This is a genomic window from Desulfosporosinus paludis (assembly GCF_045689965.1).
GTDB classification, from domain to species: domain Bacteria; phylum Bacillota; class Desulfitobacteriia; order Desulfitobacteriales; family Desulfitobacteriaceae; genus Desulfosporosinus; species Desulfosporosinus paludis.
The window spans coordinates 2,590,182-2,705,524 of record NZ_CP144211.1 but is presented as its reverse complement, the minus strand read 5'-3'; the positions used below and the strand labels follow the sequence as shown (position 1 = coordinate 2,705,524).

Annotated in this window: 100 protein-coding genes, 4 pseudogenes and 1 riboswitch (2 of these 105 cut by a window edge); of the genes and pseudogenes, 82 read left to right on the top strand and 22 right to left on the bottom strand. The window is 41.2% G+C overall.

Annotated features, from left to right (window positions below; translation table 11 throughout):
* From VZF35_RS13575 to hydE, 6 genes are all read left to right on the top strand, one after another.
* Positions 1-545, top strand: the final stretch of a protein-coding gene (locus tag VZF35_RS13575) for an NADH-dependent [FeFe] hydrogenase, group A6 (protein ID WP_407314386.1). The gene continues 1,198 nt to the left of window position 1, outside the view; 545 of the gene's 1,743 nt are visible here — the last part of the coding sequence; the start codon falls outside the window, past its left edge; the stop codon is at positions 543-545.
* A gap of 445 nt (positions 546-990) precedes the next feature.
* Positions 991-1,245 (top strand): TM1266 family iron-only hydrogenase system putative regulator, encoded by a 255-nt coding sequence (locus tag VZF35_RS13570; RefSeq protein ID WP_407314384.1) that lies wholly within the window; start codon positions 991-993, stop codon positions 1,243-1,245.
* A gap of 2 nt (positions 1,246-1,247) precedes the next feature.
* Entirely contained in the window at positions 1,248-2,663 is a 1,416-nt protein-coding gene (hydG, locus tag VZF35_RS13565) for a [FeFe] hydrogenase H-cluster radical SAM maturase HydG (RefSeq protein ID WP_407314382.1), read from the top strand.
* Positions 2,664-2,713: 50 nt separating this feature from the next.
* Positions 2,714-4,120: an aspartate ammonia-lyase gene (locus tag VZF35_RS13560; protein WP_407314380.1), complete on the top strand. Its 1,407-nt coding sequence runs from the start codon at positions 2,714-2,716 to the stop codon at positions 4,118-4,120.
* A gap of 16 nt (positions 4,121-4,136) precedes the next feature.
* Complete coding sequence (gene hydF, locus VZF35_RS13555; protein ID WP_407314378.1) at positions 4,137-5,393, top strand: [FeFe] hydrogenase H-cluster maturation GTPase HydF; 1,257 nt, start codon at positions 4,137-4,139, stop codon at positions 5,391-5,393.
* Between the two features lie 18 nt (positions 5,394-5,411).
* A complete protein-coding gene (gene hydE, locus VZF35_RS13550) occupies positions 5,412-6,473 on the top strand; it encodes a [FeFe] hydrogenase H-cluster radical SAM maturase HydE (protein WP_407314376.1) in 1,062 nt (353 codons plus the stop codon).
* Positions 6,474-6,544: 71 nt separating this feature from the next.
* Here the strand turns inward: hydE and VZF35_RS13545 are convergent, their stop codons facing one another.
* The 3 genes from VZF35_RS13545 to VZF35_RS13535 are packed head-to-tail and all read right to left on the bottom strand — an operon-like array spanning position 6,545 to position 9,278.
* A complete protein-coding gene (locus VZF35_RS13545; protein WP_407314374.1) occupies positions 6,545-8,026 on the bottom strand; it encodes a sensor histidine kinase in 1,482 nt (493 codons plus the stop codon).
* The gene (locus VZF35_RS13540) at positions 8,016-8,693 is read right to left on the bottom strand and encodes a response regulator transcription factor (protein WP_407314372.1); all 678 of its coding nucleotides are present in this window, start codon (positions 8,691-8,693) and stop codon (positions 8,016-8,018) included. Before VZF35_RS13540 ends, VZF35_RS13545 begins: the two co-directional genes overlap by 11 nt.
* Positions 8,694-8,723: 30 nt before the next feature.
* The gene (locus tag VZF35_RS13535) at positions 8,724-9,278 is read right to left on the bottom strand and encodes a ubiquitin (RefSeq protein WP_407314370.1); all 555 of its coding nucleotides are present in this window, start codon (positions 9,276-9,278) and stop codon (positions 8,724-8,726) included.
* Positions 9,279-9,741: 463 nt separating this feature from the next.
* Between VZF35_RS13535 and VZF35_RS13530 the strand changes: the two genes are divergently transcribed.
* Positions 9,742-10,911, top strand: coding sequence for a hypothetical protein (locus tag VZF35_RS13530; protein WP_407314368.1), 1,170 nt, complete (start codon positions 9,742-9,744; stop codon positions 10,909-10,911).
* A gap of 199 nt (positions 10,912-11,110) precedes the next feature.
* Here VZF35_RS13530 and VZF35_RS13525 read toward each other — a convergent pair whose 3' ends face one another.
* On the bottom strand, positions 11,111-11,509 hold the full coding sequence (locus VZF35_RS13525) for a hypothetical protein (RefSeq protein ID WP_407314366.1): 399 nt from the start codon (positions 11,507-11,509) through the stop codon (positions 11,111-11,113).
* A gap of 370 nt (positions 11,510-11,879) precedes the next feature.
* Between VZF35_RS13525 and VZF35_RS13520 the strand changes: the two genes are divergently transcribed.
* Positions 11,880-12,092: a hypothetical protein gene (locus VZF35_RS13520; RefSeq protein ID WP_407314364.1), complete on the top strand. Its 213-nt coding sequence runs from the start codon at positions 11,880-11,882 to the stop codon at positions 12,090-12,092.
* An 11-nt stretch (positions 12,093-12,103) separates the two neighbouring features.
* On the opposite strand, the gene VZF35_RS13515 is transcribed toward VZF35_RS13520, so the two are convergent.
* Entirely contained in the window at positions 12,104-12,931 is an 828-nt protein-coding gene (locus VZF35_RS13515; protein WP_407314362.1) for a hypothetical protein, read from the bottom strand.
* Between the two features lie 282 nt (positions 12,932-13,213).
* Between VZF35_RS13515 and VZF35_RS13510 the strand changes: the two genes are divergently transcribed.
* The 13 genes from VZF35_RS13510 (at position 13,214) to VZF35_RS13450 (ending at position 25,175) form a co-directional block, all read left to right on the top strand.
* Positions 13,214-14,038 carry an RMD1 family protein gene (locus tag VZF35_RS13510; RefSeq protein WP_407314361.1) on the top strand — a complete coding sequence of 275 codons (825 nt, stop codon included), beginning with the start codon at positions 13,214-13,216 and terminating at the stop codon, positions 14,036-14,038.
* A gap of 17 nt (positions 14,039-14,055) precedes the next feature.
* Entirely contained in the window at positions 14,056-14,868 is an 813-nt protein-coding gene (locus VZF35_RS13505; protein WP_407314359.1) for an RMD1 family protein, read from the top strand.
* 158 nt (positions 14,869-15,026) lie between these two features.
* Positions 15,027-16,664 carry a PAS domain-containing protein gene (locus VZF35_RS13500; protein ID WP_407314357.1) on the top strand — a complete coding sequence of 546 codons (1,638 nt, stop codon included), beginning with the start codon at positions 15,027-15,029 and terminating at the stop codon, positions 16,662-16,664.
* Positions 16,665-16,820: 156 nt separating this feature from the next.
* Positions 16,821-17,378, top strand: a complete 558-nt coding sequence (locus VZF35_RS13495) for a DUF2284 domain-containing protein (RefSeq protein ID WP_407314355.1) — start codon at positions 16,821-16,823, stop codon at positions 17,376-17,378.
* A 189-nt stretch (positions 17,379-17,567) separates the two neighbouring features.
* Entirely contained in the window at positions 17,568-18,029 is a 462-nt protein-coding gene (locus VZF35_RS13490; RefSeq protein WP_407314353.1) for a DUF2975 domain-containing protein, read from the top strand.
* 15 nt (positions 18,030-18,044) lie between these two features.
* Positions 18,045-18,284 carry a helix-turn-helix domain-containing protein gene (locus tag VZF35_RS13485; RefSeq protein ID WP_407314351.1) on the top strand — a complete coding sequence of 80 codons (240 nt, stop codon included), beginning with the start codon at positions 18,045-18,047 and terminating at the stop codon, positions 18,282-18,284.
* Positions 18,271-19,791, top strand: a complete 1,521-nt coding sequence (locus tag VZF35_RS13480) for a DUF4153 domain-containing protein (RefSeq protein ID WP_407314349.1) — start codon at positions 18,271-18,273, stop codon at positions 19,789-19,791. The genes VZF35_RS13485 and VZF35_RS13480 overlap by 14 nt, the downstream gene beginning before the upstream one ends.
* A 579-nt stretch (positions 19,792-20,370) precedes the next feature.
* Positions 20,371-21,324, top strand: a complete 954-nt coding sequence (locus tag VZF35_RS13475) for a cellulose binding domain-containing protein (protein WP_407314347.1) — start codon at positions 20,371-20,373, stop codon at positions 21,322-21,324.
* 43 nt (positions 21,325-21,367) lie between these two features.
* Complete coding sequence (locus VZF35_RS13470; protein ID WP_407314345.1) at positions 21,368-21,511, top strand: hypothetical protein; 144 nt, start codon at positions 21,368-21,370, stop codon at positions 21,509-21,511.
* Positions 21,512-21,559: 48 nt separating this feature from the next.
* The gene (locus VZF35_RS13465; RefSeq protein WP_407314343.1) at positions 21,560-22,090 is read left to right on the top strand and encodes a hypothetical protein; all 531 of its coding nucleotides are present in this window, start codon (positions 21,560-21,562) and stop codon (positions 22,088-22,090) included.
* 164 nt (positions 22,091-22,254) lie between these two features.
* Positions 22,255-22,794, top strand: a complete 540-nt coding sequence (locus VZF35_RS13460; protein ID WP_407314341.1) for a signal peptidase I — start codon at positions 22,255-22,257, stop codon at positions 22,792-22,794.
* A gap of 25 nt (positions 22,795-22,819) precedes the next feature.
* The gene (locus VZF35_RS13455) at positions 22,820-23,791 is read left to right on the top strand and encodes a hypothetical protein (protein ID WP_407314339.1); all 972 of its coding nucleotides are present in this window, start codon (positions 22,820-22,822) and stop codon (positions 23,789-23,791) included.
* On the top strand, positions 23,775-25,175 hold the full coding sequence (locus VZF35_RS13450; protein ID WP_407314336.1) for a S26 family signal peptidase: 1,401 nt from the start codon (positions 23,775-23,777) through the stop codon (positions 25,173-25,175). The genes VZF35_RS13455 and VZF35_RS13450 overlap by 17 nt, the downstream gene beginning before the upstream one ends.
* Positions 25,176-25,181: 6 nt before the next feature.
* On the opposite strand, the gene VZF35_RS13445 is transcribed toward VZF35_RS13450, so the two are convergent.
* Positions 25,182-26,507: a homocysteine S-methyltransferase family protein gene (locus tag VZF35_RS13445; protein WP_407314334.1), complete on the bottom strand. Its 1,326-nt coding sequence runs from the start codon at positions 26,505-26,507 to the stop codon at positions 25,182-25,184.
* A gap of 262 nt (positions 26,508-26,769) precedes the next feature.
* Between VZF35_RS13445 and VZF35_RS13440 the strand changes: the two genes are divergently transcribed.
* Complete coding sequence (locus tag VZF35_RS13440) at positions 26,770-27,417, top strand: flavodoxin family protein (RefSeq protein ID WP_407314332.1); 648 nt, start codon at positions 26,770-26,772, stop codon at positions 27,415-27,417.
* A 157-nt stretch (positions 27,418-27,574) separates the two neighbouring features.
* Here VZF35_RS13440 and VZF35_RS13435 read toward each other — a convergent pair whose 3' ends face one another.
* Entirely contained in the window at positions 27,575-27,883 is a 309-nt protein-coding gene (locus tag VZF35_RS13435; protein WP_407314330.1) for a carboxymuconolactone decarboxylase family protein, read from the bottom strand.
* A 300-nt stretch (positions 27,884-28,183) separates the two neighbouring features.
* Here VZF35_RS13435 and mntA point away from each other — a divergent pair, with 300 nt between their 5' ends.
* The 7 genes from mntA (at position 28,184) to rocF (ending at position 33,599) form a co-directional block, all read left to right on the top strand.
* Complete coding sequence (mntA, locus tag VZF35_RS13430) at positions 28,184-28,609, top strand: type VII toxin-antitoxin system MntA family adenylyltransferase antitoxin (RefSeq protein WP_407314329.1); 426 nt, start codon at positions 28,184-28,186, stop codon at positions 28,607-28,609.
* The gene (hepT, locus tag VZF35_RS13425; protein WP_407314327.1) at positions 28,599-29,015 is read left to right on the top strand and encodes a type VII toxin-antitoxin system HepT family RNase toxin; all 417 of its coding nucleotides are present in this window, start codon (positions 28,599-28,601) and stop codon (positions 29,013-29,015) included. The genes mntA and hepT overlap by 11 nt, the downstream gene beginning before the upstream one ends.
* A 163-nt stretch (positions 29,016-29,178) precedes the next feature.
* Complete coding sequence (locus VZF35_RS13420) at positions 29,179-29,799, top strand: RraA family protein (RefSeq protein WP_407314325.1); 621 nt, start codon at positions 29,179-29,181, stop codon at positions 29,797-29,799.
* 187 nt (positions 29,800-29,986) lie between these two features.
* The gene (locus VZF35_RS13415) at positions 29,987-30,922 is read left to right on the top strand and encodes a 1,4-dihydroxy-2-naphthoate polyprenyltransferase (protein WP_407314323.1); all 936 of its coding nucleotides are present in this window, start codon (positions 29,987-29,989) and stop codon (positions 30,920-30,922) included.
* A gap of 363 nt (positions 30,923-31,285) precedes the next feature.
* A complete protein-coding gene (locus VZF35_RS13410; RefSeq protein ID WP_407314321.1) occupies positions 31,286-32,392 on the top strand; it encodes an endospore germination permease in 1,107 nt (368 codons plus the stop codon).
* Between the two features lie 299 nt (positions 32,393-32,691).
* Positions 32,692-32,796 carry an arginase family protein gene (locus tag VZF35_RS13405; protein ID WP_407314319.1) on the top strand — a complete coding sequence of 35 codons (105 nt, stop codon included), beginning with the start codon at positions 32,692-32,694 and terminating at the stop codon, positions 32,794-32,796.
* 41 nt (positions 32,797-32,837) lie between these two features.
* Positions 32,838-33,599 carry an arginase gene (gene rocF, locus VZF35_RS13400; protein ID WP_407314317.1) on the top strand — a complete coding sequence of 254 codons (762 nt, stop codon included), beginning with the start codon at positions 32,838-32,840 and terminating at the stop codon, positions 33,597-33,599.
* A gap of 85 nt (positions 33,600-33,684) precedes the next feature.
* On the opposite strand, the gene VZF35_RS13395 is transcribed toward rocF, so the two are convergent.
* From VZF35_RS13395 to VZF35_RS13385, 3 genes are all read right to left on the bottom strand, one after another.
* Positions 33,685-34,767, bottom strand: a complete 1,083-nt coding sequence (locus tag VZF35_RS13395) for a hypothetical protein (protein ID WP_407314315.1) — start codon at positions 34,765-34,767, stop codon at positions 33,685-33,687.
* Positions 34,768-35,239: 472 nt separating this feature from the next.
* Positions 35,240-37,849 carry a phosphoenolpyruvate synthase gene (gene ppsA / locus VZF35_RS13390; protein WP_407314313.1) on the bottom strand — a complete coding sequence of 870 codons (2,610 nt, stop codon included), beginning with the start codon at positions 37,847-37,849 and terminating at the stop codon, positions 35,240-35,242.
* Between the two features lie 861 nt (positions 37,850-38,710).
* Positions 38,711-39,217, bottom strand: a complete 507-nt coding sequence (locus VZF35_RS13385) for a hypothetical protein (RefSeq protein WP_407314311.1) — start codon at positions 39,215-39,217, stop codon at positions 38,711-38,713.
* Positions 39,218-39,824: 607 nt separating this feature from the next.
* Between VZF35_RS13385 and VZF35_RS13380 the strand changes: the two genes are divergently transcribed.
* The 5 genes from VZF35_RS13380 to VZF35_RS13360 all read left to right on the top strand — a co-directional run bounded on the left by VZF35_RS13380 (position 39,825) and on the right by VZF35_RS13360 (position 43,947).
* Positions 39,825-39,956: a hypothetical protein gene (locus VZF35_RS13380; protein WP_407305726.1), complete on the top strand. Its 132-nt coding sequence runs from the start codon at positions 39,825-39,827 to the stop codon at positions 39,954-39,956.
* Positions 39,957-40,135: 179 nt separating this feature from the next.
* Complete coding sequence (ltrA, locus tag VZF35_RS13375; RefSeq protein ID WP_407305724.1) at positions 40,136-41,545, top strand: group II intron reverse transcriptase/maturase; 1,410 nt, start codon at positions 40,136-40,138, stop codon at positions 41,543-41,545.
* 275 nt (positions 41,546-41,820) lie between these two features.
* A complete protein-coding gene (locus VZF35_RS13370; protein WP_407314309.1) occupies positions 41,821-42,048 on the top strand; it encodes a DNA alkylation repair protein in 228 nt (75 codons plus the stop codon).
* 2 nt (positions 42,049-42,050) lie between these two features.
* Positions 42,051-42,386: a hypothetical protein gene (locus VZF35_RS13365; RefSeq protein WP_407314307.1), complete on the top strand. Its 336-nt coding sequence runs from the start codon at positions 42,051-42,053 to the stop codon at positions 42,384-42,386.
* A 607-nt stretch (positions 42,387-42,993) separates the two neighbouring features.
* Complete coding sequence (locus VZF35_RS13360; RefSeq protein ID WP_407314618.1) at positions 42,994-43,947, top strand: DUF2935 domain-containing protein; 954 nt, start codon at positions 42,994-42,996, stop codon at positions 43,945-43,947.
* Positions 43,948-44,477: 530 nt separating this feature from the next.
* On the opposite strand, the gene VZF35_RS13355 is transcribed toward VZF35_RS13360, so the two are convergent.
* On the bottom strand, positions 44,478-45,554 hold the full coding sequence (locus VZF35_RS13355; RefSeq protein WP_407314305.1) for a GTP pyrophosphokinase family protein: 1,077 nt from the start codon (positions 45,552-45,554) through the stop codon (positions 44,478-44,480).
* A gap of 975 nt (positions 45,555-46,529) precedes the next feature.
* On the opposite strand from VZF35_RS13355, the gene VZF35_RS13350 reads away from it, so the two are divergent.
* Together VZF35_RS13350 and VZF35_RS13345 are read left to right on the top strand one after the other, a co-directional pair.
* On the top strand, positions 46,530-48,479 hold the full coding sequence (locus VZF35_RS13350; protein ID WP_407314303.1) for an endonuclease MutS2: 1,950 nt from the start codon (positions 46,530-46,532) through the stop codon (positions 48,477-48,479).
* A gap of 200 nt (positions 48,480-48,679) precedes the next feature.
* Positions 48,680-50,266, top strand: a complete 1,587-nt coding sequence (locus tag VZF35_RS13345) for an NAD(P)/FAD-dependent oxidoreductase (RefSeq protein WP_407314302.1) — start codon at positions 48,680-48,682, stop codon at positions 50,264-50,266.
* A 298-nt stretch (positions 50,267-50,564) separates the two neighbouring features.
* On the opposite strand, the gene VZF35_RS13340 is transcribed toward VZF35_RS13345, so the two are convergent.
* Both VZF35_RS13340 and VZF35_RS13335 read right to left on the bottom strand, forming a co-directional pair.
* Positions 50,565-50,837 (bottom strand): hypothetical protein, encoded by a 273-nt coding sequence (locus tag VZF35_RS13340; protein WP_407314300.1) that lies wholly within the window; start codon positions 50,835-50,837, stop codon positions 50,565-50,567.
* Positions 50,838-50,998: 161 nt separating this feature from the next.
* The gene (locus tag VZF35_RS13335) at positions 50,999-52,384 is read right to left on the bottom strand and encodes an MDR family MFS transporter (protein ID WP_407314298.1); all 1,386 of its coding nucleotides are present in this window, start codon (positions 52,382-52,384) and stop codon (positions 50,999-51,001) included.
* A gap of 341 nt (positions 52,385-52,725) precedes the next feature.
* On the opposite strand from VZF35_RS13335, the gene VZF35_RS13330 reads away from it, so the two are divergent.
* The 18 genes from VZF35_RS13330 to VZF35_RS13245 all read left to right on the top strand — a co-directional run bounded on the left by VZF35_RS13330 (position 52,726) and on the right by VZF35_RS13245 (position 82,136).
* Positions 52,726-53,820 (top strand): DUF429 domain-containing protein, encoded by a 1,095-nt coding sequence (locus VZF35_RS13330; protein WP_407314296.1) that lies wholly within the window; start codon positions 52,726-52,728, stop codon positions 53,818-53,820.
* A gap of 203 nt (positions 53,821-54,023) precedes the next feature.
* Positions 54,024-55,394: a hypothetical protein gene (locus tag VZF35_RS13325; protein ID WP_407314294.1), complete on the top strand. Its 1,371-nt coding sequence runs from the start codon at positions 54,024-54,026 to the stop codon at positions 55,392-55,394.
* A gap of 5 nt (positions 55,395-55,399) precedes the next feature.
* Positions 55,400-55,729, top strand: a complete 330-nt coding sequence (locus tag VZF35_RS13320; protein ID WP_407314293.1) for a hypothetical protein — start codon at positions 55,400-55,402, stop codon at positions 55,727-55,729.
* Between the two features lie 20 nt (positions 55,730-55,749).
* Positions 55,750-59,130 carry an AAA family ATPase gene (locus VZF35_RS13315; RefSeq protein ID WP_407314291.1) on the top strand — a complete coding sequence of 1,127 codons (3,381 nt, stop codon included), beginning with the start codon at positions 55,750-55,752 and terminating at the stop codon, positions 59,128-59,130.
* Positions 59,131-59,163: 33 nt separating this feature from the next.
* The gene (locus tag VZF35_RS13310; RefSeq protein WP_407314289.1) at positions 59,164-59,814 is read left to right on the top strand and encodes a hypothetical protein; all 651 of its coding nucleotides are present in this window, start codon (positions 59,164-59,166) and stop codon (positions 59,812-59,814) included.
* Between the two features lie 107 nt (positions 59,815-59,921).
* Complete coding sequence (locus VZF35_RS13305; RefSeq protein ID WP_407314287.1) at positions 59,922-60,437, top strand: hypothetical protein; 516 nt, start codon at positions 59,922-59,924, stop codon at positions 60,435-60,437.
* A gap of 559 nt (positions 60,438-60,996) precedes the next feature.
* Positions 60,997-61,662: a RadC family protein gene (gene radC / locus VZF35_RS13300; protein WP_407314285.1), complete on the top strand. Its 666-nt coding sequence runs from the start codon at positions 60,997-60,999 to the stop codon at positions 61,660-61,662.
* 31 nt (positions 61,663-61,693) lie between these two features.
* Positions 61,694-62,338 (top strand): DUF1819 family protein, encoded by a 645-nt coding sequence (locus tag VZF35_RS13295; RefSeq protein ID WP_407314283.1) that lies wholly within the window; start codon positions 61,694-61,696, stop codon positions 62,336-62,338.
* Positions 62,335-62,904 carry a DUF1788 domain-containing protein gene (locus VZF35_RS13290; protein WP_407314281.1) on the top strand — a complete coding sequence of 190 codons (570 nt, stop codon included), beginning with the start codon at positions 62,335-62,337 and terminating at the stop codon, positions 62,902-62,904. The genes VZF35_RS13295 and VZF35_RS13290 overlap by 4 nt, the downstream gene beginning before the upstream one ends.
* Before the next feature lie 16 nt (positions 62,905-62,920).
* A complete protein-coding gene (brxC, locus tag VZF35_RS13285) occupies positions 62,921-66,487 on the top strand; it encodes a BREX system P-loop protein BrxC (RefSeq protein ID WP_407314279.1) in 3,567 nt (1,188 codons plus the stop codon).
* Between the two features lie 14 nt (positions 66,488-66,501).
* Positions 66,502-70,017: a BREX-1 system adenine-specific DNA-methyltransferase PglX gene (gene pglX / locus VZF35_RS13280; RefSeq protein WP_407314277.1), complete on the top strand. Its 3,516-nt coding sequence runs from the start codon at positions 66,502-66,504 to the stop codon at positions 70,015-70,017.
* Between the two features lie 31 nt (positions 70,018-70,048).
* Positions 70,049-74,074, top strand: coding sequence for an AAA domain-containing protein (locus tag VZF35_RS13275; protein ID WP_407314275.1), 4,026 nt, complete (start codon positions 70,049-70,051; stop codon positions 74,072-74,074).
* 106 nt (positions 74,075-74,180) lie between these two features.
* Complete coding sequence (locus tag VZF35_RS13270; protein WP_407314273.1) at positions 74,181-75,149, top strand: AAA family ATPase; 969 nt, start codon at positions 74,181-74,183, stop codon at positions 75,147-75,149.
* A gap of 3 nt (positions 75,150-75,152) precedes the next feature.
* Entirely contained in the window at positions 75,153-75,659 is a 507-nt protein-coding gene (locus tag VZF35_RS13265; protein ID WP_407314271.1) for a hypothetical protein, read from the top strand.
* A complete protein-coding gene (gene pglZ / locus VZF35_RS13260; RefSeq protein ID WP_407314269.1) occupies positions 75,613-78,246 on the top strand; it encodes a BREX-1 system phosphatase PglZ type A in 2,634 nt (877 codons plus the stop codon). Before VZF35_RS13265 ends, pglZ begins: the two co-directional genes overlap by 47 nt.
* A 24-nt stretch (positions 78,247-78,270) precedes the next feature.
* Positions 78,271-80,304, top strand: a complete 2,034-nt coding sequence (brxL, locus tag VZF35_RS13255) for a protease Lon-related BREX system protein BrxL (protein WP_407314267.1) — start codon at positions 78,271-78,273, stop codon at positions 80,302-80,304.
* A 33-nt stretch (positions 80,305-80,337) separates the two neighbouring features.
* Entirely contained in the window at positions 80,338-81,024 is a 687-nt protein-coding gene (locus VZF35_RS13250; protein WP_407314265.1) for a hypothetical protein, read from the top strand.
* A 131-nt stretch (positions 81,025-81,155) separates the two neighbouring features.
* The gene (locus VZF35_RS13245; protein WP_407314264.1) at positions 81,156-82,136 is read left to right on the top strand and encodes a hypothetical protein; all 981 of its coding nucleotides are present in this window, start codon (positions 81,156-81,158) and stop codon (positions 82,134-82,136) included.
* Positions 82,137-82,445: 309 nt separating this feature from the next.
* Here VZF35_RS13245 and VZF35_RS13240 read toward each other — a convergent pair whose 3' ends face one another.
* The gene (locus VZF35_RS13240) at positions 82,446-82,898 is read right to left on the bottom strand and encodes a hypothetical protein (RefSeq protein WP_407314262.1); all 453 of its coding nucleotides are present in this window, start codon (positions 82,896-82,898) and stop codon (positions 82,446-82,448) included.
* A gap of 170 nt (positions 82,899-83,068) precedes the next feature.
* Here VZF35_RS13240 and VZF35_RS13235 point away from each other — a divergent pair, with 170 nt between their 5' ends.
* The 9 genes from VZF35_RS13235 to VZF35_RS13195 all read left to right on the top strand — a co-directional run bounded on the left by VZF35_RS13235 (position 83,069) and on the right by VZF35_RS13195 (position 92,616).
* Positions 83,069-83,518: a nucleotide-binding protein gene (locus VZF35_RS13235; RefSeq protein ID WP_407314260.1), complete on the top strand. Its 450-nt coding sequence runs from the start codon at positions 83,069-83,071 to the stop codon at positions 83,516-83,518.
* Positions 83,519-83,539: 21 nt separating this feature from the next.
* Positions 83,540-85,072, top strand: coding sequence for a TIGR02677 family protein (locus tag VZF35_RS13230; protein WP_407314258.1), 1,533 nt, complete (start codon positions 83,540-83,542; stop codon positions 85,070-85,072).
* Positions 85,073-85,106: 34 nt separating this feature from the next.
* Positions 85,107-86,339: a TIGR02678 family protein gene (locus tag VZF35_RS13225; RefSeq protein WP_407314256.1), complete on the top strand. Its 1,233-nt coding sequence runs from the start codon at positions 85,107-85,109 to the stop codon at positions 86,337-86,339.
* Positions 86,340-86,350: 11 nt separating this feature from the next.
* On the top strand, positions 86,351-87,745 hold the full coding sequence (locus tag VZF35_RS13220) for a hypothetical protein (RefSeq protein WP_407314254.1): 1,395 nt from the start codon (positions 86,351-86,353) through the stop codon (positions 87,743-87,745).
* An 86-nt stretch (positions 87,746-87,831) separates the two neighbouring features.
* The gene (locus tag VZF35_RS13215; RefSeq protein ID WP_407314252.1) at positions 87,832-88,287 is read left to right on the top strand and encodes a hypothetical protein; all 456 of its coding nucleotides are present in this window, start codon (positions 87,832-87,834) and stop codon (positions 88,285-88,287) included.
* Complete coding sequence (locus VZF35_RS13210; RefSeq protein ID WP_407314250.1) at positions 88,263-90,440, top strand: SbcC/MukB-like Walker B domain-containing protein; 2,178 nt, start codon at positions 88,263-88,265, stop codon at positions 90,438-90,440. Before VZF35_RS13215 ends, VZF35_RS13210 begins: the two co-directional genes overlap by 25 nt.
* 26 nt (positions 90,441-90,466) lie before the next feature.
* A complete protein-coding gene (locus VZF35_RS13205; protein WP_407314248.1) occupies positions 90,467-91,879 on the top strand; it encodes a TIGR02679 domain-containing protein in 1,413 nt (470 codons plus the stop codon).
* A gap of 202 nt (positions 91,880-92,081) precedes the next feature.
* Positions 92,082-92,426, top strand: coding sequence for a hypothetical protein (locus tag VZF35_RS13200; RefSeq protein ID WP_407314246.1), 345 nt, complete (start codon positions 92,082-92,084; stop codon positions 92,424-92,426).
* Positions 92,395-92,616, top strand: coding sequence for a hypothetical protein (locus VZF35_RS13195; RefSeq protein WP_407314244.1), 222 nt, complete (start codon positions 92,395-92,397; stop codon positions 92,614-92,616). The genes VZF35_RS13200 and VZF35_RS13195 overlap by 32 nt, the downstream gene beginning before the upstream one ends.
* Positions 92,617-92,894: 278 nt before the next feature.
* Here the strand turns inward: VZF35_RS13195 and VZF35_RS13190 are convergent, their stop codons facing one another.
* Positions 92,895-93,137, bottom strand: a complete 243-nt coding sequence (locus tag VZF35_RS13190) for a helix-turn-helix transcriptional regulator (RefSeq protein WP_407314242.1) — start codon at positions 93,135-93,137, stop codon at positions 92,895-92,897.
* 135 nt (positions 93,138-93,272) lie between these two features.
* Here VZF35_RS13190 and VZF35_RS13185 point away from each other — a divergent pair, with 135 nt between their 5' ends.
* From VZF35_RS13185 to mcrC, 3 genes are all read left to right on the top strand, one after another.
* Positions 93,273-93,443 (top strand): hypothetical protein, encoded by a 171-nt coding sequence (locus VZF35_RS13185; RefSeq protein WP_407314240.1) that lies wholly within the window; start codon positions 93,273-93,275, stop codon positions 93,441-93,443.
* A 204-nt stretch (positions 93,444-93,647) separates the two neighbouring features.
* Positions 93,648-95,705 (top strand): AAA family ATPase, encoded by a 2,058-nt coding sequence (locus tag VZF35_RS13180; RefSeq protein WP_407314238.1) that lies wholly within the window; start codon positions 93,648-93,650, stop codon positions 95,703-95,705.
* Complete coding sequence (gene mcrC, locus VZF35_RS13175) at positions 95,702-96,736, top strand: 5-methylcytosine-specific restriction endonuclease system specificity protein McrC (protein ID WP_407314236.1); 1,035 nt, start codon at positions 95,702-95,704, stop codon at positions 96,734-96,736. Before VZF35_RS13180 ends, mcrC begins: the two co-directional genes overlap by 4 nt.
* Positions 96,737-96,907: 171 nt before the next feature.
* Here mcrC and VZF35_RS13170 read toward each other — a convergent pair whose 3' ends face one another.
* The gene (locus VZF35_RS13170) at positions 96,908-97,147 is read right to left on the bottom strand and encodes a DUF2922 domain-containing protein (RefSeq protein ID WP_407314234.1); all 240 of its coding nucleotides are present in this window, start codon (positions 97,145-97,147) and stop codon (positions 96,908-96,910) included.
* A 35-nt stretch (positions 97,148-97,182) separates the two neighbouring features.
* Complete coding sequence (locus tag VZF35_RS13165) at positions 97,183-97,407, bottom strand: DUF1659 domain-containing protein (RefSeq protein ID WP_407314232.1); 225 nt, start codon at positions 97,405-97,407, stop codon at positions 97,183-97,185.
* A gap of 155 nt (positions 97,408-97,562) precedes the next feature.
* On the opposite strand from VZF35_RS13165, the gene VZF35_RS13160 reads away from it, so the two are divergent.
* Positions 97,563-98,459, top strand: a complete 897-nt coding sequence (locus VZF35_RS13160) for a DUF3102 domain-containing protein (RefSeq protein ID WP_407314230.1) — start codon at positions 97,563-97,565, stop codon at positions 98,457-98,459.
* Positions 98,460-98,815: 356 nt separating this feature from the next.
* Positions 98,816-98,965, top strand: a complete 150-nt coding sequence (locus tag VZF35_RS13155; protein ID WP_407314228.1) for a hypothetical protein — start codon at positions 98,816-98,818, stop codon at positions 98,963-98,965.
* A 445-nt stretch (positions 98,966-99,410) separates the two neighbouring features.
* On the opposite strand, the gene VZF35_RS13150 is transcribed toward VZF35_RS13155, so the two are convergent.
* Positions 99,411-99,965, bottom strand: a complete 555-nt coding sequence (locus tag VZF35_RS13150) for a 3D domain-containing protein (protein WP_407314226.1) — start codon at positions 99,963-99,965, stop codon at positions 99,411-99,413.
* 899 nt (positions 99,966-100,864) lie between these two features.
* Between VZF35_RS13150 and VZF35_RS13145 the strand changes: the two genes are divergently transcribed.
* From VZF35_RS13145 to VZF35_RS13125, 5 genes are all read left to right on the top strand, one after another.
* Entirely contained in the window at positions 100,865-101,695 is an 831-nt protein-coding gene (locus tag VZF35_RS13145) for a DUF5714 domain-containing protein (RefSeq protein WP_407314616.1), read from the top strand.
* A gap of 672 nt (positions 101,696-102,367) precedes the next feature.
* The gene (locus VZF35_RS13140; protein WP_407314224.1) at positions 102,368-102,970 is read left to right on the top strand and encodes a hypothetical protein; all 603 of its coding nucleotides are present in this window, start codon (positions 102,368-102,370) and stop codon (positions 102,968-102,970) included.
* 157 nt (positions 102,971-103,127) lie between these two features.
* Positions 103,128-103,988 carry a tyrosine-type recombinase/integrase gene (locus VZF35_RS13135; RefSeq protein WP_407314222.1) on the top strand — a complete coding sequence of 287 codons (861 nt, stop codon included), beginning with the start codon at positions 103,128-103,130 and terminating at the stop codon, positions 103,986-103,988.
* Positions 103,972-105,084, top strand: a complete 1,113-nt coding sequence (locus tag VZF35_RS13130; protein WP_407314220.1) for an IS91 family transposase — start codon at positions 103,972-103,974, stop codon at positions 105,082-105,084. The genes VZF35_RS13135 and VZF35_RS13130 overlap by 17 nt, the downstream gene beginning before the upstream one ends.
* A gap of 159 nt (positions 105,085-105,243) precedes the next feature.
* On the top strand, positions 105,244-106,257 hold the full coding sequence (locus VZF35_RS13125; RefSeq protein WP_407314218.1) for a transposase: 1,014 nt from the start codon (positions 105,244-105,246) through the stop codon (positions 106,255-106,257).
* 635 nt (positions 106,258-106,892) lie between these two features.
* Here VZF35_RS13125 and VZF35_RS13120 read toward each other — a convergent pair.
* Complete coding sequence (locus VZF35_RS13120) at positions 106,893-107,369, bottom strand: hypothetical protein (protein WP_407314216.1); 477 nt, start codon at positions 107,367-107,369, stop codon at positions 106,893-106,895.
* On the bottom strand, positions 107,341-107,910 hold the full coding sequence (locus tag VZF35_RS13115; protein ID WP_407314214.1) for a DUF5667 domain-containing protein: 570 nt from the start codon (positions 107,908-107,910) through the stop codon (positions 107,341-107,343). The genes VZF35_RS13120 and VZF35_RS13115 overlap by 29 nt, the downstream gene beginning before the upstream one ends.
* A 569-nt stretch (positions 107,911-108,479) precedes the next feature.
* A riboswitch (cyclic di-AMP (ydaO/yuaA leader) is annotated at positions 108,480-108,615 on the top strand.
* Between the two features lie 73 nt (positions 108,616-108,688).
* Between VZF35_RS13115 and VZF35_RS13110 the strand changes: the two genes are divergently transcribed.
* The 9 genes and pseudogenes from VZF35_RS13110 (at position 108,689) to VZF35_RS13070 (ending at position 113,598) form a co-directional block, all read left to right on the top strand.
* Positions 108,689-108,958 (top strand): hypothetical protein, encoded by a 270-nt coding sequence (locus VZF35_RS13110; protein WP_407314212.1) that lies wholly within the window; start codon positions 108,689-108,691, stop codon positions 108,956-108,958.
* 135 nt (positions 108,959-109,093) lie between these two features.
* A complete protein-coding gene (locus VZF35_RS13105) occupies positions 109,094-109,468 on the top strand; it encodes a YopX family protein (protein WP_407314210.1) in 375 nt (124 codons plus the stop codon).
* 30 nt (positions 109,469-109,498) lie between these two features.
* Positions 109,499-110,209, top strand: coding sequence for a response regulator transcription factor (locus tag VZF35_RS13100; RefSeq protein WP_407314209.1), 711 nt, complete (start codon positions 109,499-109,501; stop codon positions 110,207-110,209).
* On the top strand, positions 110,206-111,669 hold the full coding sequence (locus tag VZF35_RS13095) for a sensor histidine kinase (protein ID WP_407314207.1): 1,464 nt from the start codon (positions 110,206-110,208) through the stop codon (positions 111,667-111,669). Before VZF35_RS13100 ends, VZF35_RS13095 begins: the two co-directional genes overlap by 4 nt.
* An 11-nt stretch (positions 111,670-111,680) precedes the next feature.
* Positions 111,681-111,776, top strand: coding sequence for a hypothetical protein (locus VZF35_RS13090; RefSeq protein WP_407314614.1), 96 nt, complete (start codon positions 111,681-111,683; stop codon positions 111,774-111,776).
* Positions 111,777-111,881: 105 nt separating this feature from the next.
* Positions 111,882-112,109 (top strand): annotated as a pseudogene (locus VZF35_RS13085) (DNA polymerase ligase N-terminal domain-containing protein); the annotation flags it as partial.
* Positions 112,054-112,203 (top strand): alcohol dehydrogenase catalytic domain-containing protein, encoded by a 150-nt coding sequence (locus VZF35_RS13080; RefSeq protein WP_407314205.1) that lies wholly within the window; start codon positions 112,054-112,056, stop codon positions 112,201-112,203. The pseudogene VZF35_RS13085 and the gene VZF35_RS13080, both read left to right, overlap by 56 nt.
* A gap of 141 nt (positions 112,204-112,344) precedes the next feature.
* A pseudogene (locus tag VZF35_RS13075) lies at positions 112,345-112,685 on the top strand (PadR family transcriptional regulator).
* Positions 112,686-112,845: 160 nt separating this feature from the next.
* Positions 112,846-113,598, top strand: a complete 753-nt coding sequence (locus VZF35_RS13070; protein WP_407314612.1) for a DUF5714 domain-containing protein — start codon at positions 112,846-112,848, stop codon at positions 113,596-113,598.
* Positions 113,599-113,868: 270 nt separating this feature from the next.
* Here VZF35_RS13070 and VZF35_RS13065 read toward each other — a convergent pair.
* Positions 113,869-114,628 (bottom strand): annotated as a pseudogene (locus VZF35_RS13065) (transposase).
* Positions 114,621-115,343: pseudogene (locus tag VZF35_RS13060) on the bottom strand (tyrosine-type recombinase/integrase); it runs 142 nt beyond the window's last position. The pseudogenes VZF35_RS13065 and VZF35_RS13060 overlap by 8 nt, the downstream one beginning before the upstream one ends.

Here is a 115,343-nt window from a genome sequence, read left to right as displayed (position 1 = left end):
ATTTTGATCATCTGAAGGATCAAGAATTCGATCATCCTTTAGGGGAATCGTCAGGTGCTGCCGTTATTTTTGGAACGACAGGCGGAGTTCTCGAAGCAGCTCTTCGGACTGCTTATGAGATTTTAACGGGTGAAACCCTGGAAAAAGTGGAATTCGAGGTTCTCCGGGGAATGAACGGAATTAAAGAAGCCGTTATCCCAATCGCTGGACAGGATTATCGGATTGCGGTTATTAATGGTCTCGGCAATGCCCGAGCTGTTTTGGAAAAAATACAAGCCGGCGAAATCGATTATGACGTGATAGAGATTATGGCTTGCCCGGGTGGATGTATTGGGGGAGGCGGCCAACCTTATCATCACGGCAACATGGAAATTCTTAAAGATCGTGCCGCTGCCCTTTACCGTGAAGACCGTGCCAAACCCTTACGCAAGTCTCATGAAAACCTGGCCATTGTCGCCATGTATAAAGACTATCTGGGCGAACCCTACGGAGAAAGAGCCCATCAATTGCTGCATACCAGTTATACTGCGCGCAGGAAGATCTAACAATACCAATAAAAGCATGTGTTTCAAAACAGATCAATTTAGACAAGGTGTCAGTATTTTTGATATCGGTATTGCATAATATTCAACAAACTACATCGGCTGTGCCGGAGCTTCCGGCACAGTGGATTAATACAAAACATTTATCTGATTGTGAAGATTACTCAGAGCAAGAGGAGAAGGGTTAAACTCAAGTTAAAGCAGCCTTCTACTATTGTAGAAGGCTTTTTTGTACTACCAGAAAGTATAAACTTGCGTTATATACTTTCTAAGCATAAGTGCAACTAACCTGCCGCTTTCGCCAGAGGCTTAGCGCCAGCTAAGTTTTCTTTATGCTAGTCAGAAAGTATAACGTCGTTAAATACTTTCTACAGCTAAGTGCAACTAGGCAGTTGCCTACTTTACATGAATGTGCGACTTAGTTGCAGACTCTTTGGAGGACATGAGCATGGACAAGAGAATCGGGGTTGTAGGTATCGTAATTGAAGAGTTTGAAAGCGCTAATAAGGTTAATGAAACTCTGCATGAAGTGGCAAACATTATTGTCGGGAGGATGGGGATCCCCAGAAAAGAACAGGGGATAGCAATTATCTCATTGATCGTTGAGGGGACCACGGATGAAATTAGTGCTATGACCGGAAAACTCGGGAAAATCAGAGGGGTTAACGTAAAATCAGCCTTAACGAAAAAATTGGGGGAATAACAATGAAAAAGTATCTGGCACAAGATTTTATTATAGATGAAGAAATTAGAAACTCCTTAAACGAGGGAACTGACAAGGCTAAGGACAAGGACTTAGTTAGGGCAATTTTGGACAAGGCCAAGACTTGCCAAGGATTGACTCATCGGGAAGCGGCAATTCTGTTAAATATCGACGACAAAAACGTTATAGAAGAAATGTTTAAGACGGCCAAAGAAATTAAAGAGACTATTTATGGTAAAAGGATCGTTCTATTTGCCCCGCTTTACATTAGCAGTTATTGTGTCAATGGCTGTGTCTACTGCGGCTATCAAGCCTGTAATAAGAATTTGAAGAGAAGTAAGCTAACGATGGAACAACTGGAAGAGGAAATAAGAGTTCTGGAATCATTAGGACATAAACGAATCGTCATAGAAGCGGGAGAAGATCCTGTGAATTGCACCATGGATTATATTATAGAGGTCATCAAGAAGATATATTCTTTAAAATTTGCCAATGGAAGCATCCGAAGAATCAATATTAATGTAGCCGCAACCACCGTTGAGAATTATAAACGCTTAAAAGACGCCGAAATAGGTACCTATACCCTGTTCCAGGAGACGTATAATCAGAAAGTTTATGAAGAAATGCATCCTACAGGTCCGAAACATGATTACAACTGGCATACAACTGCTATGGATAGGGCTATGGAGGCAGGAATAGGGGATGTCGGCATTGGTGTCTTATATGGTTTATATGATTTTAAATATGAAACCATAGCTATGCTGATGCACGCAGAACATCTTGAGGATGCTTTCGGAGTCGGGCCCCACACCATTTCCGTTCCTAGGCTGCGAGCGGCTGAGGGAGTGAATCTGAATGATCTCCCCTATCTTGTTCCGGATGATGATTTTAAAAAGATTGTTGCAGTTCTGAGGCTGGCAGTACCTTATACTGGAATGATCCTCTCTACCAGAGAAGAAGCAGGTTTCAGAGAAGAAGTACTAGCTCTGGGAATTTCCCAGTACAGTGCCGGCTCGTGCACAGGAGTGGGCGCGTACTCAAAAGAGCATGGAATTAATAAAACAGAAGAAAAACCTCAATTTGAAGTGGCAGATCATCGATCTCCGATGGAAGTGATTAAAAGTTTGTGCTTGAGTGGATATATGCCCAGCTACTGTACCGCCTGCTATAGAGAAGGAAGGACCGGAGATAGGTTTATGGCTTTGGCTAAGGCTGGACAAATCCATAATGTTTGTCTGCCGAATGCTCTGCTTACCTTTAAGGAATTCCTCATCGACTATGCCGATGAGGAACTGAAAGAACTAGGACGTAAGGCTATTGAGAAGGGTCTTCAGGATATTCCGAAAGAGGTAGCTCGAAAAGCAGCCGAGGAAAAACTCAAAAGAATCGCTGCTGGAGAGAGAGATTTAAGGTTTTAAAGATAAATTACGCAATAAAATATTCAGCGAGCTTCGTTGGAGGATATAACATGGGCTTTAGAATTGAAAGAGACACCATCGGAGAACGTAAAATTTCTGAAACTCAATATTACGGAATTAACACTCAACGAGCCCAAGAAAATTTCAATTTAGGTGTAAGAAGTGTTAATTTAAAGCTTATCTATGAAATTGCCTTGATAAAGAAGGCAGCGGCAATGGTCAATCATCGATTAAAACAATTAACAGAGGTTAAAGCACAGGCTATCATCAAGGCCTGCGAAGAAGTCATTGAAGGGAATTTTGATCAGGAATTTGTCGTAAGTGCCTTTCAAGGGGGAGCGGGTACTTCCACGAATATGAATGTCAATGAGGTCGTTGCCAATAGGGCGATTGAGATTCTTGGCGGACGAAAAGGAGACTATAACCTTGTACATCCTCTAAATGATGTCAATATGTCCCAATCAACCAATGATGTTTATCCTACGGCCTTGAGAATTGCTGCAATTCATATGCTGAGAACCTTAAGCTATTCTCTGGCGGAACTTCAAGAAGCTCTTCAGAGTAAAGAGAACGAATTTAGTGATGTTCTTAAACTTGGCCGGACGGAACTGATGGACGCCCTGCCAATGATGTTGGGACAAGAGTTTGGTGCTTACGCTAAAAGTATCGAACGAGATCGTTGGAGAGTTTATAAAGGAGAAGAGCGGCTGAGGCAGATTAATCTGGGAGGAACGGCTATCGGCACGGGCATCAATGCATCTCAGGAATATATTTTTAGAATTACCGATACCATTCAGGAATTAACCGGTCTAGGTTTAGCACGTTCGGACTATCCCATCGACATAACCCAAAATAACGATGTCTTTGTAGAAGTCTCTGGGCTTCTAAAAGCCTGCGGTACAAACTTGCTGAAACTATCCAATGATTTAAGGCTGCTGGCTTCAGGCCCCAAGGGAGGTCTGGGGGAAATTGAACTTCCTCAGATGCAGGCCGGTTCTACAATCATGCCGGGAAAAGTGAATCCTGTCATACCGGAGATGATCGGGCAGGTAGCCATGAGAGTCATGGCCAATGATCATGCAATTACGCTGGCGGCCTCCTCTGGACAGCTCGAACTAAATTCCTTTATGCCGCTGATCGCTGAAAGTCTGCTGGAATCCCTGGAGCTTCTCAATCGGGGAGTCACGTTATTTCGAGAAAAATGTATCACAGGTATTATCGCCAACAAAGAAAAGTGCCGGGATACTCTTGAGAAATCTGCTGTACTTGCAGCGGCTCTGGTTCACCATCTTGGGTATGACCAGGCCGCTCATCTGGCTAGCAAAGCTTTAAGGGAAAACAAGTCCATAAGAGAAGTTATGAAAGAAGAAACAACGTTTAAGGATTCCAGGATTGATGAGATTCTAAATCCATTGGAAGTCACAAAGCCAGGTATACCGGGAAGGCTAAGGAAATGATTACGGAGGGATTCGGATGAGCTTGAATGATGCACCAAGAGGGGTGAGAGTCCACTTAGCGCTTTTTGGCAAGAGGAATGTGGGAAAATCCAGCGTGATTAATGCGCTGACAGGGCAGGAAACGGCTATCGTATCTGAGGTAAAAGGAACAACCACCGATCCTGTTTTTAAAGCTATGGAAATTCTGCCCATAGGACCATGCGTGATCATCGATACAGCCGGGCTTGACGATGTTGGTGAGTTAGGAGAGCTCAGAGTCAAAAAGACCTGGGAGGTCCTCGACAAAACAGACATTGCCTTGCTCATCGTCGATATTAAAGCCGGTATCAGCGAAGTGGACCGCACAATCCTTGATAGGTTTAAGGACAACAAGAAACCTATTATCGTTGTCCTAAACAAGTTGGATACCTTGGAGAACATTGACCCGGAGAAAATTACGATTCAGCTGCAAGAAACTTTAAACACTCCTGTGGTTGCTGTATCTGCTCTGAAAAAGCTGGGGATTAAAGAATTAAAAAGTGCTATTATCTCTGTGATCCCGGAAAATGAAGATACCTTTAAAATTGTCGGGGATTTGATCAACCCGGGGGATTTCGTGGTGTTGGTTACTCCCATTGATAAGGCGGCCCCCAAGGGGAGGTTGATTCTTCCTCAGCAGCAAACGATTCGTGATATCTTAGAAAGTGACGCCATGGCAATTGTCACCAAAGAGTATGAACTAAGAGAGACTCTAAGCAATCTGGTCAAGAAACCAAAGCTCGTGATTACAGATTCCCAAGTTTTTCTAAAGGTCGCTGCAGATACGCCTAAGGATATCTTGATGACCTCATTTTCAATCCTATTTGCCAGGCAAAAGGGAGATTTAACAGAATTTATCCGAGGGGCTAAAGCGGTCGATAGACTCAAGGATGGGGATAAAGTTTTAATCGCTGAAGGGTGTACCCATCACAGGCAATCGGATGATATAGGCAGTGTGAAGATCCCTAGGTGGATACGTCAAAGAACAGGTAAACAGATAGACTTTGAATTTTCGGCCGGAGCTTCCTTTACAGATGATGTCAAGAAATATGCCCTTATCGTTCATTGCGGGGCATGCATGATGAACAGAAGCGGTATGCTCAGCAGAGTAGCAAGTGCTAAGGCACTGGATGTACCAATTGTCAACTATGGCATTCTAATTGCTTATGTGCAGGGATTGCTGACGAGAGCTCTTGAACCATTCCCGTTAGCTAAAATGATCTTGGAAGATGAGCATGTCGACTTGTTACTTTGAAGGAGTTGAAGTGACTTTGTGAATACGAAGCATGATTTATTAGATAAGGCCTTTCAGACAAACCATCTGACAAAAGAGGAGATCACAGTTCTCCTGGAAACCATAACTCCTGAAGAAAGGGAAATCCTCTACAGCAAAGCGTTAAAGACGAAACAAGCCTATTATGGGGATAAAGTTTATTTGAGAGGACTCATTGAATTCTCCAACATTTGCCGGCAGGACTGCCTTTACTGTGGTATCCGAGCTTCCAATGCCAAGGTGGAGCGCTATCGGTTAACTCCGGGGGAAATTTTGGCTTGCTGTGATAAAGGATATGAGTTAGGCTATCGCACATTTGTTTTGCAAAGCGGTGAAGATCTTTGGTATACCGATGAGATGCTCAGCGCTTTGGTTCATGAGATTAAGAGACGATATTATCCAGAAGTTGCTGTTACGTTATCGATTGGAGAGCGAAGCGTGGAAACCTATCAAAGCCTTTTTGTTTCTGGAGCAGATCGTTTTTTGATGCGCCACGAAACGGCTTCGCAAGAACTCTATGAAAAGCTGCATCCGACGATGCGCTTCGAGGATCGCCGGGCTTGCCTGGCAGCCTTGAAAAAGATTGGTTACCAGGTGGGAGCCGGGTTTATGGTTGGGCTTCCCGGACAGACCCCTGCCGATTTGGCAGAAGACCTCCACTATTTAAAGGAACTCCACCCAGACATGATTGGGATTGGGCCCTTTATTCCGCACAGTCAAACTCCTTTAGGGACAGAAAAAGGCGGAACAATAGAAAATACGTTAGTCATGGTGGCCTTGGCCCGTCTGCTTATTCCAGACAGCCACATTCCTGCCACAACGGCCTTGGGTACTTTGCATCCCCAAGGCAGAGAAATGGCCTTGCAAGCGGGTGCTAATGTTGTTATGCCCATCATCACTCCGTCAACCGTAAGAAAACAGTACGCACTTTATGAAAACAAGATTTGTGGCGACGATCATCCTGAGGATTGCCGGTATTGTATAGAACGGAGAATTCAGTCTGTTGGGCTAAAGGTGGATCTGGGCAAAGGGGATAGTTTGCAGTTTATCTCCAATATGTAATAGCAAAAAGGAGAGGTGCAGTGTTTCCATCGAAACACTGTACCTCTCCTTTTGTATTAACTGTTATTGCCTTAGTCCTGTTTCTGCAAAAGGGATTTGGCCGCTGCAGGGAGCACAATGGAAATTCGTGTGCCGATATCCTGCCTGCTTAAAACCTCCATATGCCCGCCGTGCCTTTCGGTGATCCATTTGGCGATGGATAAACCCAGCCCTGTTCCGCCTGTGGCCCGGGCTCGAGATTCATCGGCGCGGAAGAAACGGTCAAAGATTTTGGGGACAGCGTCGGGAGCGATACCGATGCCCTCATCCTGTACGGTCAACCGAGCAAAATCGTCTGAACCAGAAACAGAAATAGTGATTCGTTTACCTGGAGTCGTATATTTCATAGCGTTGTCAATGAGTATCCGCAGTGCCTGTTTAATAAGGCTTTTATCTGCGTTAATGAATACCGATGTAACACTGGAATCGTATTCGTGACCACCGTCGATCATTTGAGTTTCCCGCAGCACTTCTAGAGCAAGAGCGGACAATTCAAAACGCTCCATTTGCAGTGCCATGGTGTTATTGTCGCCTCGTGCCAGAAAGAGAAGCTGTTCAACCAAGCCCTTCATATTCGCCGTTTCATCTTTGATAGCATCGATGGATTCCTGTAAGGTCTTTTCATCGTTCTTTCCCCATCGATCCAGCAGGTTGGCATACCCCTGAATGACAGAAATCGGTGTCCTTAGTTCATGAGATGCATCTGATACGAAGCGTGCCTGGGAACGGTAGGATTCATTAATTCTGTCCAGCATCCCATTTATGGCCGATGCGAGGGTTTTTAGTTCGTTTTGCGTATCGCCTACTGAGATTCTTGTATCCAGCTTAGCGGCATTGATGTTATCTAACTTGCCTGCCAGAACTTCTAGCTGGGCCGGGGAAAAGAAACCGTCGGTACTTAAATTTTGGGCTGTTTCCGCCAATTCCTGAATGGGTCGAAGGGTGTTGCGGATCATCCGTGCTCCCGTGAAAATGCTGCGGAACAGCATCAGAAGCTCCAAACTTAATATTAAGGCAAACAGGACGGCGTAGATTTGAAGAGTCTCTTGAGGACGGAAGGAAATACGATAAGAGCGATTCCCGACCTCTATCGTCACATTATAAGTAACCCCCACGAATCTTCCCCATTTATTTAAGCTTTCTGAATCCTGCAGATCAATACTCCTGACACCGGATGCAGTTTGTTCGGGAAGGTAGGCCTGCAAGGATGTTGGGATATGAAACCCTTTCGCTTCACCCGTTTGCAGAGAAACGCTGCAGCCTGTGAGGGCAAGCCAATCTTCTGACTCCGGGGTAGGTAGTCCCGTTTGATTCAACCTTTGGGCCACCGCTGCCACGTTCTGTTCGGCATGCATTATTAGTCCAGCCACAGATCCTAATCCCAGAATCAGGTCAAGAACCATAAAAAGACCCAGCGTATGTAAAAATAGTTTGATGTTCAGTTTCCAGACGATGGAAAATCGAATCCTAGTGCCAATACCGTCCGGGGGATTGTTTACGGGTTCATCGTTCATCCTTAATCACATATCCCACTCCTCTTACGGTATGAATTAGTTTAATATCAAACACTTCGTCGATTTTTCCGCGCAGGAAACGGACGTAAACATCGACGGCGTTGGTTTCTCCCGTAAAATCAAAGCCCCAGACATTCTCAAGCAGCGCCTCTCGGGAAACGACCAGCCCTTTATTTTTGAGTAGAAAATGAAGAAGGTCAAATTCTCGCTTAGTAAGATCAATAGGGTTGCCCATCATAGTAACCGTACGCCTGCTTGTGTCCAGCAACAAGCCGGAGGCAGACAGCACCCCTGGGTCTTCCGGCATGGTTTTTCTGAGAGCGGTGCGGATTCGCGCCAGAAGTTCCTCAATGGCAAAGGGTTTAGTGATATAATCGCTCGCTCCGCTGTCAAGTCCCGAAACTTTATCTACAACACTATCACGCGCTGTCAGCATGATGATGGGAACGGAGGAGGTTCGGCGAATTCTGCGCAGAACTTCCATTCCACTTAATTTAGGCAGCATAACATCCAGCAAAACGAGGTCGAACTCGCCCGTTTCGGCGAGTTCAAGCCCTGTTCTGCCATCAAAGGCTTTTGTTGTGGTATACCCCTCATAGCCAAGCTCCAGCTCGATAAATCGGGCGATCTTTTCCTCATCCTCAATAATTAGGATTTTCAAACTCATAGAAAGTCCCACCATTTCCGCAAATTTTTATTAAAAATTTATGGACTTCTTGAGGTTTTCGGCCGCGTCTGCCGCACTATCCATAGCGTCGTTGACGGTATTTCCGCTGAAATCAGGCCCGTTGAAACGATAGCGTAAACCAAAGAATAGTCCGATGACAACCAATGGAATGGTAACCCAGAAGGCACAAATAAGCAGTAGGGCTAAGACAGTGACTGGAAAAGAAGCTTTGATTTCGTCACCTTTGAGTACTTCAAAGGAATTGGCATTCCCTCTGCGAATCATTTTCACGCAGAACTTCCCAATACTTTTCAAGACAGAAAAAAAGGTTTTGCCATCGTGACAGTGATGATGATGGTGGTGCTTTCCCCAGCAATTTTCTTTAAAGGATTCTGCGTTTGGGTCATTGGTTTTGGCGCTGCTGTAATAGCCTCCTCCGGTGGGAGCGCTTATTTTTCCTTGTTTTTCAAGGTAAATAATGGCTTCAAGCAAATCGCCATTTGCAGCGTCAAGAGCAGCCTTGGCCTCTTCGTAGCTTATATTTGCCATGGCACACAGTTTTTCCACATGTTCTAGGGTTGTCATGAAAAATTCCTCCTTGTTTTCCGTTAGAATGTCTCTTTGCGTAATCCGCTTGATTCTCTGGGCCGCAATTGAGTATGAATGAATTCTAACCTAAAAAACTTCAAGGACAATTTGACTAAAATTAAAATTGGATTAAAAATTATAACTCAAAATTATAGTTAGTATTGCTGAGTCCATAAAATTTAAAACGCACAATTGAAATGATTTTCTCCATAGTTGATTATCGATTTCCTATGTTAATGAATTAATTCAAGTATAGCATGGAAGTATTCCGACGAACAGAAAGGCCAAGGTCATCACTTATTCTACTCGGAGGAACGGAAAGTTCCGGTCATAAAGTTACTATTTACCATATTGAAAACAGAAATATTTGCCGATATAGATCATAGAATGATAAAACGCCATTTAATGGAGGGAGAGGGAACAAATAAGAACGAAGAGGATAATTATCTGGATTTCCTTGATGACTACGTTACTGCTGGTCTTAACTGGGTGTAGTTTAAATCAACAAGAAATTTTTAATGCAGCTTTGAAGATGCAAGATGTGAATTCAAAACAGGTACATACTGTGATGACGTTTCATATGAGTGGTTCCGGACTCGACCCAGATGTTCAACAACAAGTGGATGCGGCCTCTGCACTACTAAATAACGCGACCTTGGGCTTTGATGCCAAGGCTAAGACTAATCAGCAAAAAACCGTGAGCCAAGCTCAAGTAATTATGAATTTGGTGACTCCGCAAGTGACCTTAAATGTGCCTATTTGGGTAGATTCTGATTTAGCAGGAGATACTCCAAAATTAACCGAGATCATACAACTTCCTCAAATTGCTAAGGTTACCTTGCCTGATCAGTTCAAGAGTAAGGATTACATGGTTTTGAATCCTTTGGATCAGCAGAATCCTGAATCAGGTAACCTCGATATGACGAAACTTATGGAACTCAGTCAAATTTTTAGAGATAAGGAAATTAGCTTCTTAAAGAGTTACTCGAAACGATTTAATCCAAATTTCGATACGGTAAGTAGTTCGTCGGAATACATGACGACAGACGATGGCAGTAAGATAGTAAGACGTTATGAGATAAGACTTGACGATAAACAATTCAAGGATTTAATTCGCTACACCGTCAATAACTTCGTCCAAGATAAAGAAGCTATGAATTTTATTAAAGATTTTATGGATTTTACTCTTCAAGTGAGCCAAGGTCCGGATCAAGAGAAAAATTTAAAGGCTTTTGATCAAGCGTTTGAACAATTCGATGCTGATAAGCAAGCAGAGTTTTTAGCAAACTTTAATGACGTAATGGACCAATTGAAGGACGTCAATATTTTAGGAGATAAAGGGCTGGACCTTCAATATTACCTTTATAACGGGTATATAATAAAAGAAAGCGGAACTATAAATCTCAAATTGGATTTAGCCCAGATGAATCAATTTGTTCAGGCTTTGAACGGTCAACAAGGTGCATCCGGCGAGGCAAAAGGTGCCTTGGATATGCTCGTCAACTTTAATACAGAGGTTTCTGGAATAAACGCTCCAATTGAAATTGATTTTCCGGAAGTCAATAAAACCAACTCATTTAATATGACGGATATGACGGATTTGCTCAAAAAAGCGGACAAAAAGAATTAACAGTTAGAATGGATAAGAGTTGAGTCATATTCCTAAAAGGCGTTCCCGAAAAGGGAGCGCCTTCTTTATACTTCCTTGAAATAGCTATTTTCATCTTCCGATGGTGCCCCGTTGGCAGCATGGGAGTCTGGTAATGAGCAGAAAGAATCGGAGTTTTAGACTATGATTTGGTTAGAATCACAAGATGAGGTTAATACTTTTATATTCCTTCAGTAGGCTTCCGCAGAAGAAAAATAACGGATGCCAGAATAATTAATACCTCGATTCCCAGAAAGAATGGTGGAGGCTTTATACTTGTGTGGAAAAAAGAATGAACTCTAGCTAATGAAGCTGACCAATTTAAAGTCCAATTGATATCCGGTAATGCTCCAAGAAACGCAGCAATCAGAATTCCCAGGTCTTTCATGTGCCAAGCGAGCAAAAGTAAAAACATCCCAGCCAGTATTGCCAGAGTGTCATTCAGAAGAACACTTAGCTCATAGTGGGGGATTGCATCCAGGAAAAAATGTGCCAAGAATGCAAGCAGATAACCTTCAATCTTATAAGGAACCCTCTTGTATACCGTCGCACCTACGATCATGTGTGTAGCACCAAGCATAAGTTTACCTCCTTCTCTCTCATATCTTACAAGCGGAACGCCACTATTATACCTTGGCTAAACGTTACATGCCGGCTGCTTGGTTAAAGTCTATTGACGAATAAGAGATCAATGAAAATCATTTAATCCTTTACTATAAAAAAGTTAGGAAAAAGGGTATATTGAAATAGGGTTATGAGTGTGATAGGATTGTCGAAAATGGTAGGAAAATTACAGCAAGGTGAGAGTAAATGTTATATTTCCTAGCCTACTTAGTAGTCGTGACTTTTTTGCTGCTATTTAATTACGCTGCGCACGCAAAAGAAAAAAACATGAAGGAAAAAGAATAGAATACAATAACACCTTTTGGAGAGCTTAATCGCTCTCCTTTTTGTATGTTAATAACGATAGGATGCAGCATCTATCCAGGTATGATAAATATCCGGCGATTGCCCTGCTTCTTGATCAAACAAAAGAGTTTGATCAGGTAAGTTCCGAGATTATTGAAAAGGTCTTTAAAAGCAGTAAAAGCCGTAATTTCCTGTTCACGAAAACCATGGATGATAGTCCGGAGGAGGTAGCTTATGCGATTAACAATAGCTGAGCAGTATTTGCTCAGCTCAATTGCCTGATTTTGATATGGTAAACCATAAAACTTAATCCTAAAGTAAATAAGGAGCAGATCAATGCCAATATCGAAAACATGAGCATATGGGCATTAAAACGATTGACTTGCAAAGTGTATCTGTATACGTTGACACCTATTGAGTTACTAATGATGGTGAGAATAAACAAAACTATATATAGCGAGGTGAGTCCGTGGACTGCTCCTTTAATGTCCGCCCAACTTAAGGCCATGTGTGAAGAAACACTAATAGCCATTACAAGGAAAATCCAGAATCTTAGGGTAACTAAATTGTGCGGGCTAAAGAGGTTTTGGATCAGAACGAGACTTGCCTTGGCAAACCCCTTGACAAAGGTTAAGTTAAAGGGATTATCGAGCATTCCTGCATGGATATAAACTTCAAAGAATTTAAAGGAGTTGGGCAACAAAAAGTACAAGCCCAGAAACAAAGCGCCAATACCGCTGATAATGGGGGCGATGCCAATAAAAAAATTGCCCGCAGTTTGATAGACACTCCTTTGATTATAGGAATGAGAGACATATCCTAAAGTGCCATCTGTACGATGAATCGTCAGCAATCGAATATCCCTAATTTTATGGCCAAAAACGAGACACATCAAGGCATGCCCAAATTCGTGAACTGGAGTCCCCAGCCAAGCGGTTGCTAAAACCCCTTTAACTCCGAAAGCAGCAAAGAAGTATTTGTTGGCTTGGCGTTCCATAAGACCTAAGATCAAGCCGATGACAATTAGTGGCCCCACAAGGCTGACCAATTCCACGATACTAATCTTTAAGGCTTCTGCTAATTGGTGTTCCATTAGATTTTTATGCCTTCTCTTTCATAATAATTGTGCTAAGAACTAGCTCTACAAGTTCGGATAGTAATTGTTGCAACCGTTCATTTTGCCATTCTTTTTCCTCATCGATTGGTTTACCTGAATTAGTTTATGATGATTTTCTTTGGTGAGCAATCCGCCGCGATGTTTTGTTATGGTAATAAGCTGATTTGCCTAAAAAACAGTAGAAAAATGTCTTTACTGTACATACTACAAATATCTACTTATTGTCATTAAGATTAAACAGAAAGTTAAGGGAACCCTATGAATGACTTAAAGTTCAAGGCCTTTGCGGTGACTAATGAAATCGATCTTAATAAGATTGCTGTAGAATGCAATATCAGGAAAAAGTATACTTGGGAGGAGCCTCTTCTTCTCCAGGACCAGGTGCTTAGAACAATTATAGGAGAAGAACCTGGGGACGATGAGAAGATCCTAATATTTTCCTTTGGGAGTATTGTTTTTATTAACTCAACCAAACAGCATACTGAGGCTTTGATGCGTTATCTGAAAAGTATAAAGTCTGATATTGAAATCGGACGTTATGAAAGGTTTCAGGAAGACTATGTACTTCATCCGGTTGAGGGTGAAGACGTTGAGTTTACTGATCGTTACGTTCAGATTCCCAATATGGCGTTGTTTCACCCGCAGCTTATTTCCATCGTGATTGCCAAATCAGTGGCCCTTGAAAGAATAGAAGAGCAGCTTGGCAAAATTCTTGATGATATTGAAAGTAAAATTGATAACCTGGAAAAAGGTAAATTAAATATCGGGAATAAAGATCTTGCCAAAACAACTTCAAGGATTGTCAGGCACGAATACAATACCATAGCCTATATCATGATTCTTGATAAACCCGATATTACCTGGATTAATAGTGATGCAGCGGATTTCTATGAAAAGATGTCAGAGTTTTTTGAGCTAAATGACCGCTACGAGGTGATAAAAAGCAAAACTGAAATCCTAAAAAGTATTATAGACGGGTTTTCCTCCATAAGCCATTCCATACGCGGATTGTTTGTTGAGTGGGTGATTGTTCTGCTGATTGTGGTTGAATTGGTGCTTATGGTGCTTGACTTAATCAAGTAAAGACAGGTGTGGGTAGTATGGATAAAATAATGCTTAATACCTATAAAGTTTCAACAAGGTTACCTCTCGCACGGGTCGCCTCATTTATAAACCTAAGGAAGGACGTAAGCTGGAAGGAATATATTAAATTAGAAGAGGCGGACGTTGAGAAGATTTTAAAATATGCTTCAACCAATAAGGCAGTATATCTATATAAATACGGGTGTATTACCTTTTTGAACCTCACTCAAGACGAAATTTCAATTTTTCTTGACTATTTGGGAACGTTGTTCATTGATTTGGATTATAAATTACTGTCTAAATTTAATGAGACTCATGAGATGATCCTTTCGAGAGATGCTCATGTAAACCTGTGGGAAGGCGATGAGGTGAAATTTCATTACCAGCAGTTTGTGAGTGATATAGCAGCAACGATTTTAGCAAAGTCCACCGAGCTTTACAAGATTGAAACCGAGCTTTCAGAGGTTTTGGATGAGGCGGGAACGTTTATAATTCAGCTGAATAGGGGGTATTTAAGGGCAAACAGCAAAAGGGTAGCTGCAACCCTTGCCAAAAGCATCCGGTTTAAATACCGGAGCATTGAAAGTGTAAGGCTTCTTGGCAGACCCTCAGAGTTTAAAAAGACCATCGAATCAAGACAAATATTTGACAAAATGAGTGAGTATTTTGAGCTCAATGAACGATATGCTGTATTATTAAATCAGATGAATATTTTAGACTCTATTACGGGAGAGTATCTGAGCTTTGGCAGCAAACAATCAGAAAAGAGGCTTTTGTTATTTGAAATATTGCTTCTGGCCAGCTTTCCGCTTCTGCACATTCTATCGTAATAATCGCTAAGCCTCGGTTAAGACACGAAAATTACCGATCTCTCAGAACTCCGTAAACCATAATTATTGTGTTGTTTGTAGTAGAGTCTATAGGTTACTGATTCGGTTTAATTTACCGTTAATTTAGTTGGAATCGTTGTGGGAAGAGGGATGAGGATATGAATCTCGAACTGGAGATTTGTGATTGGCAAGAAATCTTTGAATCTGTACATAATGGTATTATTGCGATCAACCGAAACAAAGAGGTTATTATTTTTAACCGAGCGGCCTCAATCATTCTAAATATCCCTAAAGTTCAAGCAGTAGGAGCACAGATCGAGGCGGTGATCTCCAACACACGGCTGGTCCAAGTTATGGAGACGGGATTGGAAGACCACAACCAGCGTATGGAGATTAATGACCGGGCGATTATTTCTAGTCGAAGTCCGATCTGGCGAGAAAATACGATCATTGGGGCCGTAGCGATCTTTCAGGATATCTCTGAGTTCGAGGCGCTATCTCACCAACTGGATACGTTTAAAGTGATTAATTATCGGTTAGATGCTATCATCGGTCCTTTAGATGACGGAATTGTTGTAGCAGATGCGAAAGGTATTATTATTCTTGCCAATGATGCCTATCAACAAATGACGGGGATTACCACCAAGGAATTCGTTGGAAAACACGTGCGTGATTTGTTAAAGCAGGGCTACATGAATAAATCCGTTACAGAAATGGTCGTGGAACGACGATCTAAGGCAAAGTATTTTTATTTTAAGCTTTTAGATTACTTTGGTATTAAAGATGAAGCATTGGAAATGTGCCACATTCCTTACCAGCTGGTATATGCATCCGACAAGGTACTGGATCTTTTGGGCTGTGACGTGCGTGCCGCCAGACTGAAACCCATCAAACAGGGTGAGAGCTATTATGCCAAGAAATGGGAAGATGAAAAGAGCTATTTCTATAGAAATGACTGGGGAACTGTCTACAGAATGCCAAAGCTTCAAGGTCTCTATTACGATTTAGCCGGATGTGCTTTGGGAGATGCAGAGGATGAAGAAGACGACAAAAAGTTCGTGTGGCCCACACCGGATAAATTTGATATGGCAGGACGCAAGGAACTAGAAGATTATCGGGAAGCAGGATTTGCGACCACCATATCAGAGCAGTTTGGCAATGGCTTTTTGCAAACCGGCCCTTTGATTTGGGGCTTTGAAAACTGGCTTACCATGTTACTTGCTGAGCCGGAACGCTGTATACCCTTTATTGAGAAACACCTCGAAAAGAAAATGGAATTCTATGATAACATCTTTGGCGTTTACGGTGGGCTGATCGATGTTACCAGTGAAGCTGATGATTTTGGAACACAGCGTGGAACCTTTGTTTCCCCAAAGCTCATCCGAGAGATGATTCTTCCTTATCATAAGAAACTGAACGATTATATCAAATCCAAGGGAGATGTCAAAATAACCCTCCACAGTTGCGGTTCTGTTACAGCAGCGTTGCCGGACATTATTGAAGCAGGCTTTGATATTCTGAACCCTGTACAAATTGCTGCAGCAGATATGGAGCCCGAACTGTTAAAGAGTAGATTTGGCAAAGACATCGTATTCTGGGGCGGTGGGATCAATACTCAATCGACACTTCCCAACGGAACGCCCGAACAGGTTAGAGAAGAAACCAAGAGAAACATGGATATCTTCGCCAAGGACGGAGGTTTCGTGTTCTCGGCAGTGCACAATATTCAGGATGACGTTCCTATTGAGAATTTTATCGCTATGTGGGAGACGTTCCAAGCTAACTGTAATTATTAATTATAACTTGCGAATAAATTTATTAGAGAGACTGTTTAAAACCAGGGAAGACGATAGGTCCCCTGGTTTTAAACACAAGGTCCTCTAAGCGTTTGCAACTAAGCTTAGGGGTGGCCTTGCCTCGAAAAAGTGTACAAAGTAAAAGGGGCGATCGATATGGAAACGGTTTTAAGCAATCTCGTCAAGGAAGCTCTTACCTTAAAGGCAACGCATGCTTCCATCACAGAAGTGGCTAAAATTACGTTCAACAAGGACTTTAGGAAGCTATGTGAAGAAAATTCATGTGGTTCCTATAAAAAGAACTGGATGTGTCCTCCTACGGTCGGTCCTATCGATGCTTTGATCAAACGGGTTAAGACTTTTAAGCAGGGCCTGTTATTCCAGACTGTTCATCAGCTGGAAGATTCTTTTGATTGGGAAGGCATGCAAGAGGGGAAGGTAAATCATGAAAAGATATTCAGGAAAATTCTTGAGCATGTGGAGAATAACTATACCTTTAAGGAAATTCTCCCCTTAAGTGCGGGTCGCTGTATGTATTGTGTAAAATGTGCCTATCTTGAAGGGAAAAAATGCTATTTTCCCGATAAAGCAGTATCGTCTGTTGAAGCCAATGGAATAGATGTCATGGCCTTAATGAAGGATTCCGGAATACCTTATAATAATGGCCCAAATACGGTTTCTTATGTAGGCCTGATATTGTTCTATGATACCTAAGATGCAATTTCCGAGCTTAGTAATAGTCATGCGAACCGCCAGATCAATTACGGTCTGGCGGTTTTTTTTGCTTCGATATCAAAAATCAATAAATATTTATCGTTTATTGATAAATATTTATTGATAAGTATAAAATTTTCGTTTATACTGATTCAAAAGAGGAATGTCATAAAGGAGGAAACGTATATCATGGTTATCTTGGGAGAAAAAGGATTGTCGGGTATCGTTAAACGGATTTTGGACTTTATTTTCCTAGGGGGTCTTGGAATCTATATCGCTCTTCCGTTTGCGCTGAAATGGTATATGAATACTATTTATCGAACGAGCACTGAAAACTATTACTTTTTGCTTGGATTCCTCTACATAACCGGGTTAGTGTGCCTGGGGTTGGTTAACGAGATGAGGAAGATATTTAAAACCCTAAACAGAAGAAACCCTTTTATGTTGGATAATGTTAAAAGTCTGAACCGCGTTGGAGGGTCTTGCCTTGTGATTGCAGCAGCCTATATGATTAAGATTTTTTTCTATAATTCGGTTCTAACGGCGATTATTGCTATGGTGTTCATTATTGCAGGGCTTTTTGCTATCGTTCTGGCAGAAGTTTTCCAACAGGCCATAGCAGTTAAGGAAGAAAATGATTTAACAGTATAAGAAAGGATGCTTAAGATGGCTATCGTTGTAAACTTAGATGTCATGATGGCAAAACGAAAAATTGGTTTATCAGAATTAGCAGCAAAAATTGATATTACTTTGGCAAACCTTTCGATTTTAAAAAACAATAAGGCTAAAGCCATTCGTTTTACGACCTTGGAGGCGATTTGTCGCGCTTTAGACTGTCAGCCGGGGGATATTTTAGAATTTATGCCTGATGGGCACATAGGAGAGAGTGACGATGGATCAAATTAATATGCAGCCATTAGACAACAAAAGCGAGGGTTTTGCCAAGAAAGAGAATGGCTATCTCTTGATTTCTGCACTAATCCTTGGCTTACTATTTGATTTTTTGTTCTATGGCAAACCCCTTGGGTTGTCCTATCCGTTATACATAATAGCACTATACAGCTTCTTATTCTGGAACATGCGAAATAATCAACAAGGGCAATTTAATAGGAAATTGCTTCTGGGCATCCCTATTATTGCTCTTTCTTTTACCTATTTAATTTATTCCAATTGGATTTTTACGGTTTTAAATTTCTTTATCATTCCAATTCTCCTCGTTGCTCATACATTGCTTCTGACCTCCAACAATCGACATGAGTGGTTCAAATCTCAATTTTTGATGGAGATAATTCATGGTATAGTTGCCCGCCCTCTAGCGAACTGCCTTAAGCCTTTTTATGTGATATCGAAATTTGCCCAAGGCAGAGCAAATCTACGTAAGTTGGGAGTGGCAGGCAAGGTACTGGCAGGTTTACTGATTGCAGTAGCTTTGCTCATTGTAATCGTTCCCCTCTTAGCTTCTGCAGACGATATCTTTCGCCAGCTTGTTGAACGAATACCGAACGTTTTCAGGGGCATCAGCTTTGGTGAATTTGTTCCAAGGTTGATGATTGTGGCTGCAGTGACTTGCCTTATCTTTAGCTACCTTTGGAGCCTGTTTAATTCAAAGGCAAAATCAAAGGAGGCAGTTTCAGCTTCCGACAGCCTGACAAACACGAGAGTGTTTTTAGATCCGATTACTGTCTCCACCATGCTTGTTTTGATTGATTTGCTTTATGCCTTTTTTATAGCAATTCAGTTTTCCTACCTCTTTGGCAGCTTGAAGTACGGTCTTCCTCAAAATTTCACCTATGCACAATATGCCAGGAAAGGTTTTTTTGAATTGGTTGTCATCACCTTCATAAATCTGATAATTGTTCTGGGGAATATGAATTGTATTAAATTGTCAGGCGGCAGGCTGGATAATGCTGTAAAAATCTTAAATACAGTTCTAGTGGTGAGTACTTTCATCATATTGTTATCGGCCCATTTCCGAATGTCCTTGTATGAAGAGGTATACGGTTTTACCTATCTGAGAGTATTGACCCATGCTTTCATGGGATATCTGTTTGTGCTGTTTATAGTTACCTTGTGTAAGATATGGCGTAAAACTGTACCCTTACTCAAAGCTTACATCGTAATATCATTAGTTGCCTATACGCTGCTTAATTATATTAATGTAGACAGCATTATTGTTAAAAATAATATCGACCGTTACAATAAGGGAAATCCTATAGATATTCTATATTTGACAAGGCTTTCCTACGACGTCGTACCCAAGCTTGCAGACTTTGCGAACAGCGTATCTGATCAGGTGTTGGCCGGTCAGTTGGAGAAGGGGCTTACCTACAAAAAGCAAGCGCTGGAAAAAGAGGACCACTGGCAGTCTTTCAATATTTCCAGATACAGGGCCAAGAGAGCTTTAGCTCACTAGTAACTTCGACAACTCCCAATGCCAGTTGGTTGTTGGATGATCTCGGGAATATTCAGAATGTATCGGACGTTAAATAGGAAAAATAAGTAAGAATGGACCGCTTGAGATGAAAAAGCTAATACAGTAAAAGAGCCATCCCTTGGTGGATTTTTAAAATAAAGGATCAAACCTTGAAGAAATTCTAGGTTTGATCCTTTATTTGTGTATTCTATCGTATTGAAATAAGCAAATGCCCTCCAAATAGACTAATGCTTAAAGGGTTTTACTAATCTGTAGTTATAAAGTTAAATAAACTTAAAAGCTGTTTTACCATAAATTACACTAGTTTGCTTAAATAATTTGGCTATGAAATGCCATATTTTATTAAGTTATTTAGTAACTTATTGATTTTACTCGATAATATTAATTGTGAATAATAACCATGACTCAATACCAATTGCTAAAATTGGTTTAATCTACAAATTGACCACTAAAATTTACTATGCTATTATAGCGAAGCAATGGAAAATAGAATGAAACAAAGTAAATTACAAGTAATTTTTAATAACCTTGATGATTATTAAAGTATTGAGGTGAACTATGAAAAAAACCATTTTTATCTTAGCTTTGGTTTTAGTCATGTTAAGCTCAATTGTGGCAGGAACATTGGCTATGTATACTGTCTCCATTGACAACCTGGCTGAAGGCAGTGTCGTTGCTAAAGAGTTCGTCTTTGTAGGGGGAGGTACTGATACCTTTCAGCAGGGATTGAAAATAGCGCCGTCTGAGACCACTCAGTGGCAGTTCAACGTTAAAAACTATAAAGACAGTACAGTATCTGAAACGGATATGTACTACAAACTTACGTTTAATATACAAGCTTTAACAGGCAAAAAGGCCATAGACCCTTTGCAAGTTACCGTTAAGGATTCCAAAGGCAATGTGCTCAACAGTGTGACGGGAGTGGGCACCTTTGATGTGCTGGGATCATTTCCCCTTGCAGTTAATGGGCAGGAGCAGGATTATTTTGTGCAAATACACTGGCCGGATAATGGCTCTTCCGACGCTAAATATGCCGGCAGTAATTATGGAACGATGATCAATGTTAATGCTGTTGCTTCCCAGATTCCTTTTAGTACGTCCCCATCCCAGGGAAAGCAGGTCAGCGTTCGTTATGAAACAACAACTCCATGGCAGAACGGACAAAGCGGTGTTTATCAATATAATTATAAAGTTACCGTCACCAATAATACCTCTCAGCCAATCAATAATTGGAGCCTTGGCTTCTACCTTCCTACGGATACGCTGACCGGCGTCTGGAGTAATGCCAAGTTAGTGTCCACCTCACCGCCGGGATACTACAAATTCCTTAACCCTGCTTATAACAATCAGGCAACAGATAATATATTACCGGGACAAAGCGTTTCCTTTGGAGGTCCGGCACAAGGTATGGGTACTGCGGCAATCCAAAGTATTAGTGTTGGCGGAAGTAATACAAGTGATATTACGAATGTGAATTTAACATGTCAATTTGGCGAGGCATCCTTAAACTAAGGACCTTGGCTGGATTATATGGATGAGACGAGGAGGGGGGAACATGAGGAAAAAAATTCTCTTAATTCTTGCTTTGAGTGCCATAGTATTTGTTTCTTTAACCATAGGCACTCTTTCCAGCTATACGAGCGTTACCAGTTTCGGTACAAGTATTTACCCTGATTTGCACAAGATAGATAACCACTGAGCCGGAATTTAATCAATAATCAATTAAAGTTGGAGGAAAAATGATATTATGAAAAAGGTACTAACCATTATCGCACTTGTCTTGGTTCTATCCACGTCTGTAATCGCCGGAACTTTGGCCATGTATACGACAACGATTGATAATGTTGCCGAAGGCAGTGTCGTTGCCAAAGAATTCACCTTAGTTCAAGGCGGTACAGATACGTTTACGAAGGATGTAAAAATAGCCCCATCTGAAACAACGAGTTGGCAGTTCAGCGTCAAAAACTATAACGGCAACGTTATAAGTGAGACCGCGATGGGGTTGAACTTCGCTGTGGATGTTCAAGCAGAGGCCGGCAAAAGTGTGATAGCTCCGTTGGTAGTGACTGTCAAAAACTCTAACGGTGATACTGTTGGCACAGTTAACTCAAGTGGCAGAATTGTATTTAACGACGCGTTTGCTTTGAGCCCTACCGGACAAGAGAAAACCTATACCGTATCAGTGAACTGGCCTGGCGATAGCAACTCCGATATCAATTATGCTGGAGCAAATTATGGAACAGACGTCAAGGTGTCTGTTACCGGTACTCAGCAATAAGCAACATGAATCATTAATATTCGAAAGGGCGCGAGAGGCAGTGGAGACTCGCGCCCTGTTTATTTTAGGCTCACGATACTATGATTTTTTACATATTCATAGGACATAATAAGGAAGTCAATTGTTTGAGTTGGTCTCTATTCCCCTAAAAGAAGGTTGAATCCATGACACCAACAAGGTATACGACCCAGGAACAAATCGAAGCAATGCGCCAGGAAATTCTGCGTGAAAAAGAAAAGATGGCGGGAATATCTTCTGGAAAAACCCCGGCTAAAAGCCGGCTGCCCCAAGGAAGAAAGGCTCTGAAAACAGCAAGCGGGGTAATATTTTTAGCGGTGTGTTTACTTCTGGTGTGGTCGATTATTTCTATTCAAATTACCAAGGGCAAGGGGGGAATCCCTAATGTCCTGGGCTTTCAGGTTTTTGCTGTGGAGTCCGGCAGTATGGAGCCTACGCTGAAGGTCGGAGCAGTGATTGTCAGCCGAATACCAAAAGACCCGGGAAATCTTAAAGTCAGTGAAATTGTTACATTCAGAACCTTATCCAATGCTATTGTTACACATCGGATTATAGAGGTTGTTAATAACAACGGCAGCAAAGCTTACCGCACAAAGGGGGATAATCCGATAAATTCACCGGATCAGGATCTGCTCACGCCGAATAGGGTGATCGGAGTATTTTTTGCTAAAATACCGTTAACATAAAGCCGGCTTAATGGGAGAAAACAACATGGAATATGTTCCGGAGCAGATTGTACTAATGGAAGGCGTCGCCTCAAGTGAACGTTTTCTGATCGGCGGAGAGAAGCCTCGGCGAGTGCTGGACAATATCAGCCTGTTGATCAGAAGTGCGGAAACCTGGGGTATTAATGGGACGTCACTGTTTGAAATCAAGCTGTTGTTGGAAATCATGGCAAATATCAGACCCTACGACAAGGGTAAATGTGTGCTGATTGAGCGGGGGATGATGAGGCGCAAGCGGGTGATCCTCAAGCACGTATTTTATATCGGGAGCTCTGAGATGCTTTATAACAATATGAACGTGCTGGAATTTTTGATGTTTGCCACGGCCAAATCAAAGATCAACCGGGTGGAACTGCAGGAGCAGATTTTTGAATTAATCATTGCAGTCGGACTGGGCCACCTTTCCTTGACGCCTAACTATATGCTGACTAAAGAGGAAAAAGCCGTCATTACGTTAATCGCTGCGGCTTATTCCGATAGTCTGATCATCGTCTTTAACCTTCCTGAATACGTTTGGGATGAGGTACTCATTAATGCCATCGCCAACATCACACGTTTTATCAGGGAGAAAAAGAAAACCTTAATTCTCGCTTCTCAAAACTGCTGTCTGATCGAGAAGGCCTGTTCTCATACGGCAATCACGAGAAAGGGAGAATTAATCTACAGCGGCACAGTTGAAGATTTTCGTTTGAGCTTTGACAAAGTGGAAGTGATTATTCGGGATAAAGCCGCTGAGTCCATGATGGAAAAACTCAGCACGCTGCTTGCGAGTTATAAGCTGGACTCTAAAGGCGATAGCCTGATGATCAGCCGCAAAACTTCAGAAGCCAGTGACCATAGTAATATCTATAAAAAAATTATAGAATCGGGCTTTACACCAGATTCTATAGAAATTAATCCTAAAACAGTGCAAAATGCCTATGAGGAGCTTATGCGGCAGCATGATTTACAAGAATAGCTATTTCAAAAAAGAACTTCGCCAAGCCTACATGGGAAATAAAATCAGCACTAATCGAAAAATGGCCTCAGCTCTGTTTTTGGGTCTTGTTTCTTTTGCCCTTTACTTTGTGTTTCAAACATTACAGAAAAGCGTGCTTTCCGATGTTGTTCCCGAAATCATGCAGGCTAGTTACTTCTCTACGGTTTATCTTTATATTCACATCGCGGTTGTTTTCAACATCCTTTATTTTATTGTTTACTATGATTATCTTTTTTTCTCAGAGATCAGAAAAAACTCCTGGTATCTCTTGATTCAAATGGGCTATCAGCCGATGAGTATGTTTGTCTCCAAGTTTGCCGCCTTAATGTATTCTGTGCTGTTGATTTATACCATTGGCTTTGCGGTTACGATAATCCTCACTTTTTTTCTGAAATACACCTTTATAGTCTCGTATCTGCCAAACCTCTACCTTGTAGGGCTCGGAGACCTGCTTCTCATGACAATCCTATCCATGACGTTTTCCCTCTTTGCCAAGACTGTCATTAACGGCCGGTATTGGACCTTCTTAACCGCCGTGATCATTTTAGTGATGAAAATAACGTTGGGACAGTATGCAATTATATCCAACCGCGTGTTGATGCAGAACCTCTTTATCCTGTTCGATCTAAAACTATCACTGTATTGGCTGATCGGGGCTGCAACTATGATATCTTGCTGCTTGATATGTTTGTTGCGGAGCAAAAATCTGGCCAAGTATTATAATCTTCCTTCCGACTCAGCGATTATTCCGGCAGGTGTAAATTTGGTAGAAATCGATTCAAAAACAGGCAAACAGACATTGATGAGCGGCAAGGTCAAGGAAGGATGGCGCGGCAGAATTGTCGATACGGTGACCACCTTATTTTTGATTGCTTTCATTTGTGCCGCCCTGGTTTTCAATCTCTTCATTATCCTGATCAATTCTTCGACGCCAGGTCAAGAGGTCACCATACGTGGAGTGATCCCTTTTGTGTTTAGTACCAGTACTATGGAGCCGGAGATTATGGCCAATGATCTGGCCTATTTTCAGAAAGTCGATGTCCAGTACCCAATCGTAAAGGGACAAATCATTCTTTTTGAAGAGAATAATGTGCTCTTTGTAGAACGGGTCATTGCCAAGGCAGGAAACCAATTGACCGTGGATATAGACAATTATCCCCCTATGTCCCAAATAGGAGCTATGAAGAAAACGGTCGCACGGCAGGACGTCCACGGACTATACCGCGGCAGGAACCGCTGGTTGGGAGCACTGATCCTATTTGCCAATACCATTGTGGGTAGGATGCTATTTTTGCTGGTTCCAGCTGTTCTGCTCTTTTATCAGGGGAAAATTTATAAATATTTTAGTAAAGAGAATTCGTAAGTGCCTCTAAGCCCGATCGCCAATGTATTCTGAATCGGAATCAGCCATAGGCACCAAGGTTTCGGTTACGAGTAAAGCACCATAGTGTTTTAATTGAGGAAGAGAGAGCTTGGAGTTATTTGACCAAACCACTCCGGCCTTTCCGGGATAATATCTCAGGAATTTATAGACTATTTCTTCGGATTCGGATTTAATCATCACCGGCTTCTTAATTAATAAGCCGAATTGGCTGGCAAAGTCCCTTATATCAAACGTTGCCTCGATAGTACCAAAATCTAATAAAAGGTAATCAAAAGGCTCAGATCTACATTCTCTCATTAAATTGGAGAAATTACCGTTCACTAAGAGAGTCACTGCGTCTTGTGACAGTTTTTTGACCGAGCATTCCTTGTCTGGGGAAAGAACAAGATGATTGAAGGCTGAAGCAATCGTTGGTACAGATTTCAAGTTTAACTCCGGAGTGTCTGCTTCGGCAAGGGCCTTCTTAAGCTCGCGAATAAACTCTGGGCTGGTTCCACAACATCCGCCAATAAGTCGTACTCCATTTTCTACGAATTCTTTGGTATACGAACTAAACTGTTCCGGCTTTTGCTGATAGATGATCTCTCCATTCACCAGTTCAGGCAGCCCGGCATTCGCTTTTACGCAAAGAGGAACAGAGGTCACAGAATACATCTTCTTAATGGGTTCAATTAAACTATCTGGACCCCCTGAACAATTAGCCCCTACGATGACAGCACCTAGTGATTGGCAGACGATGGCACATACCTCTGCTGAATTACCAAAGATCGTCCGACTATTGGAACTGAAGGTTGCCGAAGCGATAATTGGAAGATTTGTGGTTTCTTTAGCGGCAAGGATAGCTGCCCTCAGTTCATTTAAATCGATAAACGTTTCAAAGTTAACAAAATCTGCGCCGGCATCTTCGATGGCCTTTAAAGGCTCTTGAAAAATACTATAGGCATCATCAAAGCTCAAATCTCCGGAAGGTTCCATAAGCGTACCGGTAGGCCCCAATGAAGCAGCAACATAGGTGTTTTCACCGGCGATTTCTTTTGCTAATTTTACACCTTCAAAGATCAGTTCATAGGTTTTATCCCCTAGGCCATGCTTCTCTAAAGTAACTCTATTGCCAGGGAACGTATTCGTTTGGATCATGTCGGAACCGGCTTGCTGATATTCCTTATAGAGATCTTTTACTTCCTCAGGATGGGATACATTCCACGACTCAGAAGCTTCATGTCCGCCTAAACCTTTCCTTTGGAGCATAACGCCTTTGGAACCATCATATAGGAAAACCTTCTTCTGAATAGAACCTAGTAAATTATTCAAGGATTCCAAACCTCCCTTAGATCTAAATAATCATATAATTAATAGACTCCATACTAACCTAAAATTATCCCTTAACGCAAATTAAATATTCGGGTATTTCTGTACCAAACCTTCTTGTTGTTGCTGGAGAGAAGCATATTATAACTCCCAGCAATGAAATTTAACGTTGGCCGTTTAAGAATGTGCAACCTTGTAAATTAGTTTCTTCATAGTATAATTTATTTTAGTAAGTTAAAGAAATTTTCGGGAGATGATTCACGCTATGAAAGTAATTGCTGTCAATGGAAGTCCGAGAAAGAATTGGAATACGGATACATTATTGCATAAAGCCCTTGAGGGAGCTGAATCTGTGGGAGCGGAGACAGAAATCATCCATTTGTATGACTTGAATTTTAAAGGTTGTATTAGCTGCTTCGCTTGTAAAAGAAAGAACAGCAAGTATGCCGGACACTGTGCTATGCGGGATGACCTGACCAATGTTCTTGAGAAGGTTCTGGAATCTGATGTCCTGCTCTTGGGCTCCCCTATCTATTTCGGCAACGTTACCGCAGTCGTTCGTTCCTTTTTAGAACGTTTGCTATTCTCTAATCTATCCTACAATGAAGGTCATCGGTCTGTTTTCCAAGGCAAGCTATCATCTGGTTTTATTTACACCATGAACGTCCCGGAGGAGTTTTTGAAACAAGTTAACTACGAACAAACGGTATTCCAAAATAACAAAAATTTGCTGCAAAGACTCAATGGAACCTCTGAATTCATGATCTCTGCCGATACCTACCAGTTTGACGATTACTCTAAGTATGAAGCATCCATGTTCGACGAAAAACATAAGTCTCAAGTGAAAGCTGAGCAATTCCCGATCGATTGCCAGAAAGCCTTTGACATGGGTGTTAGATTGGCAAAGGTCTAATAGACTTCCAATAGGGGCTGTCAACAAAACATAAGCATCCTCACTTCACTTTTCGCTAGTGAAAGGAGGATGCTTTTGGATTATTGCAACACTTAGATTTTAAAGCTTGAGTTTTCCCACAATCCTACTTAATGTATATAGTTTCAAAACTGATGATTTATGATTCTTCTTTGGCGGCAAATGCTGCGGAGGATGTCGTTAGGATAGAGTTGCCAAAAGCAAAATAGGCGATCCGTAAAGCCTCGGCAATTTCTGCGTCAGTAGTCCCTTGGGCTCTTAGTTGGTTGGCAATAGATGCCACGCCCTGACCGGCTCCATGAGCAGCATCTAAAGCCAGGGCGATTAAGAGCTTTGTTTTTTGATCCAAAGCACCCGGAGTCATAGCGGATGTGAAAACTTTTTCGATGGCTTGCGCGAAGTCTGGATCATTGTTTTCGAGAGATTTTAAATATATTGGCAGTGACATAGAAAGATACCTCCTTAGTTATTATTTGGACTAGTTTGCAGAAATGCTGCAGTGTTAAAGATGGTCTGTCCTATCAAATAATTCTGAGCTTATGTTTTGTTTTATAGAGGGTAACCTGCTTGAGAAGTCGGCTAAAGTTTCTCAATCTCGTGATTATATTATAGACTGACTCAGGAGAAATATCCCAATAGATTTGAGCTCAACGATTGCAAGATTTTCTAAAGGTTATATGGAAATATTTACAAATGAACTTTTTTGAGGGGATTTCACATGATATAATGGGACTTAGGGGGGAAGTCTATGCGAAAAGTACCAATGGCAGAGCTAAAATCTTGGCAAGAATTTTTTCGGAATCGGGATGAGGTAGCCGCTATTTATCTTTTTGGGTCATTTGGGACTGAGTTTGAACACCCAAACAGTGATATCGACCTGGGAGTAGTGTTTACTCGTCCGGTTACTCTATCTGAAGAATTGGAACTCGACGGTGCTTTAAGCCTCCATACTGGGCATGAGAGAATAGATTTAGTGAATTTGAATCATGCTCCTATCGCTTTACAATTCCGCGCACTTCATGAAGGTGTACTTGTTTTCGAAGGGGACTACATAAAACATAGCGATTTTATTGAATATGTGATAAAGACTTATCCGGACTATGCTGTTAAATATGCCGTATTTACTCGTGATTACGAGAAAGCCCTTAAGGAGGAATATAGTCATGGTGGATAAGGATATTTTGCAGCGAAAACTTTCTTTCATCGATCTCAAGCTACGTAACTTAGAAACACTAAAACGGATGAACCGTCAGGATTTCTTGAAGAGTTTTCAGGCCATTGATTCAGCAAAATATAACCTTCAAGTTTGTATTGAAGCCTTGATAGATATTTCGAACCATGTGGTGGCAAGAGAACGCTGGGGAATCCCTGGTACATCAGCGGAAACAGTGAAGCTTTTGATCGAGCATGGGGTCTTGGATAAGGAGAAGGAACTCTCTCTTGTGCAAATGGTGAAATTCCGTAATCGAATTGCGCACCTTTATCAGGAAGTTGATGATTCTGAAATTTATCGGATTTTACAGGAAAACCTTAAGGACATAAAAGACTTTATTCAAGCCGTCATCAGCAGATTTTTTTAATCGAAACCGTTGGTTTTTGAGCCCTGAATCAAGCCCTGAGAGAACTCTTGCATCTTACGGGGTTTGATTTATTTTAATTCAACATCCGGCAGAGATATTAAAGGAAATAGGAATAGACCATAATATGCTGGTACCGATAATAAAAATTTTTGGAGGAATTATAATGTGCGAGATAATTCGTCAATTTATGGAACTCCCAACAACTTGCATCTCTGACGCCATGAAGGGGTTAAACAACATGGATGCTTCCATTAAGCCACTAAAAGAACGTTATAAAATTGCAGGAAGAGCCTTTACTGTGAAAATACCTGCTGGGGAAAACCTTGCTGTACTCAGGGCAATCAGGGAAGCGAAGCCGGGGGATATTTTAGTCATTGACGCAAAAGGAGATACCTATCGGGCGATTGCCGGTGATTTCATTGTTGGAATGGCTAAAACATTGGAGTTGAGCGGAATAGTTGTTGATGGAGTGATTCGAGATATTATCGGGATCAAAGAATTGGATTTTCCGGTCTTTTGTAAAGGTACTACCGTAGCAGCAGGCAACAAACATGAGCAGGGTCAACTTAACGTTCCTATTTCTTGTGGAGGAACAACGATTTACCCAGGGGATCTGATCGTCGGTGATGTTGATGGAGTTGTCGTCATTCCTCAAACCAGAGAAAATGAGATTTTAAGAAAAGCTATGGACAAATTCGTTAAAGATCAAGAACGCGCAGAACGAATTTCCCAAAATCCTGATAAGGTAAGAGAGTACTTAGATAATTTAGTTGGCAATCATTGATGACTCATCGGCATCGAGCAACCCGTTCGCTGCCTGTCAATGAAGAGCTTTGCCGGCAGATTAAAGAGGCAGAAGCTCAGTACTAATTCGAAATTTGTGGGTCATTGCATGATATAATGAAACAGGGAGATTAAGCTCGTTGGATACGAGCTGCTCCTTAATTGTCAATTTTCAGAGGAGAAACACCGTGCAAATACAATATAATTCACAATCGCTTTCGTATAAGCGTGCCTGGAAGGTTTGGTGGGAATTAATACGGCCCCATACATTAACGGCTGCTTTTGTCCCGGTTCTTCTGGGAACTGTTTTAGCCCTTTTAGAAGGAAAGATGAACCTTTTACTATTTGCCGCCATGATGGCTGCCAGTATTCTCATCCAAGCGGCTACTAACCTTTTTAACGAATACTATGATTTTAAACGTGGCCTGGATACAGAAGAATCTATTGGAATTGGTGGTGGGATTGTTCGTCATGGAATGACCCCTAAATTGATTATAAAGCTCGCACTCTGTATGTACGGAATCTCCATTTTATTAGGAATCTATATCTGTGCGTCATCGTCCTGGTGGCTTTCTTTGGTAGGCTTAGTTTGTATGTCCATTGGTTACTTTTATACGGGTGGTCCCCTGCCGATTTCATCAACGCCATTTGGAGAGCTTTTTTCCGGTTTTTTCATGGGCTTTTTAATCATTCTGATTGCTTTCTTTATTCAAGCTGGTTATATCTCGAATATAGCAATTCTCGTTGCCATACCAAGCGGCATTTTGGTAGGATTGATTAATCTGGGGAATAATCTCCGTGATCATGACGGAGACAAAGCCAATGGCCGCAAGACTCTTCCGATTGTACTCGGTCCGCAAAAGGCCATTGGCCTGCTGGGAATTATGTTTGCCTTCAGCTATCTATGGCTAATTGGGCTCGTCGTAACCGGAACCGTAACTCCTTGGGTTCTCCTAGCCTTCCTTAGTATGCCAAAAGCCATCCGAGCGACAAAAGGATTTAGGGGGAAAATTGAACCGATTACCATGATGCCTGCTATGAAATCGACGGCACAAACGAATACATTATTTGGGCTACTTATAGCCATTGGCTTGTTAATAAGTTACTTTGGACAGAGAGTATAAGGGCTGAATCTTGTTATTGGGCAGATTCAGTCCTTTCCTTTTTATCAAGGAAAATTATCTGAGAGTGATTTAATTCTTTGTTCTTTCTTAATGAATGGCAGCAACATTGTAAACCGACAGTTTATTATCGTGCAGCATTGTACTGGGAGGAACTGCGGTTGTTTCAGTTACTGTCGTAGGAAGGATTCAAGAAATGATTGGGGAGTAGATGGTTAGCAGGGATAAAGGAGCTATTAAGAGGGGGTTATGCCTAGCAGAAAAGAGAATAAGAGGAATTGGGAATAATAGACTCATTATCGGAGAAATTAAACGAGATAAAGATGTCGAAGTACACCTATAAGTTTGGATAGGGATAGGGTAACGATGGAAAAAATCTCGACGCATCAATTCATGACCTTGGGGTCAGCAGTACTCATGGGAATAACGTTTCTTCCAATCGCATCGAATGTTACCAGAGCCAGTGGGCGAGATGGTTGGATGACCATCTTGCCTGGATTTGCCATGGGAATTCCTTATGGCTTAATGTTACTGTCACTTTTAGCACAGTATCCCCATAAAAATTTATTGCAAATTTCAGAAACACTCTTTGGAAAATGGACAGGAAAAATTATTGGCAGCATTTATTTTTTAATTTCAGGGTATTTTGGCGGATTGTTATTAGCCCAATTGGGGCACGTCTTTCATCAATCAATTATGCCCTTAGTACCACTCTGGGTGTTCTACTTATGTGGCCTCCTGCTAGTTTTTTGCGTAGTAAGCTCTGGAATAGAGGTGTATGCTCGTTTCTCTGAATTAATCTTTCCAATTATAGTGATTGCGTTGTTGTTGAATGTTGTTTTTTCCATACCGCGAATTGAACAAGGAGAACTTTTGCCTATTTTGAGTGAGGGATTAACACCCCTTTTCTTTGGGGCGCTCAAAGTAATGCCATTTTCCATGTCATATATCTTCGTCTTATCAGGCATTCTTGCTTTTTTACCCACAGGTAAACAAGAGCTTGCCCAATTAAAAACAGGAGTTTGGCGAGCTGTTTTCTTGGTTGGGCTTCTGGACACAATGGTTGCTTTAATACAAATTCTTGTTTTTGGACCAACCGAGACGACTCGTTTAGTTTACGGGTTGCTTGAGTTAGGGAAGATGGTGGATATAAGCCGAACGGTTTCGGGAATCGAATCCTTATTTATGGGAGTTTGGCTTGGGTCCTGGATCATTAAAATCAGTGCTTTCTTTTTCGCAGCAACTTGGGGCTTAGAAACCGTCTTAAAGTTGAAAGGCGTTAAAGGTAATCTCTTAGTAGCTGCCTTATTTTGGGGAATTACCTTTGGGTTTAAAAGAGGGCCTTCTTTAATCATGGAAATCGGGCTCGTTGAAGCCTATGTGATTTTGCCTTTTACATCCGTTTGGATCGTAACACTTTGGGGAGTTTCGCAATGGAAGGGAAGAAGGGAAAGGGTACTTAAAACGAACTAAAATTAAGAAGTTTATTTGGTTCATTGAATTCCGATTAAGTGAACTTCTAATCCATATACTCCTAACAATCATAGTTTCTAGTATCTTTCTCCCCCAAGCTCAGCTTAACGTAGCGAAGGGGGATATTAGCACAAAGTTACCCCCATTACTCTCTCGCCCTAAGCACTGGAGCGTTTTAAAAGGTAAATGATAGATTAATTCGCTGTATTATTCTTATACTGTTGACCATTTGTAGGATAAAAATCTAATTTATATCAAATTATATAATCTATAAGTACTAAAATATAAGGAGAAAAACTGTGAATATTGATGTCATAGGTGTTCCAATCGATTTAGGAGCAAATAGAAGAGGCGTTGATATGGGTCCAAGTGCTATTAGATACGGGGGCTTAAAAAAGCTATAACGGATTTAAATATTGTTTATAAGGATATAGGTAATATTGATGTGCCTATTCCCGAAAGTTATGAAGAATTTGAAGATGAGCGCTTTAAGCACATCAAAGAGATTACTCATGTTAATAAAAACTTAGCCGCTATGGTAAAAAAAAGTCTCTTAGATGGCAATTTACCTATAGTTCTCGGTGGTGACCATAGTATTGCCGTAGGGACTATCTTGGGCACACAGAGTGTATATAATAATATCGGGGTAATTTGGTTAGATGCGCATGGTGATTTCAATACCCAAGAAACTACCTTGTCTGGTAATTTGCATGGTATGTCTCTAGCCTCATCATCAGGTGTTGGCGCATTAGAGATGGCTGAATTTAAACCAGCAGATGTTAATTACGTCAATCCAGAAAAAGTTGTATTAGTAGGTGCAAGAGATATCGATAATGAAGAAGCGAAGTTAATTAAAAAATCAGGTATCACAACTTTTACAATCGCCGATATTGATGAATATGGTATTAAAGAGGTTATGGTTAGAGCTTTGGAGATTGTAGGAAAAGATACTGAAGGCTTTCATGTTAGTTTCGACATAGATGTTATGAATCCAAATGAAGCTCCAGGTGTTGGTACACCTGTAAATGGGGGCCTAACATATAGGGAAGCTCATCTGGCAGCAGAAATGATCTCTAAAAGTAATAAATTACTTTCTTTAGAAGTTGTAGAAGTGAACCCTATTCTCGACCATATGAATCAAACAGGTAAATTAGCTGTCTCACTGATTTGCTCTATGGTGGGAAAAAGAATACTTGGTTCACAATAAAGGTTCAATATGTCCCGCTTTGTAAAAAAGCATAAACTCGAAAAGGCTCCAAGTTTGTACTTGAAGCCTTTTTATGTCTTGTTGACTAGTGTAAATTCCTATTCAAGTTTACTAAAAAATCCTGAATGTTAGTGACAATAGAGGTTGCGCCTAGCGTTCCCCTATCTCTTAATTTATTAACAACAAATTCCGATACGTCTACACTATATATAAATACAGGCCTTATACTGCTATTGACTACTTGATAGGAAGGGGTCATATTCCCAACGGCAATTGTATGAAGCTGCGTTGCCAACCCCAAGACGGTTGTGGATTTCTTGGTATATTCTCTCATTTTATCTTGAGCATCATAAGCATTTGGAATTATTCCGGGCAAAGGCCCATCATCCCTTATGGAGCCTGCTAAGATAAGAGGAACGTTATGTTTAAGACAAGCATAAACGATGCCATCACAAATACCCTCCTGAATTACAAATTCCTCTAAAGAGCGATATTGGCGAGCTTTATTGATTAAGTCTATATGATGATAGTGACCTTTTGAAATTGGAACTTGAGTGTATATGTCCTGACCAAGAGCAGTTTTAAATAATTCGCCCTCTAAATCATGTGTGGCTAATGCATTACCGGCAAGAACTGCATGAACATAGCCCTTTTGAATCAAGGAAACTATTGCTTTTTTGGAATCTTGATCAAAAGTTACAGCAGGTCCTAAGACAAATACTATATAACCATTGTCCTTCTCATATCTTAATAACTCATATAATCTATCATAATCTCTGGAAAAAGAGGTTTCCCTAGATCTCCCTGTCCTAAAAACAAATGTTTCATCGGATTGTCTTTCACTTTGAAAACCATTTGTATGTACATAGATTCCTTGAGTAGCATCCTCATTTCTTCCCACAATAACCCTATCGCCAACTATTAATTTTCTGAACTCTTTTACCTCTAAGCCATCGTCACTAACAACGACTACGCAGTCCATCCGACTGTTATTCGCGAGAGTCCATTTATTATTAATTTTAAAGTATTCAGGAAAAATTGTCGTTGCATGAAAGTTTTCTGGAGCAACGCCGTTCTTAATAACTTCTTCTGTATGTACGTTGGGGCTGGATATAAATGCGTGAGACTCAAAATTCGGCGCATTAAATTCTGGCAATACAAAATCCATAGCTGAAATCCTCCTAAAAGTTAATTAAGTTTATTCAAAGTTTGGCGTATAAGAGTAGAGATAAAATCTTAGTATTCAGTTAGTTTTAGTGTTCCGATTTCAAAAGACCTAATCCGAAATTGAGGTTTAAAGCAATCCCTTACTTCGAAAAAGATGAGATAAGACTTCTCGTACCCAGTATTGATGCCTTGTAGCATTGGTTTCTCAATCTCAATCATTCGAAAATGGCCGCCGGATCATTTGAAGTTATGGGAGTGTAACAACTTTTAAATAAAGAACTCAAAATTTAAAATTATACGCTTGAGGTAGTACGATATGTCAAGAAAGCCCTACCATCATCGGTTGGAGGAAAAGGGGAAAGAAAGAACTAAATATTATTTTTTCCCAAGGACTAGTTTAGTATTCAACTGAGAGCACACTGTTTGAAATGGGAAAAGATCACTCTTTGGAGATATTTACAACATCTTCCCCATTATAGGATTTCTACATAGCCTTCAGTTCCATTTACCCGGATTCTCTGTCCGTCTTTGATCGACTTGGTGGCATTTTCCACTCCGACAACTGCTGGTAAGCCATATTCACGTGCGATAACTGCTCCGTGGGTCATCAGTCCGCCAACTTCAGTGACTAGGCCTTTTATGGATATAAACAATGGTGTCCAGCTAGGGTCAGTAAAGGGGGTGACTAATATATCTCCATCTTCCAGATCAGCATCTTCCATGTTTAAGATGACACGTGCTCGTCCCTCTATTACTCCGGAAGAAACAGGCAGACCTACAATAGCGACCGCTGGGAGATTTTCGCGTTTGTACTCACAGGTAACGATTTCACCGTCAGACGTAATGACACGCGGGGGCGTTAGTTTTTTATATAATTTGTACTCGTCTTGACCTTTGCTGATGATCCGGTAATCCAGTGTATTTGCGCGTACGGCTTCGCGAAGTTCTTCAAAAGTGAGATAGTAGATATCTTCTCTTTCATCAATAATGTTGGCTTGTACGAGTTTTTCGGCTTCTTTCAGCAAAGCCTGCTTATATACGAAGTAGCGATTGATCATGCCGTATTTCGGATATTCACGATAGCCGATGAAATTCCTGATTAGGCTGATCATTCGTTTTGTCTCTTCGGCTTTTTGCTCGCCATCAGGTAACTCTTTCAATCGCTCTAATAACTCTTGTTCTTTTTTCAAAGCTTCCTGTCGCCCTTGCTCAAATTTCTGATGGCTAGCGTTAGGCTCGAAGTTTTTGATGTTGCTGAGAATCATGGGGACAAGTGTCGTTGGCTTTTCGCTCCACCGAGTTTTAGTAATATCGATTTCTCCGACACATCGCATTCCGTATTTGGTGAGATAAGCATAGATAGCGTCTCGTGTTTCCTTTCCACCATGAAACTTGACCAGTTCAGACAAAAAGTTTTCATCTTTAACAACATGCTGTAAATAATCAATGACTTCCGGATAAGGACGAATCACATCTGCGACATCCAAGAGCGCCAGACCCATTTCCGAAGTGATATTGTTTGGTACAGATTGAGAAAGGGTGTCTGCTGCGTTTTTTTCACCTAACCACTCGTTCATTTTTTCATTGATCCATGATGAAGCATTTATAGCAGCCATAAATACACGCGAACTTTGTGGGTCAAATAAAATCTTCTTTAACTCCTGGATATCCTCCAGAATAAAATCAAGTAAATCTGTTCCTGATTTCCTTTGGATGTTTTGTTTTAACTCCTCTATTGATGTTTGACTACTCTTAATCAAATCAGAAACGATTGTCGGATCGATTTCTATTTGTTCTTGAGAACCCAAAGACGGCATACCTTTATTGCTTTTATTGGGAACTTCTTTTTTATCATTTGGTAACAATTTTATAAAATCTCGCTCTATTATGGTCATTAGTGCGTCTTTTGTGAGCGGATCGTGTTGTCCCATGTTATTTAATAAAATTTCTCTGCTGTCAGGTGAAGCCAGCATATGTGTGACATCAACAAACAGTCTTCCACCAGCTTTAGACATGGGTCGTAAAGCCGTTAACTGCCATAAAGATATTCCCAATGGTTTCATGGGGTCCGTCATCATTTGTTGATGACCGACAGATATATAGACGTGATTTTCTTGATCATTCGCTTCAGGGATGGGGTATAAAGTAGTGATTGGCCGGCTTTGGACAATATAAAATGTATCATCAACCAAACACCATTCGATATCTTGTGGGCAGCCAAAATAAGCTTCGATCTGTCTTCCTAAACGTGCTAGTTGTAAAATTTGTTGTTCGGTAAGTGTTTGAGTCTTTTGTTGCTCGTGAGTGATCTGCCGAGTCTCTGTTCCGCCTTCTTTCAGCCCATAGATAGCCAATTTTTTGGTTGCTATCATCATATCGACGATTTCTTCTTCCCGTACTTTATAACAATCGGCGGATACCAAGCCGGAGACCAGTGCTTCCCCAAGTCCAAAACTGGCATTGATTGATAACAACTTTCGGTTAGAAGTAATCGGATCAGCGGTAAATAAAATCCCTGAAGCCTGTGGAAAAACCATTCGCTGAATAACCACGGACAGATAGACTTTGCGGTGGTCGAATCCGTTTTGCATGCGGTAGATTACCGCACGGTCGGTAAAGAGAGACGCCCAGCACTTGCTGATATGCTTTAAGATTGCCTCTTTGCCGATGATGTTCAAGTACGTATCCTGCTGGCCAGCGAAGGATGCCGTCGGTAAATCCTCTGCAGTCGCGCTGGAACGTACTGCATAGGCATTTTTCTCACCAAGCCTGGAGAGGAGGCGGGTGATCTCTTCAACAATGTCTTGAGGGATGGCTATCCCCTCGATGATCCTGCGAATCTCACCGCTAAGATCACTGATTTTATCTCGGTCTTCCACCTTTAGAAGCGATAACTGATCAAGTAACGCGTTAATCGATGTTTCCCCAATGATTCTTTTAAAGGCCTCAGTAGAAATACAAAAGCCATCCGGTACACGTATTCCTTCAATCTTGGAAAGTTCCCCCAGGTTCGCGCCTTTACCCCCAACAACCATGAGTTTTGTTTTGTCAATATCCTGAAAGCCAAGCACAAATGAATTCATACGTTTCCCTCCATTGGCAATTCCTTCTTTTGAATTTTGATGACATCTTTCAGTCTAAACGATTTACTGGAGTATTGTACTAGCCTATAATGTACCTTTTGCATATATTCTATATACCCCTCAACAAATCGCATTAACGTGCTATTGCATTATAGCAGTAGCGAATAGGAATAAATAGTCTACATTTACAATTTTTTGTATGTTATAATTAAAGTAGGAAGAATTCAAATTTCAAAGAAGTGAACCTTAAAGACACTAACCCGATGCCAAGGCACATCCTTTTATAAGCAAATGAAAACAGTTTATTAGCAGCTTAAATGTAAGGAAGGGTCGAAAACCCTTCCTTTTGTTATATCATTGTCTTTCCCATAAATTAAACCCTTACTTGATCCCAATATAGAATATCGTTGTCTTTAAACAAATAAGAAAGCTTAAAACCAACGGCCCGCTTCTTAGGGTCATTGACCGTATACATGACTATACAAGCAATGGATCTAACCCATTATTTTCCGGTTATTTTTATTCGCGACCCAAAGTGGGATAATTGGAATTTAATTACAAAGTTGATTATTACGGGTATATGGATTTTGCGAAATTCAGTTAATAGGCAATCACTGTAAAAGATTAAGAATAATTAGAATATGCGAATACAAACCGAATGGGTATTTTTCGTCTATAATTGGAAACCGAGATTTGAAGGCTAAGAACGTATTTGAGTAATTGCATTTTTAGCTACTAGCTCGAAAGGCATACCTAACGATAATTTCGTTGAAGTGTTCAATAGCGCGGGGTGTCCTAAAAGGTATTTTTGAATACCTTTTGGGACACCTCCATCGTTAAACTCCCAGAATCTTTATTGTATTACTTTGTATTACTTTGCAATGGTACGGGGTCATCATTCTTTTTAATTTTTGTCTCCACAAAGTTCTCATGTCTGAAAAGTACGGATGCGCCGCCAGAGGATAATTTCGGTGACGTAAGTTGACTGCTAGTGGAGGTGCCCGCAAGTATTTCAATGCTGAGTTTATCCTTTTTCTCTTCAAGATCAATGTCTCCCCAAAATATAAAGCGGTAGAGAGAATCTGCGAGTGATCCCGGGGATTGAGCGCTCAAACCGTGAATTTTAGTGCTATGCGGGGCAACTACGATTTTAAATGGAGCACTAGCGACTACCGGTGAATTAATGCCGTAATCTGCAATATCTGAAACCTCAAATACCCAATATACGGTAAGAGTTTTTGAACTTGGATTTTCAAGTAGCACGTTAATGATATCGTTTGGACCTTCAGGGTTATTCGCAGGTACCTGAAATACGCCCGTAGTAATAGCGTTCATCCAACACTGATGATCATCCTTGTGATCTGTCATGATTATTCATCCCCTCTTTAGAAGTAGTGTCAGATATATATATATGAAAATTGCAACGAAGATGAGACAAGAATACAACTTTCCATTCAACTCCACTTTGATTGGACATGCGTCTATTCGAACCTGTGTTTTAAGGCGGAGGCATATGTAAGTTTGTGACGCGGGGACTACAGCTCCAGTAAAAATATAAAATTTTCCAGCCTCTGAGCTTCTTTGAATTTATATTAACAATTATTGTAGACAACGAAGCCAAGTTCTAATTATCCTACTTTTTGTGCCTTAACCTAGGTTTATTGGAAGTTCCAATTATTAAGATAACGGGGATATATGGATACCCGATGAAAGGGTATTTATGCCTATTTGGGGAAGTTGAGAAAAGTAAGAGTACAGGATGGTGTTAAAATTTAAGATTATCTTAGGTGAACCATACCACAAATGACGGCGGTTTTTTATAAAAATTTACTCTGCGGTTTTACCCAGGGCCCTAGTCGTAAAAGGACTAGGGCCTTTTTGCGTGTGCGCCACGCATGACGATTAACTAGACGGTGAAAGTCCGATATGGGGGTATGTAGCGACCAACCATTAGCTTAAGGCAAGGGTGTCCATCGTGAGGTGGAATCTGAAGGAAGCCGGCGGCAAAATTCTGACCCGAGGAACACGAACAGCATCAGGCGCAAAACGTGGGGTAAGACTGCACGACAAGTTAAAGCCCAAAAGCTACACAGACACGCCAGCGTAAATGTTGCGGGTACATGGAATGAAAGTGAATCGTCTTACCGTGGGAGGCCTCACGGACGGGTGGAAACAGAGTAAGAAACCCGGTTGAAACAAGATTTATCGTGAGGAGTCAGCAGAAGCCATAGTACAGAGGTGATCTAGACACCGACGGAAGGGCTGAACCAAAGGAGGTGTGGGTCAATGAAAGTTACTGAAAGTGGTAATTTAAAACACAGACAACTTCGAATTGAAGACTATCTGCAAAGGGTATCTGCGGAACAGAAAGAGTATGCAGAAGTGTGCGAGCTACCTAAGATGACTGAAACCGACAACACCAACACAAATGAGCAGACGAATGGGTTGCTTGAGCAAATCCTTAGCACTGAAAATCTAAACCAGGCCTATAGGCAGGTTAAAAGAAACAAGGGCGCAGGTGGAATTGATGGTATGCAGGTAGATGAACTTCTACCCTTTTTGAAAGAACACAAGGATGAACTATTGCAATCTCTCCGGGATGGTAAATACCGTCCAAAACCCGTACGGAGGGTAGAAATACCCAAAGAGAACGGAAAGACCAGAAAACTAGGAATACCCACCGTCTTAGACAGGTTAATTCAACAAGCGATAACTCAAGTTCTAAGTCCCATCTTTGAGAAACAGTTTTCAGACAATAGTTTTGGATTTCGACCGAATCGTAGTGCCCATGGGGCATTAAGAAGATGCCAAACCTATATAACAGTAGGTTACAAATATGTAGTTGATATGGATTTGGCCCAATATTTCGATACGGTAAACCAAAGTAAGCTTATCCAAATTTTGTCGGAGACGATAAGAGATGGCCGGGTCGTATCGCTGATTCACAAATTCCTGAAAGCAGGAGTTATGACCAATGGAATGTTTGAAGAAAGTCCAGAAGGTGTACCACAAGGAGGCCCCCTGAGCCCATTACTTGGCAACATAATGCTTAACGAATGTGACCACGAACTGGGAAAGCGGAAACACCACTTTGTACGTTATGCAGACGATATGATGATCTTCTGCAAAAGTAAAAAGGCGGCAAAACGAACACTTGATCACATTCTCCCTTATATCGAAGGGAAACTATTTCTGAAGGTAAATAGGGAGAAAACGAAGGTCGCTCATGTAAACTATGTCAAGTTTTTGGGATATAGCTTTTACATTTACAGGGGAGAAGGGCGCCTGAGAATCCACCCAAAAAGCATCCAGAAGCTTAAGGATAAAATCCGAGGAGTTACTGGGCGTAGCAATGGGATGGGAATCGAAGAGCGCAGAACTAAACTCAATCAAGTAGTACGAGGCTGGACGAATTACTTCAAACCTGCCGATGCAAAGAACCTACTCAAGGACCTGGATGAATGGACGAGAAGTCGCATACGAATGGCAACTTGGAAGCGATGGAAGAAAACCCGAACAAGGTTTGAGAACCTGAAGAAAGCGGGCATTACCAAGGAACAAGCATGGATGTGGGCAAACACAAGAAAAGGCTATTGGCGCGTTGCCCATAGCCCTATTCTGACAAAAGCTCTATCCAATGAGCGTTTCAGACGAATCGGATACCTTAGTTTTAGTGAATGTTATTCTGCGAAATAATGTATAAACTTTGGAAGCGCCGTATACCGAACGGTACGTACGGTGCTGTGGGAGGTCGGCTGATCAATTAATGATCAGCCTCCTACCCGATTAAAAAATAGGAGGTATGTTCATGATCGAAGTTCAAGAACTAGTCATTAAGGATTCTATTTTCCACTGGCTTTTAGCTTTTCGATAGTTGAAAATTTACAAAAGTATATAATAGTCATAAGGAGCGATGCCGTTGATTTATCAAGTTACGAATTTTACTATAATGTTTTAAGGAGAAATTACAAATGGAATTAAACGAAATCATGGACAAACTGAAGTTCCTTGGTACAGAGCGTACGAAAAAAATTTACATAAGCAATGGTGCTCAAGAGCCTGTTTTTGGCGTAACCATAAGCGCTATGAAGCCGATTTTCAAGAAAATAAAATACAACCAGCCTTTGGCAGAGCAGCTTTTTGCAACAGGAAATTATGACGCCATGTATTTAGCTGGCATGATAGCGGAAAAGAATTAACAATGTCGGCTGGCTGGAGTTGCTATGATTGGCTATTAGGCACTCGTAAAGATAGTGACTTTGACAAGGACAAACTTTTGGCAATGCTTAATAGGGTACGTGACACGATACACAACCAGCCAAACCGTACTAAATATGCTATGAACAATTTTATTATGTCTGTTGGCATTTCATATTTGCCGCTTCATGAAGAAGCAAAGAAAATTGCTCAAGAAGTTGGAAAGGTAGATGTTTTTAGGGGCCAAACCCTCTGTCAAACGAATGTTGCAACAGAATATATTCAAAATGCTGTTGATAAAGGAAAACTAGGCTTTAAACGTAAACATGTAAGATGTTAAAGTATGGTGACAGGCACCGAAGTTATCCAGTTATTTGTATGAACAGAAAAACCTCATTTGAGCAGTACGGTGAACCGTACCATAAGTGAGTTGTTATAACTTCCCAGTATCCATAAACCCTGGTGTATTTTCCTAAAAATATTGCAGTAGCCATAAAGTAAGGGGCTGTCGCAGTAAGACAGCCCCTTTCGTAGCATGATGGGAAGCTCAATGCAACAGCTTGGCTCTCAATCAAAACAGTGGGAGCCGTTATTTTTGTTTACAGGTCATAGTCAAATAAAGGATTAAGTTTATGTACTTGAAATCGATTAGACGCAAATAATCACTTATTAATATTAAGGAAGTGTTGTTTTGAAGATGTTAATATATCCATATCATATACAATGACTGCCTAGTAAAGTAATTTACAAATCGTAGTTGATAAATTTTTTAAATAAAATGTCAGAAGAATAATCTATACTTTCGTCTTTTATATTAATTACTACTGTACTAGCTGTAACCGTTTGTCCAAAACTAGAATAATATGTATTACAAAGAAAGGAGGAATTATCCAAATATGTTATTTGATACGAAAACGGCAGATGGAACGTTGCCTTAAAGTCAATTTATCCGTCGGTCACTCGATTTAAATCTATTCTTCTTGCGTATTATGAAAGAACATTCTTTTTTCTTAGCAGCAGGATTTCTTCCTATGGATGCAGCCCTGACACAACAAGCACTCCTTTTTATGAATTCATTTAATGCACTACTAACTGAAGCGGTACTATTAGCGAATTGTAATGTGGATTTAGCTGTATTAAGGTCGGGAGAAATCGTAACAAATATGACTTTAAGAGCAGAACAGAAGACACAAGAATTAGCTAAAGTTCCGCTTGACACAGCGCTTACAGCTAGAGAACTGCGACTAGCTCCAGCCGTAGACAATGTCAATCCAGCTTTAGAAGGAAATGTTCAAAATCTAAATCAAAGAGCTATCTCACTAACGTGTGAATTAGTAAAATTCAAAACTCAAATATTAGACCAAATGTTATCTTGTAGATTATTTACCTTCAACTTTCCACTTCTAATTATCCACATTCGGCGGGAAGCACTTTTATTTATTCAGCAATTAGAGTTATTGCAAAGGAGGGGCATAATCAATTTTGCCGAAGAAATTCTTAGTCAAAAAGTTTTCTGGGACAGACAAATGGCTGAACATGCTCAATTTATTGCTCATTTGTTAGACCCGACGGAATCTACCTTGATAAATCAGGCCAATAATTTTGCCAAGTTATTTTATAATTTACGTGCCCAAGCAGAGAGTGGCACAAATCCCATAGGACAATTAATTGGCGAAGAAATTGCAGCTATAGGCAACTTACGCAATTTTAAAGCTACAGCAGAAGAGCTAATATTGGGATGTAGTATAAAATCAATTATCTTTCCTTTGCTTGCGGACCATCTTCTCCGAGAGGCAAATCACTTTTCAAGAATATTAGTAACCTCGGGGCAAGTTTTGGGTTTAAATCCACCGCTTTTAACTACACCGCTAGACTATTCACACTCGTTATTTAAAAGCTAATTTGCTATAGGACATCAGCTCTGCACCCATTTCCCGAGATTGATGCACTCACTCACCGAATTAACTGCCCTTATAAAACGAAATATAAAGTCTTCGAGCACATAACTGGCCAAGGAAGCCATTGAATACGTCAACGATAAAAGATAATAACTATTTTTTCATACTTGTTAAATTATAAACGCAAAATAAGTAGCCATATTCAGGCCGAGTGTGGCTATCTTTTAAGTTCTTACAAGCAACATTTTCGTCTAACAAAGCCTAAACTTAATACAAAGAATAAGGAATTATCTCCAAGACTCATAGTAAAATTGTGCATGGACAGTTTCTAATTATTCTTATTTCGTTCAGTGATTTTCTTGCTAACTTAATTTCACAAAATCCATATAACTGCGTTACGAGTATATCTAAACTTTAACATAAATGACCTCCTTTTGTTGTGCAAAGAGGTCATAAGAGTGGGCATAAAAGGTAGATCGCTAAGCCTTAGGATCTTTGGCAAAGCATAACTAATTTTCGGCTATGACCTTTCTTTAAGATTTCAAAGAATAGGCTTCAAGGATATGTTGGATAAGCTCTTGCCGACTTTCAGGCGTCTCGATTTTAAACTGCTCAAGATAAGCAGATACTTGCTCAGGAGAACCTCTTCGGCCGACGATGGCATAAGCTAAGTAGAATAAAGAGGTCCCCCAATTGATCTTCTCACCCTGTTTGTTTTTGAGTCCATTTCGAGGGAAATTTAACAGATCATCTCCGATGTTTTGAACGATTTCATCGAGTTCCCCAATGGTTTTTACTCCGAGGTAACTAAAGACCGTAGTGAGATAGCCAAAAAATCGATCCTTTAATTCCAAATCAGCGTTGACGATATGACTGATCTTCTGGTCGAGTCTACGGATATGTTGGGATTTTAGAACGTAAGATTTTAGCGATGCCTGATTGATAAGCACCATAGTGGGGGCCTTTTCGATTTGAGCTTCAACTTCCGCCTCGTAATTAGCCAGGTTGGAACGAATTTTGATAAATTCTTCATCCGCCAACTCCAGTAATCCGGCTAGTCGTGAGAAGCTTCTCCGGATTTCTCGGGGAACGGCGTGTTCATTTTTATAACCTAAGTCATGTTCAATTTCAGCCCATGTATGTTGAAGGATGGAGCGAATTTGAATTTCCACGTTGCAATCTTTAAAGCGTTGGTACTCAATAAGCTGAAGTCTAAAGGAAGGAAGTTTGACGACATAATGAAGGGATAGATACCCAAATTTTTCAGGGTCAATCAATTCCCGCTTGTCCACGGAATTTGACCGATCTACTTCAAATTCTTCCTCCACGAAACTCGCGATAAGATCCACCTGGTCAGCAAAATAGGTAATAATCCGAATTCCAGCTAAATCGGTGATATCGTTTAGTTTTGTGTATTTATCATCTTCCCGATTTACTTTTCTCTTTAAGCTTTCTCGGCTTTTTACCCGGGAAGTGATTGAGTGGACGTTGATACCCTTAAGCTGAAGTATTCCTTTTAATAAGTTTTCAATAACGTTTGTAAAATCGGAATATACGGGATAAACTTGATCAAATTTAGCAAGGATTTCAGCGGAATATTGATTGGTCATCTTAAATTTCCCTTCGGCTTCTCTAGTTTTTTATTATTATGTTATCATATTTATTTTACGATATAAAAGTCTATTGAATCGATATTTCCGACTCAATGTCCGAACTTTACAAAGGCGATACTGTACGGAATCTAGTCGCTGATTTAACAATTGATTAAAGAGTAAAAACAACAAGCCACCGTTCACTAGTAGTGCCAAGCGAAAAGTTGGCTACTGTGAAACGGCGGCTTGTCATAGTTCTAGGGCTAGGCAATGAATACATCGAAACTTTGAGGATAAGAAGTTAGAAATTTAATACCCGCATTCATGCCGTAGGCTTGTACCCATTGGGCGTGCGGACATTTCCTTTTCTATGACCAGCAGGAAAGGTTCACCAAAGAATTAATCCGCTTCATAGAGGAATAGTATTTTTAGTAACGTTATACGCAGGTTTCACACAAGACTAAACATTCTACTTGCTAGTCATTGTCCATAGTCTGATATAATTGACATTTGCCCCAGAAATGTAATAAACTAAATCATACCTAAAAACGAGAGGATGGTTTTTTTGTTAAATGTGTCTGTAATGGTGATTTTCAACTAAACAGTTGAGAGAGGTTACTTTATAAAACGTGGGTGTTAACCTGCTGTTTTTAAGTGTGCCTTTCTGAAAGTGCAACTTTTGCGCTTTTGGATAACGCCTTACAGATTACTTCCTACAATAACCATTTGAGTTATAGCAGTGTCAACCTTTGTCGATAAAGTCAACAAAGCTGACATTGAAACGATTGCGATTATTATCGTATAGTTTTGTAGAGTGTAACAGGCATGTCCTGGTACACTCTATTTATTTTTTCTCAATATAGTTATGTGATTTTATACGTCAGTTAAAATCATTGCCCACAGGAGTATTCTGAGTATTTTTGGGAATTTAATATCCTGAAAATCAGGTAATCTCTCTTGTGGGCATTTTCATTGTTATAAGGAGGATTTTTGATGAACGCAAACAATACACTGGAATTTAATATTATACTTGAAACTTTAGCCCAACACGCGCTTTCTCAAAAGGCCATAGAAAAACTGCTCTCATTAAAGCCATTTTTAAGTGAGCGAGAGTGCAAAGCCAAAATGCAGGAAACAACCGAGGCGCGCAAAATTTTTGAGGGTATAGGCACGCCGCCACTGGCAGCAATGAAAGAGCTTGATAAAATTTTGGATCTAGCTGTGAAAGGCTCTATGCTGACCCCTGAACAGCTTGCAAGTATCTGCGGTTTTATTTCTTCGTGCAAGAGAATGAAGAACTATCTTAAAAAGGCTGAAGCTTTCAATGCGGACATAGCGTTTTATGGTCATTCTTTCAGTTCGCTGAATATGCTTTTTGAGGAAATTGAGCGCTGTATCAGAAATGAAGCGGTTGACGATGGTGCTTCTCCTGTCCTTCGTGATATACGCAGAAAAGTAGAGAACACAAAATCTGCCGTTAAACTAAAGCTTGAGGGTATACTTCGCAGTAAAAAGGAATGGTTCACAGATGGATATGTCACCATCCGTAATGGTCGGTTTGTCTTGCCGGTTAAAAAAGGCTATAAAAATCAGCTAAGCGGAACAGTCATTGATACTTCAAGCACAGGTAGCACCTGTTTTATTGAGCCTACAGCAGTTAGAAAGCTGCAGGAGGAACTGGCTATTTTACAAATTGACGAAGATAATGAGATTCGAAAAATATTATATACCCTTACAGTCCTTGTTGAGGAGCATATTAATGAGTTGAGAATCAACAAGGAATGCATGGAAATCTTGGACTTTATATTTGCCAAGGCCAAGCTATCTATAGAGATGAAAGCGGTTCCTGTGTCCATTACAACGGAACGAAAAATCATCATCAAGCAGGGAAGACACCCTTTATTGAAGCCAGACCTATGTGTTCCGCTTGATTTTGAACTCAGAGGGGATCTGGGTGATGAGGCTATTAATGGTGTTGTGATTACAGGGCCAAATACTGGCGGAAAAACCGTTGCCTTAAAAACCATTGGTCTACTGTCGATGATGGCCCAAAGTGGACTTCATGTTCCTGTGTCCCAGGGGAGCGCATTTTGTATGTACGATAGCATTTTCTGCGATATCGGTGATGGGCAAAGTATTTCCGAAAATCTATCTACTTTTTCATCCCATATCAAAAATATTGTCGCTATTCTAAAAGGCGTATCAAGGGAAAGTCTTGTTTTGCTTGATGAGTTAGGCTCTGGTACAGATCCCGCTGAGGGAATGGGACTGGCAATTGCCATTTTAGATGAATTAAATCAGAGAGGCTGTCTTTTGGTTGCGACCACCCATTATCCGGAAATAAAGGATTTTGCTAAGAACACTAAAGGACTTACGAATGCCCGAATGGAGTTTGATCGCGAAAACTTACAGCCTTTATACAAGCTGCAAATTGGCGAGGCTGGAGAAAGCTGTGCTTTATACATTGCCCAAAGATTAGGGTTTCCGAGGCATATGCTGAAGCGAGCCCAAAAAGAAGCCTATGGCGGTAGATCCTTTGTGTCAAGAGATAGCCCCACTATTCTGTTTGATGAGGATACCCCTAAGATAGATACTGTTTCCAACAGCAAAATTCAAAAAGAAATTCCGAAGGAAAAATCACCTTCACGGAGCGAAAGCTTTAATATAGGTGATAGTGTAAGGGTTTACCCCCAAAAACTGCTTGGAATTATTTATAAGAGGACAAATGAAAAAGGCGAGCTGGGAGTGCAGATAAAAGATAAGAAGCATCTTATCAATCACAAGCGGATTAAGCTTTTCATTCCTGCAAGCGAACTTTACCCTGAGGATTATGATTTTTCGATTATTTTTGATACGGTGGAAAACCGAAAGGCAAGACACCAGTTGGAAAAAGGGCACGATGTAGTGATAGAATATGAGGAGGATTTAAAGTTTCATGATTAATTTAATAGATCACAGTTTTATACCAACAATGACCAAATAAGAGTGACCAGCCTGGGGTGGCCACTCTTATTAACCAAAGGTTAGGCACCTATATTAACCCATGCCGATTAAATTAGGTATGGGTTAGGCTGTTGTAAGGCAAATGCAAAATAGCATTGTTTTGCTTCTAGTTATCAACTTAAAACTGTTAGGAGAAAACAATGATCAAAATTACTGATATAGTCGTAGCGCTTACGTATGATTTGAACATGCTGAAGGACATTGTGGCAAAAAGGTTGCAGATAGAGCATAGTCGAATAGAGCGCCTTAGTATTGCAAAGCGCACAGTAAATGCAGGCAACAAACAGGATATCCATTTCAATATGACCGTGATTGTATGTGTTTCAGGAGACGAAAATGAAGTCCTTTCAAGAAACAAAGGCAAAGATATCTCTAAAGAAACAGAGTTGATTTATACCGTGCCCCAGGGAAAAAAACTGAAAGAGCGTCCTGTGGTTGTGGGCTGCGGCCCTGCCGGGATGTTTGCGGCTTTGATTCTGGCACAAGCAGGGGCGAGACCGATTCTACTGGAGCGGGGACTCGATGTCGACAGCCGTAAAAGAAAGGTATCAACCTTTTGGCGGACGGGAATTCTTGATACCCAAACGAATGTACAATTCGGTGAGGGCGGCGCAGGTGCCTTTTCGGACGGCAAGTTGAAAATCGGGCAGAAGAATTCTCGTAAGCTGAAGGTGCTTAAGGAGTTTGTTCAGGCCGGTGCGCCCCCGGAAATTCTCTATTTAAGCAAGCCCCATATTGGCACCGACCGTTTGCATGAAACGGTTAAGAACATAAGGGAGCAAATAATAAGCCTCGGGGGTGAAGTGCGCTTTCATGCAACCGTAACAGAATTATTGATCAAAGACGGACAGGTGACAGGTGTATGCTTTGCAGAAAAGGGGAAGAATTCAGAAATCTCTGCAGACAATGTTGTTCTGGCCATCGGACATAGCGCACGGGATACCTTTGAAAGGTTGTTGGCTAGCGGCGTTTACATGGAACAAAAGCCCTTTGCGTTGGGTGTGCGTATTGAACATCCCCAAGAGATGATTGATAAGATTCAGTATGGTAATTTCGCCGGGCACCCTGAGCTTGGCGCAGCTGATTACAGAATGGTAGTGCATTTGCCAAACGGCAGAGGGGTATATACGTTTTGCATGTGCCCAGGGGGAACAGTGGTTGCGGCGACGTCAGAGGAAAACAGACTGACAACGAATGGAATGAGCGAATACGCGCGAGACGGCAGAAATGCCAATACTGCCCTCTTGGTGACCATCGGGAAGAATGATTTAGGGAGCGAACATCCACTTGCCGGTTGTGCTTTTCAGCGCAGCATAGAGTCAGCAGCCTTTGCAGCGGGTCGCGGAGGCTATAAAGCACCGGTACAAAGGCTGGAAGATTTTCTCCAAAAGCACAAAACAACAGCTTTCGGAGATGTCCTGCCTACCTATCTGCCCGGAACTGAGTTTGCTGAGCTGGATTCCTTTTTGCCGGAATATATCACGAATTCGCTACGGCAAGGGATCGCAGAGATGGACCTGTGGATGCCCGGCTTTGCCTATCCGGATGCACTGCTGACGGGGGCTGAAACCCGCAGTTCTTCTCCGGTGCGTATCATAAGAGGGGACAGCTTAGAGGCCATTGGTATCAAAGGTCTTTACCCTTGCGGGGAGGGAGCAGGATACGCTGGAGGTATCATATCTGCGGCAGTGGACGGAGTGCTTTGTGCAGAGCAGATTCTGAGATGACGGAATCCCAAAACCGTAACGAGCTGCCTAGCCCGAAAACTCTAAATTATTGATAGTAATTCCTGCGCCGTATGTGGTGGGCGAACGTGGCGTCGCCCGTAGTATCCCAGGGATGAGGCAAATAATTTCTGAGATGCGGTCAGTAAAGAGACAGATTAACAACTTCCATTGTATGGCATACTGCAGCTTCGTCGCCTTGTTTAGGCTGATTTTTATCCCCATATATAAACAAGATGAGAGGTGATTTTCCTCTCATCTTGTATTGCTTAGGCCTGTTTTTGATTTGCAGGTCGAATCATTACAGGTTGACAACTTTAGAACTGAGTGAGTTCATGTCCGGTCTGCAAATGATATGATTTACGACTTTAACGACAGTGGCGGGGGAACTGGTCAGTTTGACCACTCGGAACTCTCTGGATTTTTCACCATATAACACGTTGAGAATAGACAAGACTTTTTCTTTAGCGGCAAAGAATGTCGCCTCATCACTGGCACCACGCAGTTCTGGTGCCCATAGCTGCTCAATTTCCTGACCTAACGTTGCTAGTTCAGAACGGAAATGCAAATACATAAGATCCTCCTTAATTCCTTCATGTTTTACTCATTCTATCAAAAAAGTGTTAAACCTAAATTATCGGCTTGTAAAGTATTGGTAAACACACACGATGTTATTGTATGTTTATGGGAAGGTTTTTGTGAAAGATAGCCGGACTGAGTTCGGACACACTATTTTCAATCGGCTTTTTGATTAGCCATAATACTGCCATGGGATGGCAGGAAGGCGCTGATCAATAAAGTAATAATGGAAACGGCAAAAACCAGGATAAAGACCATATGCAAGCCTTGGGCCATACCCCTTTGGTTCAAAGTGTTGTTAAACACGGTACCGAGGGCTGCGACGCCGACCGTTTGCCCAAGTGACCGGGAAAACGTATTGGAGGCTGTGGCCGCTCCCCGTAAATTCCAACCAACGGCAGACTGCACTAAGACGGTTAAAGGAGTGAAAGAGCAACCCATGCCAAAGCCAATGACAATCATGATCCCTACCAAATACCAATAAGGGGACCCGGGATTGATCAGCAGCAGCCAGGTTGAACCCGCCATAATCATGACAGCACCGAATACTGCGGTAGTTTTGGAACCAATTCGGTACATGAACCTCCCGGCCAAGGTTGAGGCTAAGGGCCAAGCGAAGGACATGGGCATCAGTGTCAGCCCCGAACTGGTAGCACTATGCCCAAGCAGACTCTGAATCCAGATCGGCAAATAGACATTGACGCCGATCAATACGCCGCTAGCCACAAAACCAACAGCATTGGATACGGCAATGACCGGAATCTTAAAGAGGGACAGAGGCAGCATGGGTTCCTGAACCCTGTTCTCTACAACCAGGAATGCCAGGAGAAATACTAAGGCAACAATAAATAAGGAGATGATTTCCAGCGAGCTCCAGGCGTAGAGCTGCCCTCCGCTGATCAAGGCGAAGAGAAGGGAGCCCATAGAAATGGTAAATAGAGCCGTTCCTAAATAGTCAATGGACTTCTTTGTTTTTTCAAGAGGCTTTTCATGAAGGGAACTAAACACTAGAAAAATGGCGATGATACCAACGGGAACGTTGATATAAAAAATCCAGCGCCAGGAGACATGATCGACAAACAGTCCTCCTACTAAAGGACCGAGCAGACCGGCAACGCCCCAAACTGAGCTGAAGACACCCTGCATCCTTGCCCGCTCTTCCCCAGGATAGAGATCTGCAATAATTGTAAAGGTCAGCGGCAGCACAGCCCCGGCACCCAGCCCTTGAAACCCGCGAAAGATAATTAACTGGTTCATGGTTTGGGCCATACCGGATACCATGGAACCAATGACGAACAGCGTAACACCAAAGATAAACACGGATTTTCTTCCGAATAGGTCGGCAAGTTTACCATAAATGGGTGTGGTTACGGACGATGTCAGCAAATAAATTGCAAAAACCCAACTAAGTAAATTCAAGCCGCTCAACTGTTGAACAATGTGAGGCATAGCGGTGGTAACGATGGTCGTATCAAGAGCGACCAGTAAAATTGACACAAGCATGGCTATAGTAACCATCTTGCGCTGCGTTGTCTTCTCCATTTGGTCTGTAATCCCCTTTAAACTATAGTATTGGCTCTAAAATTGTTATCTTCGAATTATACCACTACTGAGTCTCTAACATAAGTCAAAGTTCAAGAAATATCCAAACTCTGTTTGATGAAAGAGGATTTTTGCTTTTATAGGTAAGCAAGAAGGAGTTAACTGTGATGATTTGTGATTTTAAGACTTCTATAGCTATATAGTTAGTTTTACCCGTCATATAGTTTTTGAAAAATTTGGCGATTGGTGGAAGGAAAAACAAGAAGTTCGGCGAAAAATATTTATAAATGAAGGAAGGCATAGTAAGGATAATTTTAACGCCAATTTTTTGGAGGTAATCAATGCGTTATATTGGAATCGATTTAGCGTGGACCTATTCCAAGGAATCCGGGATTTGTATTATCGATGACAATGGAATGATCATCTATTGTGAATCCAAGGTCTTCACCGACCAAATGATTGCCTCAATGGTTGAAAAGCACGCCCAGGAAGGGGCAATCGTTGGGATTGACGCCCCCTTAATCGTGAATAACGAAACAGGTTCCAGATATTGCGATGGAGCTATTATGAGGGAAAAGATTCATGGCGAAAATCTGTCCGTTTTCACCTGTAGCAAGCGCTTTATGTTAAAACATTTTGGTGTTGTCAGAGGAGAAGAAGTAGTAAAAGCCATTACCAATAAGGTGCCGGCTTTTTCTCTTACAGGTGACATAAGGGATAAAAAGCATGTAATCATCGAAACCTTCCCCACGGGAATAACCTTAGGCCTTTTTCCCGACGCTTTTCCTGTTAAATATAAAATCAAACATAAGGTTGAACTTGGAACAACCAAAATGGAGATGGGCCGGATGGTTAACCTTCTTAAAAGGTTGAGTGGCTTTAATCCTCCTGTCCATAATATAGAAGATTTCTTCAATCATTCATCGAGCATTCAAGCTATGTCAAAGAAGGAGTTTAAGAACCTTGAGGACAGGCTGGATGCTTTTTTATGTGCTTACGCCGCTTATTGGCTCGCCAATCATAAGGGGAAAGTTTTTGGCGATGAACAAGACGGTTTCATTACCATTCCAATAATTGACGAGAATGGAGTCCATGGCGGCAGATCAAAGAGTATAAAAGTCTACAATAAACTGATTCGCGATAAAATACCTCAGATCATCGAGGATAACGGCAAGAAAGCTATTATAGAAAAGGTTTCGGGCCAAGAGTATCTGGACTTATTAAGCGCCAAGTTAGGGGAAGAACTTCAGGAATATCTGGACAGCCAAAGCGTTGAAGAACTGGCGAATTTAGTTGAAGTCATCTATGCGATCCTGGACTATAAGGGGGTTTCTCGGCAGGAATTTGAGGATATCAGAGAGGGAAAGGTTGAGGAGAGGAGCGCTTTCCGGGATAAGCTGATGCTTAGAGAGGTTATCGGCGATTGTCATGCTTGAGAACGTTGATGAAAACGGAAGAGGATGACTCAGGGGAGAAGGACTAGAAGAAGTTGGAGGAGTATTATGAGATACGAGTTTAGATGCTTAAAAGAACCGAGCGCTCTTTCTTGAATTCACTAGAAATTATGGTGGGAAATTTTGCAGTTGTATGTTATCCCTGTAGATATTGTTTTTGGTAAATATTTATTAAGAGGTGGATAATGGTTAACTTCAAGCATGTTTCAGAATTAATTCCCCCCCACAGTGGGCTGCAGGTTTGTATTTCGGACAGCAATCCGATTCAGGTGCTCCAGTGGCAATGCCAAGGTGAGCCAACAGCTGATCTCGTGAGAGGAGTCTACACGACAAACCCATTACATATCAATAAGGCAATCAATTTTGTCCGTTTAGCAAAAGAAACATGTTCCGACCTAGTCTTGACGCCGGAGTATTCGTTTCCCTGTGAAGTGCTCGATAACGTAGTTGGAGACCACGAACTATGGCCAGAAAGGGGCTCACTATGGTGCCTGTGCATGCAAGGGTATGCGCGACAAGAGTTTGCCGAAAAGCTAGAACAGTGGACAAGTACTGACACATTAGTGATACGGAATGCTTTTGAACGAATATTGAGGCGTCACTTTGTGGATGCACTCATTTATTTATTCATTTTAGATGATGGTCGTCTTTGTATACTCCCTCAGTTAAAGACTACGCCTATGTCAGAACGCTGGAATGATCATGAAGTTAGAGGCCTCTGCACCAGCGATTTGATTTATATATTTGACCTTTACGGGAATAGTGATGATCAAAATCGTTTTTTGTCCATTCTGTGTTCGGATGCACTTTGTATTAAAGCACAGGATATCCTTGATTACACAATAGGCAAGTACCTTACCATCTTTCATGCACAGTTAAATCCAGAACCTCGCCATTCAGATTTTCGATCATTTCGCAGTTCTTTTTTTGATCGGAATGCCGGTAGGGATATCCGCCTCCTAACATTAAACTGGGCAGAAGGAACGAAAATCGACGATCAGGTATTCAGCAAGCCCTGGTCGGCCTTTTACAAAAAATCATATCGAGGAGAAGTACCGGAGCAACAATTAAGGGCCTGGAATCATGACAGAGGCACTTATTATGCGCTGCATCATTATACAGAGATATGGTATTCCGATAGAGAAGAGCACTGCAAACGGTTTGATATCAACAAGGGGTTTCAGCTGGGTGTTTCTTATCCGGTGATAACGCATAATGAACCGATCACCCAAGAGTATTATTTGTATAGTGTCGCTGAGAGTTCATGGAAACATGTACTTAAAGAAGACCATCTGCCAGCCTTGATTGAACTCATTGACAGCCACGGTTCGGATTATGACTTTCCGCTGGTCGCTTCCCCTCATGACAGCGACGCATTTTTTGGTCTTTGTTTCGGACATTTTTTAGAAGGAGAACTCAATGCTGAAGACAATGAGCTCGTCACCAGGTTATTCTCCGGTTCTGACCAGGAATCTGATCAAAGAAGAAATGCCAAGGCAAATCAATATAAAAAACTAATTCAATTGATAAAGAAGCAAGAATTCCCCCCGAGTTAGTAAATTTGATCGATAATCATGTTCTTTATCTAGACTCTGCAACGGCAGAAGAGAAGAATAAATATGGAAATGTATACCCCAAAAACGTTGCTCCTGATCAGAGAAATCCATTTTCGTCAGCTCTTTTCATAATATCTGGATCCACCAGCAAAGACGAAGTTGAAGAACAGGTTGATGAGCTCAGTAAGAAATTACACCCAAATCTTCGTAAAAGAGTGGTCGTTTACTATTTTTCATCTGAGACTGAGCGCTACGAATGTTTTGCCGAACATTTGATGCAGACAAGAATTGACAAGGCGACTTATTCTAAACCACTTAGTTCAATTAAAGGGTAAGATCGACTAAGGAGGATAAAATGAAACTGAATGATGTATTCCAGCGCCTTCATTTTGAAAACGAGATTAAAAGTGGGGTATTTCCCTTCCGTAACGAGGAGTTTAAGTTTTTCCGAGTAAAACGGTCGGAAGAGGTGTTGCCTAGCATTCAATTTTCGGAGTATTTTTTTATGGAAGTATCTGAAGCAACGATAACTAAGATGACAGAAGAAGACGATAATCTTGCTTATTTTCGTGAATTGCAAACTAAACTGTTGGCCAAGCCGTTTTTTTCTCACAAAAACGATTTGCGCTGGAATCTATATTTAATCTTGGTAATTGAGAGCTACGAATTGTTGAAGGACAGTAATCTGGCGCGTAAAATCGAGGATGACGCCGACTATGCGCGTAAATTTATTACAACCCCGGACGACATTTTAATTTTGCTGGATAAAGAATGGTTACAAACAGCTAAAGCAGATAATATAGAACAACTAGATCCCTTACAAGAGTGGAATCATCATCTGGAGTCTCTTCAGTTGACAGGATGCTTGACTCAAACTTTTGCCAACAAGGGTAAAGAGCGTGTTAATCAATATCTGGAAGGGCAGCCTTTAAGTGAAGGAACAGCCCCTACTAGACGAGGAAACCGGATTTCCGATGACTATGAGGAAAAGATCGGAACCATCAATTCGATTTCTTTTGATGGTTTTCGTAAACATTGTTTTGATCAACTTAAGCCGATTCAGCCAAGTAAAGTAAATTTGATCCACGGTTCGAACGGTTCTGGAAAAACTTCCGCCGTGGAAGCAATCGAGCTAGCTCTTACCAACGATATTCGGCGTTGTTCTGAATTCGGTGACTCGGTGGAGGAAACAGCAAACCAATTACAAGTTTTGTGTCGGACAGAATCGGGTAAGACGCTCCCGTACCAATCGGGTAAACCAGTAGCATTATATAAAAAATTAGCCCAATCCTGGTATGGTGTAACGCCCGGTCATAAATCCGAGCTCAACTATTATTTTCATAGATTCAATTACTTTGATTCTGAGGCGGCCTATCGGTTTGCACTTAGCGAAAGCAGTAATAAGGATCATGAAAAGTTTGATTACTCTGATAATCTGAGTCAACTTGTCTTTGGCTATTCAATCATCGAAACTCAGAATAAGTGGCAGCGTTATAAAGAAGAGTTTGCTGACCAACTAAAGGCTTTGACGAATCGAAGGGATGAATGTAGTTCATTAAAGACAACGTTGGGTGAGAAAATTGCCTCTTTAAGACCTGCCAAGGCTGCGCAGCCTATCGAATCAGATAAGTTATTGGCTTCAATTCATTTGCGGGAATCAAAAACAGAGCACGGAGCAGCAACTGCGCTGGAGCATATGGAGAGTCTTAATCTTCTTATAAAATCGGTAGAGCCACGTCGGAAGGAAATTATAGAATTTCCTCTCATCAATGGCGCGTTGACCTTGGAACAGATTCAAATCCAGCTGAAGTTAAGTAAGGATAATCTCGATTTATTGATGGCAGACAAAGAAAGTAAAGTTGTAGATCAAAAGTATCTAGAATCAGAACGAAGCCGCATTAGTTCGGAATTAAGGAAAAATAAGGAAAAAGAACTTCTTGTTCAACAAAGTATTGATGACATCAAGAGACATTTGCAGGAATGGAAAGAAGTTCGTAAGGTATTAGAAGATGACCAGGCACAGGTTCAAAAACGTAGAAGATTGGAACAAGAATTAGGACTACTGAATCATAAACTTAATGTCCTGCAGAACCTCGGAGCTCGTTTTAGTCGATTATCTTTAATGAGGAAACAGGATTTGTTTTTGTTACCTCAAGAAAGTATTGAACAGCTTCATGGATCAATGGAAGAAAAAACGAAGCTACTAAAGCAATCGAAGCAACAGCTTGTGGCAGCAGAGAGTTTAATGGGCGAGCTTAATGCCATGCTCTCACATCTACAACATCTGGGAAAAGACTTTCTTGAAAAGGATAGAAACGCGATAACCTGTCCCCTTTGTAAACATGACCATGGTACGCCTATTAAATTGGCTCAAGCGATTCAGTCTGCCAATTCTGTGAGCGGGCAAGGAGATAACGGCTTAGATGTAATGCGTCAAAGTATTGCAGTGCTGCAAGCCGATATGGATCTTTTGGATAAACAAATAAAGCACCAAGATTTAAATAAACGTAATGTGGAGCAGGTTAATGAAGCCTACATGGCGTTAGTAAATGATCCTCAGTTTGAGGTAGATGCAAGTCAAAAGAATCCGGAAGAGCGATTACAAACCATACATAATTTGTTGTCGGCCCAGAATGAATGGAAAGAACAGCAAAATACTACTTACGATCAATTGCAGGTTTTTGATAAAACAGGATTTAGCAATAACGAAATCATACAAGCGGAGCTATTTCAAAAAGAAAATAAATTTTACAGACTATACATCGAGCAGCAATCTGCTGATTCGTTTGAGGCATATGTAATTGCAAGGAAAAAAGAGTTGCAAGGCCAAGCGATTGAAGCGAATCAAGCATTAGCCCAGCTCGGCAACCAGGATACTGACTTAGAACAACGTTTGTTGAAGATCTCTTTTGAAGAACTTAACCAATCCATCGCGGAACAGGAAAAACAAATTGGTTTGTGGAAAAATCTTAAAGAGAGTATAGAAACACTGTTTTCAGATTTTCGCTTTGACCAGAATGACAACCTACGAGCTTGGGCTATCCAATTAGAAACGGCAAGAATGCAAATCGAACTATTGATTGAGAAAAACAAGCACGATCATGAGCAAATGCAACTACAATCCCAATTGGATAAGATAGGGAATGAGTTAAGCTTACTCCAAACAAAAATACAACGCTGCGAATTAGCGTGTAACGCCTTGGGACAACTGAGATTACTTAAAACTTATACTGAAAAATTCATTAATCAAAATATCGCTAAAATTGAACGATTCTTTAAGCTCCTTCATACACCACGGGAGTTCGATGCAATTCAATTAGAGGAAGAAGGATTAATATTGCATCGTAAATGGGATCAGGAGGAGTGTGCCGTAAAGGCTTTTCAGATGTCTTCTGGACAGCGTGCTTCTCTGGCGCTTTCTGTCATGTTTGCTGTACACCTTGCGGCGCCCAATGCTCCCAAATTTATAATCATGGATGAACCCGTGGCCAATATGGATGATCTTCATCTTATGAATCTTTTAGATTTGCTACGTGACCTTGCGTTGTCAGGCAGGCAGATTTTCTTTACAACGGCAAACCCGGATGTGGCAAATTTGTTCCGAAGAAAATTCAGTTTCTTTGAAGAACAATTTACTCACTTTGAATTCTCCCGCCACTCAGGCAAACCCGTTCAAATTCGATCTATGAAGTACTCACCGGATAAGGAAAATCCGTTTTTCTCCTACATTAGCTAAAGGTTAAGCCTATAATGGAAAGGATGTTTTTTGATGTCATCTACTTCCGGTACACATATTCATTCTTTATTATTAAATCATTTTCAGCATGGAGCTGGAGCAGCAGGTTATTTAAGAGGGATGATTCCCGGCTTAGCTAAGTATCTGAAAGAATTCTTTGCCAGTCGCTCAGATATTGAACGACTGCAGCATGCGGAATTTTTAAGTGAGCGTATTTTATCATTAACAGATTTCGCAGATATGATTCCTTTACGTTCCACGGTGGCGACATTGGAAATTAAACACTTGATTAGATACAATAAACAAACTGATCACACAGCTCATACGGTATACTTGTTTTTACTTGGTATCTGGGTATACGACCATATTTCAGGAATACGTGAAGCGATCGACAAATCTATAAACAGCAGTAAGCCCCTAAAATTATTCATTTTTCAATGGACATTCGCCTCGCTCCTTCATGATGTGGGTTACTTGTATTACGATTTTGAAAAAAGAGATAATTTGTCATCGTGGCAATTATTTGATGAAATGCTTTCATTTGATTATTTCCAGCGGTTTTCAGAAGAGTTAAGTGAAGAAGGTAAAATGGAATTAAAAAAACTATGGCAAGAATTTTCCGAACAGTATAAGTTACCATCCCATGCGGAACAGACAAGTTCGGGCAGCTCATTGAATCGTTAGACCATATCCCGTGGCTCGCTGAACTGCTCCAATCATACCAATCTGGATTAGAAGCGATGAATTCTACGCATAGCATTGGGCCAGGGTTACATTCATTTGCGTACCAAATGTCTTCCACGGGTTATGATAATGAACATCCAGTTGTCGATCATGGTATAGCAAGCAGTTTAATTTTGTTAAAGTACACGTCAATCTGGTACTGGTTAAGTAAACATGCGGCAGAAAAGTATTCTTTGCTATACAAGGAGCTGAATGCACATTTTCATTACTATCAGCATAATTTGGAGAAGTATGTAATTTCAGCTTGCAAAGCGGTAGCCTATCACAATATGCCGGGAATTATGTTTAACCTTGAAGAAGAGCCTTTGCTCTACTTAGCTGTGCTGTGTGACGAGCTTCAGATTTGGGATCGTTTCCATTCAGGCACAGAACTTATTGACAATTGGAAAACGATTAAGCATTGTATGGCCGAAAACATAGAGGCAGAGCTGATCATAAGTGAAACTAAAGTACCCATGCTTCATTTAATGGCTTCGCAGCCACATTACGACAAATTGCTTGGAAATATAAAGAAAAGAGTAGCTCAATGGGACCGTTATGTGCAGCTTACTAAAATTGATTGATAATGAATTGACGGTAGCGTTATCTAAAACTAGGCGGCTGAAGAACTGCTTGCGGCACGGTCACAAGCCATGGGAATGTGACCGAGTGTTAGCTGAATGTTGCTATAGCGGCTTCGCCCATAGCTATAGGGATATTACAGGGTGATCCTTTTAATAGTCTATTTTGTAAATATGATTTATCTAGTAGAACTGTGTTTTGAGGCTGTCTACAATTATTGTATAAATACCAGCTCAGAAGCTATTAGTATTTTTAATATAATATGATATCGGGAGAGAACAAATGGACAAGTTTACTATTTTGAAAAAGTATTTTGGACATACACAGTTCCGGACCGGGCAGTCCGAAATTATAGATAATATTCTTACTTACAGGGACGTGTTATGTGTCATGCCATTTCAGGTGGATTTACATTAAATTGTCATTTTCATGAGATTCGAAGTATTTCCAAGGCTACAGAAATTTAATTAATTCAGTCAAAAAGCAGGTTAATCAGGAAAAATGGAGAAATCCATAAGAACCGAAATTTCAACTATACCACGAAAGGAATGGCATTAATTCGTGCACGAAGGACACAGAACCCGATTGAAGAATCGATTTATCGAAGAGGGTCTAGATGCCTTTGAAGACCATCAAATCCTTGAACTTCTGTTGTTCTACGCCATACCGAGAAAGGACACCAACGAACTCGCCCATTCTTTAATTAATAAATACGGTTCTTTGTCTGGAGTTTTGGAAGCTGATCCCAAAGATCTAGCAAAGGCTCCAGGTTTGGGAGAAAACTCAGCTATACTGTTAGCTCTTATACCTTCATTGGCCCGAATATATCTGAAAGATCGTTGGGGAGCAAGGCCTACCCTTGATAGTACTGCCAAAGCGGGGGAGTATGTCCTAACACTATGCGCGGGAAGAACCTATGAAGTTTTTTATGTGATCTGTCTGGATGCCCAACATAAAGTGATATACTCAGCCCTCGTCCATGAAGGAACTATTGACCAAGCACCAGTTTACCCAAGGCTCATCGTGGAAACAGCCTTGCGACATAAAGCCCAGAGTGTCATTCTAGCCCATAACCACCCAGGAGGGACTCCCATTCCTTCGTCACAAGATATTGAAGTGACGAAAAGAATTCAAGTTGCTTTAGAACAGATTTCCATTTCCGTGCTTGATCACATCATTGCAGCAGGAGAACAATATGTCAGCTGTGCAGAAAAAGGACTGCTTTAATCTCCCGTGTTTCGGTTAAAGAGCAGCATGTTTGATAACACTATTAGTTAAAGCAGAAATTGGAAGTGATGCAGTGGAAGCACAGTACTACGCAAACCTAACCGGTGAGCCCTATTTATATTTTGAACTAAAACAAGTTGCTAAACTATCTTTGGCCGGTCTTTCGCCCGTTGAAATAAGAGCAAAAATTAAGGACGAAAACCTGTTCCAGTCTGCCACAAATAAAAGCATCGATAAACTATTAAGGGCTACTCTTAAGCGGGTAGCGATCTTAGATGAAGTGATGTTGAACATCTTGGTAAACGGTTCTTTACATACGAGCAAACTTGTAACCTTAATCGCCATTGTGAAAACCAACAGGCTTTTTTGGGAGTTCATAGAGGAAGTTTATATGGAAAAAGTTCAGCTCGGAGAACAAGAACTAGAGCCTAAGGATTTTCGCATTTTCTTTAACAATAAAGCAGAACAAAGCTCCAAGGTGGCAGGCTGGCAAGAATACACCCTCAAAAAATTGTCAGCAGTCTATAGTAGAATACTCTTTGAGGCAGGTTTGATAAACAATACACATCAGAAAACCCTCACTCCACCTACCATAGAAGAAGAATTGCTTAACCATTTGAGAAAACTTGGCGACCATAGACTTATTCGCGCTATCACAGGGGGAAGAATGTCATGACTTTAATCAGAGAACGCCTGGACAAGATATTAGAGAAGATCCAATCTCCCGCCTTTTTAGCGAACAAGGGATTAGGAAATGAAATAGGCTTTTACATCTTCGACTATGACCCTAGTGAAGAACTCATTGTTCGGGAACATATAGCTTATTTAAAACGTGCCTTATTTGACGGACCTTCAAGCAGAAAGGTCATAGAATTTGACCTCTACGATATGATGTTAGATTTATTAAAGCGCGAAGGGGTATTAGAGGACTTACCCCAAATCGAAGCTGAACAAGGGTCAATGTACATTAGCGAAGCTTTACGAGATATCGCTAGTCCAGAAGTCTATGTTGAACAGATTGCTGGTCAGGTTGAGGGAGCGGATATGGTTTTCCTCACGGGAGTGGGGAAGGTCTGGCCGCTGGTCAGATCCCATAACATTTTGAATAACTTACACCACGTCTTAGATAAGGTCCCGGTTATTATGTTTTTCCCAGGAAATTATGATGGTGCAGAGTTGCGATTATTTAACAAGCTCAAAGATGACAATTATTATCGAGCGTTTCGCTTAATTGAGAAGTAGGAATTGAGGGAGAATTATGCAACTACAAGAGATCTATGCCAAACGGATCGGCAGGGATATCAAAGGAGTTATCAAGGTCGGGCAATTAGAACAAGCGGAGATCTTCCAAGAGTTAGATGAGTATGTGGTGACGAAAGAGCTCAACCGACATTTTGACTCTTTTTTTGATGCTTACATAAAGGGAATCAATCAATCGACCGATGCCATGGGGGTCTGGATTTCAGGGTTCTTTGGGTCTGGTAAATCTCACTTTCTAAAGATTTTATCCTACATCTTAGAAAACCAAGAGGTAGATGGCAGAGAAGCGGTTAGCTTCTTTGACAGCAAAATTAAGGACCCGATCTTACTCGCCAATCTTAAACGAGCTGGACAAGTCCCTTCTGACATTGTGCTCTTTAATATTGATTCCAAAAGTGATTATGGCACCGGCAGTCAAAAAGATGCCATCCTCAAGGTGTTCATTAAGGTCTTTTATGAGATGCAAGGCTTCTATGGGAGTAAACCCTGGGTTGCGGATATGGAAAGTCAGCTCGTAAAAGAAGGAAATTACGAGAAATTTAAATCCATCATTCAAGAGAAAACCGGTGACCTCTGGGAAAACCGCAGGCGGCGTGTCTTATTCGATCGGGACCTTATTGTGAACTCGCTGATGGAAGTACGGAATTGTTCTAAAGATTCAGCTTTAGAATGGTTTAATAACAAGGATAACAACTTTACCACGAGCATCGGAGAATTTGCTTTAGCGGTCAAAGCGTATCTGGAGGAAAGAGGCCGAAACCATCACATCGTTTTTTTGGTCGACGAAATTGGACAGTACATCGGGGATAATACTCAGATGATGTTGGACTTGCAAACCATCGTTGAAGAACTGGGCGCTAAATGTAAGGGCAAAGCCTGGGTAATCGTCACGTCACAGGAAGATATAGATTCGGTCACGCCTAAGGTCAAAGGACGAGACTTCTCGAAAATTCAGGGTCGCTTCAATACGCGGATCAACTTATCCAGTAGCAACGTGGATGAAGTCATCAAAAAACGCCTTTTAGAAAAAACGGCTCCAGCCCAAGATACATTAGGGCTGCTTTATGATGAGAGTAACGCCAAGCTGCGCAATACAATTAGCTTTGCTTCAGGCACTGCGGAAATGAAAAACTTTGCCAATAAAACCGACTTTATTGAGATATACCCCTTTATCCCGTACCAATTCAACCTCTTGCAAAAAGTGTTTTCGGGTATTCGAAAACATGGTTCATCCGGCAAACACCTTGCCGAAGGAGAACGATCCTTGCTGAGTGCCTTCCAAGAATCCGCCCAGGCCTACCGTGAGCAATCAATCGGCACGCTAGTTCCGTTTTACACATTTTATAATTCTATTGAAACCTTTCTTGATGGATCGATTCGGCGGGTGATTGACCAAGCTAGGGAGAACACCCAGCTGCATCCTGAAGATCTTGATGTCTTAAAACTCTTGTTTATGATTAAATATGTCAAAGAAATTCAGCCTAAGTTAGAAAACTTGGCCACTTTAATGGTCACGAAAATTGACGAGGACAAAATCACCCTAAAAGGGAGCATCGAGAAATCCCTCAGAAGGCTGGTCCAGGAAACTCTGATTCAAAAAGATGGTGATGAATATACCTTCTTAACCGATGATGAGCAGGATGTTAACCGGGAAATCAAAAATATGCTGATCGACCCCAGTGACGTCAGTGCTAAACTTGGAGAAGTAATCTTTGAAGATATCTACCCGGACAAAAAGTATAAATATAACAGCAAGTATGACTTTGCGTTCAACCAACAGATTGATGATCGCCCTCGTGGCAAGCAGGATGGGGAAATGGGGATTCGGATGATCACCCCATTTTTTGACCATTACAGTGAGTATGGAGAACAAGAATTTAAGAACTTGTCCTTTGGCGGAGACAAAATCATTGTGAAACTTCCGCCTGATGCTGACTTTTGGTATGAGATGGAAGAAGTGCTCAAGATTGAATCCTACCGTACCAAAACAGCTTCGATCAGCTTACCGGAAACTATTCAAGGGATCATAGACAACAAATCCAGGGAACTAAAGACCAGAAAAGATCGGGTCAAGAGCCTACTCATTACGGCCATTACTGAAGCAGATATCTATGTTAACGCTCAAAAGGTCGAGATCAAGAGTGTACAACCCGTGGAAAAACTTAACAAGGCTTTTCAGTCTATGGTGGAAAGTATCTATACTAAGTTGAACTATATTAAGAAGTTTGTGCTGGTCAATAGTGATCTGTGGCAAATTCTCACCGAAAATGATCACCAGATAAAATTGGTTGAGGACGAGTCGAATCAACTAGCCTTGGACGAACTTAATAATTATATAGGAAGAAACCACGACCGAAACGTCCGAGTAACCATGAAGATGGTCCTCGACTACTTCAAGGCGGCACCCTATGGCTGGAAAGAAATCGACATCGCTGCTCAAGTGGCTAAGTTATTCAAGCTGCAAGAGGTTAAGCTGCAGTATGGTGCTGAATATCTAGATATAACGGATAAAGAAATCCCCAACTACTTGACCAAGAAAACAGAAGTCGAAAAACTAGTGATTATTAAAAGAGTTCTGGTTTCCGCCGAGTTATTACTCAAGGCTAGGAATATTGGACGGAATGTCTTTGATCATGGCGCCCTGCCCCAGGATGAAGATAGCCTGATGAAAGGCTTAAAGGACATAATGGTCAAGGAAATGGGCGAAATCAAGGGAATTATTAGCCGTTATCAACATGGACAGTACCCAGGTAAACATGCCCTAGAGGTTTGCCTTATGCTCTTAAAGAAACTCTCGGAAATAAAAGTCGCCCTGGAATTCTACAACACCTTAATCGAAACGGAAGAAGAAATTTCCCAAGTCACGCAGGATGTCAAAAAGGTCAAAGGATTCTTCAAAAACCAACTCCCGCATTTCGAAAAAGCTGTGAAAATGCTGGAGATCTACAAAGACAATGAGACCTATGTCCTAGACAAAGAAATCAACGAAACCGTTGCTCAAGTAAAAAGTATTGTAGAAAATTCTAACCCCTATGCGGAAATTATTCAATTACCTGCTTTAGTTGCTAAGTTCAATGACCGTTTTGTCCTCTTACTCCAGGAAAAATGCCAACCGATTAAGGTTCAAATTCAAGCAGACTATGCCCAAGTAAAGGATGAATTAGGCAAGTTCGAGTTAGACATCAGTTTCCAAGAACGGATCAAGAAGCCCTTTGAAACTTTACTGGATAGAATCGACTCCGTCAATAATTTCTATAAAGCAATAGCCATGAAGACGGAAAGCGAAATCTTAAAATTAAGATCTTTTGAAATGATCTCCGACGAGACCAAACCAATTGATCCGCCTCCTACCCCAAATCCCAATCCTAACCTTGGACCGGGAGGAACAGTAATCCCACCGGTCATTGAACCCCCGTCTCGCTTTACGCAACATCTTCAAATCACTGAGCTGTTTAGATCAGCTCCCCTCATAACCACTGAAGCAGATGTGGATGCTTTAACGAGCGAGTTGGGAAATAAACTAAAAAGCTATATTCGTGCCAATAAAAATGTCAGGCTTGTATAGTTGGAGGAAATACCATGAATAAATCAGCCATAAAAAACTTTGCCGTCAGTGCCCGTAAGAAACTGATTGAGCAAGTCATGCAGAAAGCCTTTCAAATAGGGATTACGGCCAAAAGTATTACAGAGCTAAAGCAAGAAGCGGGTCATATCATCCTGAACAATATCCCCCAGGAAAAGGATTTTAAACACCAAAGAGACAAGCTGATTCAGGAGATCGAGCAAAAAGGATATACCCAGGTTATGGAGGAGGTTGCCTACACCTGGTTTAACCGCTTCATTGCCTTGCGTTTTATGGAGGTCAACGACTATCTGCCCACAGGAGTACGAGTCTTATCTTCCCCTGATCCAAACAGAGTGGAACCGGATATCATCAGGGAGGCCTTGAACGTAGAATTAGCTGTTGATAAAAACGTGATCTATGATTTTCAAGATAAAAATGACTTAGAGGGTTTGTTTAAGTATTTACTGATCCACCAATGCAATGAGTTAAATGTGATTTTGCCATTCATGTTTGAAACGATTGCAGATTATACAGAACTGCTCTTCCCAAACAATTTATTGCAGGAAGGGTCTGTCATTCGGGACATGTCTACATCTATTCCAGAGGAAGACTGGAAAGAAGTCGAGATTATCGGCTGGCTGTATCAGTATTACATCTCTGAGAAGAAGGATGAAGTCTTTGCTGATCTGAAGAAAAACAAGAAAATCTCTAAGGAAAATATCCCAGCGGCTACCCAACTCTTCACGCCAAAGTGGATTGTCCAATACATGGTGGAAAACTCCTTGGGAAGATTATGGCTAGAATCCCATCTTAACGAGGAACTGAAAGCCCAGTGGAAGTACTATCTTGAGGAAGCGGAGCAGGAACCTGAAGTACAACAACAATTGGATATACTAAAAAATCCCGATCTTAACCCATTGGACATTAAAGTTCTGGATCCATGTTGTGGTTCTGGGCATATTCTTGTTTACGCCTTTGAGGTTCTGTATGAAATCTATAAGAGTTACGGCTATATGGAAGAGGATATTCCGAAGCTGATATTGGAGAATAACATATATGGTTTAGATATTGATGATCGTGCTGCACAACTGGCGTCCTTTGCCGTCATAATGAAGGCGAGGAGTAAGTACCGAGGGGTATTTAGAACCCATATTAAGATAAATATCTGTGCCATTCAAGATAGTAATTGGATGGGCAATGAAGTTAGAGAGATTCTGGTGGATAGGGAAGCCATGGAACTTGAGCGGAACCGTGAGTGGGGGATTATTACATATCTAGCTGATGCCTTTGAGGACGCTAAGGAATATGGGTCGATATTAGATGTTCGAGAACTGGATCTGGAGTTTCTGGAGCAAAGAATAGATGAACTGAAAAACAGTGTAGCAAGAGATTTGTTGGAGGTTCCTTATCGGGATGTTATTTTGGAGAAGTTGCCTGGGTTGATTTTGCAGGCGAGGATTATGGGAATGAAGTATGAGGTGGTTTGTACAAATCCGCCTTATATGGGAAATGGCGGCATGGGAGCGAAGTTATCTGAATACGTAAAAAGGAACTACCTAGACTCAAAGGCTGATATGAGTACTGTATTCATGGAAAAAACCCTTAAATTGTGCAAAAGTGATGCTTTTATGTCTATGATAAATATACCGAGTTGGATGTTCTTATTAAGCTTTGAAAAGTTAAGAGAAAAGATAATTACAGACCAAACATTCACGAATATGCTGCATTTTGGAAGAGGCGTGTTTGGTTCTGATTTTGGAACCACTGCATTTATTATAAGAAATACTGACATAAAGAATTTCAAAGCAACGTATAGGAAGCTATATAAAAAACAAGGCTCGGTAGACAGCCTTGAACAAAAAGAAGCTTGGTTCTTTGATAGAACAGGTAATTATGAAACAGTCAAGGAGAGTTATTGCAAAATGCCCTGTACCCCAATCGCTTATTGGGTTAGCACAAACTTATTAAAAACGTTTGATAATATTAAAGTAGATAAGTACTTAACAACTAGAGAAGGAATGGCAACTGCTGATAACAATAGATTTTTAAGGTATTGGGTAGAAGTTGATTTTCATAGAATAGGGTTTAATATGTCTAATGTTAACGATTCTATAATTTCTTGCAAAAAGTGGTATCCATATAATAAGGGTGGAGATTTTAGGCGATGGTACGGAAATAATGAATATGTTGTGAATTGGTATAACGATGGTGAAGAAATTAGAAACAACATTGATACTAGTACTGGGCGTATTCGTTCACATAATTATAACGGCGAATTCTCTTTTAAGAATGGGATTACGTGGACATCTTTGAGCATTAGTAGTATTTCATTGAGATTTTCACCTGAAGGATTTCTTTTTGATTCAAAGGGTGCAATGGGATTTTGCAGTAATGTTAAGCACTTGAAATACATCTTGGCTTTGTTAAACGGTTGTGTTGGCAATACGTTTTTAAAAATCTTCTCGCCAACAGTAGATTTCAAAGTAGGCGACTTAATTCAAGTTCCACTACTTATTAATAATATTGACACCATTGAAATTATGGTAGACCAAAATATACGAATCTCAAAAACTGACTGGGATTCCTTTGAAACTTCTTGGGACTTTAAAACCCACCCTTTTCTAACATATAAAAATGAAGATGCTACATTCAAACAAGCCTTTATCACTTGGTCTAATTTCGCAGAGACTCAATTTATCCAATTAAAAGCTAACGAAGAAAAACTAAACCGCATCTTCATAGATACTTATGGCCTCCAAGATGAGCTGACCTCAGATGTAAAGGACAAAGATGTCACTGTCCGAAAAGCAGATCAAGTGCGAGATATTAAATCCTTCATCTCCTATGCCGTGGGTTGTATGCTTGGCAGATATTCTCTCAATGAAGAAGGATTAGTCTTTGCCGGCGGAAAGTTCGATCCAGAAAGATACAAAACCTTTCAGGCTGATACTGACGGCATTTTACCTGTTTTAAGTGATGCCTATTTTGACGATGATATAGTAACTCAATTTGTGGAGTTTGTGAAGGTCGCTTTCGGGGAGAATACCTTAGCCACTAATCTTGACTACATTGCGGAAACTTTAGGCAAAAAGGCTAAGGAATCCAGCCGGGAGTGTATTCGGAGATATTTCCTAAAAGATTTTTATAAGGATCATGTCCAGATCTATAAGAAACGACCGATCTACTGGTTATTCACATCAGGCAAAGAACAAGGGTTTAATGCCTTAGTCTATATGCACCGCTATGACAGTAATATGGTATCCCGTATACGTACGGATTACCTACACCCCCTGCAAAATAAACTTGAGGCAGAGTACCTGCGCCTAAATCAAGTGTTAGTGTCAGAAGACTCGCCAACCGAAAAGACCAAAGCGACGAAACGGCTGAAAGTCTTAACCAAACAGATGGAAGAACTAAAAAAATACGACGAAGTCATTCATAATCTCGCCGATCAACAGATTAAAATTGATCTGGATGATGGGGTTGTGGTCAATTATGCTAAGTTTGAGAAGGTGTTGGCGAAGATTTAATTAACCGAGTTTGACTTAAGGGGCATAACGAATGAGCGATAAATGCAATTATAGCGAAGCAACGAATAAACGAAACATAGACTCCCTATTGCGTATCTTAGATTATTTCATCAAATATGAAAGAAATTCACGCTATCGTGAGGGAAACCTAGCATTTAATCCAGGGTCTGATTTTCCGGAAAGTATTAAAACTGACGGAAAGACGATTGCAAAAGAGATTCAGGAAAAACGGAAACTAGAACTTATTAGGCTTATTGAGCAACGATCAAGAAATAGAAAGAAGTTATCATCTGAAGATCGGAAAGAGTTAGAGGAAATTATTAAAACCAAAAATATTGTTGCTTTAGATTCAATACTGGATACGGTTTCTTTTTATTTACCGGGAGATAAAAGCAATATCAAAGAGCAGGCTGAGCAACTTATTTTAGATGATACCTTTATTTTATGTGATTATATCTTAGAGAAATATGACAAATACGGTACGCTTAAACAACCGGGCATTGTATTTACTTGCTATTTTGGTGATGATGGGGAAGTATTCGCATCTAAGTATGAGAACAAAGCATTGCTTATTATAATGGCAGGACTTTTGGATGAAGAGATTGAGGTTTTAGAGCAGGCTTATGCTGAGGAAATGCAGGAACTGTTGAAGGAACTTAATTCGTGCGTAAATCAAAAAGACATAGAACAAATTATCAACTATATCGATGATACGATTAATGCAAAATATCCAAAAGCAAGTATTCGCTGGAAGGATTTTTCCGAAAAGGAAGGGTGGAGGCGTACACATAAGGTATTTATTACCCATGAAGCAATAGATGGGACATACGAACCAATTTTTCGCAAGGAAATTGAGAATATATGCAAGTTGGTAGAAAACCGTCAGAGCATCCCCGAGGTACTTAATAAATACATATCTCCGGAAGATACTGCGAAATATAATCCCTTTGACAGTATCATGAAAAGCAGCTTGCTTTTGCATTTAGGAAGTTATACAGAGGAATATCCAGTTAACTTCAAACAATGGAGCATATTGCAGCTTGTGAAGAAGGTAAAACTTTTAGCTGTAAGTGGACCTCCAGGAACAGGTAAGACAACGTTACTTAAAGAGATTGCCGCTAATGAATTTGTTCAAAAAGCAGTTATACTAACAGAAAATTGGGATGCTCCTTGGCTTGAAGTAATGTATAAGAACAATACATTTGCTACCATACCGGATTTAGAAAAAATATCTAGACATTCTATGGTTGTCGCAAGCACGAATAATGCGGCGGTTGATAATATTGGCAACGAGCTTGCACAGGAAATTGATTTTTGTAAAACGATTGTAGCAGCAGGATTAGAGTCAGGTGAACAGAATGCATCTTATACAGGAACGTTCTGTGGTCAAATGGGAAACAAAAAGAATTTTGAAGAGAAATTCTTGGCTTATTTCAAGATTTTTCAAAGTGGACTTTCTAAGATGGAAGTAAACGAAGAAAAGGCAAGAGAGATACGTGAAACTTTTGTCAAAGCATACCGTGATTTTCAAACTGTGAATGAAAGTTTTCTTCAAGTGGTAGCCCGTCGTAAAAAGCTTTATGAAGGATTAAAAGATACCGCTAACGGAAATGGGATTGTAGCAAAGGATTTTACTAGTTTACAATCAACACTCAAAGCTCGACTGCATACTGTAAGCAATGAATTTGATCAAGTTGGGGAAGAGAAGAATATTATAAAGGCTAAACACCACGCAATTAATAGTTTGTTGGAAAAATTGGGGGCAGAGCTTAATTCACTTAGTAGTAATGCTCAAACCACGGAACAAAAAATTCCAACAATCCTAGCTGAAAAAAAGGAGTTGTATGTAGCCTACGAAACCTATAAACAAAGAAAGAAGTGGGGTTGGTTTGCTGCATTATGGCCCAGATGGAGAAACTTTTTTAGTCAGTATCCAAGTCTCCGATATATTGACGATAGCATAGAAGAGCACAAGTTCAGTTTAGAAAAGCTACAAACTGAATTGAAGGAGATCAACAATCGTGCTTCCCAACTTCGAACCGAGAGTGAGCTATTAAGAGAGGAATTAGCTCAACTATCATCCCAGCTCAAGGGGTTAGATTACAGGTTGAACGAACTAGGTGACAGCCGGAATAATTTGCAGGAAAATATTAAAGCCATTGAGCAGTTAATGCAAAATTTTAGGGATGCACTGGATCATTATATTCAGATGGTCGCAGTTCCCAAGTACGAAATTGCTGATTTGATAAAATTGGCGGGAAGTGTAGAAGTTGATGAAAAGGAATTTGCGGGATGGCATAGCCTGGCCAATGCACCTTATTTGCTAATACTTCGTCATAGACTATTTAAAGGTGCGCTTGATTTAACTGAGCAGTATATACTGCTCAATCGAGATGCAATACTTAAAAACTTTGAATTAATTTGTACGAATGGAGGCGGCTGGTTTAACCGTTTCTATAATTCGCTAGAAATGTATGACTCTGAACAGGTTGCCTGTTTAAAATCACTGTGGAACACTATTTTTCTGTGCTTTCCCATTATCACGTGTACCCTTCATTCGTTTAAAGGGAGCTATAGAAATTTCAAGCAATTGATTCCAAGTCTAATCGGTTTGTTATTGGTTGACGAGGCTGGGCAGATCCTACCGCACTATTTATGTGGACCATTATTCCGCTCACAGCGAGCCATTATTGTGGGGGATGTCGCACAAATAGAGCCAGTTCGGGCCAAAGGTTCTGAAATTATAGATGATGAACGTTTTGAAAATATGGACAAAGACATCATCAGAATTGATTTAAATTCTGCTCAATCTTATGCTAATCGCGGTTCTGATTATTGGGAAGAAATGAAGGGTCGTCGGGAGGGCATTATTCTTGAAGAACACCGGCGCTGCGAGAGAAGCATTATTGAATACAGTAATCGTTATGTGTATTCAAATAAACTTAAGGTATTTAAGAATGACAACCATGAAAAACTTTTTGGCAAGAATCTAATTGCGATTGATGTTCGAGGACCTAAAAATGGATCTCGTCATGTAAATCAAACAGAAGTAGATTTTTGTGCAAAATTGATGCCTGAACTTCAGAAAGCTTATGGCAATAGTATTGGAGTTATAACTCCATTCCGCGCACAAGCGGAAGCATTATCGTTAACATTAGAGAAACAGTTTGGCATTGCTGCAGGAACGGTTCATAAATTTCAAGGTCAAGAAAAGGACTGCATTATTTTCTCCCTGGTCGTAGATTCACTGGATAAACAGAAAGGTTTAGTTAAATTTATTGGCGGAACAGCGAATATGTTGAATGTAGTCTTATCTCGCGCAAAAAAGCAAGTCATTATAATCGGAAATTTAACGGTTTTGGAGAATGCACCCAATCAGCTTGGTAATTTGTATAAAGTAATAAAAGAGAAAGGCCGAATAATAAGCCTGTTTGATATGGAGCGTTATGGACAACTGGAATCTTCAGAAATAGAAATGATTTGTAGATGCATGGCCTATACACCTTATAATTTACAAGATACGATTGGGCAGTATGTTCAAAACAAGTTTCCTTTGGGGATCATTAGTTCAATCGCTGAACATCAAGAGTTACTCCGTTATGTAGTTATAAATATAAAAGGTTCCATGGTGATACATTCACCTTGGATTATGTCAGAAATAGGCCCTAATACTGTAGTTTCTGAGATTGAAAGGCAATTTAAATTAGGAATATATGTGAAGATCTATTATGGTTATCGCAAGCCAACTTCTCCAATTCCAGTTGAGGGGATTGATAACCCAGCCTTCTTGCAAACGTTACTTAATATTGATTATACTGGATCGGCTTATCGTGAAAGAGCTCGAAAAGCAATTCTTAAATTACATGATATTCTTGGTAGTAATCTCGTTTATAATGCTCCTACACACGTTAAAATGCTTATTATAGATGATAGGTATGCTATAGTAGGTTCCTTTAACTGGTTGTCATGGAGCTCTGTTACAGATCGAAATGAAGTAAGTTGCATTATTACGAACAAAGAAGCTGTACGTTATTTGAAAGAGACGATGTTTGGTTAATGAAATCTGATCTAGAGATAGGTTCGTTGTCAATATTTTACTAAATTTTAAAAGGTGTTGGCAAAGATATAGATAATACTTTTATTACTGAAGGAGGATGAAGAGTATGCTTAAGAAACTCGAGGTAAATAACTTTACTGTCTTTAAAAAGATATCAATCGAGTTTAGTGGAGGTATTGATATTTTTATTGGCGAAAATGGAACTGGAAAGACCCATTTATTAAAGATTTTATATGCATGTTGCAATAAAAACGAAAATGATGGCAAGGCGTTTGCCTCATATTTTAGCAGCAGCGGATGGGCACCTCTGAAAAGAAATGATAGTCTAAAGAATGGAGCAGTAATCCGTTTATTGGATGAACGAAATACTGAGATTACCTCAATAAATGGTAATAATATGACTCTCAAAAAGCCCTTTTTAAATAAAAACATAAAATCAGTCTTTATACCCGCCAAAGAAATGCTTTCTCACTCGAAAGGGTTGTTAGCTTTAGATAGGGAGAGAGAGATCCCCTTTGATAAAACGTTAATTGATATTGTCTCCAAGGCAGAACTAGGAGAATCCAAATCGATAACTGAGTTTCAAAAGACCCTATTACTGAAGCTTTCTAAAGTGATTGAAGGAGAAGTAATTTACGAAAACGACACTTTTTACATCAAAAAGGAAAATGGCTTAAAGGTAGAGTTTTCAATGGAAGCAGAGGGATTGAGAAAGTTCGGTTTGCTTTGGAAACTTATCCGCAACGGACTTTTAGATAGAGACTCAATACTTCTCTGGGATGAACCAGAAGCGAATATTAATCCACAATTAATCCCCATTCTGGTGGATATTATCCTTGAATTGCATCGGAAGGGAGTCCAGGTTTTTCTGGCTACCCATGATTATAACTTGGCAAAGTACTTTGAAGTCAATCGTAATAAGGGAGATAAGGTCATCTTTCATAGTTTTTTTAAGTCTGAAGATGGGGTCGGTATTGATACAAAGGAATATTTCGGAATGCTAAATAACAATTCCATCATTAAAGCAGATGAACAGTTACTTGATACGGTCTTCGAAAAAAACTTGGGGGATTAGGTAATGGCCGGAGCGAGATATAGAGATGAAAACAATAAGTATGAGTTTGATTTTGCTCAGTGTGAAGTTTGGGAGTACCACCCATTAGCTCAGAAGACGACGAGTCTATCCGATGTCGATTTCGTTATTAATTCTGAGAATGAAGTTATTTTTCTCGAGTATAAAAATGCCTCGATCGATGGAGTTGCTAATCCAAGTGCTTTCCCATGCAAACTGAAAACAGAGGAATTCTATCTTAGAATCTCTAAGAAGTTCTATAGTAGTTTATTTTTACATTGGGCTTGCCGAGGGAATGAGAAGGATCTACCCATAGTCTATATATTGCTGATCGAACACCCAGAAATAGATGGGAAGATTCGCAAAAAATTAAGAGAAAAGATATCTAAGCAGTTGCCGTTTAGGCTGAACGATGAGCACCAAATCAAGAGAAGTGTCCTAAAAAATTTCGAGGTTCTTAATATTGATGAATGGCATCAGGCTTATCCAATGTTTAAGGCGGTTGCCTTATGATTACTGTATAGAAACTGTAGGTGAAATCATGAATCTAGACCAGATAAACATTGCTCTTACAGAAAAATATCAGACACCGTGCCGAGACGGGGCTAAACGGCACATCATCTTTTGGTATGATGCAGAGGGAGATTTCCAAGAGGTTGTCGATGAACTGGAACTACCTGAGGTGAAACTATGGAAGTTAACGGAATCGAACAAGTTTCTCTCCAAGTACACTCTCGAAGTGTTGGATCCTAACTCTCATTATCTGATCTATGCCGATTTTGCTAAACCGGATGATCCCGATAACTGGTTGTTAGACATTCAACTCTATTCCCATACGTTCATTGCGGATAAAATAGCTTTAATCATGGACGACCTCAAGGTTGAGAATAGTGCTTTAAGGTCTGTCTTTAAGAACTATGAAAAATTCTTTCAGAGTAGAGAACGGTATGCTCGTTTCGCTGCCTACTCTCTAGAGTCTTATACAGAAGAAACGATCGACATTGGTGTGTTGTCGGCTCTTGCCAAACGACCAACACCAAACTTTGAAGATGCGCTTCGCGTCATCCTGATGAATTCATTACAGGAGGAGGAAAACACAGTCTGGCAAGCCATCGTTAAATATGGTATTGCAGATGGGTTTTGGAATCTGACTGAAAAATACTATGGCTATCTTGCTCCGGAAAAATCGTTAAAAGGTTTACTGACTTTTTTGATGATTAACGACCTTAGCAACGGTTTGACTCGAACTCTTCCGTCAGAATGGCAAGAATTGGTGGCGGCCAAACAGGCTAACTGTGTCGTGTTTTTAGATCATTTTATGCATCACAGTGCGGATTCCAAAGTTTACGACAAGTTGGCAGAAGAGATCGAAGCGGATCTTCATTTCGGGGAGTACCTTGAACACTGGGATATTCAAGACTATGAGCAGGTAGATCTGTTTCGAGCTGCTGATCGGTCTATTATTCTCAAACTAACGAACAGTCTACTGATTGGGTCTGAGGAATTTACTAAATATCAGGAGATCATTTCTCTGCGCAAAACCAAGCATTACTACCAGGAGTTTGAAGATTATTATGAAGCCCTGTCCTGGGCTATTGAGATGTATGCTTTTAGGAAGAAATACAAAGCGGGGATCCCTGAACGAGATGCGTTGATGTTCTTTGAAGCTTATGCCAAAGAGTACTTCATCATGGATCAAGCGTATCGCAAGTTTTGCGTGTCCTTTGATAAAGTACGCCACAGTGATGTTTTGAAGCCCCTCAGTGCGGAAGTTGAAAATCTCTATACAAATTGGTATCAGGCAGAATTGTCGGTGAAATGGTCTGCCACAGTGGCCGAGGAATGTTCGACGACTTGGCCTATTCAGGGCATACCCCCACAGGAAGGGTTTTTCCAAAATATGATCCAAAAGGCTCTCTATGATAACAAAAAATCATTCGTAATTATCTCCGACGCCCTGCGCTTTGAAGCAGCAGAAGAACTGATGCAACGACTTAATAAAGAGATCAAGGGTTCTACAGAGCTGCGTTGGATGCAGGGATGTATACCATCCTTCACCCGTTTAGGTATGGCCTCTCTACTGCCACACACGACACTGACCATGCAGGGAGACGATGTCTTGATTGATGGAATCAGTACTAAGGATACCAGTGGGCGAAGAAAGATTCTCCAAGCCAATGTCAAAGATTCGGAGGTCGTTTTATTAAATGATCTTCTGCCGATGACGCGAACCGAACTTAGGAATACCTTTAAAGGGAAAAGTGTGGTTTATATCTACCATAATGTCATCGATAGTGTGGGGGATAAGGGAGACGAAAGCAAAACATTTCAGGCAGTTGAGCAGGCCTTTGACGAGATCGAAGGGGCTATTCGAACCATTAACAAAAATCTCACCGAGGCTAATATTTACATTACGTCTGACCACGGTTTCATCTATCGACGCAAGCCACTGGAAGAGAGTGATAAGACCACTAAAGGGGATACTATACCGCACTTGACCAACAAACGCTTCCTTATCTTTGATCAAGAGGTTGATCTACCGGGGGCGATTAACCTCCGCTTAGATTACATCTTTGGCAGAGATTGCGGACTTTCGGTTTGCGTTCCACGGGGGGATAACCGTTTTAAAACACCTGGTGGGGGACAAAATTTTGTTCATGGAGGGGCTAGCCTCCAAGAGATTGTGATCCCACTGATTAAATATCGCAATGACCGCAAGAAAGATGAACGTATGGTAATTAGCAAGGTGGACGTCAAACTTACCAATACTTCTCGGAAAATCACCAACAGTCTCTTCAGTCTGGATTTCTTCCAAACGGAGAAATTAGTGGATAAAAAAGTGGTCAGAACTCTTAAGCTTTATTTTACGGATGAAGCTGGGCAAAAGATTTCCAATGAACAGAGAATCCTTGCTGACAGAGTCTCCGAAAAGGCCAGTGAAAGAACGTTCAAAGTCAGCTTTACTTTAAAAAACAGCAATTACAATAAAACGGACAAATACTATCTGGTCTTGGAAGACCCGGATGAACCGCTCAAAAAGATCTATGAGAAAATTCCTTTCACCATTAGTCTGGGTATAGTCAATGAGTTTGATTTTTAGAGAGTATGGAACTGGGGGATAACCATGATCGATGAATTGAACCAAAAGTTAAATCAAGCCTTCGCCGGGCGGGTGGTCAGGAAAGATCTCACTAAGAAGATTAAAGAAGGGGCCAATGTTCCTGTTTATGTATTGGAATACTTATTAGGTATGTACTGCGCTACGGATGATGAGGCTAGCATCAATGAAGGAGTAGAGCGGGTCAAAAGTATTCTTTCCGAAAACTTTGTTCGTCCGGATGAAGCGGAAAAAGTGAAATCAAAGATTAGGGAATTAGGGCAATACACAGTTATTGACAAGGTTACCGTAAGGCTCAACGAAAAGGTTGATACTTACGAAACGGAATTCTCAAATCTGGGTTTAAAAGGAGTGCCCATTTCGCCAAACTACGTCAAAGACTTTGAGAAACTTCTGACCGGTGGGATTTGGTGTATTCTTAAGATGAGTTATTACTATGATGAAGAGGCCAAAGGGGTTAACCCTTTCACGATTACTGGGGTCACCCCGATTCAAATGCCCAACATGGATCTAGAGGAAGTCTTTGAAGGACGAAAGAATTTCTCTAAAGACGAATGGATCAATGCTTTATTGCGTTCAACAGGTATGGAGCCCACAAAGCTCGAACAAAGTGTTAAATGGCATCTCTTAGCACGCCTAATTCCCCTTGTCGAAAATAATTATAATGTATGTGAATTGGGCCCAAGGGGTACTGGCAAGTCTCATGTCTACAAAGAAATTTCGCCTAATTCCATTCTCGTATCTGGCGGACAAACCACGGTCGCTAATCTCTTTTACAACATGGCTTCCCGCACGATCGGTTTAGTAGGATTATGGGACGTGGTAGCCTTTGATGAAGTCGCAGGGATTACCTTTAAGGATAAAGACGGCATTCAGATCATGAAAGACTATATGGCCTCAGGTTCGTTTGCTCGGGGTAAAGAAGAAAAGAGCGCCAATGCTTCCATGGTCTTCGTCGGGAACATTAACCAAAGCGTGGATGTACTGATCAAGACCTCTCATTTGTTTGACCCATTTCCCGAGGCTATGGCTGGTGACACGGCCTTTTTTGATCGTATGCACTACTATATTCCTGGCTGGGAAGTTCCGAAAATGCGCCCGGAGTTTTTAACGAATGAGTACGGCTTTATTGTCGACTACTTGGCTGAATTCTTTCGGGAGATGCGCAAACGATCATTTTCCGATGCTTTGGACAAATATTTTAAACTAGGGAATAATCTCAATCAAAGGGATGTTATCGCGGTTCGCAAGACAGTATCGGGATTGGTGAAACTGCTTTACCCCAATGGGAAGTTTACAAGGGAGGATATCGAAGAGATTTTGCGCTATGCTCTGGTTGGGAGACGGCGAGTAAAGGAACAGCTTAAGAAAATCGGTGGCATGGAGTTTTATGATGTTCATTTTTCCTATATTGATAATGAAAGCCTGAATGAAGAATTTATCTCTGTCCCCGAGCAAGGGGGAGGAAAAATCATCCCCGAGGGGATCGGAAAGCCGGGTCATGTTTATACCGTGGGTCGCGGGGACTCAGGCATGATAGGTGTTTATAAGATAGAAACTGAGGTCGTGAACGGTTCTGGTAAATTTGAGAGATCCGGTTTGGGAAATTCCAGGGAAGCAAAAGAGAACACGTTAACAGCCTTTAATTACTTCAAAGCCAATAACAAAAGCATCAGCGCTAGTATAAGTACTAAAACTAAGGACTACCTGATGCATGTCCAAGACATCCAAGGCGTAGGGATGACTCCTGAACTGGCGTTGACTGCCTTTATCGCCATGTGTTCCGGGGCGATGGGCAAACCGCTACAAAGTCAGTTGGTCGTCTTGGGTTCTATGAGTATCGGTGGCACGATTAATAAAGTAGAAGAATTAGCCAATACTTTGCAAGTGTGCTTTGATACGGGTGCTAAGAAAGTTTTACTACCCATGGCCTCGGCAGCGGATATTCCTACCGTTCCACCGGAACTCTTTGCAAAGTTTCAGATGGCGTTTTATCAAAGTCCGGAAGATGCGGTGTTTAAGGCTTTAGGGGTGGAGTGATAGGAATAGATTTGAAAGTAGTTGGTGCAATAAGTGTTCTACGATTCAGAAAACAGGGCAGTTAAATTAGCTTGTAAGAAAGCTGAAAAAAATATAGATCAGAGTATAGTTTCATTTGAAGACTCTAAAAAAGTTGATATTTCAGCTTGGTGGAGGAAAGGGCCGTACAATGATTACTGTGTCGATACACATTCAGGAAGGATCGTCTTAGAGCATTTAGATGAAGATTGTGAACTGGGAATCAAAGAGAACATTGGAGAGTTTAGGTGTTACTATTTTTATAAATATAATCCCCAGGGAGATTATTTAGATATTTTCGATAACGCTGATGCAATAAGCGGAGATTTGTCTGTGGCAATTGGAACACTTAGGCGATCTAAGAAGTGGGAAAATGTATATAACTTTTCGACGGGGGTTCTGTATATTGAAAGGTTTTATATTAAGCCGGCTTTCCGGGGAAAGAAACTTGGCTATCTTATTTTTCCTGTGCTAGTTGATATCTTTTCCAAACGAAAAGACTCTATTGTTACGATTATTCCAGCACCCCTTAATGATATGGTTAAAGATTTGGGAAGAGAAAAGGAAACAATTAAAGGTACGCTTGAATACCAATTGGTGTTAACTAAGATGCAAAGGTTTATAAAGAAATTTGGTTTTAAACAACTTGGAAACAGCGAAGTCTGGGCGGCGGCGGTAATGAATAAAGGTATGGCAACTTAAAGAAAATAATTAACTCAATAAGTTTTTGTTTTAAGTCAGAAATGTTATTTTGAAGTTATTGTTTGTAGTTCTGCCCAGTATTTCCCCAGAACGACGTATTCCGAAGGATAGCTCAAAGGGGGTGTGTAGTTATGTACAAAATAATCAATGACAAGGGCAGTTTGTTTACAGAATACCAATATGCTGACGAGGCTGAATATGAAAAGATGATAGTGGCTAATGCCGAAATCATCTTTGGTTCTCAGGGCATTTATTTTGATATCAAGAAAAAGATAGGTAAATCAAAAGAAGGCGCTGCAATTCCCGATGGCTATTATTTGGATTTAAAATTCCACGCCGACCCTGTTCTTTATTTTGTTGAGGTAGAATTAAGCGACCACGATGTTTATGGACATATTGGGGAGCAGGTACTTCGCTTTGCGATTTCCTCCGATATGAGCAGACACAAAATTAAGACCATTTTATTAGAGGATATAAATAAGGACCAAGACAAACTCAAAAAGATCAGCGATTTTATTGCCGCTTCAAAATATAACAATATCAATGAGCTATTGGATAAGCTGATCTTTGATAACGAAGTAGCAGTTATTATAGTAATCAATGAAACTAGTGAGCAGCTTACAAGAGTACTTTCCAAAATCAAGATCTCAGCGGATATTATTGAAGTGCAAAGTTATGTTTCAAATGGGAAGTTGCTACATAGATTTACTCCGTTCCAGGAAGATGTTCTAGATTTCCCACCTGTTTCAACTGATCTTGATGACTTAGATACGATTGTAGTTCCAGCAAAAGAGGACGGCTTTAAAGAGGTGTTTCTCGGAGAAAAGTGCTGGTATCAAATTAGAATTTCTGCGGCGATGCTGTCCAAAATTAAATATATTGCAGCATATCAAGTCGCCCCTGTGTCGGCGATTACTCATGTTGCTGAGGTTGAGAGAATTGAAAAGTATAAGGGTACTGACAAGTATATTCTATACTTTAAGGGCGGAGCTGAACAAATTGACAAAGTCTCTCTGTCGGGCAATACAAAAGGAAAAGCACCGCAAGCTCCTCGCTATACCTCTTATACTAAATTATTAGAAGCAACGACACTTGATGATTTGTGGAAGTAGTGGGGTTATAATCATGAATCTGACTCTCATAGATGATTTTTTCAAACATTTATTTTAGAAAATCAAGAGGATGGAAATTAGACAAAAACAGAACGTTTAAAAGTTTATTGTAGGAAGGAAAAAATGTGAATAGACAAAATGGGTACTCGTTTTGGGTGCCCTCTTCTGTTTCCGGAATCTTCATTTAATAAGCTGAGCAACTATTATTATATAACTTAACTGTGGCTATTGATTTCTCTATAAGAAAATTATAATATACTCAGTCGAAAGAAAATTGAACTTAAAACATAGGTAAGAACCACAAGTTAGCTACTTTTTGCCCCCTCGTTTGAATTTTTGTTCGAGCTGAGGAAACACAAAGATGATCTCCTTTTTCCATTTATAGTAGGTTTGGACAGACACGTTGAGTTCACGGATGATTTCAGAAGTCCTCTTGTTAGTGCTATGGATTGCCACGATAAGATCAAGAATTTTGTCCCTGTTTCGCTTTCTATAATAGAGCGCACCTCTCTCCTTTACATAAGCTAATTTGCAATCTAAGCAGAATGAACGATTGGGATTTTTGCCATGACCCTTTGTGTTAGTGGAGCGGCAGTGGGGGCAGCGGTCTTTATTGTTGTGTGCTTTTTCTGGCATTGATTCCAGTTTTTTATCCAAGGATAGAAGGGCCTGGTTTAAAGATCTGCGTAGTTCGCGCAGTTCACTTTCGTTCTTTTGTTCACAACCCTTTAAGTAATCCTCCAATTCCTTTTGAAAGCTCACACCTCTTTGCCTCCCTTGATAATTTGCTCAATTATGATTTATCTTCTTAAAATATATAGACACATTTTACCATAGTATGTATAACCTGGGGTAGGCAGGTAAGCTTTTTTAGTGTAAGATGTTTGTAATTATTGACAGAACGGTAATCTCTTTGAAAGGAGCGTCGGGGGATGAATATTTTCCTCGGAAGTTCGAATTCTACAAAAGCGCTGGATGATCTTAGAGAAATTGCCATGCTGATTGAAGATGAAGGGCATACTCCCCTTCCATGGAATAAAGCAGGTGTATTTCCGTTAGGAAATTATGTGGCGGAAAGTCTACGGAATATCTGCAAACAATTGGATGCAGCTATACTTATTTTTCATGAAGATGATCTTGTGTGGTATCAGAATGATTATGCACTGAAACCCAGGGATAATGTAGTTTATGAATATGGTCTATTTGAAGGACATCTGGGTCCTAAAAGAACGATTATCTGCAAAAGAGGCAAGTCAAAGGTTCCCTCTGATTTGCAAGGTATCATCTACTGTGATTTGGATAAGAAATATCGGGCAGAAATTAAACTGTTAGAGTGGCTGCGGTTTTTGAATTTGACGAATAATACGCATCAACAAGTATAATGTTTAACTGAGGAGGTTGCCTTGAGTAAAATTCCAAATTTACAGGCGCTGCGCAATGTTTCGGAATTGAAGTATGTAAACGCAGATAACGTCACCCGATATCGAGCAATTATGCGTTTTCTTTATCAGCAATATCAAAGATTAAATTATTGGCTCAAACCGGAACAAGTTTATCATGGACTAATGACTTGGGATTTGCTTAAAAATTATACTTTGGAGCAATGTCAGATTGATTTGGAGCAATTAGTGGAGTGGCGGAATTTGACGTCCCGTCATGATGGCGGAAGAGCTGTCACTGTTGAGGAATATCTGCGCAAGAAATCCCAGTATTTAATAACGCCATATTCGATTGAGATTGAGCGTTTGTTGGAAAACTTAGAAACGGTTCGCGGCTACGGAGGTTCATTGGAGCCAACCCTCTTTGACACGATTGCGGAAACCTTGTTTACGATCAGAGAAAAATCTGGTGTATATGCAAGCGGAGAAGCGTTGGATATCTGGAATACTTTATATGAATCATTTCAAAAATTACATGAAGCATCAGTGGATTATATAGCCAGCCTTCAAACAGGGATGGCTGAAGAGTTAATGGCCACAGATGCTTTTTTGCTATACAAAGATTCCATAACCCAGTATTTGCAGGATTTTATTCAGGCCTTGCAGCGACGTTCTTACAAAATTGAGGGAAGCCTTAACCGAATAACCATTAGAGTGCGTGACATTTTTCTCAATGCCGTTGTTAGTGATGAATGGCGCATTCCCAAACTGGAGGAGACGGTTAGCAAGGAGCAGTATTATGATGAGCTATTGGATAAATGGGACGGACTATGCAGATGGTTTATTGGCGAGAATGGTTCGGGAAGTGAACTGATGCTGTTAGAACGTGCTAGCAAAGATGCTATCGTTAAAATGGTGCGCAGCGCCCTGCGCATCCAGGAAAGAAAACGTTCAAGCATTAGCAGGAGGAAAGAACTCGATTATTTGGGACAATGGTTTTATCGTATTCAGGAATTGGAAACAGCCCATAAGCTGGCGGCCTATGCCTTTGGCTTGTTTCTGGCCCGTCATTTACAAGGGGAGGATACGCGGGAATCTGATAGTCAGGAGATGTCGATGTGGACGGAAGTGCCTATTTCGCGGACACTGCGCTCACGCAGTCGAAAAAGGAATGAGCGCCAGGATACAGAAGCGATCTTAGATCATACCCCCAAAAAAGAGCAGTTGAGAGAAGCGTTTATGCAGCAGCATAAGCAGGAACTGCAATTCCTGATAAAAATGGTAGCAGCTGAAGAAATTAGTGTATCCGAACTGGGACTAGTAGCCACCGTGACACGATTGCAAATTTTGGATTGGATTGGCCGTTGTAATGCCTCGGCCACCTCGTCTTTCCAAACTCCAGAAGGAATCGAAATACATGTAAGACAACCTTTGAATCAGCAACGTACCACTTTGTTATCTGAGGACGGGAAGCTTGAACTGTTGAATTATAAGTTTATTTTTGCCGTTATTAATGAGACTGCTTGGAATGAGTTGTTGGAATGGCTGGATAGTTAAGCTAGCAATACGGCTCAGGGTTTGGAGGCAAAGCATGGAAAAAATCAAAGTCGGGAAATTGAACAGTGCTAAGAGGCGCCGAACAAATATTATTAGCGAAAAAGAGCTTGCTGAAAGAAAAAGAACCTGCATGAAGGCATTGCTGAATCGTTCGTGGATAGCTAAGGAGAAAGATCCGCAACTATATTACTGGATAAAAGAGCAGTATGTTGACATCCAAGACTGGTTTATGCATTATACCGGCTATTCACTCATTCTCAATAGAAAATTAGCTAAGTTGGACAAGGTGCCAGTGGTTGCTTTTCCTTGGATGGGCTTTCAAGAGTTTCGCGAACCGCTGGATTATGCATTTTTCACGTATGGGCTCTGGTTTTTAGAAAATAAAACGGAAGGCGAGCAGTTCTTGTTGACCGATCTGGTAAAAGAAATTAAAGAATACATGTCTGAACAAGGAATGGGCGTTGACTGGAAAAACTATTTCCAACGCCTTTCTATGGCAAGAGCTTTGAAAAAATTAAAAAATCTAGAGATTATCCAGGCTGTCGACGGTCAGGAAGCGAATTGGGCAACCCATTCCGAAGGCTATGATGTCTTATATGAATGCAGTGCCTATTCTCGTTACATATTGAGAAATTTCCCCAAAGACTTAACCAGTTATAAAAGGTTGGAGGATATGGGAGAAATTGCGCCTGCTGGAAACGACCCCGAGGAAATAAACCGGAGTAGAAGGTATCGTCTATATCGGCGTTTTTTACTTGAACCTATTGTGCTTGATCGTCAGTGGCAGGAAGACTCCTTTTATTTTCACGGCCAAAAAAATTACTTGATTCAACAATTGAAATCAATGTTTGGCTGGGAAGGCAGTAAATACCGTGAAGGGATCTTATTTTTTGAACCGGAGATGACGGCCGATTCTGAAGTGTTTCCTACACTAGCTTCCATTTCAGATCTGACAATGCTTGTCTGTGGGGAAATACGCCATAGTCTTACAAACTCTGAATTGGGAATCAAAGCAGAATTGGATGGTTCTGTGCGGATTACGAAAAGTGAAGTGGAACGCATTTTACTTAAACTAAAGGCCGATTACGGGGACTTTTGGATCAATGAATATCGAAAAATGAAGTCTTCCGCCCCTTTGGCCGACCTTGTCTGTGAGCATCTATTGGAGTGGGGCTTCGGACAATGGGAGGATCATGTGTTTTTTGTCTTAAACGCTGCCGGAGGAAGGTGGCAAGTTCAATATGGATCCGTGGAGCTGGATGATTAGGGGGGATTGTTTTGGAACGATGGCAGATGAAGCGGGTAGGAATCCTTAATTTTTGGTACTACGATGAGGAGGAGTTTCTTTTTGAAGAAGGAAGACTGATTTTACGTGGGACCAATGGTTCGGGGAAATCTGTCACGATGCAAAGTTTTATTCCTCTTGTGTTGGACGGAGATAAAAGGCCGGAGCGGCTCGATCCATTTGGGTCTCGGGACCGTCGGCTGGAATACTATTTGCTTGGGGAAGCGGATCAAGGACATACGGACAGAACCGGTTACCTCTGGCTTGAATTTTATCACCCGCTAAAAAATTCATATAAAACTGTCGGTATCGGACTCAGGGCGCGACGGGGTGTGCCTCAACTCGGATTTTGGGGGTTCTTGCTGGAAGATGGAAGGAGAATCAATCAAGACTTTTACCTGTATGATTATACTTTATGGTTGGAGCAGGGGAAAAAGGTACCCCTTAACCGCAAACTATTAGAGGATAAAATTGCTTCAGGGGGGCAAGTGGTTCAAGAGCAAACGGCTTACCGTGACATGGTCAATAAGTCCTTCTTTGGATTTAGAGAGAATGAGTCATATAGGGATTTACTGAAGCTGCTCTTGGAGTTGAGAAGTCCCAAGCTGTCTAAGGATTTTAAGCCATCCTCCATCTATGAAATCCTGACCAAGGCCTTGCCGCCTTTAATGGAAGAAGAGTTAAATTCGCTATCTGATCTATTGGAAGATATGGATCAAATTGCAGACCACTTGGAAGAACTGCAAATGCACTTAACAGAGCTCGGAAAAATTGAAAAACGCTACGACCGCTACAATCGCTTTTTGCTAAAACAACATTCCGATAATGTACTTCATCAAGGGGAGGAGTATGATCACTATGTAAATCAGGTTGAAGTTTGTGAAAAGGAATTAAAGGAGATTCAAAAGCAACAACAGGACCTTGAGCAGAGGCTGGATGCCTGCAAGCAGCGGCTTAGAACTGTGGAAGCAGAGCTAGATGTGCTAAACCGCAGTGAAGCCATGGAGAAACAACGGGAACTGGAGCTTTTGGAAGATCAGAGGAAGGGGCTTAAAAAGCAGCTTATAAGTACGCAAGGCAGGCTTGACTCAAATCTCAAGAGATTAGAGCGGGTGCAGCAAGATATTGCTGCAGCTGAGGAAAAATTAAGCGTTCTTTCCAAGGAGCAGAGTCAGATCATTGAGGATTTGGAAGATCTCGCCCGAATGACAGAATTTCGTGAACACGATATTTATCATGGACTATGGATGCGCGGCATTCCCCAGGACGGACAATGGGCAAAAAGTTGGCAGAAAGACCTTGACGTTCATAAGCAGAGGTTAGTGTCCGCTCTGCAGACGGCGAGGGGGAAAGAGAAGCCTCAAGATCGGCGGCTGAAGCAGAGATAAGGTGGGGAGAGATTTGTACGGAACGTACATCAGCAGAAGAGGAGCAGACAGAACAAGAAGGCAAGTTAGAAGCTGTTAAGGAAGAAATGAGAGAAAGTTTAGTGCGTTGGCATCAAGGCTTAAAGCAGTTGCCCCTTGATGGGGAACAACTGCGGGATGCGTTGCAGGCGTTAACGCTGGTATCGATAAAAAGCCGCCTTTATGAGCCAGTTCGCCGTCCTGCTTTACTGACTTATGAACAAGAAAAACAACGTTCTATGCAGCAATTGCTGCAACTGGAGCAACAAAAGCAGTCCTTACTGACGGATCGCCAAACCCTTGAGCAAGAGCTCGAAGAATGGAATTTGGCTAGAGAACCCGAGCCAGCACGGACGGAAGGGAGAACGTCTTCACGCCAGCAAAGAAGCCAAGGAACCGGGGCACCACTTTTTTCCGCCTGTGAATTTGAGGCAGCGTTGACCGAGAGTGAGCAGGCCCAATTGGAAGAGACCTTGGAGCAGGCCGGACTGTTGGATGCTTGGATTCTCCCGGGGGGAAGGTAGGGCTGCTGGATCAAGAGCAAGAGGAAGAAATCTGGATTGAGCCGGTATTCCCAGTTCCAGGAGAGACACTGGCAGACATACTATACCCTACACCGCCCTTGGATAGTGGACTGACGGAAGAAGATATTCGCCAAGCTTTAAATTGTTTCGGGTGGTCCTTGACAGAATGTCATTTGGCTTCCGAGGCAAAGCAACCAAGAGCTCATATTATGGGCAACGGAAATTATCAATTGGGACCGTTGGCAGGAAGTAACTGTTCCAAGCCACGTGCGGAGTATATAGGCAAAGAAACCCGACTACGGACGAAGCAATTAGCAATTGCTCAACTCGAAGTTGAAATAGAAAAGTTGGCAAAAGAGATTGAAAAGGTTGAAACAGAGGTTGCTTTACTCAATCGGCAGCGACAAGTTATGCAAGAAGAGCTGGAGGCTTTCCCTGACGATAAGGAGATTCAGGATCAGCTGGATGTTTTACAGAAATTATCTTACCGTTTAAATGAGATCATAAATCAAGAACAAAAAGTAGAAGCGTGGTACAAGCAAAGGGTAGCGTTCTGGAGAGATTTACAGATTAAATTAGCGGAGCAGACAGCAGACTGGTCGAGGTTGAAGAATGAATCACAACTTAATGAGGCCGTCGAATTTTGTACAGATTACAGAAGTCACATATCTGAATTAGGTTCATTATGGATGCGTTATCGAGAGTCAGCACAATACTTGGGGAATCAAAGAAGTCAGCAGTCTGATTTGCAACACACGGTGGAAGAAGATAAGGCAGAGCAGTATGATTTGGAGGAACAGAAGGGAAAGAATGCTGCGCAAATCAGTCAACTTATAAAGCTGATTGCGGAAATGGGAATAGAAGATATTCACCGACAGATTATGGAGGGGAAAGAAGAGAAAGTTTCTTTAAATAAGACGATTGAGGATTTACATGACCAAAAGGGAAAACAAGAAAGAACATTGGGAGGCATCATTTCAGATCGTGATTCGAATCAAAAACAACTGGAAGAAAGTCAAAGCATTCTCGTTAAAGCTACCGAACAGTGGAAAACCGAATTACAATTGGCCTTGGTTTCACAATGGAAGGAAATCTATGGACAGTTGAACGATGAGAAAGCTATTCGCCAATATTGCAAGCAAATTACTAAGGAATACAGTGGACTATTCGCCAATATCAAGAAAGACCGGGTAATGAGTGAACTTTATGATGAATTTAATAAGGCCAAAGTAAACTTGCAAGACTATGTATTAGAAATTGAATACCTGGACTCCGGCAGGGTCATCATTACTTCAAAGAGAGATCGGATGAATCCGTTGCCTCCTTTGCAACTGCTGGACGAGTTGACAGAGTTGGAAAATGAGCAGCGGATATTGCTGACGGCAAGAGACCGGGAATTATATGAGGAAATTATTATAGGAAGTGTCGGTAAAGCCATTCGCAGTCGCATCCACCGGGCCAGGGATTGGGCAGTACAAATGGACGAATTGATGAAACGGCGGGATACTTCCAGCGGCTTAAGACTATCCCTGAAATGGGTTCCGTTGGAGCGCAAGACTGAAGATGAGCTGGATACGGAGACCCTTATTGAATTGCTTATGCGGGATGCCGACCGGATGGATGATGAAGAGATTGAACGGGTGATTTCCCATTTTCGGACAAGAATATTGCGAGCCAAACAAGAGGCCCAGGAGGAGCAGGGAACTTTGCGCAGACATATATACCAATTGCTGGATTATCGCTCCTGGTTTGAATTCAGACTGGAACATCGCAAAGGCGACCAGTCCAATTATACAGAACTGACAGACTCTAAGTTCAACGTTCTGAGCGGCGGGGAAAAAGCGATGGCCATGTATATTCCCTTATTTGCCGCTAGCTATTCCAGATATAGCGATGCCAGTGCAGATGCGCCTAAGATTATTTCCTTAGATGAAGCTTTTGCCGGTGTGGACGATGTCAATATGCGGGATATGTTTCATTTATTAACGGACATGGGCTTTGACTATATCATGACGTCTCAGGTGCTTTGGGGGTGTTACGATACTGTACCCAGCTTGGCCATCTATGAGATTTATAGGCCCAAGGACATCGACGTGGTTACTTTGTTTCATTACCGCTGGAATGGTGAAAGACGAGTGTTGGTTGAGAAATAGGGATGCACTGATGAGAGAGGTTGATTATGGAGCTTGCCTACCGAAAAACAGCAAGACAATATTATGGAGATCCGCTTTTAAGTAATTTGTTAAACGCGGTTTTTAAAAAGTATCAAGGTCAAAGCGGAGTAAGAGGCAACGCTGAGATAAAAGCTAGTTCACCTGCTGAAGCCCAACGATTGCAGAATTATTTTGGCAATCGTGTGCAGCGATTGATCCATCCGGGTGCAGAGCTTCACGTGCCCTTGAAAATCTTTGCCGAGGAATTGCAACAGGGTTACAAGCTGACGATTCCTGATTTGTATGAAGTTCTAAATAATGAACCATTATTGACAAAGGTGGAACAGAAACAACTTAAGGAGGCCGCATGGACTCATCTTTTTGAGCAAGTGAGTCTGGACTTTGAGCGAGAACACGGTTTCACATTAGATAATACAGTATTTTGCCAAGAAACCTTTAATTGGTTTGAAAGGCTTAAAAAAGGATCAGCTTCTGGATACCGTGTTCTAAAGAGCGCCTTACGTAATGGTGAAGATGCCTGCTCAGATCTTTATAAATGCATAAAGGCCTTGTGGCATTTGTTTGTCGGTAGAGAGATTATGTTTAAGGAATTAAGCGTATGTGTGAATAGAGTCAGAATTCCTATGTTTGCAGATCATGTAACCAATGACCCCCATGCGTTTGATTGGAAAATGACTGCTGGAAGATTGTTATGGTACGCCCTGAATGATATTGATAATCAAATGATTAAGACAGGTCGAAAAACAGCAAGTGATATGCTGGTTGTTCCCGAGTATATGCAAAAGAGGCAGATTTATCGGAACTTTGGACTTATGGACGATGATATAAGCTCATTTTCCCATGTTTTTGCTCCGCATTTTACCTCAGGTATTTCACCAAGGACATTAAATTTGAGTGAAATATTGTCTTACGGGAAATTTCCGGTTTATTCAGTACTCTATGCTTTTGAGAATCCATCAGTTTTATCCTATTTAGTGGATGAGATTGTACAATTTCTTGATCTTAATGGCTTATCCTTTGAACAGATTCCGGAAAAATTCCCGGCGCTTTTATGTACATCGGGACAATCCCGTAGTGCTGCGCTAGCTTTCATTACCAGATGCCTTAACTCAAACCCTGATTGCATGGTTTATTATTCCGGTGATCTGGATTTGCCGGGGCTGCAAATGATGTGGGGAATACAGGCCCGCTTCTCGGTTAATTTCCAGGCGGGGAGGATGAATGTTTCGACTTATCGTAAGCTTAGCGATTCGGCTCATCTCCCCTTTTCGGTTCAAGATATAAAGATTCTCAAAAAGAGTCTAGACGATTTGCCAAAGGTCATGGTGGGGCTGGGCGTAAAAGTATACCAGGAGGAATTTGCTAAGGATTTAAAGAAAGATGTGATGGAAGTGATATGTAGGGAGATAGAGAAATAATGTAATCTTTTATGAGCGACATGGTTGTGAATAGCCGGATAGATCTAATCATTTATTTGTCTCCGTCCAATCCTTTAACTCGAAGGATTTAACAGGAGTCACTTCTCCTGATAAGGGGCTGAGTGATCTGGGCAATAGGTTTGCTTCTATAGAAGAGGGGATATATTGGGCTATTAAGAATCAGCGGCTTTACCAGGAACTGATGGATTTGCTGGATTTCCAATTCTCTAAGATCAATTTTGTTGATAAACTGTTAGTGGGTTTTGAGATGAATTTCCGCTGGATTTATATTGTGCTTATAACCTTTGATCAGATCTTGGTGGCTCTGGGAAAACATACGGAACAAAAGAAGAGCGCATTTCGAGAGGGAGTCCTCTACCTGGCTGAAAAAAAGCTGGATGTATTTTTCGTGACCTTGAACAAATCGGAAAAGGACTATTATCCGTCAACCATGTATCAGGATTATTCCATCAACGAAGAGCTGTTTCAATTGGCAGTCGCAAAGACGGACGACGGTGGAATCTCTGACTGGGCAGAGGTATATTAACCAAGTAACTAGTGGTGGGAATATGTTATTTTTTGTGAGGGAGTACAAGAAGGAGGGGGCTTTTGCTCCGTTTACCTGTCTTGGATTTGCGGATTTTCAAAGCCACTATGGTTCAGCACCAATTAGTATTGTCTGGAAGATGAAGGAGCCTTTGCCGGGGTTTGTGCTGAGGAAGACTGCAAAGGTTTAAATTTCTGCTGTTAATACTAAGATCTAGCATGCATTATTTCTAGCTGGTCTTTACCGTTCATGCTGATTCTAATCGTTTTGCTCTTAATATAGTGAATATAAGCCTTTGAAGTGGCCAACTTCTTGATCGCTGTTAATAATGTCAGGTTTCATAGGTTTCTATTGCCTCTTCAATACTCGTATAACAAAGTCAGACTGCATGATGTTACTTAATGCATTACTTTTTAGCTCCAAAATGAGATTTGAGTATATTTCCCGAGTGTTGGAATTATTGGATATTCATGTTAGTTCTTGTTCTAAATTGCTAAAGACATTCGTATTAAAAAAGTCCGCCAGAGAGATTTCTAAACCATCACACAACTTTTTAATGGTTACAATACCAGGGTTCAGGCTCTCATGATTTAGGATGCTTTTTATAGTCGATTGTGGTACGGCGGCACGATAGCTCAAAGCATTGGGCGTTATATTCCGTTCTTTGCATAGTTCAACAATTCTGTTCACTACTGCTTGTCTCGTATCCATGAATACACCTCCTAGTGAGTTATCACTAATAAAAGCATACAGAAGAAGAATAAGTTTTGTTAGTGATATAGCACTAAGACATATTATGTGTCATAATTAGTTATATAACACTAATTGCAGAGAGGTGTATTTTGCGTGCCAGATTATAAGGAAATGTATTTTAAACTTGCCGCCAAAGTAGCTAATGCTGTTGATATTCTTGTTGAAGCGCAGCAGCAAGGAGAATACGATTATTCTGAAGAAGAAAGCCCGGTTATTTTGCTTAATAATTCTAGACCAGAAGAGAAGGGTAGTGATCAAGCATGATGATCATTTGAGGGTGGGCGTGGTTTTGTTGAGGACGATTTAGGAGATTTATAATATGGATCGGGTCCTATTTCATAGTGAGAAACAGATAAGGCCCAGCGTTGAAGAACGATCATATTGATGATTTGATCCAAGAGTTAAAGAGACTGGCTGAGCAAGATGAAGCAGATAAAAAATATAATAACCTGAATTGGAGATAAGTTGATGAGCAATGCCTATTTAAAGACAGCATTCCAAAACTGGATGAGTAAGCAAAAAAAGTCAAATGGCGAGCTATATAAATCAGGAACTATTTCTGCGTATTCTAATGCACTCAAGAATGCCACCATTAAGCTTAAATTGAACGATATTGAACAGACGGATTTGTTTTATTACAGCTCTTCATCCGAATTTGCACAGGTGTACAATAAAATTATTTCGGCTCCTAATTTTGAAGATGTTGACACATCAGCTGGTAATAAAGCCTACTCAAATGGCATGATTTTGTACTCTAAATTCTTGGAAGAGTATGCTGGAACAGCTATAGACGAAGTAAAGGTATCAAAAGCGAGCTTTATTCAGTGGTTCTCACCGCTAATTAATGCTTTAAGAGAATTAGGTGGTTCGGCAACTCCCGAGAAGGCTCGCGATCAAATTGCCCGAGACCTCAATTTGGATAGCGATGTTGTTACTGAAACAAGAGGAAAAACAGGTGGTAAAAAATTTGACAATGAGGTTGCTTGGGCTAGAAATTATTTAGCCTATGAAGAGTTGATTGATAGGTCGATCAGAGGAGTGTGGGCACTTACTCCAAAAGGTATGGAAGTGGAAATGACAGATGAGGTAGCGAGTGAGATCTTTTTCAAATGGGTTAATATTCTTAAGGAGCGTCGTGAAGTAAATCAAGATCCTACTACTATGAAAAATCGATCAGACAAAAAGTTTTATTGGATGTATGCTCCAGGTGAAGGCTCCAATATGTGGAATGAATTCTATGACAAAGGTATTATGGGCATTGGCTGGGATGAATTGGGAGATTTGAAGCAATACCCTACCAAAGAATCCATGAAGGAAAAAATGAAAGTCATTTACGGCGAAGAATACTCCTATAAAAACGCTGGACACGCAACGTGGCAGTTTGTTAATGAAGTGAAAATAGGCGACGTCATTTTCGTCAAGAAAGGCATAAAGAAGATTATCGGCCGCGGCGTTGTAACGTCTGATTATATATTTGATGAATCGAGAGAAGAGTATCGCCATATTCATACCATAAATTGGACAAATAAGGGCGAATGGGATCATGAAGGCCAAATCGTAATGAAAACCCTCACGAATATTACCCCGTATACTGACTACTATAAACGACTTGAGGATATGTTCGCTGAGACAACAGATGATGTACTTATCTCTGACGACGAAGCTATGTCTCCGTTTGAAAATTACACCGCAGAAGACTTTTTGTCAGAGGTATTCATGACCGAGGAGCGTTATAATACCTTAAAAAATCTTCTTATAAAAAAGAAGAATATTATCCTGCAGGGAGCACCGGGCGTTGGCAAAACCTATGCTGCAGAGAGATTAGCCTATTCCATCATGGGTGAAAAGGATACCAGCAGAGTTATGGTTATCCAATTCCACCAAAGCTATAGTTACGAAGATTTTATTATGGGATATCGCCCAACAGAAAGTGGTTTCTCTTTAACTAAGGGCCCGTTCTACGATTTTTGCAAAGAGGCTGAACCGGATGATCGAGAATATTTTTTCATCATCGATGAAATTAACCGAGGAAACCTCAGTAGGATTTTCGGAGAGTTATTAATGTTGATTGAAAATGATAAACGGGGCAAGGAATTACGTCTGCTCTATTCAGACGAACAATTTTCTGTGCCGGAAAATGTTTATATTATTGGCATGATGAATACTGCGGATCGCAGTCTTGCAATGATTGACTATGCGCTTCGTCGTCGCTTTGCCTTTTTTGAAATTGAACCGGCTTTTGGAAGTGTAGTTTTTAAACGTTATCAGGCGACAGTAGCGAATAAAAATTTAGATAGTTTAGTAGGAATTGTTGATGCGATGAATCGTGTCATAGCGAGCGATGCATCACTTGGTAGTGGTTTCTGTGTTGGACATAGCTATTTTTGTACTGTCGATGTTATTAATGAGGCGTGGTTGTCAGATTTAGTGGAATATGAACTTATACCGCTGATCAAAGAATACTGGTTTGACGAGCCATCGAAGGTGGAACACTGGTCTCAAAAATTACGTGGTGCTATTACATGATTAGGATGAAAAATGTTTATTATATGCTGGCTTATGCCTATCAAACACTGAATGAAGAGGGATTCAGCAGTGTTAAATCCGAGGACTTTGAAAACGTCCATGATTTAATGGCGGCGATTCTGATTCGTGGTGTTTCTAATCAAATAAAGCGTGGCTTGCATAGAGACTTTGTCGGGCAGACAGAAACTCTCGGTAATTTACGAGGCAAAATTGACATCACAGGTTCTGTTAAACATCAGACTATGTTGAAACGACGCATGGTCTGTGAGTATGACTTGTTCTCTGAAAACACATTGCTAAACCAAATATTAAAGACCACCATGCATCTGTTAATGCGATGTGGGGACGTAAAACCTGAAAATCGTAAGGCTCTGCGCAAGCTTTTTCTCTTTTTTGAAAATGTCAGTATGCTCGATGCTTTTCATATCAATTGGAGTGCTCTTAACTATCATCGTAACAACTCAACCTATAAATTGTTAATAAATATCTGTTGGCTAGTCATCAAAGGGCTTTTGATGACAACCGAGAACGGCGAATATAAGATGGCTAAGTATTTGGATGATCAGCAAATGCATAGGTTGTATGAGAAATTTGTCCTCGGATATTTCAAACGAGAGTATCCGCAGTATTCTGCCAGAGCAGCTTATATCGACTGGAATGTTGATGATGGTATTCTTGATTTTCTGCCAGTCATGAGATCAGACATTATGCTAACCAATGGTAGTAAGATACTGATCATCGACACTAAATATTATGGGCAAACCATGCAAAGGAATACAAGGTATGACAGTACCACCGTTATCTCGGGCAATCTGTATCAAATATTCACCTATGTTAAAAACAAAGATTGCCATGGGAGCGGAAACGTAAGTGGTGTGCTTTTATATGTCAAGACCGATGAAGACATTACTCCCGATAACGACTACATGATGGGTGGTAATAAGATAAGTGTCAAAACACTTGATCTAGGTGCTGAATGGACTGAAATTAAGACGCAGCTCGAAGGTGTAGCCGCAATGATAGCAATTTGATGCTTTGTTTGGTTTCGTTACGCAGCACATTGTAACTTTTTGTCCTTGAGAAGCGGTTGTCGAAAAACATTTCCAATTATTCTTGCTTTCCTGGGCAAGCTGCTTAGTTTGTTTTGCCACAAGTTAGGCGAAAAGTGGCGGCCAAGCGGCCGCCGTTCTTTTTTGCTTCGCCTAAACTTGCGGCGGGTCGTATAAGTCGTTAGTCGTGGTTCCAACAACCTTAACATCCCGCTTTCCGGTTAGCTCGCCGCTGGTCGTAAGAAATACATTCTTCTCAATGATCGTGTCCATAACGGCCTCGGCCTGAGCCTTATCCAGGTCTTCCCTCGGATTGGGGATGGTGATGGAAAACGTTTTGCCGCCGGCAGTCGTAAAAATTAACTTTACCACCCTATTCGTCGTTACAGCCATAGTACCACCTCTTTTGCTACTAATTTTCCGGAGGGTTACTCATCGAGTAGTTCAAAATTTTTCCTCAGGAGCACGTTCGTTACCGGATGCTGTCCCAGACTGAATAAAGCTGCCGCCACGTCATAAACATCCTGATCGGTGGTATCAGCCTTCAAGTAATTTAGACTTCTCTGCTTGAGTTCCGGGTCGCCGGTGGGCGTGGTCCCGGTCTGGTATTTTACAATCAGCGTTGAATTTAAAGAAGTCGTACTTACCGCCATCGTCTCACATCCTTTCCGATCTATTGACCGGCCGCTTTGAAATCAGCCCGTCCGTTTATTTTATGATCCTGCTTGTCCGGAGGTTACAGTTTGTCACACGCCTAAGCCTGGCCCCATATTCTGTGAATAAAGTAACAGAAAGGGCAGGTAATATTATGAATGATTTGATCACAGAACGTACTCCGCTTGTGATCGCGGCTGAAATAAACACCATCAGACACCAGGCCGGGAAAATCCTCCTTGCCAGCGCCATTGAGATCGGTCGGCGCCTGAAGGAGGCTAAAGACCTGCTTCCCTATGGAGAATGGGGCAAGTGGTTGAAGGAATCGGTCAGTTACTCTCAGCGAACGGCCGATAGGTTAATGCAGCTCTGCGAAGAGTACGGGACGAAACTGCTTGCCTCCTCCGACAGTGACGGCAAGTCAGATTCGTCACCGGTGACGAATCTGACCTACACCCAGGCGCTCATTCTCCTGGGGGTCCCGGAGGATGAGCGGGAGGAGTTTATCGCGGAGCATGATGTTGAGAGCATGACCAGATTGGAATTACAGCAGGCTGTCAAGGACAGAGAGCAGGCCATTCAAGAAAAAAAGGACCTCCAAAAAGACCTGAACTTGAAAAGCAGCGAACTTGCCCAATTGACCACTCAGGCCAAAGGCCTGGAGCAGCAAGTGAAAGACTACAAGTCGAAATACTCCGCCGAGCAGGAAAAAGTCACGTTAAAACAAAGGGAGCTGGAGGCGGCCAAAAAAGAGGTCCCGTCTGCCAGGAAAATTACCGAACTGGAAAAAAAGCTCGAAGACGTGGAAACCAAAGCCTCCCGCATGACGGTCGACGCACAATTCACCATTCACCGCGATAACATGATCAATGCCTACGATGAACTGCTGAAAATGCTCACCGTATTAGACAGAACGGATTCGGAGATGAAGGAAAACTACAGGGAAACGGCGAGTAAGATTGTTGAAAACATGGCGAAGACGCTGAAAGTATGGCCCCCTGTTATCAAGACAAATTTATCGATTAATACGACCCATTCCGAGAGGAGTTAAGTCCAGCGGCCACTTGGCAGTAAACCTCCCTAGAGAAGAGAAGCGTTCCTTGATAAGAGTATTATATGGATAGAGAAGCCCTCAAACAGGATGCTCAAGAGGGAAGAGATATGGAACAAATCAAAAAACACCTGAATTATGCCAGCAAGCAGTTACCGGTGTGGAACTGCAGCAGATTCTCGGGGAGCCGCGCAAGGAGCTCTCCTTTTCCGTGTGGGGCAGGGAGAAGTAATCGCTTGAAGGAGAAGCTGCCTGGGTATTGAATATAGTTATTAAAGATTTACCATAATTAATGGCCTTGACCGAAGGCGATTACACAGCGTTCCGAGTGAAAAAACAAAGGAGTTGTTTGGAAATTGTTGACGTTACTGGCAACCTTAAACGTAAAACCTGGCAAAGAGGCCTTCAAAGCCCATGGAAGTTCAGCTTATTTTCAGGAAGCAGCCAAAAAGTTTGAAGACTTACTAGAGGGTAAGATCCAGGTTAAATTTCTTGAAGAAGTTTAATAGGCAGCAGCGAACGATTGATGCCAAATATAAAAGTAATAAGTAAGAGGAGGCTTTCGCGTGTTGATGCGAAAGCCTCCATTATTTTGTTTATCTCAAATAACTGTATCACAATTTTCCCGTTTGTATTTTCATTTATTTCTGGAATATGTCCATTCGAGAGGGCTTCCTGTAAAGTATTAATCTACATTAATCTACCCTACGTGCTCATGGCAACAATTTGTGGTGCAAGCAGGAAGCCTTAATCAGTCTATAACATCGGGCTCAAACGTACCAAGACATTTCGACCTTATGCCGTAATAGAAGTATGCCATTTATGCCCCCGTTTTCATCCATTTGATGGTGTGGAACAAGGGGCCACATGGGGGGCTATAATTGGAAGTTGAGCACGCCATAAAGACGTTGGAGTTACCAGCGATAATAGCGAACCAAAGATAGTTCGCTATTATGCTTTTACAACCCACACCTCGCGGTACTGTATACCATTTTTAAGGGCTTCACCCTTTGTCTGTACACAAACATCCATTGTACGAGGGCCTTTTATCTTAGAACCAGTATCGTCTGCTATCACGTAACCATATCCCTCAATATAGAACTTAGTCCCTAGCTTCCAATAACGTGGGTCGACAGCTACTGTAATTCCTGGCTTTACTCTGGCTCCAGTAGCAGTAATAAAAGGACTGTTGTCCGTCTCATCAGCGCTAGGGCTGTAAAAGGTTAATCTGAATTCACCAATAAGTTCTTTTTGTGGAGTGTAACCTCTCGATACTTGTTGGGAATATACCATTTGAGCATTGCGTTCGGCCGCCAATTTATTAAGGTCTATCTGGTTAGCTGTAGTCGAATCGGTATTAACGTTTTTTGCATTTTGTTGAGTGGAATATGCTGTAGCAGGTGTAATCGGTTGATGCATTTCACCATTTAGTACACTCCTTGCTCCCGTAGTAGTCATTAGGCTAGTTATTAGTAGTATTGTTAACATAATTCGCGTTAATTTCATAATGTCATTACCTCCAAACTTGAAGCACCTTTCATTTACCGAAAATACAATGCTCTAAGATGGAAGGATACATCACGAGAACAGACAACCCTTTGTGGTATTGTAAGTTGTCATTCGTATTTAGTCAATGGAAGAATTTTCTACAAAAATACTTGGTTGGATGGAATTATATACTTAGTACAGTCAAGTTAAGGTTGACAACAAGTAAAATACTAAGGTATTTTACAACGACAGAAATTTTGGGGCGAGCCATGATCAGAATAGCCAAGGAAGGCGCTCACAACTCTATCATCGAAAGTAAGGACATTTTCTATATTTTGCAGTAAAGGATTTAACTGGGGTTATTTATATGCTGTAAACTTATCTGGAAAGCGTAAATTTGCAATCGTCCCTAGGATTTTGAACTTCCGCTAATCCATAAACCCTGGTGTATTTTCCTAAAAATATTGAAGTGGCAAAAAGTAGGGGTGGATGCAACTGCAAGTGATGTTGAGGCAAAATTCAAGAGAAGAGCAGAAATATTCCCCATTGATTGTCAAAAAGCATTTGATATGGGAGTAAGATTTGCAACTGAGGTCATTTAATTAGCAAAGAAGAATTAGAAGTAGGGTTGGTATCCTTAATAGCACCAGCATTCTTATTAGCATGCTGGTGCTATTGTCATAAAGTTCTTTATAGGACCTTCGTGTAAGAAGACGAATATGGTTTAGGACCAATGAACGAAAGTAGGATAATTCGTATTAAAGCCATAAAGCAAACTATTTACGGGCAGGGGGTATAGGGGGTATAATTCTATCGAAGTCTATGCGTTTTAATGGCCAAGCCATTTCCAAAAAGATACGCTATCCACTAAGTTTAGAAACTCTAATATGTGAGGAGGGGTAAGATTGACAGACCAGATTAAGAATCAGAATGGGAACACCACAACATCGGGTTGTTGAGAATCTAATTCTAGTGCTGGTCAGCACACTGAATCTAAGACTGAGAACTGCCAAATCTGCGGAGGCCAATTAGAATACTTCAATTCGGGACGGGAACTAACTTGCGTTCAATGTGGCAAAAAAGAGATTGGCAATATCTCCTGCCCAAATGGACACTATGTATGCGATGAATGTCATGGAAAAGATCTTTTTAAGACTGTAAAAGAATACGTTTTAGCCAATAAATCAGATAATCCCTTCGAAATTGCCGAGTATCTTATGAACCAAGATAACATTCCCATGCTTGGTTGTGAAAATGCCTGGATAGCATCAGGAGCTTTGATGACAGCACTCAGGAATGAAGGAACAGTTAAGGCTACGGATGAACAGATTGTTGAAGCAATGAATCGCACTAAAAGACAAGCTATCGGAGGATATTGCGGACTTACAGGGGTATGTGGAATTTCTCCCGCGATTGGGTCATGTTTTAGTGTCGTTTTAGATGCATCTTGCCCTAAAGACCAAGAAACAGCGACAACAATGAAGGTCGTAGGCAAAATAGTTAACGCTATCGCTGACCAAACAGGTCCGTGCTGTTGCAAAAACTTTGTAAGGACTGCACTAAATGAGGCTGTTTTATTAGTTAAGGAATATCTGAATGTTTCTTTATCAACACCTGATGAACCAATTATTTGCACCCATAGTTCACGCCACCCTCATCGATGTAGAGAGTCTAAATGTTTCTATTTCAAAATGAATACGACACCGAGCTTTGCATCCGCCTCTTGCACCAAAGGCAGAAGAAATTAAACGAGTAATCAAAGAATACGAGAAGGCATTATTACTGACGGGTCTTAACGGCCCGGAGCTGCATCTATAGGGAGTATTACCGACATGTGTCGGTAATACATCGTTGTACTAAACCGCTGCGCGGTGGCTATTTTCTTGCTGAGATTTAACTAGATTCAGGATATTATCAATACTGAGGCTAAAATCCTTTACTTTGAATGGGCAAATTCGTGCACATTATCTGTTTGAAAATATATAAATCAAGTAGAAAAGATAGAATTCCCATAGACACATATTATCGCTTGGCATACGGTTCAGTACAACATTCGATTCATGATGTTCCTATTACTTTACTGAATCATTTTCTGCTTTAAGTCACTGATCTTATTTGTGGCTTTTTTTGCGTCTATGAACATCATAAATCGCTAAAGGTTACGTCAAGTCGATAGCCCCCTGTCTTTAATTAAGCAGGGGAGCTATCCACTTGATATTGCCCGGGCGTAAACTGCCAACACAGTCTTTTTGTTGAATCGGTATTTGAAAACTCGTTGCCCAAATACCATCGGAATTGAGACAGACATTTATTTATCAACGAACATATTGATGAAACATTTTTCCCTTTAATACCCACGTTTAAGTTCGCTTATTTTATCAAAAAATTAACACATAAAATAGTTTGGAGGAGGAATTGACTTGGCAAAAATTAAAGATAGAAACACTCTAGCAATTGTATCAGGGCTCATTGGTTTAGCGGGACTAATGTTGGTTGATATACCCTCTGGTATGGCAGGTATCTCAAAGAGGTCATATAGGGAGGCTTCAGCAGGAATTTTTGTTTCAAAAAGTGAATCGAAGAGTTGGAGGGGACAGTTACTTGGAGTAATAATGAATTCTGCTGTGAGTATTTTAGGAGCCAAATATATAATCAGTGAAATGTCGAAAAATGGTCGGGATAAACTTATATCAAAAGGAATATTTGCTGGAATTTCCATTGGTGCAATAGCTACAGTCATTCCAAATGTTGTCCCTAAGAATAGCGTTAAGCCCAAAGATGCAGCTAGCAACCTTTCTTACGTTTTCAGCAACATCGTTTATGGGTTGCTTACTACTTTCTCAGCAGCTAAATTAGGGCATGATTCACTTTTTGACACCCCACCTCAAAACGATTACTTGAAGCCGACTGAGCAAACAAGTGAGCAAATGAAATTATCCTCTGTCTCACGAAATACGGTTCAACCTATCTACTCAGATGTAAATTTCAATGCAAGAAATACGGTGCCAAAGAACCCGTCCTGACATCTGTGAATTCTTAGATGGTACTATTGTTTTAGGCTTGGGTCCGATAAGAGAAGTTGCACTATACCGCCGCGCGGTGGCTTTTTGAGGCCCTATTACTAAGTTCCATGATATCATCTTTTCAGTTTAAATCTATTAAATTGAAAGGATGATTTTTATGTCTCAGAATTCCCAAGCTCTTTCCTCTCATCTTCAAAAGATGATCCTCGAAATGAAACTTCGAGGCTATGCTCAACATACCCAGAATCAATATCTCGGCCATGTAAGGCTTCTTGAAAAGCACACCAATAAGCCTGCCCACCAAATCACTCCCGACGAGCTTAAACAATATCTTCATGCCCGTATTAAATCCGGAATTGGCTACAGTAGTATTACTATCTCTTGCAGCGCGTTTCAACTATTTTTCAATAAGGTACTCGGCTACAATTGGCCTGACGACGTTATTATCCGTCCCAAACGACCTAAATCCCTCCCGCATGTTCTTTCTAAAGATGAGATTTTGTCCATCACGGATCAGGTGCATAATCTTAAGCACAAAACGATTCTACTGACGACGTATTCTTCGGGCCTACGAATTAGCGAAACGCTTAATCTACGTATTTCTGATATTGATTCATCGGCTATGGTAATCCGAGTTAATCAGGGTAAGGGTAACAAGGATCGTTTAACGATTCTATCTCATGAAAACCTCAAAATGCTCAGACTTTACTGGAAACGTTACAGACCCACCGACCTGCTTTTCCCGGGTCCTATTGAAGGTCAACCCATGTCCACAAAAACTCCTCAAAAGGTTTTTCTGGATGCTAGGAAAAAGGCCGGTATTACAAAGCATGTAACGATTCATACGCTTCGGCACTCATTTGCAACCCATCTTCTGGAAGATAATACTGACCTTCGCACGATTCAAGTCCTTATGGGGCATAGCAATATTGCAACGACCTCAATCTACCTCCACCTATCAACGAAACATATTTCCTCGGTAAAAAGTCCTCTTGATGGGCGTGGTTCGCTTGACTGAACTTCAGGATATTTTTAAACAGGTTAAGCTCAAATCACTTTCGCCTGATCAGGCAAAAGCTTTTCATATGATTCGGCTTTGTAGAACCTCAGCATTGGGTTCCCATGCCCAGGTTTGTACGGAATGTGGAACGATGGATGTTTCTTTCAATTCCTGCCGTAACAGAAATTGTCCAAAATGCCAACATTCCGCCCAGCAAGAATGGGTTGAAGCTCAAATGTCAAAACTCTTACCGGTTGGTTACTTCCACACCGTTTTTACGATCCCTCAAGAACTTAATACCCTTGTTTTACAAAATCAAAAGCTTCTTTATTCCATCCTCATTCAATCAGCGGGACATACGTTAATGGAACTGGCTAAAGACCCTAAATTTCTCGGTGCGACGATTGGAGCCACCACAGTTCTCCATACGTGGGGACAGAATCTCTCGTTTCATCCTCATGTGCACTGTATCGTCCCTGGAGGAGGACTTTCCAAGGATGGACTTCGCTTCGTCCGTTCTCGTAAAAAGTTCTTTATTCCGGTTAAAGTTATTTCGAAAAAGTTCAGAGGTAAGTTCCTTGACCTTCTAAAACAGGCCTATGACATAGGGGAACTAGTTTTCTTTAACGAGGCTGCTAAACTTACGTTAAGAAGCAATTTCCTTTCTTTAGTCGACTCTTTATATAACAAGAATTGGGTTGTCTTTTGTAAGAAACCGTTTAAATCTCCGAGTCATGTTGTTCGTTATCTTGGACGCTATACTCACAGAGTCGCGATTAGTAACTCTAGAATTCTTGCGTTTGACGGTCAATCGGTCAGTTTTGCTTGGAGGGATTATAAAGATAGTAATAAGTCCAAAGTCATGACTCTGGATGCTTCCGAGTTTTCCAGACGGTTTCTTCTTCATGTTCTTCCAAATCGCTTTGTTAAGATCAGACATTATGGTCTACTTTGCAGCCGAAATATTAAGTCGAAACTTTTTAAATGCATGAAGCTTACCGGAAACAAATCCTTGCCTCTATCTATTATAATGCAGAAAGATACTAAAACTTGCCGTTCCTGTGGAAGCGCTCATGTTATTACAATCCTTGTTCCTACGGCCTCAAGTCCATGATCTCTGTGAAACTGAATAGTTTCAAAAAACTACCCGTCTTGGGGAGAGGCCACTGAAAAAGTTCTTAGATACAGAAAAGGTACAGCTACTCAAGAAAAGTGAGAAGCCGTACCTTTTTTCTTGTATAATTTAAGTATCAAAAGGACGTAGGTGAGCTAAATGATTCAACGGCAAGAAACGCTGGTCTTAAGTCCATATCTCGAACTCTATAACTTGGTTGTTCCCAAGAATAATATGCTGAGGCAAATCAATGAGCTCGTTGACTTTTCCTTTGTGTATGAGGAGCTAAAAGAGAATTACTGCCTGTACAACGGGAGAAATGCAATTGACCCGATTCGAATGTTTAAGTACTTGCTGCTCAAAACAATCTTTCAATTGTCTGATGAGGACATCGTCGAGAGGTCCAAATACGATATGTCGTTCAAATACTTTCTGGGTATGGCTCCGGAAGATCCTGTGGTGGATTCCAGCTCATTAACCAAGTTCCGAAAGCTGCGACTAAAGAACTTGAACCTGCTCGACCTGTTGATTCAGAAGACGGTGGAAATCGCACTCGAAAAGGGAATTATCCAAAGCCAAGCGATCATCGTCGATTCGACCCATACAAAAGCTCGTTACAATCAGCGGTCTCCGCGAGAAATTCTACAGGATCGTTCTCGGAAACTGAGAAAGGCCGTTTACAAGGCCGATGAATCCCTGAAAGACCAGCTCCCGACTAAAAATACGAACGATGTACTGGAGGACGAAATCGCATACTGCCAGGGACTGATCGGAGTAATTGAAGCTAAAGGTGGCATTTGTGCGTTGCCTAAGATAAAAGAACCGCTAAATTTGCTCAAAGAAACGATCACAGATGATCTTGAGCACTTGCGGATCTCTGAAGATCAGGATGCCATGGTGGGGCATAAGAGTGCGAATTCCTCGTTCTTTGGCTATAAAACCCATATAGCTATGACGGAAGAACGAATGATTACAGCCGCTGTCGTCACAACTGGGGAAAAGAATGATGGCAAGTCTAAAGAACGCTACAAGATTGAAGCGAGAAACAGCGAGCTCAAACACAGGCACGGGTATGACGTAGCGTCATCTTCGGGTCTTGTTGGCATGGAACTCCAAGGCGCGATAGCGATCTTTACTGTAAACTTAAAAAGAATACTGAAGCTGATGAAGTAAGAAAGCACCAGTGAAGCTATGGTTAGAACGCAAAAGGACGACCTGTATTCTTATAACTGAGAATTTAGGTCGTCTTTTCTGTCACTATGCTTAGTTACTCCGTTGAAAACACAAGTTCTTCAGTGGCCTCCTTGGGGAGGGGTAAGTTTACCCATTTTTAGGATTTGGGGTTTAATAATTTCTATTGTTAAGGAAAAATCTCCTTTGAAACATCGTTACCCAGGAATTTATATCCAATATAGAAGAGATTGAATTCCCATAGACCAACTGTCGCTCGGCAGACGATTCAGTACAACGTGAGATTCATGAGGTTCAGTATTCAGCGTTATATTATTACGTTCCTTTAAGCTATTGATTTAATCAATGGCTTTTCTCTATCTTACGAACCCCACAAATCTCTAAACATTAGGCGACAGACCATGCGGGAGACAGGCATTCTTTCCTGGATATGGAAGGGATTGTTGGTGAAGTAGGGAGGTATGGACACAATTTTCATTCATCAGTGGTGCCGCTTCGCGGCATGTAAGTCTGACTGTATTAAGAAACGATCGGCTCAACTGGGCCGTTTCGTTTCTTTATCTATCATCTATATATCATCGCTTCAATAGCGCAAGTTTTAGAGGAACGACTTAGGGCTACTCATCCTTATGACTTTCTTTGGAATCCCCTTCATGATCCGAACCCTTTTGGCTCTTTTCCGAGTGGCGAACCGTGCTGGAAGTACCGGACACCTCTGTTCTTCGATTTGCAGTGCTTTGGGGAGCTACTTGTGCTTGGGGAGCAGGACTCTGGGCAACGGCAGGGGTTGATGGTTGGGCAGTCTGATTAACAGCATGTTCGTTTTGATCATTATCATCTTGATCTTGTTCGTCTTGATCTTGATCCTCTACATAAAGTTCTACGGATTTATTGAGGGACTTCTTAAGTTCTTTTAAAGCAATTTTGGCTTGTTTTTCTAAAGCCTTTGTATCTGGTGCAGTTGCAGGGGCTGTGGTTGTTTCTGTGGTAGGAGGAGTTGTGGTGGAGGTAGAGGTGGATGTTGCTGATGTAGAGGTTGTGGATGCGGCTGGTACCGCTCCTTCTTCATGAAGCTTCGTTACTGCTTTCTCCATAGAGCGTACAATATTCAGCGCCAATCTTTGGGCTGCTTGGGGGAAGCTTGTCTAATAAACCGGCTAACACCCTGATATTGTTGGTATTAACGTTTGACAGGGCTATGGCAAGAGTTTTAGCCGCATCAGAGTTTGGATCTTTAATCTGATTGACAAAATCCTGAGCCTGGGAGATTTTATTTGAGTATTCGGTAAAGCAGTTTTCTGCACCATTTTGATCTCCTTTTTGAAGGAGTTTATTCGCTTCCTCCAGCTTTGCCAGGGCTTGATTCTCATTAATTAAAGCCTTTTTGGCCGGGCCAAAGGGAAGTAAGAGCTGGATTTTTCCGATTAATTCGGTGAACCAGTTTTCCGCTGCGACGGGATTGCCATTTGCATCAACAACCGTAGTCGTTGTACCGGTAGTTCCATTTATAGCAGAGCCGGTGCTTGTCGTCGTTGTGCTTGTGGCAGAAGTTGATGTGGCAGAAGCCGCATCAGCAAGAGCCAGAGTACTTCCGAGCGGAAGTGTTAATAAAGCCAAGGTAACAGTAGCCGCCATTCTTTTTTCATTGTTTGAGCCTTTTTCATACCTTTTCAATCCCCTTTTTGTAAAACCTTTGTTGTACGTACACACTATATCTTACGTACCCCCAGGTTGTTTTAAGGGTGGGTGCAGGCATTTAATAAATCTAGAAAGCTGTCTTTCGCTTATTGAGAAAATACCCAGTTCTCCAGAATAGTATTACTTTGATATAAATTTAATAGAAAAACAATAAAGAAAATGAGGTAAGCAGAACAATATTTCAGACAAACAATAACCCAGTGACTATGCCAACGATTCGGGCTATTATTTCCCGGAAACTGTTGGTTTTTTTATGCTTTTATAAGTTGTTCTTGTATAATCTCCGGCTTGTAACATTTGTTCACACTTTCGCAAAACACTTTCATAGTTTGGTAAATGCCATTTAATATGCCTCCGGTATAATTGGCTCGAAAGGAGGCGAATTGTCCTTATCTTTTTAACGCCTAGCTAGTACAGGAAGTATTTTCCTGGCTACAAAAGGTTGACATATTCTTTGCTGCCAACTTATAATACCGACAACGGTTGTCAGCCATTCCAACTAAATAGCTAAAGACGCGCTGAGTTCCGCACTTAGTGGAAACGGGGGACCCATATTTCTGGGGTGAATCCGGCTTAGGCCGGTAGGGCTATCTCTTAGCCCGAATCCATCAGCTAACTTCGTAAGCGCTTTCAAGAGAAAAACTTCTGAAAAAGGGTCCTGCGTTTAGTTTTTTAACGCGGGACCCTTTTACGCATTTTGAAAGGAGGAAAACTAATGCGTAGCGCGTTGACTCAGGGAACTTCAAGTGTTGTGCTAGATAAGCGAAATGAGCGCTTGGTCGTAAATGGATACCAAGCAGGGATCGAAGCACGGAAATTAGCGGAGAGCCTGATTGCAGTCGCCCGGCACAATGGATTGAGCAAGATATGGATATGGGCCTTGCCCGCAGATGTTCCCGATTTAGGCTATCAGTTTCGGGGCCGTCTTATTAAGAACTGCCATATTGCCGGTTCCTTTCAGGATATGAATCTTTGGATGAAATAACGGTATAAGTTAAATCTTTAAGGGAATATCTCGTAAAGCTAAATAAAAACGAATATACGCAGGAGCGAGACGGGTATTTTGTGGAGCCGGATTTGGAAAATTGAGACATTATGGAGGTCCTAAGGAGGCAGTTAATTGAAAGAAATTAAATTTCGAGTTTGGGATAAGGTTAGGCAAAAAATGTTTAAGCCTCAAGCCATTTCATTTGATACACAGACTTTAGCTCCTTTCGCTGTAAGTGTGCCCGGTTGTTCGTGGGAACCGGCTGAAAAATTTGACTTGCTGCAGTGGACGGGTTTGTCTGATGCCAAGGGTAGTAATGTCTATGAAGGTGATATTATTAACATTTCATCGGTTATATACCAAGTGATTTGGAATAAATCCATAGCAGGTTTCGAACTGGTGGAAGCAGGAAGCTCTTTAAAGCGAAACATTATTGATGTTGGGATTGGCGAGATAGTTGGAAATCCATATCAAAATGTACCTTCGATAATAACTCCAGGATTGTAAAAATAAAGGCTACCGCCGAGGGAGGAAAAAATGACCTATTGTGGTAAGGTACTGCTGGTTGATGATGACCAAAACGTATTGGAACTGGTTAAATTATATGGTGAAAGGGAAGGTTTTAAAGTTATTGGTGTGAGCAACGGCGACTTGGTTCTCGCCGTATTCGACCGGGAAAATCCTGATGTGGTAATCCTGGATATCATGCTTCCGGGTCAGGACGGGCTTACGCTCTGCCGTAATTTAAGGGCGGTACGGATGGTTCCTATCATCATGCTCACAGCCAAGGGGGAGGAAGCAGACCGTGTTTTGGGACTGGAAATGGGAGCCGATGATTATGTTGCCAAACCTTTCAGTCCCAGGGAATTGGTAGCCAGAATAAAAGCTGTCTTGCGCCGTACCCAACCGATAGAGACAGCAACGTATTGGAAATTGAAATATCCGGGGCTGGAAATCCTGGCGGATACCAGGACAGTTTTGATTGATGGTGAAAAAGTGGAAGTCACTCCCAAAGAATTCGATTTGATCTATTACCTTGCCCTGAATCCGCGCCGGATTTTCAGCCGGGAGGAACTGCTTGCTGCTGTTTGGGGATATGATTTCTTCGGTGATCAGCGGACGATTGATGTCCACATCCGCAGGTTAAGGACCAAACTGGCATCTTTGCCGTTTGAATACTTAACAACCGTTTGGGGTGTGGGATACCAGTTTACACCTCCTGCCAAAGGGGGAGAGACCACATTGTGAATATTTATCTGGAGAAGGGCAGGGAAAAACTTCAATTGGTAATCCGAGCCCTGCATCGATTTTGGCTTAGTATTAAACGTTTACTTCAGGAACAATTCAACAAAAATCTTTACACCAGGATATTGTTTACTAATGTCACGGCTTTTGTCATAGCTTTTATTGTCGTGATGATATTTTCCAGCTTTGTGGTTAAGCAGGTAACCTACGATCAGATTCAACAGGAACTGTTACGGGAAGCTAAACGGGTAAACTTTGCTTTGCTCCAGCAAACGGACAGCGCGTGGAGTGTTCCGCCTGATCAGCGATCAAACAGTCAGGTTCAGGCTCAGCAGGACTTCTTGAAATATCTGGCCGGTATCTTTGATGCTAAAATTACGATTTTTGATATGACAGGAAAGATTACGGCTACATCGGCTGAGCAGGAAATGGTGCCTGGCAGCCAAATAGATAACAAATACATTCAAATACTTCAAAAAGGTTCAATATCGACGACCCAATCTGTGGATCAGGATACCGGACAGCCGATCTTTGTTGCCGCCGTGCCCATGGGGAACAATAAGGGTATTATAACTAACGGTATCTTGTTGGAAACGAAATCATCCAATCTCGACCTTGCTTTAAGCAAAATGCGTTTTTACATGCTTTTCGGGGGCATGGTCATTCTGCTGTTTATTATTATCATTTCTGTTTATCTGGCTATGTACATTTCCAGGCCGATTTCCCGTTTAACGGCCAATGTTGCTGAGATTAGCAGAGGGAGTTATGTTTTGAGCGATAGGGACCAGCCATTGGATGAGATCAATGTTCTCAGCGGCCAGCTTAATAAATTGGCGGAAAGACTACAGAAGATCCAGACCGAGAGCAGTAAGATGGAAGAGGAACGAACCCGCTTATTTGCTGAGATATCGCATGAGTTACGGACCCCTCTGACGGCTGTCCAGGGCTTTGTTGAGGCCATCCGCGACGGCATTGTGCAAGACGAGGCTATCCAGAGGAGGTATTTAGACACGATTCACACGCAAACGGTTCATATCTGCAGGCTGGTGGATGATATTTTGGAATTGAGCCGTCTGGAAAGCGGCAATGTCACGGTGGAAAGACTACCAGTTGATTTGAATGCTCTGGCACAGGGAGTGGCTACGTCCATGGAGCCAGTGGCCAATCGCACAAACACATCGATTCTAATGCGCAGGAAAAGCGAAAAGGCCATTGTACTTGGGGATGCTGACCGGATGGAACAGGTGATCAGAAATCTGCTGAAGAATGCAATCAGGGTTACAGAGAACGGTGCAATCAGGATTGGTGTGGAAAACCGACGAGGTAAAGTTCTACTTAGTATTGAGGATAATGGGATTGGCATAGCGCCCGAGGATCTACCGCACATTTGGGAACGTTTTTACCGGATCAAGAACCAACGTGATAAGCACATCCAGGAAAAGGGAGTGGCCTGGGGCTGGTGATTGTGAAAAAGATGGTACAGTTACAAGGCGGCAACATTGATGTGGTCAGCCAGTTGGGGAAGGGGACAACTTTTCACATCAGTTTCCCAGCTTTTGAGCAGAAATGACTTGTTACATTTCATAGTTTATTGGTGAACTGATCAATATGGCATATGGCGAGAAGGAAATTCTTTAGTGGTATCCTTCCCGCTATTTTTGTTGTGTAGCACCATCTGGCCCGCAGAGATCACTACGATCTCCGCCTGGAATGGGACGGAGCTCTATTGAGCTGGGCAGTGCTCAAAGGCCCTTCTTATGATATTCGTGACAAGAGGCTTGCCGTACGGGTGGAGGAGCATCCTTAGGAATACAGAAACTTTGAGGGGACGATTCCCAAAGGGGAATATGGCGGCGGTGTGGTCATGCTCTGGGATGAAGGCCGCTGGGAACCCTATGGGGATTGTGGAGGAACTTGGCAAAGATGTAGCCAACCTAAAGAAGGGTGACCGGGTAATTGTCTCTTTCCCCGTAGCTTGCGGACACTCCAGAAGTTAGAATAGGTAAATAGAAACTTTCTGGACATAAAAGGTTAATTTTAGGAGAAATGTTTTAAGCTCCTATAGTTTTATATTGACATATATAGATGATCTATATAACATAAAGTTATGTAGATCATCTATATATGGAGGTACAAATATGACAATCGATAAAAGCCTTTTAACCGGAAGCGCCACTATACTTATCTTAAAGCTACTTGACGAAAAAAATATGTACGGCTATCAGATGATTGAAGAACTCAGAAAAAAATCAAACAATATTTTTGAGTTAAAAGCAGGAACATTATATCCATTGCTCCACACCTTAGAGCAAAAGGGTATGCTCACTTCTTACGAAGAGACCGTTGATAATGCGAGGGTGCGAAAGTACTACAGTATAACAAATAAGGGTTGCGAGCATTTGAACGAAAAAAAGAAGAATGGGAAACATTTACCGCTGCTGTACATGCTGTTTTGGGAGGTGCAGGATTTGCGATCTAGCAAAGTCACTGAGTATTTGGAAGTTACGGGCAGGGGGTATAGGGGGTATAATTCTATCGAAGTCTATGCGTTTTAATGGCCAAGCCATTTCCAAAAAGATACGCTATCCACTAAGTTTAGAAACTCTAATATGTGAGGAGGGGTAAGATTGACAGACCAGATTAAGAATCAGAATGGGAACACCACAACATCGGGTTGTTGAGAATCTAATTCTAGTGCTGGTCAGCACACTGAATCTAAGACTGAGAACTGCCAAATCTGCGGAGGCCAATTAGAATACTTCAATTCGGGACGGGAACTAACTTGCGTTCAATGTGGCAAAAAAGAGATTGGCAATATCTCCTGCCCAAATGGACACTATGTATGCGATGAATGTCATGGAAAAGATCTTTTTAAGACTGTAAAAGAATACGTTTTAGCCAATAAATCAGATAATCCCTTCGAAATTGCCGAGTATCTTATGAACCAAGATAACATTCCCATGCTTGGTTGTGAAAATGCCTGGATAGCATCAGGAGCTTTGATGACAGCACTCAGGAATGAAGGAACAGTTAAGGCTACGGATGAACAGATTGTTGAAGCAATGAATCGCACTAAAAGACAAGCTATCGGAGGATATTGCGGACTTACAGGGGTATGTGGAATTTCTCCCGCGATTGGGTCATGTTTTAGTGTCGTTTTAGATGCATCTTGCCCTAAAGACCAAGAAACAGCGACAACAATGAAGGTCGTAGGCAAAATAGTTAACGCTATCGCTGACCAAACAGGTCCGTGTTGTTGCAAAAACTTTGTAAGGACTGCACTAAATGAGGCTGTTTTATTAGTTAAGGAATATCTGAATGTTTCTTTATCAACACCTGATGAACCAATTATTTGCACCCATAGTTCACGCCACCCTCATCGATGTAGATAGTCTAAATGTTCCTATTTCAAAATGAATACGACACCTCAGAATCTTAAGCTGGATATGGCTGAGAAAAATATCACTAACAAGCCTAAGTAAAATTGATAACCTTGTTCAAAAGGCTCTAAATGGGAATTGAAGCATGTGGAATAGACGTTTTCAAAACTGCCAGAGACAATGGGTTCCACATTAATACCAAGAAAGAAACCTATGGTAAATGGAATTACTTTGCGCTTTGTATTGCTCGAATAGAACTGACGGGGCAATTTTTTTATGCATTCAATTCAAATATGCAGGGGGAGATTTACCCAAGCTCATAAATCGTTTGGATTTTTCCGAACCGCAGTTAGAACATTTAGATACGTCAATTCCAGTAATCCTCAGGATAAGTTCAAGTGTGGAGGCTTTTTCTTTGATTATAAAAGAGGTATGGGTAAGCCGTTTGCAAAGTTTCAGTTGGGTCGTCTTGTTACGGTTGCCAAGCAAACCGTAATGTTTAATTTTCATAAATCCATTTGGAAGGATATGAATAAGAAATCTACGGATAAACTCATCGGAAGAGAGCGTCATCACCTTCTGGTTACTGCCATCTTTGTAGTCCCGCCATTTGAAGGTTACCGTATCATTCTTAAGACTAACAATACGTTTATTGGAAATAGCTACTCGGTGTGTATATCGTCCTAGGTATTCAACAACACAAGCAGCATTTTTAAACGGCGGTTTACAGTAAACAACCCATTCTTTGTTATACATAGAGGATAGTAGCTTTTCAAAGTTTGTATTGTCGGAAAAATAGGTTTGGCTATTTCAATCCAACGTTCTTTGGCAAGAGTTTGGCATTTGGGGCAATGCCTATTACGGCAAGAATTGTAGGAAATCCGAATATGCCCGCAACTGCACAAACCTCCTTATGTCCGCCTAGCTGTGAGGTTCTGCATTTTTGAATAGCAGACATCGCTTTATGCTGGACAAGAGTGAGCTTATGGTTGGTTCGATAAATATTGGCATATTTGAGGAAGATATCTTGAACCTCAACCATTGGTCTTATCCAATTCAACAAGCTCATCAAGAGGACTCTTCACGTTAAGTGATTCGATTTTAATCAAGTGTAAATAGAAACAGGTTGATGCAATATCCGTGTGTCCGAGCAATTGTTTAATGTGAAAAACACTTACACCCGATGATAGCAAATGAGTTGCGAAACTGTGGCGCATACTATGAACGGTGACATTTTTGCTGATGTTAGCTTTAATTACATATTTATGGAATAGATTCTGAATAGCTCTGATGGTCATAGGAGCACCCTTACGATTTCTGCTGTAAAAAAGCCATTCTTCAGGGCGATAAGCCTTCCAGTAAGTTCTGAGAATATCGAGGTTAGCTTGTGAAAGCAGGGCATATCGGTCTTTACATCCTTTAGCATTGCGAATAAACAACTGCATTTTGCTGCTGTCGATATCTGAAACTTTAAGAGCAGCGACTTCACTAAGGCGAAGCCCTGCACCATAAAGAGTCATCAAAATGCATTTATCTCTTAAGTTATCGCAGGCATCAAAAAGAGCATGAATTTCCTCTTTGGTAAGAATGTCGGAGAATTTACGTTGTTTGCGGTGGCGGGGGATTTGCTTTAGATTCAACTTAGTATTGAATGTGACACCATACAAGAATCGAAGAGCGCTGTTGTAAGTGTTTACCCGAGCCAGAGGCTAGTTTTCTTTCTGTAGTGAGATAGTGGAGAAAAAGTCGAATATCCT

Bases quoted from the DNA above. Each gene is read 5' to 3' on its own strand.
- VZF35_RS13570 (WP_407314384.1), top strand. From the start codon at position 991: ATGGACAAGAGAATCGGGGTTGTAGGTATCGTAATTGAAGAGTTTGAA.
- hydG (WP_407314382.1), top strand. From the start codon at position 1,248: ATGAAAAAGTATCTGGCACAAGATTTTATTATAGATGAAGAAATTAGA.
- VZF35_RS13560 (WP_407314380.1), top strand. From the start codon at position 2,714: ATGGGCTTTAGAATTGAAAGAGACACCATCGGAGAACGTAAAATTTCT.
- hydF (WP_407314378.1), top strand. From the start codon at position 4,137: ATGAGCTTGAATGATGCACCAAGAGGGGTGAGAGTCCACTTAGCGCTT.
- VZF35_RS13545 (WP_407314374.1), bottom strand. From the start codon at position 8,026: ATGAACGATGAACCCGTAAACAATCCCCCGGACGGTATTGGCACTAGG.
- VZF35_RS13540 (WP_407314372.1), bottom strand. From the start codon at position 8,693: ATGAGTTTGAAAATCCTAATTATTGAGGATGAGGAAAAGATCGCCCGA.
- VZF35_RS13535 (WP_407314370.1), bottom strand. From the start codon at position 9,278: ATGACAACCCTAGAACATGTGGAAAAACTGTGTGCCATGGCAAATATA.
- VZF35_RS13530 (WP_407314368.1), top strand. From the start codon at position 9,742: ATGACTACGTTACTGCTGGTCTTAACTGGGTGTAGTTTAAATCAACAA.
- VZF35_RS13525 (WP_407314366.1), bottom strand. From the start codon at position 11,509: ATGCTTGGTGCTACACACATGATCGTAGGTGCGACGGTATACAAGAGG.
- VZF35_RS13515 (WP_407314362.1), bottom strand. From the start codon at position 12,931: ATGGAACACCAATTAGCAGAAGCCTTAAAGATTAGTATCGTGGAATTG.
- VZF35_RS13510 (WP_407314361.1), top strand. From the start codon at position 13,214: ATGAATGACTTAAAGTTCAAGGCCTTTGCGGTGACTAATGAAATCGAT.
- VZF35_RS13505 (WP_407314359.1), top strand. From the start codon at position 14,056: ATGGATAAAATAATGCTTAATACCTATAAAGTTTCAACAAGGTTACCT.
- VZF35_RS13500 (WP_407314357.1), top strand. From the start codon at position 15,027: ATGAATCTCGAACTGGAGATTTGTGATTGGCAAGAAATCTTTGAATCT.
- VZF35_RS13495 (WP_407314355.1), top strand. From the start codon at position 16,821: ATGGAAACGGTTTTAAGCAATCTCGTCAAGGAAGCTCTTACCTTAAAG.
- VZF35_RS13490 (WP_407314353.1), top strand. From the start codon at position 17,568: ATGGTTATCTTGGGAGAAAAAGGATTGTCGGGTATCGTTAAACGGATT.
- VZF35_RS13485 (WP_407314351.1), top strand. From the start codon at position 18,045: ATGGCTATCGTTGTAAACTTAGATGTCATGATGGCAAAACGAAAAATT.
- VZF35_RS13480 (WP_407314349.1), top strand. From the start codon at position 18,271: ATGGATCAAATTAATATGCAGCCATTAGACAACAAAAGCGAGGGTTTT.
- VZF35_RS13475 (WP_407314347.1), top strand. From the start codon at position 20,371: ATGAAAAAAACCATTTTTATCTTAGCTTTGGTTTTAGTCATGTTAAGC.
- VZF35_RS13470 (WP_407314345.1), top strand. From the start codon at position 21,368: ATGAGGAAAAAAATTCTCTTAATTCTTGCTTTGAGTGCCATAGTATTT.
- VZF35_RS13465 (WP_407314343.1), top strand. From the start codon at position 21,560: ATGAAAAAGGTACTAACCATTATCGCACTTGTCTTGGTTCTATCCACG.
- VZF35_RS13460 (WP_407314341.1), top strand. From the start codon at position 22,255: ATGACACCAACAAGGTATACGACCCAGGAACAAATCGAAGCAATGCGC.
- VZF35_RS13455 (WP_407314339.1), top strand. From the start codon at position 22,820: ATGGAATATGTTCCGGAGCAGATTGTACTAATGGAAGGCGTCGCCTCA.
- VZF35_RS13450 (WP_407314336.1), top strand. From the start codon at position 23,775: ATGATTTACAAGAATAGCTATTTCAAAAAAGAACTTCGCCAAGCCTAC.
- VZF35_RS13440 (WP_407314332.1), top strand. From the start codon at position 26,770: ATGAAAGTAATTGCTGTCAATGGAAGTCCGAGAAAGAATTGGAATACG.
- VZF35_RS13435 (WP_407314330.1), bottom strand. From the start codon at position 27,883: ATGTCACTGCCAATATATTTAAAATCTCTCGAAAACAATGATCCAGAC.
- mntA (WP_407314329.1), top strand. From the start codon at position 28,184: ATGCGAAAAGTACCAATGGCAGAGCTAAAATCTTGGCAAGAATTTTTT.
- hepT (WP_407314327.1), top strand. From the start codon at position 28,599: ATGGTGGATAAGGATATTTTGCAGCGAAAACTTTCTTTCATCGATCTC.
- VZF35_RS13420 (WP_407314325.1), top strand. From the start codon at position 29,179: ATGTGCGAGATAATTCGTCAATTTATGGAACTCCCAACAACTTGCATC.
- VZF35_RS13410 (WP_407314321.1), top strand. From the start codon at position 31,286: ATGGAAAAAATCTCGACGCATCAATTCATGACCTTGGGGTCAGCAGTA.
- VZF35_RS13395 (WP_407314315.1), bottom strand. From the start codon at position 34,767: ATGGATTTTGTATTGCCAGAATTTAATGCGCCGAATTTTGAGTCTCAC.
- ppsA (WP_407314313.1), bottom strand. From the start codon at position 37,849: ATGAATTCATTTGTGCTTGGCTTTCAGGATATTGACAAAACAAAACTC.
- VZF35_RS13385 (WP_407314311.1), bottom strand. From the start codon at position 39,217: ATGACAGATCACAAGGATGATCATCAGTGTTGGATGAACGCTATTACT.
- ltrA (WP_407305724.1), top strand. From the start codon at position 40,136: ATGAAAGTTACTGAAAGTGGTAATTTAAAACACAGACAACTTCGAATT.
- VZF35_RS13370 (WP_407314309.1), top strand. From the start codon at position 41,821: ATGGAATTAAACGAAATCATGGACAAACTGAAGTTCCTTGGTACAGAG.
- VZF35_RS13365 (WP_407314307.1), top strand. From the start codon at position 42,051: ATGTCGGCTGGCTGGAGTTGCTATGATTGGCTATTAGGCACTCGTAAA.
- VZF35_RS13355 (WP_407314305.1), bottom strand. From the start codon at position 45,554: ATGACCAATCAATATTCCGCTGAAATCCTTGCTAAATTTGATCAAGTT.
- VZF35_RS13350 (WP_407314303.1), top strand. From the start codon at position 46,530: ATGAACGCAAACAATACACTGGAATTTAATATTATACTTGAAACTTTA.
- VZF35_RS13345 (WP_407314302.1), top strand. From the start codon at position 48,680: ATGATCAAAATTACTGATATAGTCGTAGCGCTTACGTATGATTTGAAC.
- VZF35_RS13340 (WP_407314300.1), bottom strand. From the start codon at position 50,837: ATGTATTTGCATTTCCGTTCTGAACTAGCAACGTTAGGTCAGGAAATT.
- VZF35_RS13335 (WP_407314298.1), bottom strand. From the start codon at position 52,384: ATGGAGAAGACAACGCAGCGCAAGATGGTTACTATAGCCATGCTTGTG.
- VZF35_RS13330 (WP_407314296.1), top strand. From the start codon at position 52,726: ATGCGTTATATTGGAATCGATTTAGCGTGGACCTATTCCAAGGAATCC.
- VZF35_RS13325 (WP_407314294.1), top strand. From the start codon at position 54,024: ATGGTTAACTTCAAGCATGTTTCAGAATTAATTCCCCCCCACAGTGGG.
- VZF35_RS13315 (WP_407314291.1), top strand. From the start codon at position 55,750: ATGAAACTGAATGATGTATTCCAGCGCCTTCATTTTGAAAACGAGATT.
- VZF35_RS13310 (WP_407314289.1), top strand. From the start codon at position 59,164: ATGTCATCTACTTCCGGTACACATATTCATTCTTTATTATTAAATCAT.
- VZF35_RS13305 (WP_407314287.1), top strand. From the start codon at position 59,922: ATGTCTTCCACGGGTTATGATAATGAACATCCAGTTGTCGATCATGGT.
- VZF35_RS13290 (WP_407314281.1), top strand. From the start codon at position 62,335: ATGACTTTAATCAGAGAACGCCTGGACAAGATATTAGAGAAGATCCAA.
- brxC (WP_407314279.1), top strand. From the start codon at position 62,921: ATGCAACTACAAGAGATCTATGCCAAACGGATCGGCAGGGATATCAAA.
- pglX (WP_407314277.1), top strand. From the start codon at position 66,502: ATGAATAAATCAGCCATAAAAAACTTTGCCGTCAGTGCCCGTAAGAAA.
- VZF35_RS13275 (WP_407314275.1), top strand. From the start codon at position 70,049: ATGAGCGATAAATGCAATTATAGCGAAGCAACGAATAAACGAAACATA.
- VZF35_RS13270 (WP_407314273.1), top strand. From the start codon at position 74,181: ATGCTTAAGAAACTCGAGGTAAATAACTTTACTGTCTTTAAAAAGATA.
- VZF35_RS13265 (WP_407314271.1), top strand. From the start codon at position 75,153: ATGGCCGGAGCGAGATATAGAGATGAAAACAATAAGTATGAGTTTGAT.
- pglZ (WP_407314269.1), top strand. From the start codon at position 75,613: ATGAATGGCATCAGGCTTATCCAATGTTTAAGGCGGTTGCCTTATGAT.
- brxL (WP_407314267.1), top strand. From the start codon at position 78,271: ATGATCGATGAATTGAACCAAAAGTTAAATCAAGCCTTCGCCGGGCGG.
- VZF35_RS13245 (WP_407314264.1), top strand. From the start codon at position 81,156: ATGTACAAAATAATCAATGACAAGGGCAGTTTGTTTACAGAATACCAA.
- VZF35_RS13235 (WP_407314260.1), top strand. From the start codon at position 83,069: ATGAATATTTTCCTCGGAAGTTCGAATTCTACAAAAGCGCTGGATGAT.
- VZF35_RS13225 (WP_407314256.1), top strand. From the start codon at position 85,107: ATGGAAAAAATCAAAGTCGGGAAATTGAACAGTGCTAAGAGGCGCCGA.
- VZF35_RS13215 (WP_407314252.1), top strand. From the start codon at position 87,832: ATGAGAGAAAGTTTAGTGCGTTGGCATCAAGGCTTAAAGCAGTTGCCC.
- VZF35_RS13205 (WP_407314248.1), top strand. From the start codon at position 90,467: ATGGAGCTTGCCTACCGAAAAACAGCAAGACAATATTATGGAGATCCG.
- VZF35_RS13200 (WP_407314246.1), top strand. From the start codon at position 92,082: ATGGATTTGCTGGATTTCCAATTCTCTAAGATCAATTTTGTTGATAAA.
- VZF35_RS13190 (WP_407314242.1), bottom strand. From the start codon at position 93,137: ATGGATACGAGACAAGCAGTAGTGAACAGAATTGTTGAACTATGCAAA.
- VZF35_RS13180 (WP_407314238.1), top strand. From the start codon at position 93,648: ATGAGCAATGCCTATTTAAAGACAGCATTCCAAAACTGGATGAGTAAG.
- mcrC (WP_407314236.1), top strand. From the start codon at position 95,702: ATGATTAGGATGAAAAATGTTTATTATATGCTGGCTTATGCCTATCAA.
- VZF35_RS13170 (WP_407314234.1), bottom strand. From the start codon at position 97,147: ATGGCTGTAACGACGAATAGGGTGGTAAAGTTAATTTTTACGACTGCC.
- VZF35_RS13165 (WP_407314232.1), bottom strand. From the start codon at position 97,407: ATGGCGGTAAGTACGACTTCTTTAAATTCAACGCTGATTGTAAAATAC.
- VZF35_RS13160 (WP_407314230.1), top strand. From the start codon at position 97,563: ATGAATGATTTGATCACAGAACGTACTCCGCTTGTGATCGCGGCTGAA.
- VZF35_RS13150 (WP_407314226.1), bottom strand. From the start codon at position 99,965: ATGAAATTAACGCGAATTATGTTAACAATACTACTAATAACTAGCCTA.
- VZF35_RS13135 (WP_407314222.1), top strand. From the start codon at position 103,128: ATGTCTCAGAATTCCCAAGCTCTTTCCTCTCATCTTCAAAAGATGATC.
- VZF35_RS13125 (WP_407314218.1), top strand. From the start codon at position 105,244: ATGATTCAACGGCAAGAAACGCTGGTCTTAAGTCCATATCTCGAACTC.
- VZF35_RS13120 (WP_407314216.1), bottom strand. From the start codon at position 107,369: ATGGAGAAAGCAGTAACGAAGCTTCATGAAGAAGGAGCGGTACCAGCC.
- VZF35_RS13115 (WP_407314214.1), bottom strand. From the start codon at position 107,910: ATGGCGGCTACTGTTACCTTGGCTTTATTAACACTTCCGCTCGGAAGT.
- VZF35_RS13110 (WP_407314212.1), top strand. From the start codon at position 108,689: ATGCGTAGCGCGTTGACTCAGGGAACTTCAAGTGTTGTGCTAGATAAG.
- VZF35_RS13100 (WP_407314209.1), top strand. From the start codon at position 109,499: ATGACCTATTGTGGTAAGGTACTGCTGGTTGATGATGACCAAAACGTA.
- VZF35_RS13090 (WP_407314614.1), top strand. From the start codon at position 111,681: ATGGTACAGTTACAAGGCGGCAACATTGATGTGGTCAGCCAGTTGGGG.
- VZF35_RS13080 (WP_407314205.1), top strand. From the start codon at position 112,054: ATGGCGGCGGTGTGGTCATGCTCTGGGATGAAGGCCGCTGGGAACCCT.